The organism is Pedobacter sp. JY14-1, from assembly GCF_029269825.1.
Classification (GTDB): domain Bacteria; phylum Bacteroidota; class Bacteroidia; order Sphingobacteriales; family Sphingobacteriaceae; genus Pedobacter.
In genome coordinates, this window is the sequence record NZ_JARJHU010000001.1 from 883,327 (window position 1) to 998,669 (window position 115,343).

General features: G+C 46.0%; 97 protein-coding genes and 1 tRNA gene (1 of these 98 running past the window's edge). 45 read left to right on the forward strand and 53 right to left on the reverse strand.

The window, feature by feature from the left end; translation table 11 throughout:
- On the reverse strand, nucleotides 1-522 hold a 522-nt coding region (locus tag P2W84_RS03910; RefSeq protein WP_276088798.1), incomplete at its 3' end, for a porin family protein.
- A gap of 98 nt (nucleotides 523-620) precedes the next feature.
- Between P2W84_RS03910 and P2W84_RS03915 the strand changes: the two genes are divergently transcribed.
- Nucleotides 621-2,396: a histidine kinase N-terminal 7TM domain-containing protein gene (locus P2W84_RS03915; RefSeq protein ID WP_276088799.1), complete on the forward strand. Its 1,776-nt coding sequence runs from the start codon at nucleotides 621-623 to the stop codon at nucleotides 2,394-2,396.
- Between the two features lie 127 nt (nucleotides 2,397-2,523).
- A complete protein-coding gene (locus P2W84_RS03920; RefSeq protein WP_276088800.1) occupies nucleotides 2,524-3,669 on the forward strand; it encodes a tetratricopeptide repeat protein in 1,146 nt (381 codons plus the stop codon).
- On the opposite strand, the gene P2W84_RS03925 is transcribed toward P2W84_RS03920, so the two are convergent.
- Entirely contained in the window at nucleotides 3,659-4,255 is a 597-nt protein-coding gene (locus P2W84_RS03925) for a riboflavin synthase (RefSeq protein WP_276088801.1), read from the reverse strand. The genes P2W84_RS03920 and P2W84_RS03925 overlap by 11 nt on opposite strands.
- A 275-nt stretch (nucleotides 4,256-4,530) precedes the next feature.
- Here P2W84_RS03925 and P2W84_RS03930 point away from each other — a divergent pair, with 275 nt between their 5' ends.
- The gene (locus P2W84_RS03930) at nucleotides 4,531-5,391 is read left to right on the forward strand and encodes an N-acetylglucosamine kinase (protein WP_276088802.1); all 861 of its coding nucleotides are present in this window, start codon (nucleotides 4,531-4,533) and stop codon (nucleotides 5,389-5,391) included.
- A gap of 98 nt (nucleotides 5,392-5,489) precedes the next feature.
- Here the strand turns inward: P2W84_RS03930 and P2W84_RS03935 are convergent, their stop codons facing one another.
- Entirely contained in the window at nucleotides 5,490-6,179 is a 690-nt protein-coding gene (locus P2W84_RS03935) for an NUDIX domain-containing protein (protein WP_276088803.1), read from the reverse strand.
- Between the two features lie 117 nt (nucleotides 6,180-6,296).
- On the opposite strand from P2W84_RS03935, the gene pfkA reads away from it, so the two are divergent.
- Genes pfkA through gap (P2W84_RS03950) form a run of 3 tightly spaced genes read left to right on the forward strand, consistent with a single transcriptional unit; the run spans nucleotide 6,297 to nucleotide 9,140 of the window.
- A complete protein-coding gene (gene pfkA / locus P2W84_RS03940; protein WP_276089032.1) occupies nucleotides 6,297-7,283 on the forward strand; it encodes a 6-phosphofructokinase in 987 nt (328 codons plus the stop codon).
- 5 nt (nucleotides 7,284-7,288) lie between these two features.
- Complete coding sequence (locus tag P2W84_RS03945) at nucleotides 7,289-8,131, forward strand: hypothetical protein (protein WP_276088804.1); 843 nt, start codon at nucleotides 7,289-7,291, stop codon at nucleotides 8,129-8,131.
- A 10-nt stretch (nucleotides 8,132-8,141) separates the two neighbouring features.
- Nucleotides 8,142-9,140, forward strand: a complete 999-nt coding sequence (gene gap / locus P2W84_RS03950) for a type I glyceraldehyde-3-phosphate dehydrogenase (RefSeq protein WP_276088805.1) — start codon at nucleotides 8,142-8,144, stop codon at nucleotides 9,138-9,140.
- A 65-nt stretch (nucleotides 9,141-9,205) separates the two neighbouring features.
- Here the strand turns inward: gap (P2W84_RS03950) and P2W84_RS03955 are convergent, their stop codons facing one another.
- The 10 genes from P2W84_RS03955 to P2W84_RS04000 form a co-directional block, all read right to left on the reverse strand.
- Nucleotides 9,206-11,233, reverse strand: a complete 2,028-nt coding sequence (locus P2W84_RS03955; RefSeq protein WP_276088806.1) for a heavy metal translocating P-type ATPase — start codon at nucleotides 11,231-11,233, stop codon at nucleotides 9,206-9,208.
- Nucleotides 11,234-11,281: 48 nt separating this feature from the next.
- Nucleotides 11,282-12,526, reverse strand: a complete 1,245-nt coding sequence (locus tag P2W84_RS03960) for an efflux RND transporter periplasmic adaptor subunit (protein WP_276088807.1) — start codon at nucleotides 12,524-12,526, stop codon at nucleotides 11,282-11,284.
- 5 nt (nucleotides 12,527-12,531) lie between these two features.
- Nucleotides 12,532-16,890 (reverse strand): CusA/CzcA family heavy metal efflux RND transporter, encoded by a 4,359-nt coding sequence (locus tag P2W84_RS03965; protein ID WP_276088808.1) that lies wholly within the window; start codon nucleotides 16,888-16,890, stop codon nucleotides 12,532-12,534.
- Between the two features lie 89 nt (nucleotides 16,891-16,979).
- Nucleotides 16,980-17,306 (reverse strand): DUF6660 family protein, encoded by a 327-nt coding sequence (locus P2W84_RS03970; protein WP_276088809.1) that lies wholly within the window; start codon nucleotides 17,304-17,306, stop codon nucleotides 16,980-16,982.
- A complete protein-coding gene (locus P2W84_RS03975; RefSeq protein ID WP_276088810.1) occupies nucleotides 17,303-17,851 on the reverse strand; it encodes a VOC family protein in 549 nt (182 codons plus the stop codon). Before P2W84_RS03975 ends, P2W84_RS03970 begins: the two co-directional genes overlap by 4 nt.
- A 27-nt stretch (nucleotides 17,852-17,878) precedes the next feature.
- Complete coding sequence (locus P2W84_RS03980; protein WP_276088811.1) at nucleotides 17,879-18,505, reverse strand: class I SAM-dependent methyltransferase; 627 nt, start codon at nucleotides 18,503-18,505, stop codon at nucleotides 17,879-17,881.
- Nucleotides 18,506-18,612: 107 nt separating this feature from the next.
- Nucleotides 18,613-19,620, reverse strand: coding sequence for an LLM class flavin-dependent oxidoreductase (locus tag P2W84_RS03985; protein ID WP_276088812.1), 1,008 nt, complete (start codon nucleotides 19,618-19,620; stop codon nucleotides 18,613-18,615).
- Nucleotides 19,621-19,757: 137 nt separating this feature from the next.
- Nucleotides 19,758-21,668 carry a 1,4-alpha-glucan branching protein GlgB gene (glgB, locus tag P2W84_RS03990; protein WP_276088813.1) on the reverse strand — a complete coding sequence of 637 codons (1,911 nt, stop codon included), beginning with the start codon at nucleotides 21,666-21,668 and terminating at the stop codon, nucleotides 19,758-19,760.
- On the reverse strand, nucleotides 21,668-24,145 hold the full coding sequence (locus P2W84_RS03995; RefSeq protein ID WP_276088814.1) for a glycoside hydrolase family 31 protein: 2,478 nt from the start codon (nucleotides 24,143-24,145) through the stop codon (nucleotides 21,668-21,670). Before P2W84_RS03995 ends, glgB begins: the two co-directional genes overlap by 1 nt.
- Before the next feature lie 259 nt (nucleotides 24,146-24,404).
- Complete coding sequence (locus tag P2W84_RS04000) at nucleotides 24,405-27,290, reverse strand: TonB-dependent receptor (protein WP_276088815.1); 2,886 nt, start codon at nucleotides 27,288-27,290, stop codon at nucleotides 24,405-24,407.
- A gap of 195 nt (nucleotides 27,291-27,485) precedes the next feature.
- Here P2W84_RS04000 and P2W84_RS04005 point away from each other — a divergent pair, with 195 nt between their 5' ends.
- The 3 genes from P2W84_RS04005 to P2W84_RS04015 are packed head-to-tail and all read left to right on the forward strand — an operon-like array spanning nucleotide 27,486 to nucleotide 31,254.
- Nucleotides 27,486-29,921 carry a penicillin acylase family protein gene (locus P2W84_RS04005; protein ID WP_276088816.1) on the forward strand — a complete coding sequence of 812 codons (2,436 nt, stop codon included), beginning with the start codon at nucleotides 27,486-27,488 and terminating at the stop codon, nucleotides 29,919-29,921.
- 2 nt (nucleotides 29,922-29,923) lie between these two features.
- Complete coding sequence (locus P2W84_RS04010) at nucleotides 29,924-30,283, forward strand: hypothetical protein (protein ID WP_276088817.1); 360 nt, start codon at nucleotides 29,924-29,926, stop codon at nucleotides 30,281-30,283.
- 44 nt (nucleotides 30,284-30,327) lie between these two features.
- Entirely contained in the window at nucleotides 30,328-31,254 is a 927-nt protein-coding gene (locus tag P2W84_RS04015) for an acyl transferase (RefSeq protein WP_276089033.1), read from the forward strand.
- 31 nt (nucleotides 31,255-31,285) lie between these two features.
- Here the strand turns inward: P2W84_RS04015 and tyrS are convergent, their stop codons facing one another.
- Complete coding sequence (gene tyrS, locus P2W84_RS04020) at nucleotides 31,286-32,569, reverse strand: tyrosine--tRNA ligase (protein ID WP_276089034.1); 1,284 nt, start codon at nucleotides 32,567-32,569, stop codon at nucleotides 31,286-31,288.
- 51 nt (nucleotides 32,570-32,620) lie between these two features.
- On the opposite strand from tyrS, the gene P2W84_RS04025 reads away from it, so the two are divergent.
- From P2W84_RS04025 to dapA, 3 genes are read left to right on the forward strand one after another with little or no spacing between them, the layout of a single operon-like run.
- Entirely contained in the window at nucleotides 32,621-33,307 is a 687-nt protein-coding gene (locus P2W84_RS04025; RefSeq protein ID WP_276088818.1) for a hypothetical protein, read from the forward strand.
- Between the two features lie 31 nt (nucleotides 33,308-33,338).
- Nucleotides 33,339-35,351, forward strand: a complete 2,013-nt coding sequence (ligA, locus tag P2W84_RS04030; protein ID WP_276088819.1) for an NAD-dependent DNA ligase LigA — start codon at nucleotides 33,339-33,341, stop codon at nucleotides 35,349-35,351.
- Between the two features lie 10 nt (nucleotides 35,352-35,361).
- Nucleotides 35,362-36,246, forward strand: a complete 885-nt coding sequence (dapA, locus tag P2W84_RS04035) for a 4-hydroxy-tetrahydrodipicolinate synthase (protein WP_276088820.1) — start codon at nucleotides 35,362-35,364, stop codon at nucleotides 36,244-36,246.
- A gap of 84 nt (nucleotides 36,247-36,330) precedes the next feature.
- Here the strand turns inward: dapA and P2W84_RS04040 are convergent, their stop codons facing one another.
- From P2W84_RS04040 to P2W84_RS04125, 18 genes are all read right to left on the reverse strand, one after another.
- Nucleotides 36,331-36,507, reverse strand: a complete 177-nt coding sequence (locus tag P2W84_RS04040; RefSeq protein ID WP_276088821.1) for a histone H1 — start codon at nucleotides 36,505-36,507, stop codon at nucleotides 36,331-36,333.
- 124 nt (nucleotides 36,508-36,631) lie between these two features.
- Nucleotides 36,632-37,873 (reverse strand): aminotransferase class I/II-fold pyridoxal phosphate-dependent enzyme, encoded by a 1,242-nt coding sequence (locus tag P2W84_RS04045; protein ID WP_276088822.1) that lies wholly within the window; start codon nucleotides 37,871-37,873, stop codon nucleotides 36,632-36,634.
- A 104-nt stretch (nucleotides 37,874-37,977) separates the two neighbouring features.
- Nucleotides 37,978-39,609: a cell division protein FtsZ gene (gene ftsZ / locus P2W84_RS04050; protein ID WP_276088823.1), complete on the reverse strand. Its 1,632-nt coding sequence runs from the start codon at nucleotides 39,607-39,609 to the stop codon at nucleotides 37,978-37,980.
- 129 nt (nucleotides 39,610-39,738) lie between these two features.
- Nucleotides 39,739-41,097, reverse strand: coding sequence for a cell division protein FtsA (ftsA, locus tag P2W84_RS04055; protein WP_276088824.1), 1,359 nt, complete (start codon nucleotides 41,095-41,097; stop codon nucleotides 39,739-39,741).
- A gap of 2 nt (nucleotides 41,098-41,099) precedes the next feature.
- Nucleotides 41,100-42,002: a cell division protein FtsQ gene (locus P2W84_RS04060; protein ID WP_276088825.1), complete on the reverse strand. Its 903-nt coding sequence runs from the start codon at nucleotides 42,000-42,002 to the stop codon at nucleotides 41,100-41,102.
- Nucleotides 41,995-43,347 (reverse strand): UDP-N-acetylmuramate--L-alanine ligase, encoded by a 1,353-nt coding sequence (murC, locus tag P2W84_RS04065; protein WP_276088826.1) that lies wholly within the window; start codon nucleotides 43,345-43,347, stop codon nucleotides 41,995-41,997. The genes P2W84_RS04060 and murC overlap by 8 nt, the downstream gene beginning before the upstream one ends.
- Nucleotides 43,348-44,463, reverse strand: a complete 1,116-nt coding sequence (gene murG / locus P2W84_RS04070) for an undecaprenyldiphospho-muramoylpentapeptide beta-N-acetylglucosaminyltransferase (protein WP_276088827.1) — start codon at nucleotides 44,461-44,463, stop codon at nucleotides 43,348-43,350. It abuts the gene before it with no gap.
- A 13-nt stretch (nucleotides 44,464-44,476) separates the two neighbouring features.
- Nucleotides 44,477-45,646, reverse strand: coding sequence for an FtsW/RodA/SpoVE family cell cycle protein (locus P2W84_RS04075; protein ID WP_276088828.1), 1,170 nt, complete (start codon nucleotides 45,644-45,646; stop codon nucleotides 44,477-44,479).
- A 10-nt stretch (nucleotides 45,647-45,656) separates the two neighbouring features.
- Nucleotides 45,657-47,003: a UDP-N-acetylmuramoyl-L-alanine--D-glutamate ligase gene (gene murD, locus P2W84_RS04080; RefSeq protein WP_276088829.1), complete on the reverse strand. Its 1,347-nt coding sequence runs from the start codon at nucleotides 47,001-47,003 to the stop codon at nucleotides 45,657-45,659.
- Nucleotides 47,000-48,247 carry a phospho-N-acetylmuramoyl-pentapeptide-transferase gene (gene mraY, locus P2W84_RS04085; RefSeq protein WP_276088830.1) on the reverse strand — a complete coding sequence of 416 codons (1,248 nt, stop codon included), beginning with the start codon at nucleotides 48,245-48,247 and terminating at the stop codon, nucleotides 47,000-47,002. Before mraY ends, murD begins: the two co-directional genes overlap by 4 nt.
- Nucleotides 48,247-49,704, reverse strand: a complete 1,458-nt coding sequence (locus P2W84_RS04090) for a UDP-N-acetylmuramoyl-L-alanyl-D-glutamate--2,6-diaminopimelate ligase (protein ID WP_276088831.1) — start codon at nucleotides 49,702-49,704, stop codon at nucleotides 48,247-48,249. The genes mraY and P2W84_RS04090 overlap by 1 nt, the downstream gene beginning before the upstream one ends.
- Nucleotides 49,705-51,807: a penicillin-binding protein gene (locus tag P2W84_RS04095; RefSeq protein WP_276088832.1), complete on the reverse strand. Its 2,103-nt coding sequence runs from the start codon at nucleotides 51,805-51,807 to the stop codon at nucleotides 49,705-49,707.
- Nucleotides 51,797-52,207 (reverse strand): FtsL-like putative cell division protein, encoded by a 411-nt coding sequence (locus P2W84_RS04100; protein ID WP_276088833.1) that lies wholly within the window; start codon nucleotides 52,205-52,207, stop codon nucleotides 51,797-51,799. Before P2W84_RS04100 ends, P2W84_RS04095 begins: the two co-directional genes overlap by 11 nt.
- Nucleotides 52,204-53,109 carry a 16S rRNA (cytosine(1402)-N(4))-methyltransferase RsmH gene (gene rsmH, locus P2W84_RS04105; RefSeq protein ID WP_276088834.1) on the reverse strand — a complete coding sequence of 302 codons (906 nt, stop codon included), beginning with the start codon at nucleotides 53,107-53,109 and terminating at the stop codon, nucleotides 52,204-52,206. Before rsmH ends, P2W84_RS04100 begins: the two co-directional genes overlap by 4 nt.
- Entirely contained in the window at nucleotides 53,099-53,572 is a 474-nt protein-coding gene (mraZ, locus tag P2W84_RS04110) for a division/cell wall cluster transcriptional repressor MraZ (RefSeq protein ID WP_276088835.1), read from the reverse strand. Before mraZ ends, rsmH begins: the two co-directional genes overlap by 11 nt.
- 210 nt (nucleotides 53,573-53,782) lie before the next feature.
- The gene (locus tag P2W84_RS04115; RefSeq protein ID WP_276088836.1) at nucleotides 53,783-54,976 is read right to left on the reverse strand and encodes a phosphoglycerate kinase; all 1,194 of its coding nucleotides are present in this window, start codon (nucleotides 54,974-54,976) and stop codon (nucleotides 53,783-53,785) included.
- A 124-nt stretch (nucleotides 54,977-55,100) separates the two neighbouring features.
- Nucleotides 55,101-56,105, reverse strand: coding sequence for a type I glyceraldehyde-3-phosphate dehydrogenase (gap, locus tag P2W84_RS04120; protein ID WP_276088837.1), 1,005 nt, complete (start codon nucleotides 56,103-56,105; stop codon nucleotides 55,101-55,103).
- A 47-nt stretch (nucleotides 56,106-56,152) separates the two neighbouring features.
- Nucleotides 56,153-56,896 carry a glycosyltransferase family 2 protein gene (locus P2W84_RS04125; RefSeq protein WP_276088838.1) on the reverse strand — a complete coding sequence of 248 codons (744 nt, stop codon included), beginning with the start codon at nucleotides 56,894-56,896 and terminating at the stop codon, nucleotides 56,153-56,155.
- A gap of 81 nt (nucleotides 56,897-56,977) precedes the next feature.
- Here P2W84_RS04125 and P2W84_RS04130 point away from each other — a divergent pair, with 81 nt between their 5' ends.
- Genes P2W84_RS04130 through P2W84_RS04150 form a run of 5 tightly spaced genes read left to right on the forward strand, consistent with a single transcriptional unit; the run spans nucleotide 56,978 to nucleotide 63,057 of the window.
- Nucleotides 56,978-59,308: a polysaccharide biosynthesis tyrosine autokinase gene (locus tag P2W84_RS04130; RefSeq protein WP_276088839.1), complete on the forward strand. Its 2,331-nt coding sequence runs from the start codon at nucleotides 56,978-56,980 to the stop codon at nucleotides 59,306-59,308.
- Entirely contained in the window at nucleotides 59,308-60,423 is a 1,116-nt protein-coding gene (locus tag P2W84_RS04135; RefSeq protein WP_276088840.1) for a glycosyltransferase family 4 protein, read from the forward strand. The genes P2W84_RS04130 and P2W84_RS04135 overlap by 1 nt, the downstream gene beginning before the upstream one ends.
- A 4-nt stretch (nucleotides 60,424-60,427) precedes the next feature.
- Entirely contained in the window at nucleotides 60,428-61,267 is an 840-nt protein-coding gene (locus tag P2W84_RS04140; RefSeq protein ID WP_276088841.1) for an ABC transporter permease, read from the forward strand.
- A gap of 17 nt (nucleotides 61,268-61,284) precedes the next feature.
- Nucleotides 61,285-61,911 (forward strand): ABC transporter ATP-binding protein, encoded by a 627-nt coding sequence (locus P2W84_RS04145; RefSeq protein WP_276088842.1) that lies wholly within the window; start codon nucleotides 61,285-61,287, stop codon nucleotides 61,909-61,911.
- Nucleotides 61,912-61,923: 12 nt separating this feature from the next.
- A complete protein-coding gene (locus P2W84_RS04150; protein WP_276088843.1) occupies nucleotides 61,924-63,057 on the forward strand; it encodes a glycosyltransferase family 4 protein in 1,134 nt (377 codons plus the stop codon).
- Between the two features lie 121 nt (nucleotides 63,058-63,178).
- On the opposite strand, the gene P2W84_RS04155 is transcribed toward P2W84_RS04150, so the two are convergent.
- Nucleotides 63,179-63,397: a hypothetical protein gene (locus P2W84_RS04155; RefSeq protein WP_276088844.1), complete on the reverse strand. Its 219-nt coding sequence runs from the start codon at nucleotides 63,395-63,397 to the stop codon at nucleotides 63,179-63,181.
- A 165-nt stretch (nucleotides 63,398-63,562) separates the two neighbouring features.
- Here P2W84_RS04155 and P2W84_RS04160 point away from each other — a divergent pair, with 165 nt between their 5' ends.
- From P2W84_RS04160 to P2W84_RS04180, 5 genes are read left to right on the forward strand one after another with little or no spacing between them, the layout of a single operon-like run.
- Nucleotides 63,563-64,438 carry a hypothetical protein gene (locus P2W84_RS04160; RefSeq protein ID WP_276088845.1) on the forward strand — a complete coding sequence of 292 codons (876 nt, stop codon included), beginning with the start codon at nucleotides 63,563-63,565 and terminating at the stop codon, nucleotides 64,436-64,438.
- A gap of 20 nt (nucleotides 64,439-64,458) precedes the next feature.
- Nucleotides 64,459-65,610, forward strand: a complete 1,152-nt coding sequence (locus P2W84_RS04165; protein WP_276088846.1) for a glycosyltransferase — start codon at nucleotides 64,459-64,461, stop codon at nucleotides 65,608-65,610.
- Between the two features lie 4 nt (nucleotides 65,611-65,614).
- Nucleotides 65,615-67,009 carry a glycosyltransferase gene (locus P2W84_RS04170; RefSeq protein WP_276088847.1) on the forward strand — a complete coding sequence of 465 codons (1,395 nt, stop codon included), beginning with the start codon at nucleotides 65,615-65,617 and terminating at the stop codon, nucleotides 67,007-67,009.
- A gap of 13 nt (nucleotides 67,010-67,022) precedes the next feature.
- A complete protein-coding gene (locus P2W84_RS04175; RefSeq protein ID WP_276088848.1) occupies nucleotides 67,023-67,589 on the forward strand; it encodes a WcaF family extracellular polysaccharide biosynthesis acetyltransferase in 567 nt (188 codons plus the stop codon).
- Nucleotides 67,590-67,634: 45 nt separating this feature from the next.
- Entirely contained in the window at nucleotides 67,635-68,864 is a 1,230-nt protein-coding gene (locus tag P2W84_RS04180; RefSeq protein ID WP_276088849.1) for a TCR/Tet family MFS transporter, read from the forward strand.
- A 20-nt stretch (nucleotides 68,865-68,884) separates the two neighbouring features.
- Here P2W84_RS04180 and obgE read toward each other — a convergent pair whose 3' ends face one another.
- The 4 genes from obgE to P2W84_RS04200 all read right to left on the reverse strand — a co-directional run bounded on the left by obgE (nucleotide 68,885) and on the right by P2W84_RS04200 (nucleotide 72,755).
- Nucleotides 68,885-69,895 carry a GTPase ObgE gene (gene obgE / locus P2W84_RS04185; protein WP_276088850.1) on the reverse strand — a complete coding sequence of 337 codons (1,011 nt, stop codon included), beginning with the start codon at nucleotides 69,893-69,895 and terminating at the stop codon, nucleotides 68,885-68,887.
- A 5-nt stretch (nucleotides 69,896-69,900) separates the two neighbouring features.
- Nucleotides 69,901-70,470, reverse strand: coding sequence for an adenylate kinase (locus P2W84_RS04190; RefSeq protein ID WP_276088851.1), 570 nt, complete (start codon nucleotides 70,468-70,470; stop codon nucleotides 69,901-69,903).
- 75 nt (nucleotides 70,471-70,545) lie between these two features.
- Nucleotides 70,546-71,235, reverse strand: coding sequence for a peptidylprolyl isomerase (locus P2W84_RS04195; RefSeq protein WP_276088852.1), 690 nt, complete (start codon nucleotides 71,233-71,235; stop codon nucleotides 70,546-70,548).
- 2 nt (nucleotides 71,236-71,237) lie between these two features.
- A complete protein-coding gene (locus tag P2W84_RS04200; protein ID WP_276088853.1) occupies nucleotides 71,238-72,755 on the reverse strand; it encodes a glycerol-3-phosphate dehydrogenase/oxidase in 1,518 nt (505 codons plus the stop codon).
- Nucleotides 72,756-73,046: 291 nt separating this feature from the next.
- Here P2W84_RS04200 and P2W84_RS04205 point away from each other — a divergent pair, with 291 nt between their 5' ends.
- From P2W84_RS04205 to P2W84_RS04220, 4 genes are all read left to right on the forward strand, one after another.
- Nucleotides 73,047-75,626 (forward strand): TonB-dependent receptor, encoded by a 2,580-nt coding sequence (locus P2W84_RS04205; protein ID WP_276088854.1) that lies wholly within the window; start codon nucleotides 73,047-73,049, stop codon nucleotides 75,624-75,626.
- A gap of 442 nt (nucleotides 75,627-76,068) precedes the next feature.
- A complete protein-coding gene (locus tag P2W84_RS04210) occupies nucleotides 76,069-76,308 on the forward strand; it encodes a hypothetical protein (protein WP_276088855.1) in 240 nt (79 codons plus the stop codon).
- A 55-nt stretch (nucleotides 76,309-76,363) separates the two neighbouring features.
- Nucleotides 76,364-77,233: a hypothetical protein gene (locus tag P2W84_RS04215; RefSeq protein ID WP_276088856.1), complete on the forward strand. Its 870-nt coding sequence runs from the start codon at nucleotides 76,364-76,366 to the stop codon at nucleotides 77,231-77,233.
- A 175-nt stretch (nucleotides 77,234-77,408) separates the two neighbouring features.
- Nucleotides 77,409-77,482 (forward strand) — tRNA-Arg (locus P2W84_RS04220).
- A gap of 55 nt (nucleotides 77,483-77,537) precedes the next feature.
- Here P2W84_RS04220 and P2W84_RS04225 read toward each other — a convergent pair.
- Entirely contained in the window at nucleotides 77,538-78,449 is a 912-nt protein-coding gene (locus tag P2W84_RS04225) for an SDR family oxidoreductase (protein WP_276088857.1), read from the reverse strand.
- Between the two features lie 164 nt (nucleotides 78,450-78,613).
- Here P2W84_RS04225 and atpD point away from each other — a divergent pair, with 164 nt between their 5' ends.
- From atpD to P2W84_RS04305, 16 genes are all read left to right on the forward strand, one after another.
- On the forward strand, nucleotides 78,614-80,116 hold the full coding sequence (atpD, locus tag P2W84_RS04230; RefSeq protein WP_276088858.1) for a F0F1 ATP synthase subunit beta: 1,503 nt from the start codon (nucleotides 78,614-78,616) through the stop codon (nucleotides 80,114-80,116).
- Nucleotides 80,117-80,131: 15 nt separating this feature from the next.
- A complete protein-coding gene (gene atpC / locus P2W84_RS04235) occupies nucleotides 80,132-80,374 on the forward strand; it encodes an ATP synthase F1 subunit epsilon (protein WP_276088859.1) in 243 nt (80 codons plus the stop codon).
- Between the two features lie 474 nt (nucleotides 80,375-80,848).
- Complete coding sequence (locus tag P2W84_RS04240; RefSeq protein WP_276088860.1) at nucleotides 80,849-81,784, forward strand: aminotransferase class IV; 936 nt, start codon at nucleotides 80,849-80,851, stop codon at nucleotides 81,782-81,784.
- A gap of 56 nt (nucleotides 81,785-81,840) precedes the next feature.
- A complete protein-coding gene (gene ilvD / locus P2W84_RS04245) occupies nucleotides 81,841-83,538 on the forward strand; it encodes a dihydroxy-acid dehydratase (RefSeq protein WP_276088861.1) in 1,698 nt (565 codons plus the stop codon).
- Nucleotides 83,539-83,573: 35 nt separating this feature from the next.
- Complete coding sequence (ilvB, locus tag P2W84_RS04250) at nucleotides 83,574-85,313, forward strand: biosynthetic-type acetolactate synthase large subunit (RefSeq protein ID WP_276088862.1); 1,740 nt, start codon at nucleotides 83,574-83,576, stop codon at nucleotides 85,311-85,313.
- A 10-nt stretch (nucleotides 85,314-85,323) separates the two neighbouring features.
- A complete protein-coding gene (gene ilvN / locus P2W84_RS04255; protein WP_276088863.1) occupies nucleotides 85,324-85,938 on the forward strand; it encodes an acetolactate synthase small subunit in 615 nt (204 codons plus the stop codon).
- A 14-nt stretch (nucleotides 85,939-85,952) separates the two neighbouring features.
- Nucleotides 85,953-86,423, forward strand: a complete 471-nt coding sequence (locus P2W84_RS04260) for a DinB family protein (protein WP_276088864.1) — start codon at nucleotides 85,953-85,955, stop codon at nucleotides 86,421-86,423.
- A 36-nt stretch (nucleotides 86,424-86,459) separates the two neighbouring features.
- Nucleotides 86,460-87,941 carry a ketol-acid reductoisomerase gene (ilvC, locus tag P2W84_RS04265; RefSeq protein ID WP_276088865.1) on the forward strand — a complete coding sequence of 494 codons (1,482 nt, stop codon included), beginning with the start codon at nucleotides 86,460-86,462 and terminating at the stop codon, nucleotides 87,939-87,941.
- Between the two features lie 3 nt (nucleotides 87,942-87,944).
- Nucleotides 87,945-89,435: an ATP-binding cassette domain-containing protein gene (locus P2W84_RS04270; RefSeq protein WP_276088866.1), complete on the forward strand. Its 1,491-nt coding sequence runs from the start codon at nucleotides 87,945-87,947 to the stop codon at nucleotides 89,433-89,435.
- A complete protein-coding gene (locus P2W84_RS04275; protein WP_276088867.1) occupies nucleotides 89,416-90,579 on the forward strand; it encodes a 2-isopropylmalate synthase in 1,164 nt (387 codons plus the stop codon). Before P2W84_RS04270 ends, P2W84_RS04275 begins: the two co-directional genes overlap by 20 nt.
- 32 nt (nucleotides 90,580-90,611) lie before the next feature.
- Complete coding sequence (gene leuC / locus P2W84_RS04280) at nucleotides 90,612-92,018, forward strand: 3-isopropylmalate dehydratase large subunit (protein WP_276088868.1); 1,407 nt, start codon at nucleotides 90,612-90,614, stop codon at nucleotides 92,016-92,018.
- A 14-nt stretch (nucleotides 92,019-92,032) separates the two neighbouring features.
- Entirely contained in the window at nucleotides 92,033-92,629 is a 597-nt protein-coding gene (gene leuD, locus P2W84_RS04285) for a 3-isopropylmalate dehydratase small subunit (protein WP_276088869.1), read from the forward strand.
- Nucleotides 92,629-94,146: an alpha-isopropylmalate synthase regulatory domain-containing protein gene (locus tag P2W84_RS04290; RefSeq protein WP_276088870.1), complete on the forward strand. Its 1,518-nt coding sequence runs from the start codon at nucleotides 92,629-92,631 to the stop codon at nucleotides 94,144-94,146. Before leuD ends, P2W84_RS04290 begins: the two co-directional genes overlap by 1 nt.
- A 57-nt stretch (nucleotides 94,147-94,203) precedes the next feature.
- On the forward strand, nucleotides 94,204-95,262 hold the full coding sequence (leuB, locus tag P2W84_RS04295; protein WP_276088871.1) for a 3-isopropylmalate dehydrogenase: 1,059 nt from the start codon (nucleotides 94,204-94,206) through the stop codon (nucleotides 95,260-95,262).
- Nucleotides 95,259-96,500, forward strand: a complete 1,242-nt coding sequence (gene ilvA, locus P2W84_RS04300; RefSeq protein ID WP_276088872.1) for a threonine ammonia-lyase IlvA — start codon at nucleotides 95,259-95,261, stop codon at nucleotides 96,498-96,500. The genes leuB and ilvA overlap by 4 nt, the downstream gene beginning before the upstream one ends.
- 101 nt (nucleotides 96,501-96,601) lie before the next feature.
- On the forward strand, nucleotides 96,602-97,018 hold the full coding sequence (locus P2W84_RS04305) for a hypothetical protein (RefSeq protein ID WP_276088873.1): 417 nt from the start codon (nucleotides 96,602-96,604) through the stop codon (nucleotides 97,016-97,018).
- Between the two features lie 64 nt (nucleotides 97,019-97,082).
- On the opposite strand, the gene P2W84_RS04310 is transcribed toward P2W84_RS04305, so the two are convergent.
- The 14 genes from P2W84_RS04310 to P2W84_RS04375 form a co-directional block, all read right to left on the reverse strand.
- Nucleotides 97,083-98,081, reverse strand: coding sequence for an ATP-binding cassette domain-containing protein (locus P2W84_RS04310; RefSeq protein ID WP_276088874.1), 999 nt, complete (start codon nucleotides 98,079-98,081; stop codon nucleotides 97,083-97,085).
- 84 nt (nucleotides 98,082-98,165) lie between these two features.
- A complete protein-coding gene (locus P2W84_RS04315; RefSeq protein ID WP_276088875.1) occupies nucleotides 98,166-99,050 on the reverse strand; it encodes an outer membrane beta-barrel protein in 885 nt (294 codons plus the stop codon).
- 18 nt (nucleotides 99,051-99,068) lie between these two features.
- Nucleotides 99,069-99,791, reverse strand: a complete 723-nt coding sequence (locus tag P2W84_RS04320) for a hypothetical protein (protein WP_276088876.1) — start codon at nucleotides 99,789-99,791, stop codon at nucleotides 99,069-99,071.
- A complete protein-coding gene (locus tag P2W84_RS04325) occupies nucleotides 99,772-100,338 on the reverse strand; it encodes a sigma-70 family RNA polymerase sigma factor (protein WP_276088877.1) in 567 nt (188 codons plus the stop codon). The genes P2W84_RS04320 and P2W84_RS04325 overlap by 20 nt, the downstream gene beginning before the upstream one ends.
- Nucleotides 100,339-100,430: 92 nt before the next feature.
- Entirely contained in the window at nucleotides 100,431-100,982 is a 552-nt protein-coding gene (hemJ, locus tag P2W84_RS04330; protein WP_276088878.1) for a protoporphyrinogen oxidase HemJ, read from the reverse strand.
- Nucleotides 100,983-100,991: 9 nt separating this feature from the next.
- Nucleotides 100,992-102,014, reverse strand: coding sequence for a uroporphyrinogen decarboxylase (hemE, locus tag P2W84_RS04335; RefSeq protein WP_276088879.1), 1,023 nt, complete (start codon nucleotides 102,012-102,014; stop codon nucleotides 100,992-100,994).
- Between the two features lie 16 nt (nucleotides 102,015-102,030).
- Complete coding sequence (locus P2W84_RS04340) at nucleotides 102,031-102,546, reverse strand: hypothetical protein (protein WP_276088880.1); 516 nt, start codon at nucleotides 102,544-102,546, stop codon at nucleotides 102,031-102,033.
- Nucleotides 102,546-103,250 carry a response regulator transcription factor gene (locus P2W84_RS04345; RefSeq protein ID WP_276088881.1) on the reverse strand — a complete coding sequence of 235 codons (705 nt, stop codon included), beginning with the start codon at nucleotides 103,248-103,250 and terminating at the stop codon, nucleotides 102,546-102,548. The genes P2W84_RS04340 and P2W84_RS04345 overlap by 1 nt, the downstream gene beginning before the upstream one ends.
- Before the next feature lies 1 nt (nucleotide 103,251).
- Nucleotides 103,252-104,118 carry a HAMP domain-containing sensor histidine kinase gene (locus tag P2W84_RS04350; RefSeq protein WP_276088882.1) on the reverse strand — a complete coding sequence of 289 codons (867 nt, stop codon included), beginning with the start codon at nucleotides 104,116-104,118 and terminating at the stop codon, nucleotides 103,252-103,254.
- Between the two features lie 38 nt (nucleotides 104,119-104,156).
- The gene (gene hemL, locus P2W84_RS04355) at nucleotides 104,157-105,530 is read right to left on the reverse strand and encodes a glutamate-1-semialdehyde 2,1-aminomutase (RefSeq protein WP_276088883.1); all 1,374 of its coding nucleotides are present in this window, start codon (nucleotides 105,528-105,530) and stop codon (nucleotides 104,157-104,159) included.
- A gap of 2 nt (nucleotides 105,531-105,532) precedes the next feature.
- Nucleotides 105,533-106,501, reverse strand: a complete 969-nt coding sequence (gene hemB / locus P2W84_RS04360) for a porphobilinogen synthase (RefSeq protein WP_276088884.1) — start codon at nucleotides 106,499-106,501, stop codon at nucleotides 105,533-105,535.
- Nucleotides 106,502-106,520: 19 nt separating this feature from the next.
- The gene (hemC, locus tag P2W84_RS04365; protein WP_276088885.1) at nucleotides 106,521-108,101 is read right to left on the reverse strand and encodes a hydroxymethylbilane synthase; all 1,581 of its coding nucleotides are present in this window, start codon (nucleotides 108,099-108,101) and stop codon (nucleotides 106,521-106,523) included.
- 22 nt (nucleotides 108,102-108,123) lie between these two features.
- Nucleotides 108,124-109,353 (reverse strand): glutamyl-tRNA reductase, encoded by a 1,230-nt coding sequence (gene hemA / locus P2W84_RS04370; protein ID WP_276088886.1) that lies wholly within the window; start codon nucleotides 109,351-109,353, stop codon nucleotides 108,124-108,126.
- Between the two features lie 177 nt (nucleotides 109,354-109,530).
- A complete protein-coding gene (locus P2W84_RS04375) occupies nucleotides 109,531-110,061 on the reverse strand; it encodes a DUF2911 domain-containing protein (protein ID WP_276088887.1) in 531 nt (176 codons plus the stop codon).
- A 377-nt stretch (nucleotides 110,062-110,438) separates the two neighbouring features.
- Here P2W84_RS04375 and P2W84_RS04380 point away from each other — a divergent pair, with 377 nt between their 5' ends.
- The 3 genes from P2W84_RS04380 to P2W84_RS04390 all read left to right on the forward strand — a co-directional run bounded on the left by P2W84_RS04380 (nucleotide 110,439) and on the right by P2W84_RS04390 (nucleotide 112,218).
- Nucleotides 110,439-111,260, forward strand: coding sequence for a response regulator transcription factor (locus tag P2W84_RS04380; protein ID WP_276088888.1), 822 nt, complete (start codon nucleotides 110,439-110,441; stop codon nucleotides 111,258-111,260).
- A 96-nt stretch (nucleotides 111,261-111,356) separates the two neighbouring features.
- A complete protein-coding gene (locus P2W84_RS04385) occupies nucleotides 111,357-111,800 on the forward strand; it encodes a MauE/DoxX family redox-associated membrane protein (RefSeq protein ID WP_276088889.1) in 444 nt (147 codons plus the stop codon).
- A 112-nt stretch (nucleotides 111,801-111,912) separates the two neighbouring features.
- The gene (locus P2W84_RS04390) at nucleotides 111,913-112,218 is read left to right on the forward strand and encodes a hypothetical protein (RefSeq protein WP_276088890.1); all 306 of its coding nucleotides are present in this window, start codon (nucleotides 111,913-111,915) and stop codon (nucleotides 112,216-112,218) included.
- 46 nt (nucleotides 112,219-112,264) lie between these two features.
- On the opposite strand, the gene P2W84_RS04395 is transcribed toward P2W84_RS04390, so the two are convergent.
- Nucleotides 112,265-115,343, reverse strand: the 3' portion of a protein-coding gene (locus tag P2W84_RS04395) for a SusC/RagA family TonB-linked outer membrane protein (protein ID WP_276088891.1). The gene runs 188 nt beyond the window's last position; 3,079 of the gene's 3,267 nt are visible here — the last part of the coding sequence; the start codon falls outside the window, past its right edge; its stop codon occupies nucleotides 112,265-112,267.

A 115,343-nucleotide genomic window follows, 5' to 3' on the forward strand; every position in this document is an offset into this window, starting at 1 on the left:
TCCGATCTTGGAAAGACCTGCCTCATAACGCAGATCTACGCCCAGGTTGCGTATGTCCAGACCTGCGCCGAACTGCCAGGCAATATTTTGTCCTTTAAAATTTCCCTTAAAGGCATTGCTGGCAGCATCACTGAATGATTGTTCATCGTCGAGAATAAAGGAAACCACGGGACCTGTATTCAGCCGCACACCAATTCCGGCTGCTCCGATCTTGGTACCTACGAGCACCGGAATATCCATGCTGGTAAATTTCACCTTGTTTTCCTGACCATTAGCATCCTTGAGGGTTGTATTTTTGCCGCTCAGATAAAGTTCAGGCTGCAGATGAATGCCAGCAGCACCGATACGTGCCCAAAGACCTGCATAATAGCCAGCCCTGTTATCGCTGCTGAAAGTATTCTCCGTACTGAGTTTGGACAAGTTTGCCCCTGCCTTCACTCCCAACTGGAAACTTGGGAGCACCTGGCTGAAACCGGCAAGGCTAATGCCGGCAAATAACATCGTTAGGATTATTTTCTTCATGTCGAAAGGTATAAAGTTTTTTTGTTTTAAAACAAAACTAATATATAAAGGTTTTTCCGTTTATTTGAGATAAAATTACGTAGTTTATCCCAGGGATAATGGATTTTAACTTCAATTTCCTTTCTGTTATTCTTATTTTCTGCGGCTCTGCTACGCTCTTTCTTTCTTACTATGTATATAAAAAGGGCGGCGAGGCTGTCAGGTTCTTTGGACTGATGATGCTGGCGAACGCCATATGGTCGCTTGGATATGGTTTTGAACTGGCCAGCTCTACACTCGACCAGGTCAAAACCTTTATCAACATCGAATACCTCGGCATTACCGCGCTGCCGCTTACCTGGTTCCTTTTCTGTCTGAAACTTTCGGGAAAAGAGAACTGGTATAAGCACAGGGTAAGGCTCCCCTTGTTGATAGCGGTACCGGTCATTACAGTATTACTGGTTTGGACCAACACGTACCACCACCTCCACTATAAAAACTATTATCTTGACTATAGCGAGGACATACCTACGGTAGTGATCGAAAGAGGTCTGTCCTACTGGCTTTTTACGGTTTATTTTTACGCATTGCTGGCGGTTGGCAGCTATATGCTTATTGTTAAATTCCGAAAGGCAGATCCTATTTACAAGCGGCAAAATTACAGCATTATTGTTTCGGCGATGATCCCCTGGCTGACCAACATTTGCTATCTGGCGGGTCTGAGGCCAATGAAAAACCTGGATCTGACCCCCTTTGCCTTTATTGCCACGATTTTCCTGATCTCACTGGCTATTTACAGGTTCCGGCTCTTTGACATCCTACCGGTTGCCAGGGAAAAAGTACTGGACCTGATGCAGGATGGTTTTCTGGTACTTGACAACCATCTTCGGGTTATTGATCACAACAAGGCATTCAAAAAATATATTCCCTCACACCTGGGCAATAAAGTGATCGGAATGCCTGTAGACAAACTGTTTCCCGGACAAGAGGACCTATTTGATTTTCTGGACGGGCACCGTCAGGGAAAAATCGAGCTCAAAGTAAGTGTTCCCGGCGAACAATTTGATCTGGAGGCAGACATCGGCTACCTGAATGAAAATAAGATTAACAATGATGCGGTGATCATCAAATTGCAGGACCTTACCGTACTCAGGGCAGATTCGCTGAAGTCTAAAGCGCAGGCTGAAGAATTGCGCCAGCTTAACCAGCAGAAGGACAGGATCTTTTCTATCATCTCGCACGACCTCAGGGCTCCGCTGGTCAATCTATCCGAAGTGCTGAAGATGATATCCAACGACCAGATCAGCATAGAGGAATTCAAGGAGCTTTCGCCTAATCTCAGCAAGGACATACTCTATACAACAGATTTACTGGAAAATATCCTGCACTGGTCAAGGAGCCAGATGAAAGGCTATGGAATCAACAAGGAATTCTTTGATTTGAAAGGCCTGATCGTCAACGAAGTGAATTATCATATGCCTTCTGCAAAGGCCAAAAAGATAGAGATCATCCAGGATGTCTTTCCCGGAGAAATGGTATACGCCGATATCCTGATGATACAGATCGTCGTACGGAACCTGTTAAACAATGGGATAAAGTTCTGTCATGAAGGCTGTACCATCCATATCACCGCAGTATATTCTGGAAATCAAATGATCCGTCTTTGTATTGCAGACAATGGCATTGGCATGGACAAGGATAAAATAAAAACGCTGTTTACGACAGAAAGTCAATCTACCAGGGGTACGATGAACGAAAAGGGTACAGGCATAGGACTAATTGTATGTAAAGAATTTGTCGAGCGCAATGACGGAAAGATCACAGTGGAAAGTGAACCCCGAAAGGGCTCAAAATTCTTTATCTACCTTCCTGTTGACGTACCTCAGGAAGCCTGATAACGAATAAGCCTTCTTTTTTCTGCCTTAAACCGTTGTCTGGGCAATTATGTTTTCATAAAAAAACAGATGGGTGAGGGCTTTGGCCATGTAATTGCTTATTTTGCAGGACACACACATTGAAATGATGAAACGGACATTAACGGTACTGATCTTTTTGCTTTCCCTTTCTTCACTGCAAGCTCAGGATAGCGTCAAGGTTGACGATGGCAGGTTGCTCGATTATTATAGTGCGCAGCAGTATACGGAAGCAGTAAATTATCTGGAGGGGTTTTACAAACCAGAAACAGAAAGTAAAAAGGGACTCACACTGCTTGCCTATGCTTATTTAATGGCCGGCAGGCTTTCCGAAGCGGAAAAACAATACCTGAAGCTAAATACAATTGACAGCGGAAATATCCAGGTATTATCCGGCCTGGCTGCCGTCAGCAGCCAAAAGGGAGATGTGCAGCAGGCTAAAGAGCGGTATGAGGCAATCCTCGCAATCGATAGTACGAATTTCAATGCCATCAAACAACTGGCCTTGCTCAGCAAGAATGCGCTGGACATTAACAGGGTCAAATACCTGCGCAAAGCCAATGATCTGAATAATGCGGATGGTGAAATTGCGCTTGAACTCTCGCAGGCCTATCTGCGGATGGAGTTTTATGACCGTGCCAGTGCCGTGCTGGATGCGGCGCTGGCCGCCGACAGTACTAATCTGAAACTGCTTGAAGTGAAGTTGCCGGTTAATATTGCAGTTAAAAAATATGACCTGGCCATAGAAACCGGGAAATTTCTACTGGCACATCGCGATAGTTCTGTATTTGTACTGGAAAATCTCGGAAAAGCATATTATCTGAGCCTTGACTACCAGAATGCATTGCGTTGTTTCCTCCTCACCGAAACACGTAGCAAAGACAAGGAAGCGACCTATTTTAATATCGCACGCAGTTACCGTGGAATAAAGGACTATATCAATGCGGTAACCTATCTCCAGAAGGCAATTAAAACCGGCGTATCGCCGATGGCGGCCAGCTACTATGGCCTGCTGGGTGATTCGTATGAGAACCTCAATAAAAATGACGAAGCGGATAAAGCTTATAAAAAAGGCCTCGATTTTGAAAATGACGGCAGTTTGCTGTATAATATTGCGCTGTTATATGAAAACAAGCGCAACGACAAAAAGAGTGCGATCAGCTACTATGAACAGTACCTGAAGACATTGGATAAGCAGAAACAGGCTAAGCTGATCAGGTTCATTAACAACAAGATTGAGGAACTCAAACGCTAGCTGAACGCGCGGTCAGGCGGGCAACATACTTGCCGATGATATCGAACTCGATGTTGACGGTATCACCTTCATTGACTTCCTGTAAATTGGTATGTTCAAAAGTATAGGGGATAATGAATACAGAGAATTCCCCTTCTTCCGACCCTACGACCGTCAGACTGATACCATTGATACATACAGAGCCTTTCTCTACAGTAATATTACCCGTAGCGCTGTTGTATCGGAACCGGTATTCCCAACTGCCTTCCAGCTCGCTGCGCCTGACACACATTGCCGTCTGGTCGACATGGCCCTGGACAATGTGACCATCCAGGCGTCCGTTCATGAGCATACAGCGTTCCAGGTTAACTTTACTTCCGGGCCGTAGCAATCCCAGGTTCGTTTTCTGCAATGTTTCCGCTATGGCCGTGACAGTATGCATACCTTCTGATAAGGCGACTACAGTGAGACAGACGCCGTTATGGGCAACGCTTTGATCGATCTTCAATTCGCGACTGATATCTGAACGAATGGTAAAATGGAGGTTAGTCCCCTCTTCCCTGATGCCGGCGACTTCGCCAAGTGTTTCTATTATTCCTGTAAACATAGTTTTGACGTCGCTAAAATTCGTCCTTTTTCCCGATTTAAACTAAAAAAAAACAGTATTTGGATTTTAAAATACTAAGTGTATTTTAGGCTTAGTGTTTTTTTAACAATATGGTAACTTCGGAGATTCGGGGAAATCCTGAAGAAAACCCCTTAAAACATAGCTGAAACCCGATTTTTTTATTTTAAAACCAAACCTATAAATTAAATTTATGAAAAAAAACCATACCAAAGTGTCAGGATTATTTACTTTTACCCCACTAAAAACAAATTGAGATGATAGTTATTGCAGATGGTGGCTCTACCAAAACCAATTGGTGCTTGATTAATGAGGCCGGAAGAAAGATCCTTTTTAATACCGAAGGGTACAACCCTTATTTTTCCAGCACGGAATATATTGTTGAGTCACTCAGGGCTTCACTCCCGGAACACCTGGAAACAGAAAAACTCACCGAAGTTAACTATTACGGTGCGGGTTGCTCTACCGACGCCAAACGCAAGATTGTTGCGGATGCCATGAAGCAGGTCTTTGTCAATGCCCAGATCAACATAGGTCATGATCTCCTGGCTTCATGCAGGGCGCTATTGGGTGATGAGTCTGGTTTTGCAGCCATACTTGGCACAGGTACCAACTCCTGTCTGTATGACGGTAAGGACATTACACTGAATATTGATTCCCTGGGTTATTTTCTGGGTGACGAAGGTAGTGGCTGCTATATTGGAAAGCGGATCCTTTCTGACTATATGAAAGGCTATATGCCCAAAGGGTTAAGAGAGAGTTTCTACGATAACTTCGCGCTCACCAATGAGGATATTTTTGACCACATCTATAATAAGCCTCTGCCTAACCGTTTCTGCGCAAGCTTTAGTAAATTCCTTTATGATTTTAAGGATAACTACGAAGATTATACTTATTCGACGGTTGACTATGCCTTTACAGCATTCTTCGACGCTTTGGTAACACATTATCCGAATTACAAAGAATATACATTGAACTGCGTAGGTTCAGTTGGTTACAGCTTCCGCGACATCCTGAGCGTGGTAGCAGACCGTTATGAAATGGGGGTCGGCAAGATCATCCGTTCACCGATAGATGACCTGGTCGACTACCACCTGCACATTGCCGGCAAGAAATAAGACTACTGGTTTTTAATTTACAAAAGCCCCGTGGAAACACAGGGCTTTTGTAATTTCAGCAACATCTTTAGGAAGCCAACACGCACGGTTTCCCACGGCTAAAAGGAAATCTCCTTTCCAAAAAGCTTTGCATATTTGCGCTTGTCAAACTTATACAGCGTAGCTGCCCGGAAAGACACGCCTTGCTGCTTTTCTTCCAGATCCTTCAGTACACCGAAGCTCAGCATCTTCTTTCGGAAATTGCGTTTGTCAAGTTTCTTATTCAGGATCACTTCATATACATTCTGGAGCTGGGTAAGTGTAAACTTCTCCGGAAGAAGCTCAAAAGCGATGGGCTGATGCTTAATCCTTCTCTTGATCTTTTCCAGGCCCTTTTCGAAAATTTGCTGATGATCAAAGGCCAGTTTCGGAAGGTCTTTTACATTTCTCCAGTAAGCCTGTTTGGCATAATTACTCATTGGTTTGAGCGATTTCTCGCCACCTAAACGGAGTAACGCATAATAAGCTATACTGACCACTCTTCCCTGAGGGTGACGATTGACGTCACCAAAGGTATAAAACTGTTCCATATAGATATTGGTGAGCCCCGTAAGTTCCCTGAGTATTCTTGAGGCGGACTGATCGAGGCTTTCACGCTCTCCTACAATGTTGCCGGGTAAGGCCCACCAGTCTTTAAAGGGCTCTTCATTCCGCTCGATCAAAAGAATTTTCAATTCTCCTTCATCGAACCCGAATACCACACAATCAATTGAAAAAGTAGAATCAAACTTTGGTAGACTTTCTTTCAAAATATTAATTTTATAAATATTGAAGCAAATAAATATACTTGTTTTCGTTTTACATAGAAAAATACAAAATAAATTACTTAGTGTAAAACATACACGCTATATTCGTATAAATAAATGATGAAACCAAATATTAAGAATATTGCAGTATTAACCTCAGGTGGAGATGCCCCGGGAATGAACGCTTGTATACGGGCGGTAGTGAGAACCGGCATCTATAATGGCGCAAACGTTTTTGGTGTTTTGCAGGGCTACCAGGGGCTGATCAATAACAACATTTTCCCGATGGATGCACGCTCGGTAAGTAACATCATCCATCAGGGCGGGACTATGCTGAAAACAGCGCGGTGCCTTGAATTTAAAACAGACGAGGGCCTTGATATCGCATTTGAAAACCTGAAGTCCAGGGATATAGATGGGCTAGTTGTTATCGGTGGCGACGGCACCTTTACCGGTGCTCAGCGCTTTGCAAAGAAACATGGTGTAAGGGTAATGGGTGTTCCGGGGACGATAGATAATGACCTTTATGGTTCAGATTTTACGCTGGGTTATGATACGGCCATCAACACGGTGATTGATGCCATTGATAAGATAAGGGATACAGCAGACTCGCATGACCGTCTTTTCTTTATAGAAGTAATGGGCAGGGATTCTGGCTGCATCGCTTTAAGGAGCGCGATTGCAAGTGGGGCTGAAGCTGTATTGCTGCCTGAAAAACATACCAGCATTGACGAGCTGATCACTCAGCTTGAAATCGGTGCCTCGACTAAAAAATCCTCCAGTATCGTGATTGTCTCCGAAGGCCATAAAGCGGGGGGTGCATATGACATTGCTAAGGCGGTGAAAGAACGTTTTAACCACTACGATACCAAAGTAACGATACTGGGCCACCTGCAAAGGGGCGGCAGTCCTAGCAGTTTCGACCGCATTCTGGGCAGCAGGCTTGGTTTTGCTGCCGTAAATGAACTGCTGAAGGGTACGACCATGCATATGGTGGGTCTACGCGGTAACGAGATTGCGACCACCAGTTTGGAGGAAGCGTTGAATAAACATAGCTTTAAGCTGGAAAGCGACTTGCTGGAGATGACAAAAGTACTGTCCATATAATATTGATGATAGCGGTAGTGTACAGCGGATCAAAGACTGCCTTCTGGAAAATCGCCAGGGACGGTAAGACCATTGCCGAATGTACCATGCCGGGAATCAACCCCTGTTTCAATGATCAGAAATCCATCCTGCAGTTCCTCAATAAAAAGGTAACGCTGGTCAACCATGCAGAAAGCATCCGCAGGATTTATGCTTTTGCAGCAGGAGCTTCATCACCCGAGCGCAGGCAGGAACTGGCCGATACACTTGGCCTGTTCTTTAAAAACAGTAAAATTACAGTCAGAGACGATCTTTACGGTGCCGCAATTTCTGCCTGTTATCACCACAATGGTATTGTGGGTATCCTGGGAAGCGGATCCAATTGCGCGTACTTTGACGGCCGGAACCTGGAAAAAAACAATTTTGGTCTTGGGTATATACTGGGCGATGAGGGTTCCTCCAACTATCTTGGCAAGATACTGCTGAGGGGATTTATACAGAAAAAAATGCCGCTGGACATTTATCAGAAGTTTGAGACCCGGTACAGTCTGGACAGGCCCCAGATACTGGAGAGAATATACAAGAAACCTCTGGCCCAGCAATTCCTCAGTTCCTTTTTCGATTTCTTCCTGGAAAATCGTGATCATACCTATATTCAGGGGATTGTCAATAACGCATTTGAGAAATACTTCAGTACCTATCTGCTCCCCGTAATAAGGCAACATCCGGACAAACAGATACACTTTGTAGGTATAGTCGCAGGAAACTTTCAGGAAGAACTGCGTACTACTGCAGCAAATTACAACCTGGAAATTACATCAATAACTAAAGAACCGATTTATAATTTACTAAACTACTATTCAAATTAATACAATTAAGATGAGCAAAATTGGAATAAACGGCTTTGGCCGTATCGGCAGACTGGTGTTCAGGGCCGCATTAGAAAGAGGACTCGACATCGTAGCGATCAATGACCTTGTTGAGCCGGACTACATGGCTTACATGTTAAGATATGATTCTACCCACGGTCAGTTTAAAGGAACGATCGAAGTAGCTGACGGAAATCTGGTCGTTAACGGCAAGACCATCCGCATTACTGCTGAGCGTGATCCTGCAAACCTGAAATGGGGAGATGTAGGTGTAGAGACTGTAATTGAATCGACAGGTTTGTTCCTGACTAAGGCTGATGCAGAAAAACACCTGGCAGCCGGTGCAAAAAGGGTAGTGTTCTCCGCTCCTGCAAAAGACGACACCCCCACTTACGTCATGGGTGTAAACCACCACAAATTGACCGCTGACCAGACCATCGTATCTAATGCTTCATGTACTACGAACTGTCTGGCGCCGATCGCTAAAGTACTGAATGACAAATGGGGCATTGCTGAAGGCCTGATGAGCACCATCCACGCCGTTACCGCAACCCAGAAAACTGTAGATGGTCCTTCAGCAAAAGACTGGAGAGGCGGCCGCGGTGGTTTCTCCAACATTATCCCTTCATCAACCGGTGCAGCTAAGGCTGTAGGCCTGGTACTTCCTGAACTGAAAGGCAAACTGACCGGTATGTCTTTCCGTGTTCCTGTGGCAGACGTGTCTGTAGTAGACCTGACCGTACGCCTGGAAAAACCAGCTACTTATGAAGAGATTAAACAAGCCATGAAAGAGGCTTCCGAAGGTGAGCTGAAAGGTGTTCTGGGTTATACCGAAGATGAAGTGGTTTCTTCAGACTTTATCGGCGACAGCCATGCTTCTATCTTTGATGCAAAGGCTGGTATCTCTCTGAGCGATAACTTTGTAAAAGTGGTATCGTGGTACGATAACGAATGGGGCTATTCATCTGCGCTGGCCAAGTTCGTTGAATACTATTCGAACTTAAAATAGGACCTGAATACAGGTTTATCTCAAAAAGGGATGCCACAGCTGCGGCATCCCTTTTTTGTTTGACATTAAGATAACAACTCTTGTTCCCTGATGCTGATGTGCTGTATCCTCACTGCATTCAATATCGCCAGCAGCGCTACACCTACATCGGCAATTACGGCTTCCCAAAGTGTAGCTACTCCCCCGGCACCCAATCCCAGCACAATTAGTTTTACACTCATCGCCAGGACGATATTTTGCCATACGACACGACGTGTAAGCCTGCCCACTTTGATTGCGGTTACGATTCTGGAAGGCTGGTCATTCTGGATCACGATGTCTGCGGTTTCGACAGTAGCGTCACTCCCCAGGCCGCCCATGGCAATCCCTGCATCAGCCAATGCCACTACTGGTGCATCATTTACACCATCCCCTGCAAAGGCCATCTTGCTCCCTCCATCTTTCAGCGCCTGTACCCTACCTACCTTGTCTTCCGGCAACAGGCCGCCATACACTTCGTCTATCTGCAGTTCTGAGGCAACACGATCTGCAACTTCCTGCTTGTCTCCACTCAGCATAACCACACGGATGCTCAAGGCATGCAGGCCGCTTACTGCCTCCGCAGCATCTGGCTTCAGTTCATCTGCAATAATAATATGTCCCACATATCTACCGTCAACAGCGATCATCACCATGGTATCCACCCCCTCATTAAGGCTGTGCGCATAACTTACACCAAACTTCGTTAGCAAGCGGGTATTGCCTGCCAACACTTCATGCCCTTCTACGCGGCCTTTAAGACCATGGCCTGCAATTTCCTCCAGGGCAGAAACCTCCAGTCTGGGTAGTGGCACATTAATGTTTTGCTGCGCATAGCTCACAATTGCCAGGGCAACCGGATGTGAAGACTTGCTTTCCAGAGCACCGGCAAACTGTAGCAGTTCCTCAACGGAAATATCCGCAGCAACAACCTGCTGTACCCTGAATACGCCACGGGTCATCGTACCCGTCTTATCTACGACGACTGTATCTACCTTTGTCATCACATCCAGGTAATTCGCCCCCTTAAACAAGATACCATGACGGGAAGCCAGACCAATGCCACCGAAATATCCAAGTGGTATGGATACCACAAGGGCACAGGGGCAACTGATCACCAGGAATACCAGGCCCCGGTATAACCAGTCACGAAAGGTATAATCGGCAACAAAAGCCATAGGCAGTAATACGACCAGCAGGGCAAGAAAGAATACGATAGGGGTATATATCTTCGCAAAGCGGGAAATGAACAATTGCGTCTGCGACTTCCTTGTCGTGGCATCCTGCACCATTTCCAGTATCCTGCTCAGTTTACTGTCTTTAAATAACGCGGTCACGCTTACCTCGGCCAGTTGGTTCAGGTTGATCATACCTGCATATACCGCACCGCCTTTCTCTTTTGTATCTGGTTTACTTTCACCCGTCAATGCAGCACTATCGAAAGCAGCGTGTTCTGAAAGCAGTATACCATCTACAGCAACTTTCTCGCCTGGTTTCAGCTGCACCCGGTCACCTATCTGTACCACTGCAGGGTCCAACGTTTTCCATATGCCATCTCTCCATACGGTCGCCTGGTCTGGTCTGATATCCAGCAAAGCTTTAATACTCCGCTTCGCGTTGTTCACAGCAGTATCCTGGAACCATTCCCCTATTGAGTAAAAGACCATAACCGCTACACCCTCGCTATAGGAGCCGATCGCAAAGGCACCTAAAGTGGCGATGCTCATCAGGAAAAACTCATTGAAGAAATCCAGTCGGAGCGCCTTTCGGAAAGCGAGCAGCAACACCTCATAACCGGAAAGCAGGTAGGCAGTTATATAAATTACCAGCCCCAACCAGCGTTCAGGGATGACATCAAAGCCGTATTCCAATACCAGCATGACCATCAGGATGAACAGCGCCGCAAGCAACGGCCAGTGTACGGTCCAACTACCATGATTATCTGCGCCGTGCTCATGGTCATCCTTGTGCTTATGGCCCCGATGCCCATCCGGTTGCGGGGAGTCAGCCTGTGATTCTGCCCCGCAACAGTCTCCGCAGGCAGAATGATATTGTTTGTATCTGATGTAATCCATGGTACTAAATGAGTATAAATATAAACCTTTATTCTGTACATCAGCAGTTTAGTGCTCGTGCCCTTCTGGCCCGCCCAGCTTCGCATTGACGAAAAATGCGCCTTTGGTCACTATCCTGGCCGCGCCCGCAATGTCCTTCAGCGGGGTAACGGCAGTGTATCCCATATTCGACACTCCTTTTATTACCTCTATCCTTTCAAAGTGCATCTTTTCCTCCTTATGCTGTGGTTCAACAGGTATGCCGGCAGCTTTCTCTTCTGTTAATACGAAGATGTAGTACCTGCCGTCATCTTCGGCAATTGCTCCGTCGGCAACCGCTGGTCCTACTACATTATTCAGGCTCACTATCCCGGTAATGTTCATTCCCCCGATCAGCCCCTGCTTGTTACCCACGACCTTGCAGTGTACAGCGATGGTCTTACTTTCGTTCTCAAAAGAAGATCCGATACTGAACACCTTTGCGTCATATTCCGAAGTTGGGTTATTAGTCAGCGTAAAATGTACCACCTGCCCGACCTTCATCAGCGGAAGATCTTTTTCAAAAACCTGGAGATCAAGATGCAGTGAGCTGTTGTCTACGATCTCTGCAATGGGATTAGCTACGTCAATATAACTACCGATCTTTGCAAAGATGTCGCTGACAGTCCCGCCAATCGGCGCGGTAACCACCAATGAAGATTGAATATGCCCGGTGCCGGTACGGTCTGGATTAAGGCCCATCAGTTGCAGTTGTTCACTCAGTGAAACCTTACGGCTAAGGAGGCTTGACAGTTCGGCCGTGGCAGACTGCAGGTTCTTTTTAATACCGGCATTACCTTCATTCAATTGAGTTTGCCGCTGCATTTCCTGTTCAGCCAGCGTAATCCTGCTCCCCAGTGAAGCATATTCCTCCTGTAAGGTAATAAACTGGGGATTGGACACAACAGCGACAACCTGTCCCTTCTTAACTACATCGCCGATCTGGACCTCTATAGACTTAATGACACCACCATAAAGTACCGTCGCATTTGCCTTGCTGTTATTGGGTACACGCAGCATTCCATTGGCTGTAATGGTTGCGGTAAGTTCCTTGCGCTCAATACGGCCTAAAGTAATACCTACCGCTTTAATCTGTTCTGCGCTGAGCGTGGCAGTGGCAGTCCGGGGTACATCTTGCCGGTGTTCTTGCGTTTCTGTTCCCGCCTCTTCCTGCTTCTTATCGGTATGGACGGTTCCGCCCGCGCATCCTTGCACTACCGTCAGAAAAAAAAAGACTGCGAATGGGTAAACTATTGTTTTAAAGATGATTTTCATTGCTGTTATTGATTGGTAATGACATAAAAATTAATGACTGACTGGTTCAATCGCCGGATACTTTTCAGATAGTTCAGTTCAATATCTGTCGCTGTTTGCAACGCGTAAAGGTATTCTACATATCCCACATCGCCCGTACGGTAACCGAGTTCAGCGGCGGCTACAATCTGCCTCGCATTAGGTAACGCCTTTTGTTCATAATAATGGAATTGTTCCAGATCCTGACGGTACTGGGCCATTGCATTGTAAGCCTGTGCATGAATTACGGCCTTTTGTTGCCTGGCGCTGGCCTCCGCAGACTGCCGCTGATATTCAAAAGACCTTGCCCGTGCCTTGCCTGCTCCGTAACTGAGGGGAAGGCTGAGGCCGATGCTGAATGAACCAAATCTGTTTGCCGGCCCGAAATACTTTTCCTCACCACCTATATTCTGAAAGCCGGTCAGCGATTGATTAACATACCCCAGACTGATATCGGGCAGCAATTGTGCCCGTTCCACCCTTTTATTCTGCGCAGCAACCTCAGCATCCTGCAGCAGCGCCCTTACAGAAGGGTTTGCGGAAAAAGTAACACTGTCTGCAGCAAACTCGGGCTCAAGGGGTATGAATTTCTCTTCAAAGGGTATTTCAAGATTTCCCTGTACGCTTAACAAACTGCTAAGCTGACGGGATGCCGCTTCCAGGTCCACTTCATTTTGCCTGACGAGCAGGCTGATCTCACCATATCTGACCTCAGCGGCACTGACATCTGTTTGTCTGGTATCGCCGGCGGCATGACGCAACCTTGCTACACGGATAAACTCATGATACAGACTGTCAAGCCTCCGGAACTGTACACGGCAGGCCTGAAGGTATCTGATCTCATAAAAAGCAGCCCGCACTTCGCGCTTCAGTTCATTGATCGAAAGTTCCCTCGCAATTTCCCTCGCTTTCAGCTCTGCCTGTAGTAAACCCTTCCTGGCTCCGAACAAGGTTGGGAATGGGATGCGTTGCGAAACCTGGTAGGACTGGTCGAAGGCATTACTGTTATACCGGCCCAGTTGTGCATTCACTTCAGTCTTAGGTAACTCACCTGAAGTTCTAAGCAATGCCTTACCGGCCGCTACGTCAAGGCCTCTGGCCCTGACAGCCCCGTTATTTTCCAGGGCAAGGGCAAGGGCCTCATTCACTGTTTTCACTCGCCTGGCCTGTGCAGAGGTTAGGTTTGGTACGAGCATGAACAGGATAATTATCATACCTGCAACGGGCCCCACCCGTACTTTCTTAAGCTTTGAACTGAAAACGATATATAACAAGGGTAGCACAAACAAAGTGAGTAAAGTTGCCGTCACCAGGCCGCCGATCACAACCGTGGCCAGTGGTTTCTGCACCTCTGCTCCTGCGCTGTTACTGATGGCCATAGGCAAAAATCCAAGCGACGCAACCGTAGCCGTCATGAGCACCGGACGCAACCGTATCCTGGTACCTTCACTCACCCTTTTGAGCACGTCAGCCATTCCCTCTTTTTCCAGCTGATTGAAAGTACCGATCAGCACGATGCCATTAAGCACTGCAACGCCAGAAAGGGCAATAAACCCGATCCCTGCGCTTATGCTGAAAGGCATATCCCTGATCAGCAAAGCGAATACCCCCCCGATCGCGCTCATCGGAATGGCCATAAAAATGAGCAGGGCCTGCCTGGCTGAATTGAAGGTAAAATACAACAGCATAAAGATCAGCAGCAATGATACCGGTACCGCTATGACAAGCCGCTCAGAAGCCGCCCTCAGGTTTTCAAACTGCCCTCCATAGGTAAAATAATATCCTGGTGGCAGTTTAACTTGCTGGTCAAGTTTCTGCCGGATGTCCCCAACTACACTTTCCACATCCCTGCCCTCCACATTAAACCCAACCACGATACGACGTTTGCCCGATTCCCTGCTGATCTGTGACGGACCTAATTTATACTCAATTTTTGCCACCTGGGACAAAGGCACCTGCACCCCGGTGCTGGTAGGCACTACCAGGTTATTTACATCCGCGATATCCTTCCGAAACGTACTGTCCAGCCTTACTACGAGATCAAACCTACGTTCATTCTCAAACACCTGACCGGCAGATTTTCCTGCAAACGCTGTACTTAAAATATCATTTACATTTTCGACAGTAAGCCCGTAATTGGCCAGACGGGTACGGTCATATTCTACATTGATCTGAGGAAGGCCGCCCACACGTTCCACCTGCGGCTGAGTAGCTCCTTCCACCTGTTGCACAGTCCTTGCAACCTTTTCAGCCAGCATAGCGAGCGTATCCATATTTTCTCCAAAGACCTTCACCGCAACATCTTGCCTGATGCCCGTCATGAGCTCGTTAAAACGCATCTGGATCGGCTGGTTCTTTTCGAAGAAGACACCCGGAATAACCTCCAGACGCTCAAGAAGCTCATTGGCCAACTGATGATAACTTTTAGCAGATATCCATTGTTCCCGGGGTTTCAGCACGATAATCAGGTCAGTAGCTTCAGGTGGCATAGGATCAGTTGGAACCTCTGCCGATCCGGTCTTGCCGACCACCATCTTCACTTCCTCAAATTGCCTGATGATTCGTGAGGCCTGCATAGAAGTCTCCATACTCTGACTAAGGGAACTACCCTGTGGAAGGATGCAGTGAAAGGCAAAGTCGCCCTCCTGCAACTGCGGAATAAACTCCCCACCCATTCTGCTGAAAACCCAAAGGCTCAGAAAAAATACAGCCACTGATGTTGTAATAACGGCAACCCTGAAACGAATGGCTTTTTGCAGCAAAGGCTGATAAATCGCCTGCAACCGGTCCATCATCTTGTCGGAAAATGTCCTTTTGTGTACATTCTTCTTTGACAGGAATAATGCGCACATCATCGGAATATACGTAAGCGAGAGCATCAGTGCGCCGAGGATTGCAAACCCCACCGTCTTGGCCATAGGCACAAACATTTTCCCCTCTACTCCTGCCAGAGTAAGGATAGGGATATAAACAATCAGGATGATGATCTCACCAAATGCGGCACTGCTTCTGATCTTCGAAGCAGACGCAAACACTTCTTTGTCTATTTCTGCCTGGGTAAGCCTGCTTATCGATTTGCGCAAGCCCAGGTGGTGCAGTGTTGCCTCAACAATGATCACCGCACCATCCACAATCAATCCGAAATCTATCGCCCCCAGGCTCATCAGGTTGGCGCTAACCCCAAACACCTTCATCATTCCGAGGGCAAACAGTAAAGATAAAGGGATGGCGGAAGCAACAATCAGTCCTGCGCGGAGGTTACCCAGGAAGACAAGCAGCACGAAGATCACGATCAATGCTCCTTCAATCAGGTTCTTTTCTACCGTACGCATTGCCCTGTTTACCAGGTCGGTCCTGTCTAAGTAAGGTTCAATCACAACATCTTCCGGCAGTGATTTCTGGATAACGGGGATTTTCGCCTTAATACTTCTTACCACCTCATTGCTGTTCGCACCTTTCAGCATCATGACCACCCCTCCCACTGCGTCCACCTCTCCGTTATAAGTCAGCGCTCCATATCTTACGGCATGGCCAAATCGCACCTCAGCAACATCCCTGATGAAAACCGGAATGGTTCCCTTCTGCTGCCTTACTGCGATCTTGCGCACATCTTCAAGTGAAGTCACTAAGCCCACACCCCGGATAAAATAGGCATTCGGCTTTTTATCGATATATGCTCCGCCCGTGTTCTGGTTATTTTGTTCCAGCGCATTGAATATATCGGTAACCGTAACGCCAAGTGCACGGAGGCGCGAGGGATTAACGGCAACCTCGTACTCTTTCAATTCTCCACCGAAACTGTTTACTTCTGCAATGCCAGGCGTTCCGTTAAGCTGTCTGCGTACAATCCAATCCTGCATGGTCCGCAAGTCTTTTGCATTGTACTTTTTCTCACTTCCCTTTTTAGGATGAAGGATATACTGGTAAACTTCACCGAGCCCGGTACTTACCGGTGCTAGTTCGGGACTACCTATGCCTTCAGGTATTTGTTCCCGCGCCTGCTTCAGCTGTTCGTTCACCAGTTGCCTGGCAAAATAAATATTTACGTCTTCCCTGAAGACCACCGTGATTACTGAAAGACCAAACCTGGAAATACTCCTTGTCCCTTCCAGGCCCGCAATATTGGCGATACTTTGTTCAACCGGAAAGGTAACCAGTTGCTCCACTTCCTGACCTGCCAGGGTCGGGCAAACAGTAATGATTTGGACCTGGTTATCGGTAATATCGGGTACTGCATCTACAGGCAGTTGTGAGGCGCTCCAAAGGCCCCATATGATCAGCAACAGTGTCATTAACCCAATAATGAACTTATTGCCTATGCTAAATCTGATTATATTGTCTAACACCTTGCATCGAATTAATACTTAAAACGGCCTGCATGTCTGACGGACACGCAACGCCAATGAAATTCCGCGGGCGTTAAAGCCCCAAAATGTTAAGTAGTAATCTTAGGCGGCTGCCAGATGTTGCCGAGATAAAAGGAAATCAGTAAGGTGTCTTTTACCGCATAGATTTTTCTGGCAAAAGTGAGCGGCTTCGGTATGCTCAGCAATACAGGATGTACCTTGCCGGCAAAACTGATGTTGCAGCAGTTGCAACTGCAAAACGGTGTACAAATATCGGCAGCGTGTGTATCATGCCTTTCCCCCGGGCCAATTTCCGATCCGGGCTGTTGCTGAACGTCCTGTCCATATATATCACTGCAAGGCATTAAAAATAATGCCTGCAAATAGATACAGAACAAGACGACCAGGTATTTCACGGCTTTGGATAATCGTCATTAACCTCCAGCCAATGACCATCGGGATCTTTAAAATAAATCTGCTTAATGCCGTCCACCCTGCTTGTAACTGCCTGCTGGTCACCGGCCCAGTTTTCATAAGCAATATTACGGGCATTCAGCTTACTGATGAACTCGGTAACAGAAGGTACACTGAAGCACAGGTGCTCGTTCTTGTCATGTACCACACCAGGTCTGGCTCCGGAAATGATGTGCAGGTGACCCGCGGCTCCAAGTGAAAACCAGGTATGCCTGCCATCGTGAAAAGGCTCAGGAATAACCTCCAGGTCAAATACATTTTTATAAAAATCTGTGGATTTCTGTATATCCTCTACATAAACGGCGATGTGGTTGATCACTGCTTTCGTCTTCATATCACGTTTACCTGTATCTTTCTCAACAGCCTTTTTTTTCTGCACTACAGCACTATACCCGTTCTTGCCCTGCTTTAAGGCACCCGTCTGCGCATATACATCTGCCGACATAAAAATCAGGGCAGACAAACCCAGCCAGATCGCTTTTTCCATATCGTGTGCTTTATTACTGGAAGACAATTAATTTTTCTTTAGCAAGATGGTTAAAATTCTTGGGATTTCGCTACGGTCATTGTCGTCAAAATACTCTTCAAGGTCAACCAGGGAAAGACCATGCTTTTTGCCCGCCTGGATAAAATCCGAAACATTGTGGTTAAAACAGTCCACGACCTGTCTGCCTTCTTCAGTATCAAATCTGGCTTTTGTACCACTGTATTGTTTAAATGGATGCAACTCTCCTATGTAAACATATCCTCCGGGATTAAGTGACTTGCTGACTTCATTAAAAATATAGTCCAGGTTTTCGATATGTTCCAGCACCAGGCTGAAAGTCACCAGATCATAAAGTCCGTCACGGAAATTCCAGCGGGAAGTAATGTCGGCCTGTTTAAACTGTACCCTGTTGGAAACGACTTTGTCCTTTGCCCTGGCCAGCATCTGGTCCGAAAGATCTACCGCAGTAATCAGGGCTGCGCGGTTGATGAGCCATTCGGTATTTTTACCCGTGCCACAACCAATCTCAAGTACTTTATGAAAAGGAGCACTCGCAAGCGTAAGCTTTAGTGCAAGTCCTTCCAGATCCCTGGTTTTATTGTCATTTGTATCGTATTGTGCAGCCCAGATATTATAAGCCTGTTTAGTATTCATTCCCCGCTGGTCTAAGAATTATATAGTTTTTGCACAGCAAAAGTAATAAAAAGCCCTTAAATTCCCGTTACAGCAGCTGCTGAACAAAACGCAGGAACAGAACTTGTTCAGACGCCCCGGAAAACCTCTGATAACAACGCATACGAACGCAGACGGGCCTGGTGATCATAAATATGTGAAGTAGCCATCAGCTCATCGATACCGCTTTGATTTACAAATTTTTGCAAGGCCTGTGATATCGTATCTTTATTGCCCGCAAAAGTACAGGACAACATCTGACTGGCCTGTGCTTCTTCATAAATATCCCATATCTTCTCCATATTCTGTACAGGTGGCTGCAACAGCCTGCGCTTTCCGGTAACGATGCCTTTGAACAACTGGTACAGAGAAGTAATCAGGTAATCTGCCTCCTTATCGGTATCTGCAGCAACAACATTAACACAGGCCAGTACATAAGGCCGGGCCAGCTGGGCGGAAGGTCTGAATTCTTTCCGATAGATGTCAATGGCTGTCAGGAATTGTGCAGGTGCGAAATGGCTGGCAAAAGCATAAGGTAATCCAAGAGCGGCAGCAAGGTGCGCACTATCTGTGCTGGAACCAAGTATCCAGATGGGGATATCGAGGCCTTCTCCGGGAATGGCCCTTACAGCGCTTATGGAGTTGTCTGCTGAAAAATATTTCTGTAGCCGGAGCACATCTTTGGGAAAATCATTGGGGCCGCTGAACCGCTCTCCGCGTATGGCCATCGCCGTAACCTGGTCAGTACCAGGTGCCCTGCCCAGGCCAAGGTCTATGCGGCCGGGGAACAGCGATTCAAGCGTACCGAACTGCTCGGCGATGATCAGCGGAGAATGATTGGGCAACATGATACCACCGGAACCAACCCTGATCGAGGAAGTGTGCGCTGCAATATGACCGATGACTACCGAAGTAGCAGAACTGGCCACACTGATCATGTTATGATGCTCAGCCAGCCAGTAACGGGTATAACCCCACTTTTCTGCATGTTGCGCCAGGTCTACACTTTTCCTGAAGGTGTCGGCGGGCGAATGCCCTTCAATAACGGTAGCCAGATCAAGAACGGAATAGGGAATTTCAAACAGTGTTTTGCTCATGTTTAAGAAGTATGAGCTGCAAAATTAAGGCCCGCAGGCATCAGTACCTGCAGGCCTTGAATGTTATGACGCTATTTCAACTTTCTGATTTACTCTTTCAGTGTATCGGTGAATTCCTTTACCGCTGCGTAGCAGATTCACCTGGCTTGTTTCAAAACGATTGCGGACAAAGGCGGCAGATCCAGTACCATAGAGTATTCTCTGCCATGACAGTGTTCCTGCTCAGGGAGTAATATACCCAGGTTTGATTTTCCGCTGCCAAAGAACTCGCTCGCATCTGTGTTGAAGATTTCTCTCCATTTGGCTTTGAAAGGCAATCCTACACGATACCTTTCCCGAAACACCGGAGTCATGTTCAGGATGACAATAAGCGTCTCGCTGGCTTTGGAACCTTTACGGATATAACTGTACACGGAATGCTCGGCATCATCGGCATTGATCCACTCGAAACCTTCGTGAGAGAAACTGTGCACATACAGGGCGGGCTCTGAGGTATAAAGCTGGTTGATGGCCCGAACAGTCTTTTGCATGCCGGCATGTGGCGGATACTGCAGCAGGTGCCAGTCGAGAGAGTTCTTAAAGTCCCATTCGTGGGTCTGTGCAAACTCATTGCCCATAAACAGCAGTTTAGTCCCCGGATGGGTAAACATATAAGCATATAAAGTACGCAGGTTTGCAAATTTCTGCCACTCGTCACCTGGCATCTTGTAGATCATGGAAGATTTGCCATGTACTACCTCATCATGTGAAAAAGGCAACATAAAGTTTTCGCTGAACGCATAGGAACTACTGAAAGTGAGCTGATGGTGGTGGAACTGCCGGTGGATGGGATCGTTCTTAAAATACTTCAGGGTATCGTTCATCCAGCCCATCATCCATTTCATGCCAAAGCCAAGCCCCCCTGCATAGACCGGATGGGTAACGCCAGGATAGGTACTGCTTTCCTCGGCAATGGTATGCACGCCTTCAAAATTTCCATAGACTGCTTCATTGAGATCTTTCAGGAACAGCACCGCGCCTAGGTTCTCCCTGCCGCCATACTCATTAACCGCTGCTTCATCAGCCTTCCTGGAGAAATCGAAATAAAGCATAGAGGCTACCGCGTCTACCCTGAGACCGTCGGCATGGAACCTGTCCAGCCAGTAAAGTGCATTACTGATCAGGAAAGACCTCACCTCATTGCGGTCATAATTGAAGATATAGGACTTCCAGTCGGGATGAAAGCCTTTGCGCATATCCGAATGCTCATACAGATGGGTACCATCGAAACGGTAAAGTCCATGTGCATCACCGGGGAAATGCGAAGGCACCCAATCCAGGATCACACCGATATCATGCTGATGCAGCACATCGATCAGGTACATCAGCTCCTGCACGGTACCGTGCCTTGAACTGGCGGCATAATAGCCCGTGATCTGGTAACCCCAGGAAGGGTAGAACGGATATTCCATCACAGGCAGGAACTCAACATGTGTAAAGCCCATATCCAATATGTACGGCACAAGTGCTTCTGCGATTTCCTGGTAGGTCAGGATGCGCCTTGGGTCGGCAGGGTCACGTCTCCAGGAACCCAGATGCAATTCATAAACAGACATGGGTTTGTTCAGGGCATTGAGCTTAGGTCGTTTGCCCATCCAGCGCTTGTCTTTCCAGGTATATTCCGTGTCCCAAACTATCGAGGCTGTTCTTGGGGGCCGCTCCCAGCGAACCGCATAGGGATCACCCTTTTCAAGTTCACCCCCGTCAAAGCCGATTATGGCGTATTTATAAATGTCACCTTTTTTCACTCCGGAAATAAAACCTTCCCAGATGCCGGATTTGTCCCAGCGCGGATGTAGCACATGACTGTTACGGCTCCATTCGTTGAAATCGCCCATGACGGCCACAGACTGTGCTCCGGGCGCCCAGACGGCAAAATAAGTCCCCTTCTGCCCCTGCAGCTCAAGTGGATGCGCACCAAACTTTTCGTATAGGCGAAAATGCTTGCCTGAAACAAACAGGGAAATATCGAAATCGCTGAATAAGCTGTGGGCAAGCACCTTTTCCATTAGCTGTATATTTTAATCGTGTTGAAATTCTTATTGGAGACAAAGTGCAGACGACCAAGTTCATCCATACTGAAATCCGTAACATCTTTATCATCTACAGTGATCCTGCCAGCTTTAAATGGCAGACCAACCACATTGTATTTATACCACTCATAATTTGGGGTATACAAGCCTGTCCGGCTTTGTTCGATCAGCAGTGAAGTTGCCGTGCCTTTAACGATGAATTTCTTTTCAGAATAGATGTCCTGCTCGTAAGCAAAAGTATCTCCGTGATCTTCGTAAAGGAACGAATTCACCTCGTAGTCGGCATAGTACACGTTAAGTAATACCTCTTCTACTTCTTTTTCACCTACGTACTGCATTACCGGGTATTCCGGTATTACTGAGCCAGCCCTCACGAAAAGCGGCATATGGTCGAGAGGGGTAGCAATCGTATGTTCACTTTCACCATTCAGCACCTCCAGTGTCCAGAAGTTGTACCACGTGCCTTTGGGCAGGTAAACGATCCTCGATGTAGCCCCCTGTTCCAATACCGGGCAAACCAGTATCTTATCGCCAAAGCTAAACTCGTCCTGGCGAAAGCTGGTACTTGGGTTTTCCTGCTCCAGCATGACCAACGGACGTAGGATCGGGAAACCATATTTATGATGTTCCCAGAAGACCGAATAAAGATAAGGCATCAGGCGGTACCGGAGTTCAATATAAGTACGGTTGATGCTGGTATAGGGTTCACCGAAACTCCAGGGTTCTCTTTCGGCGGTATCACCGGCGGAATGCGCCCGCATAAAAGGTGAAAACGTCCCCAGCTGTATCCAGCGAGTGAACAATTCCGCATCAGGTTCTCCGCTGAAACCGCCAATGTCTGTACCACAGAACGGCACACCGGAAACAGACATGCGCTGACACTGGATGTTACCGATCTTCAGGTGCTCCCAGGTGGCGACATTATCGCCCGTCCATACGCAGGCATAACGCTGCATGCCTGAATAACCTGCACGGGTAATGGTAAAGGGTCTTTTGTTACGCATCAGCTTCTTCAATCCGTCATAGGTAGAGCGGACCATCTGCATGCCGTAAATATTATGCGCCTTACGGTGCGAACCGCGGTAGCCATCATAATTGTGCCGCACATCGTTAGGGAAAGTGCCCGATCCGAAGACCGCCGGTTCATTCATATCGTTCCAGACACCGGCCACACCGATCTCGATCAGTTCCTTGTACAGGCCACCCCACCAATCCCGCACAACCGGATTGGTAAAATCAGGAAACTGGCAGCGACCTGGCCATACATGCCCTTCCATAAAATAATCGTCACTGCGGCGGCAGAAGTAGTTATTCGCCTTACCCTCCTTGAACACCCAGTAGTTGTCGTCTACTTTGATGCCCGGATCAATCATGACCACCGTTTTGAAGCCATCATTAGCCAGTTCCTTGATCATACGCTTTGGATCAGGGAAATAGTTTTTATTCCATGTAAAACAGCGGTAACCATCCATATAGTCAATGTCCAGATATATCGCATCGCAGGGAATATTCCGCGAACGGAAGCCATGCGCAATGTCCTTTACCTTTTGCTCGGGATAATAGCTCCAGCGACACTGGTGATAGCCGAGTGCCCATTTTGGTGGCATCGGGTGAGTACCGGTAAGGCTCTGGTAACGTTTCACCACATCCATAAAGTGTGGACCATGGATATAATAATACTTCAGTTCGCCGCCATCAGCCCAGAAACTGGTCTTGGTATTGTCTTCCTGCCCGAAATCGAAATAAGAACGGAAGGTGTTGTCAAAGAAAATGCCATAGGCCGCCTGCCCATGTACACCAATATAAAACGGAATGGTACGGTACAAAGGGTCCTGGTCCCAACCAAAGGAGTAGGCATCGGTGTTCCAGTTCTGGAACTTGCGTCCCCTGAGGTTCATGTTACCGGACTTATCGCCCAGCCCGAAGAAGTTCTCTTCCTGCTGGCACTTCCTGGTGGCATACACATAGTAGCCGCCAAACTCCTTATTCTCTTCCCAGTGCATGGCAATGGCGTCTTCACTCATAACCGTCTGACTATGGTTCTCCACGAAAGAGATGAAAAAATTGTCTTTCTGAACACGGCAGGTGACTGTATTGGTAGCAATGGTGTAATATTCCGGCTGTTCGTCAAACTTGAAGGTAGTGACTTTCTGGTCTACGCTGGGTACCGCATAAGAAAAATCGTCCAGGAAAACACCATGCGGGGCCAGGCGCACACGGATGATCTCATCACTGACCACCCGTACTTCTACCCTGGCACTGCCGTCACCGAAATAAAATCGGTTGCCATCCGCGACTACACGCTGAACTCCTGTCAGATATTTCTTTACAATAGGTTTTAAATCCAGTACCGGGTTATTGAGGTGCTGGATTACTTCTTCAGTATCCTGGGCATTGATATGATCGTTAGTATGATTGACAAGCTCCTTACCTGTTTCGTTAATCTCTTCCATGTGCTGTGTGAGTGGTGTGTATAGTATACACCTAAGGTGTTAAAAATTATATTAAATGACAAGGATTATTCTTACAACTTATTTGGCAGATAAGGGGATGATCGGACGAGAATAAATGCAGGCACCTTGTTCTGATATAGAATAATGAAGGGTTGACGGGTAACACTTTGAGGAAAGCAAAAAGCCTCTGGCAAAGATTTGCCGGAGGCCCTTGAGTTTAATTTAATGATAAGAGTATCTAAAAGGATGTTGTCGGGTATCAGGGGTTGTAGGTAAGACCTACATAATACAGAGCCCCGATAGAAGGGTTACCGTATGAGGTGAAATAGTATTTGTTCAGGATATTTGAACCACCAACTTTCAACATGGTCTTCACAGAAGGCACCTTTAAGTTGATCTGGGCATCAAGCGTACCAAACGCCGGTACTGTACCCGAAGCGAAGGACGAAGTCCAGTAGAAGGAATCCTGCCATCTGTAGTTGACATTAAAACCCAGGTTCTTCATGATCTCCCTATTGCCCAGCCCGAGGTTGTAACGCACATTCGGCGTATTGAAATCATTGATATAACCGGCCGGCAGGTCCCCTATCTTGTTATAGGATACATTACCACTCAGGTTGTAGTTACCCACTAGGTAATCCAGACCAAGTGCCGCTCCATAGGTGTTTACTTCTCCCTCTGCATTGACAGGAACGCCGAACTTGGCAAAATCAGCGCCGTTCTGCTGATAAACTTCCACTGCAGTGATGAAATCCTTATAGGTGTTGTAGTAAGCGTAAGCATCTATAAGAAAACGGGTGCCCAGAAGCCCTTTATAGCCCACTTCGTAAGCTTTTACACTCTCAGGACGTACACCGCGCGGATCGAACACATACTGTTTCAGCAGCGTCGGGTCGGGGGTGCCGGAAGCTACAGAACTCAGGAAAGCCCGGTAGCTGACATCGGTATATGGCCTGTTGGCCTGCAGATTGTATTTATCGAGGAAGAACGGCAAACCACCAATTAGTCTTTGTCTGCCGCCTGCCACAGAAAGATCTATGTATTGGTTCTGGGTTGTCGGGTTACGATAGCCTGTCTGATAAGAAACACGGATGTTGTTATTAGGTGCGACGGTAAATACGCCGGATACCCTAGGCGTAAACCTACCTTCGAAATTGGTGCTCTTATCGTATCTTCCAGATACCGAAAGTTTTAGCCTATCATTGAAAACTTTTTTACCGATCTGCGCAAAGGCTCCGTATTCATTTATATCAATACCTTTATTGAGGTCATCAAAGATAGTACCGCCCGAACGTAGCTGATAAATACGATAAGAACCACCTACCTGCACTTCAAGCACGTTATTGAGTGCATTGGTAAGGTTATACATGCCTTCATAATGGTAAAGATTGGATTTATCATCGAATTTCGCTCCCTTGCCTGAGGAGATGGTATTGTTAACGATATTGTATTTTGCAGCTTCGAACTGTTGGGTTCCTGGCTGCAGACGTCCCTGGTCAGCTACCCCTCTTGCCGCATTGTGCGCAGCCGTCTCATCTGCGCCCTGTGCGCTGGCAGCAGCATAAGCCATCGCATATTGCGCAAACCAACCCGAAGCAGGATTGGTAGCGGGGCCTGCACTCGGGCGATAGGCCTCATTCAAAAATGCACCAAGGATAGAAGAGATGTAAGAATCTCCGGAACGCTCCTGGGTGGTGTATCCTCTTAAAAAGAAGTCCTGGCCTTTAAGTTCAAGTTTGTACTGTCCGATGCTGAAATTCCTCAAAGAATAACGGTCTGTTCCGGTATATACGGAAGTACCGGTACCCCAGTTAACCTGTGCAATACCTTCTATAGTTGGGGTAAACCGGTAGTGAAGTGATCCGGACGTCTTTATGGAACGGGTGTTGTAATCGACGAGATCTGCCTCATTATAACCGGTCCGGGAAACGTCCTGACTTGGGATAGCGCCTTTATTCAGGCTATACAGCACTCCGAGATAAGGCAGCGCTGGACGCAGTCCAGCATAGGCCGGATTGCCATTGATTGTGGCCACAATCTGCGGATAAGTAGCGCCGCTACCAATAAAATTGTTAAAAGCCCCTGCTCCTGCGGGAGACGCCGCAGCAAATCCCTGCTGCAGGCTTCGGGCCACACTGAGCAGATTGGTATTGGTTTCATCTCCATAGACGTTAATGCCGTCATAATTAGGATCTGTTGTTCTGTTGCCTGCCTTTACCATCCTTGAGGCCCGATCGAAGTTATTGTAATTGTCGGCCTGCCAGTCCCTGGCCTGCAGAAAGGAAAAAGCTGCTTTGAAGGCAAATTTATTATTCCAGGCCTTCGCAAGACGCATATCGAGCTGTTTGTATTCCTGGTTACCCATATTGTCATCACTGATATGGTTGATACCTGTCTTTAGCTGGAAGCTGGCACCCTGATAATCGAATGGACTTTTAGAGGTCATCAGCATTGTACCGCTGATACCACCTGCTCCGTAAAGCGCCGAAGAAGCGCCCGGCAGGAGTTCTACGTTATCGAGATCAAGGTCGTTGATCCCTATAATATTGCCCACTGAGAAGTTGAGGCCCGGGGCCTGATTGTCCATTCCGTCTACAAACTGGTTAAAACGAGTGTTGCCGTTTGAATTGAAGCCTCTGGTATTAATGGACCGGAAAGTAAGACTTTGAGCACTGGTCTCAACTCCTTTCAGATTGCTCAGCGCATCGTAGAAAGATGGTGCAGATATTTCTTTGATAGCAGCAGCTCCCATTCGTTCCACAGATACGGGAGATTCTAGGATACGTTCCGGTGTCCTGGAAGCAGAAACAACTACTTCCTGCCCCAGCACTACTCCTGGCTCCAGTTCGAAATCAAGGTTGTTCATGCCTCCGCTGACTTCCTTTTCAATGGTACTGTAGCCTACATAAGTAACGGTTACGGTAAAAGGTACTTTTACACTGGTACTTAATACATATTTACCGTTCTGATTTGTAGCTGTAGCGGAATTAGTACCTTTTACTGTAATACCTACACCAGGCATGGGTTCATGGGTAGATTTATCGGTAATGGTTCCGCTGATTGTAATGTTCTGGGCCTTTACGGAAAAGTGTAACAAACAGACCATAAAGAGCATCAGCAATGAGTTTGTAAAGGTTTTGCTCATACGAAAAAATTTATATCAGGTTAACGCCTATCTAAATCTAATACAAATTTTTATTTATCCAAACTGAATTTAGTTAATAATTCAAGGGTTAATTAACTCGTATTTTTACGTTTGTTTTAATCATGCCGGATTTATATTAAATTGCACTTGAAATAAGCATTTAAGGTGTCGTCTTGTGCAAAGAAACAAAATCCGATGAGTAAAATTAAAGCCCTGATCTGTATTATTGTCCCTGTCTTTCTCGCCTATCTGCTGAACACGAAATTTGGTGATGTACCTCCTTTGTTAAAATTCCTGGATCCATTCAGGGGCTTTTGGCAAAACGCAGAAAACCTTCATGCAAATCGTGCAAGAAAAGTTATTTTAAAAGGAGTAAAACAACCTGTTGAGGTCGTCTTTGACGACCGTATGATCCCTCACATCTTTGCCCGGAATGACTATGATGTATATTTCGCCCAGGGGTATGTCACAGCGATGCACCGGCTGCTGCAGATGGATTTTCAGACCCGGTATGCGGCCGGAAGGCTAAGCGAGGTGGTAGGACGCAAAGCAATAGAACTGGACAAGTACCAGCGCAGGATGGGCATGGTATATGGTGCAAAAAAGTCACTGGAAGGCATGATGGCTGATCCGAAGTCCAGGGAAATGATCCTCGCTTATACTGCCGGCATTAATACATATATTCATGCTTTGCCGAAAGAAAAACTACCACTGGAATATAAATTACTGGACTTTACACCTGAAGAATGGACACCCGTAAAGTGTGCCTTACTCCTGAAACAGATGTCTGCCATACTGGCGATGGGTTCTGATGAATTCTATATGACCAATATCCGGCAGCACTACGGCTCGGACATCGTAAATGACCTGTTTCCAGACTACCCATTCCGGGAAGACCCGATTATCCCGGTTGGTACGAAATGGAATTTTGAGCCTCTTAAGGTCCCGCATCCTCCTGCTTCGGCCGAAGAGATCGTTACCGGCGATTTACGGACAAAAGAAAAGGAAGAAGGGATTGGCAGCAACAACTGGGCATTGAGCGGCAGCAAGACGGCTTCAGGCTACCCCATACTGGCTAACGATCCTCATCTGGATCTTTCACTGCCATCAATCTGGTACCAGGTACAACTGCACGCGCCAGGGCTGAATGCTTATGGAGTTTCTTTACCCGGTGCACCAGGCATCATTATCGGCTTTAACCAGCGGATTGCATGGGGGGTGACGAACGTAGCTGCAGATGTCCTGGACTTTTACCAGGTGAAATTTAGGGATGGCACACACTCGGCCTATTGGTATAACAATAGCTGGAAGCCAACAATCCGGGTAATCGATTCGATCAGGATCAGGGATGGTGCGACAGTTTACGACACGGTATTTTATACACACCATGGACCTGTGGTGTATCTTCAGAAGCCGGAAAAGTTCTCCAAGGCTGACAATATCCCTGCGGGGAACGCGCTGCGCTGGATTGCACATGAACGCTCGAACGAACTAAAGACTTTCTATCTGCTCAACAGGGCAAGAAATTACAATGACTACCGGCAGGCACTGACTTATTTTACTGCTCCTGCACAGAATTTCATCTTTGCCTCGGCAGACAACGATATTGCGATCACCGCGAACGGGAAGTTTCCGCTTAAATGGAAAGACCAGGGCAAATTTATTATGGACGGGTCTGACCCTAGGAATGACTGGCAGGGCTGGATACCTGCGGCGCAGAACCCTACAGTAAAGAACCCTCCAAGGGGCTTCGTGAGTTCAGCCAACCAAAGCGCTACTGATACAACGTATCCATATTATATTAACTGGGAATTTAGTCCTTATGAGCGGGCTAAACGGATCAATGATCGTCTGAACGTAATGGAGCATGCAACTGCAGACAGCATCAGGTTGATGCAAACAGACAATTATAGTATTCATGCACAGAACATATTGCCAATGTTACTGAAACTGGTCGAAAGTGAAAAATTAAATGCTACGCAAAAAGAAGGCCTTGCGCTGGTGGGACGCTGGAACAAATGTTATGAAGCGGGGGCAGTAGCTGCAAGCATCTTTGACTTCTGGACAAAAAGGCTTCAGTATAACATTTGGGATGACGATTTCAACATTAAGGGCATCCCAATGAAATACCCTTCAAGAGACAGAACGGTGCAACTGATCCTGAACGAGCCTCACTCTAAATGGATTGACAATATACATACACCAGTACAGGAGACGCTGGCCGATCTGGTGAACGAGTCTTTCAGGTTTGCCTGTGATAGCCTGGAACGCAAATACGGGCCAATTGGTAATGACTGGGCATGGGCGAATGTGAAACATACCAATGTGCCTCATATGGCAAAGATACCCGGATTTGGCTCTAAAGTGTTGCTGACCGGTGGAGGTAAGATGACCATTAACGCACTTAGCGAGACCAATGGCCCTTCCTGGAGAATGGTGGTAGAACTGGGCAAAAACCCGAAAGGGCACGGTGTATTTCCGGGAGGACAATCGGGGAACCCGGGAAGCAAGTTTTATAATAATATGATTGATACCTGGGCCAAAGGAGAATTATACGATCTGTATTTTATGCAGGCACCGGATGACCCGTCAGCTAAAGTCATTTCCAGGTTGAAGATTTCAAAAAAATAAATATGGTATTTTTTGTAGTTCTTATAGCAGCTTATGTATTACAAATGGCCGGCCCATGGTGGATGGTGATCGTCATTTCCTTTGCAGCCTGTGGTTTGATCGGGAAGACCGGGAAAATCTCCTTCTGGTCACCCTTCTTTGCAATTTTCCTGCTTTGGACAGGTATGGTGCTTTTCAAGAGCCTGCCCAATGGCAACCTGCTTGCAGGACGTGTGGCGGAAATGCTGGGTGTAAGGGTATGGTGGGTAGTATTGCTGCTGACCTCAATACTTGGCGGGCTTACCTCGGCCATTAGTGGCTATTGTGGCTATCATTTCAGAAAAGCGGTGCTTTCGGGGAAAATGGAAGGGGGAAGACATTGAGCGATACGGTTTTTGGCATTTCCGGTGCAGAGGATTTTGAGCAAATGGCAATGAAAGTATTCCGGCACCAGGCAGCTCATTGCGCTGTATACGGGAAATACATAGGTCATCTTGGTATTATGGCGGAAAAAGTGGAACGGCTGGAACAGATTCCTTATCTGCCGATCTCGTTTTTTAAGACGCATGAAGTATTGAGCAACACAAAAAAGACCCAAATCATATTCAGCAGCTCCGGGACGACAGGCATGGTACAGAGCCGCCATCTGGTAACCGATTTAGGCATTTACGAAAAGAGTTTCGAACTGGCTTTTGAACGCTTTTACGGGTATGCAGAAGAGACATGTATACTGGCGCTGCTTCCTTCATACCTTGAGCGGGACGGGTCTTCTCTGATCTATATGGTAGATGCCTTAATCAGTAAAAGCAAACATCCGGACAGCGGTTATTTTCTGTACAACCATGATGAACTACATGAGGTTCTCCTGAGGTTGAGGCACTCGGGCCAGAAAACCCTGCTGATTGGAGTAACCTATGCACTACTCGACTTTACAGAAAACTTTGCTATCGATTTTCCTGAACTCATCGTGATGGAGACCGGAGGTATGAAGGGAAAGCGAAGAGAAATGGTGCGTGAGGAACTGCATGATATACTAAAAGCAGGATTTGGTGTTCCTGCGATCCATAGTGAATATGGCATGACGGAATTGCTGTCACAGGCCTATTCCAAAGGCGAAGGTTTGTTTGAATGTCCCCCCTGGATGCGTATTGTACTGAGGGACACAAATGATCCGCTGACTCTTTTGCCCTCACATCAGACCGGGGGAATCAATGTGATTGACCTTGCCAATATTAACTCCTGTGCATTTATCGCCACACAGGACCTGGGACGGACAATGCCAGACGGCTCTTTCGAGGTCCTGGGTAGATTTGACAACGCCGATATCCGGGGATGCAACCTGCTCGTAGGTTGATCGCCTTTAAAACAGGCATGATTAGTATAGCTTATTCTGAAATCAACAAAAAGTAATTTTTTTTACCCTTCTGTACGACCATGAATTTATCATTGAGCAAATCTGCTGCAGTGATCTGTTTAGCAAAATCAGCCAGTTTTTCCCGGTTGATGGAGACTCCGCCCCCCTGAACCAGCTTTTTAGCCTCCCCTTTTGAATTAAATATAGCTGTCTTTTCGGCCAGCAGGCTAACAGCGTCGATTCCTTGCTCCAGCTCCAAACGGGAAATACGGAACTGCGGAATGCCTTCAAACACATCTATAACGGCTGCTGGGTCAAGTGTCCGAATAAAATCCAGGGAACCATTACCAAAAAGGAACTCAGATGTTTTAACAGCTGTCTCCAGAGCTGCTTCTGAATGGGTACGGATCGTGATGTCTGCGGCAAGCGCTTTCTGCAAGGCCCTCTGGTTCGGGGCAGCGTCGTGCTCCTGTTCAAGGGCTTCGATCTCTTCTCTAGATTTAAGAGTAAATATACGGATCCATTTCTTTACATCTTCATCTGATGAATTGAGCCAGAACTGATAGAACTTATAAGGCGAGGTTTTTTCCGGGTCAAGCCATACAGCCCCGCTTTCTGTTTTGCCGAATTTGGCACCATCAGCTTTCTTTATGAGCTGAGTAGTTAGCGCAAAGGCAGTACCAGCATCTTTCCTGCGAATGAGTTCCGTACCGGTGACAATATTGCCCCATTGATCAGACCCACCCATCTGGATCAGGCAATTGCGATGTTTCCACAAATAATAAAAATCATACCCCTGAATGAGCTGATAACAGAATTCGGTAAAAGAAAGTCCTGCATCTCCTTCAAGGCGGCGCTTTACGCTGTCTTTTGCCATCATGTAATTAACGGTGATGTGCTTGCCCACATCGCGTATAAAGTCGAAGAGTCCCATGTCTTTGAACCATTCTGCGTTGTTCACCATCACTGCACCATTGCCTTCGTCTTCAAACTTGAGGAACTTTGAGAGTTGCTTTTTCAATTGGATAAGGTTGTGCTGGACTATGGCTTCTGTTTGCAGGTTGCGCTCGGCCGACTTACCGGAAGGATCGCCAACCATGCCTGTAGCACCGCCAACAAGCGCAAATGGCTTATGGCCTGCCCGCTGAAAGTGGATAAGTGTCATGATCTGTGTCAGGTGGCCTACGTGCAGGGAATCTGCTGTCGGATCGAAGCCGATATAACCCGAAGTCATGCCTTCATTAAGTTTTTCCTCGGTTCCGGGCATCATGTCATGCAACATTCCTCTCCAGCGTAGTTCTTCGACAAAATTGATCATACTCATGGTTTTTTGGCGCAAATATAGGAAAAGGTGGTATTTTAGACTATGAATTTTTTATCGCATTTTTATTTTGACAGGCAGAATGATAACACGGAAACGGTGCTGGGGATCGTCCTGCCTGACCTGATCAAAAATGCCTGGAAAGATGTGAACCTTTACCCGCTAAAGGAAAGACATCTGTTTATAGGAGATGTAAAACTGCTCTCAATCCTGGAGGGTTGGGAAAGACATCTGGGCGTAGATGCGGTATTCCATTCTTCCAGTTTTTTTCGCGAACAGACGGCAGGGCTGAAACAACTACTTCTTCCTTTCCTGGGCGACAGTCCGGTGAAACCCTTTTTCCTGGCCCACATCGGGCTGGAATTACTGCTGGATCACTTACTTATCGAGGACAAGCTAGTTAGTACAGGAAGGTTTTATGAACTGCTCACTACCGCTGATCGGGAAACGGCGGCTACTTTCCTCAGGAAATGCGGAGTAACGGATACAGCCGGGTTCTTCGCTTTCTTGAACGGCTTCATTTCGAGCCGGTATCTGCTCAGTTACCAGAAACTGGAAAATATTACTTATGCCCTGAACCGGATTTGTATGCGGCTTTGGATGACTCCTTTCAATGCAGACCAACTGGAGAAGTTGACTACAGCACTAGGTACTTTTAAAGAACAGATCAAGCCAGTTTACCGGAATATTTTTACGGAGATTTCTACTTATCTGGAGAAAGGCACGGCATAACGTTTACATTCAATTATCGTATCTTCGTTTCATGTCAAACACGGATGTAAAAGAGCAAATGGATGCGCTGGTCAGGGAACTTAACCAGCATACCTACAATTATTATGTGCTTGCAATGCCAACGATTGGAGATTATGAGTTTGACCAGAAACTGGCGGAACTTGGCCGGCTCGAAAAGGAATATCCTGAATTCATGGACCCCGATTCCCCTACTCAGAAGGTAGGCGGGGACATTACCAAGACCTTTCAGACTGTCCAGCATCGCTGGCCAATGCTTTCCCTGGGAAATACATACAGTGAACAGGACCTGAGAGATTTTGATGAGCGTATCAAAAAGGCAATAGGTGTTGGTTTTGAATATGTCTGTGAGCTGAAGTTTGACGGATTGTCGATCAGCCTGACGTACGAAAACGGCAAATTGCTCAGGGCCGTGACCAGGGGAGACGGCACCAAAGGAGATGACGTAACCACAAATGTAAAGACGATTAATAATATTCCCCATCGCCTGAAAAGTACAGAGATACCGGAGAATTTCGAGATCCGTGGTGAGATTTTTATGCATAGAGCGGCCTTTGACCGCCTGAACAGGGAACGGGAGGAGCTCGGTGAAATACCTTATGCTAATCCACGGAACTTTGCTGCAGGAACGGTGAAGATGCAGGACTCGAAGGAAGTGGCAAAACGTCCGTTAGACTGTTTTCTTTACGGATTGAATACGGAACGAAGCCCGTTTAAAACGCATTGGGAAAGCCTGCAGCAGTTGAAGACCTGGGGGTTCAATATATGCAACCATAACCGGCTGGCATCAGGTATTGACGATGTGCTCGATTTTATCCATCACTGGGAAAATGAACGGTTTAAGCTTAGTTATGATATTGACGGCATTGTCATTAAGGTGAATAACTACAGCCAGCAACAGGAGCTTGGTTTTACAGCTAAGTTCCCCAGATGGGCCATTTCTTATAAATACAAGGCCCAGGAAGTGGAAACAATACTTGAAAGGGTAACTTACCAGGTAGGGCGTACGGGAGCAGTTACTCCTGTAGCGAACCTGAAACCGGTATTATTGGCTGGAACTACTGTAAAGAGGGCTACGCTACACAATGCCAATGAGATCGAGCGCCTGGATCTGCACATTGGTGACAGTGTATTTGTAGAAAAAGGCGGGGAAATCATCCCGAAGATCATTAATGTAAATCTTGACAAACGCAATGCCGGGGCTGCAAAAGTTGTTTATCCGGACCATTGCCCGGAATGTGGCACCGCACTGACCAGGAAGGAAGGTGAAGCCGTCCATTATTGTCCTAACGATGAAGGTTGCCCACCTCAGATCGTAGGTAAAATCCAGCATTTTATCAGTCGCAGGGCAATGAACATTGATGGACTGGGCAACGAGACGATAGAGACTTTTTATCAGAAAGGCTTAATCAGGCATATTCCCGATCTGTATACCCTACATGAAAAGGCCAGTGAACTAATCTCACTGGACCGCTTCGGCGAGCGCTCCATCGACAACATGCTGCAAGGCATTGAACGCTCTAAACAGATGCCATTTGAAAAGGTCCTGTTTGGTCTGGGGATCAGATATGTAGGCGAGACAGTAGCCAAAAAGCTTGCTTATGGAATTAAAAATATAGATAGGCTCATCAAAGCTGATTTCGAAACCCTAAATAGTATCGAAGAGATTGGGCAGCGTATTGCCGAAAGTATCATCGAATATTTTCGAAAACCGGAACACCTCACACAGGTGGCAAAACTGAAAGCTTACGGGCTTCAGTTTGACGTATCTGAAAATGAAATAGCTTTACAAAGTGACCGGTTAACTGGAAAAACATTTGTAATTTCGGGCGTCTTCGAAGATCATAGCAGGGAAGAACTTAAAGATATCATTGAAAGCAATGGCGGAAAGATATTGAGCGGCATTTCCGCAAAACTCGACTATCTGCTGGCCGGTGATAATATGGGGCCCTCCAAGCTGGAAAAAGCCAATAAACTGAACATACCGCTGATTTCCGCTGATGATTTATTTAAGATGCTGAAATAAACAATTGATGATGAAAAAATTTCATGGAACGGGCGTAGCGCTGGTTACGCCATTTAATGCAGACGGATCGGTAGATTATGATGGATTGAGAAAGCTAATTAACTATCTTATTGATGGGAAAGTGGAATACCTGGTATCTCTGGGCACTACAGGTGAGGCCTCGACGCTGAATAAAGACGAAAAAAAGAAAATATGGGAATTTACCGCAGAAGTAAATAGTGGAAGACTTCCCCTGGTAGCAGGTATAGGCGGAAACGACACTGCTGCTATCGCAGAAGATGTAAAGAATTTTAAGGTGGCAGGTTATGAGGCGATCTTATCGGCAAGCCCATACTATAACAAACCAGCTCAGGAGGGTATTTACCAGCATTATAAAGCAATCAGTGAACAATCGGAGTTGCCATTACTGTTATATAATGTACCTGGCCGCACGGCTAGCAACATTTCAGCAGAAACAACCTGCCGTCTAGCCGAAGACTTTAAAAATATTATCGGGATTAAAGAGGCATCTGGGAATTTTGACCAGTTTAACCAGATCATGCGGGACAAACCCGGTGACTTTCTACTCATTTCCGGTGATGATCCGGTTGCATTACCAATGATATCTCTGGGAGCCGTAGGCGTGATTTCAGTAATTGGCAATGCCCTGCCGACACAATTATCAGCAATGATAAGGTTGTGTCTTGAAGGCCGGTTTGCAGAAGCAGTTCCCCTGCATCTGGAACTGGTCGGGTTCACGAGACTGATGTTCAATGAAGGTAATCCTGCAGGCGTGAAAGCGGCGCTCGAGTATTTAGGTATATGTGGCGACAGCCTGAGGTTACCACTGGTGAAAGTATCTCCCGGACTTAAACGTGAGATCATAACTGCCACAAATAAAATCACAGCGGACTAGTATTTACAATACTAGGACTTAGATTGACCATAAAAAAGGGCGAATGTTCTGACATTCGCCCTTTTTTTATTTGAAATAAAGACATTAACCTTTATTTTTTGTCTCCTGGATTTCCAGACGGATTTCCTGGGCAAGGTTTTTAAGATCCTGCATACCCTTACGTACACGTGTTCCTGCAGCACTGTTGCCCTTGTTGTAGAATTTGTCTGCATCAGCTTCCAGTGATGCAACAAGTGCTTTTACATCATTAAACTTTTTCATCGTTAGTTTGCTCCTTTAGGTTTAAGGTTTTGATTAGTAATCTCTTTACCCTAATGTAAAAACGATTATCTAAATAATAAAGCAGTTGTTTTCCACATATTATAGCTTATAAACAAGGAATTAGCTAATCTATGGCAAACTGGTTTTCCTTATAATGGCCTGCTTTCAGTTTATCTGAAACCTCACTGAAAGCATCCAATGTACGCTGTACGTCATCCAGAGTATGCGCAGCAGTTGGAATTAGCCTCAATTCAATCAATCCTTTAGGGATAACCGGGTACACTACAATTGAACAAAAGATACCGTAGTTTTCACGAAGGTCCATGGTCAGTGCGGTAGCTTCTAAAAGCTCGCCTTTTAAAAAGACAGGTGTGACCATCGTATTGGTTACGCCCAGGTCAAAGCCACGTTCCCTCAAACCCTTTTGTAGAGTAGTTGCTATCGTCCATAGCTTTTCCCTTAATTCGGGGCTACCTTTCAGCAGTTCGAGCCTTTTCAGCAATCCGATTACCATAGGCATAGGCAGTGCTTTGGCAAAGGTCTGCGAACGCATGTTATAACGCAGATAATTGGTGATTTCCTCAGTAGATGCGACAAACGCACCTATACCCGCCATAGATTTCGCAAACGTACCAAAATAAACATCAACTCCATCAATGCAGTCCTGATGTTCATGCGTACCCGCACCGGTGGGGCCCATTGTGCCAAACCCGTGCGCATCATCAATCAGCAGCCTGAAATTAAATTCCTTCTTTAGCTCAACCAGTTCTTTAAGCTTACCCTGCGCCCCAGACATTCCAAACACACCTTCGGTAATCACCAGGATACCACCTCCTGTCTGTTCAACCAGCCTGGCAGCACGCTCCAGTTGCTTCCTTGCACTCTCAATGTCGTTATGTTTGTAAACAAAGCGCTTACCCATATGCAGGCGCAGACCATCGATGATGCAGGCGTGCGATTCTCCGTCATATACAATGACATCGTTACGGTCTACTAGACTATCGATAATCGATACCATGCCCTGATAACCATAGTTCAGTAAAAAAGCATCCGGTTTCCCTACAAAAGCAGCAAGTTCCTGCTCAAGCTGTTCGTGGAACTTAGAATTTCCAGACATCATTCTGGCGCCCATTGGGTAAGCCATTCCGAAATTTGCTGCACCTTCCTCATCCGCTTTACGAACTTCTGGATGATTCGCAAGTCCAAGATAATTGTTAAGACTCCATACCAGGTGTTCCTTCCCCCGGAAGTTCATATGAGGAGCAATTTCCCCTTCTAGTTTAGGAAAAGAAAAATATCCGTGTGACCATTTTTGGTGTTGCCCGATCGGGCCCATATGCTTTGCTATCTTTTCAAAAATATCCAATGTTATATTTATTTAAGTTCGTCCGCAAATTTAAGTTTTATAGTGTTGATTATAAAACAAAAGCCCTAGTGTAATACTAAGGCTTTTGTTGACGTTGATCATACTTAATCTACATTATCGTGCAGAAATGAATTATTTGGCCTGATCTCTGTTGAACCATCCTCATCACTGCTCAAGGTAAACCTGGAAACCTGCGATTCAGACGAATGTTGTACCTGTTGCAATTGCATCTGCTTGCGCTTGTAGGCAGGTTCATTTTCAAGTTCCTGCAAACCATTGCTGGTACGCAGCTTCATACTCAGATCTTTAAGGCGCAGGATACGTTCCTTCGATTTACGAAGCTGGTCCTCTATTGAATCGTCAGTTTTATCATCATCCGCTCCAACGGCTATGACTTCTTCCTCCTGTGAAGACTCCACATCGTTGTTATAAACAGTTGCCGGTGTTTCAAATACAAAATCTGTCTCAGCAAGTTTTACTTCAAATTCAAAACCTGGCTCCGGAGACTCACCTGCCGATGTTTCCTCTTCTACAAGCGTATGCCGGATCACGGTATTCTCCGGTTCCGCAGCGGGCCGTTGCTTTGTTGTATTAAACAAATCCCCGAACAGGTCGGACTGCTTGGTCTCGCCTTTGGCTCTTACCACAGGCTCCTGAACAATAGCTGCCTTAGGTTGTATAAAAGAGTTCACGACCTCAACAGGCTTAACCAGTGGGGCCTCTTCAGGAGTGAGTAGGGAAATCTTCTTAACATTCTTTCGGTCTTCCTCACGCTGTTCGCGGGTCTGGAAACCGGTAGCAATAATAGTTACGGAAAGCTGATCACCAAGGTTTTCATCAATACAATTACCCCAGATCAGATCTGCAGAGAGACCGGCCTTATCCTGTATATAGTCAGTGATCACAGTAACTTCGTCCATAGTCACTTCTCTCAGTCCAGAACTTATGTTCAGCAGGATATACCGCGCACCTTCAATTTCATTATCCTTAAGCAATGGAGACGCCAGTGCACCCTCAACTGCCCCCAGGGCCCTATTATCACCATCGCATGCGTAACTCCCCATAATGCAGACCCCACTTTCCTTCATAACAGTCCTGACATCCTTAAAATCTACGTTGATATATCCCGGAACCGTAATAATCTCTGCAATTCCTTTGGCAGCAGTGGTCAGGATATCATCTGCCTGTGCAAAAGCTGATCCAAGTGTAAGGTTACCGAAAATCTCCCTAAGCCTGTCATTGGAAATAACCAGGTAAGAATCAACGTACTTCTTCAACTCTTCCAGGCCATCATTTGCCTGCATCTTCCGCCGCTTGCCTTCAAAAGCAAATGGTGTAGTAATGATAGCTACAGTAAGTATATCCAGTTCTTTAGCTGCCTTGGCAATGATCGGGCTTGCACCGGTACCAGTACCGCCACCCATGCCTGCAGTGATAAAAAGCATTTTGGTATTACTACCAAGCATTTGCTTGATATCTTCGATATTCTCAATAGCAGAGTTTTTTCCAACTTCGGGTATAGAACCTGCACCCATACCTTCCGTAAGGCTGGCGCCAAGCTGAACTTTATTGGGGATAGGGCTCGATTCCAGTGCCTGCGCATCCGTATTACAAATAATAAAGTCTACGCCGGTAATCCCCTGACGGTACATATGGTTTACAGCATTGCCACCACCGCCGCCAACACCAATCACCTTGATGATTGACGACTTTTCTTTTAACATTTCGAACTGCATATCTTTATGAATCAGTTATTTAAAAAACCTTTTTTCCTGTTCATCTCTCCATGTAATATTAAGATTTTTTTAACAGGGGTTTTCCACATATGTTAACAATGTGGAAAAATCACTAATTGTTGAAAATTACTAAGGCCTGATGTAATCTTCATCGCTTACATTCATGTCATCCCTTATAAAATCCTTAGTTTTAGCCAGGAGCTTATCAAATAGCCCTCCGCCCGTGCGCTTGGTTTTTTCCTTTTCTCTTGACTTATCTACGAATACACCAGGCTGTTTCATTTCCTCCAGCATCTCCTCGGTCTTTTGGATACCTTTAATCAACAAACCAACACTTGTCGCATACATCGGACTCTTCAGGTCATCATAAACTGTTTTTGGCATCTCGTCATATTTTGACAAATGTTCGTTTGGATAACCGACACGGCAATCCAGACCTGTAACATATTCAACCAGTTGCGAAAGGTGCTTCAGCAAAGCACCACCACCTGTAATGACCACACCTCCGATCAGCTTCTTCTCATAGCCTGATGACTTAATCTCGTAATAAACGTGTTCAATAATCTCCTCCATTCGCGCCTGTATTACATAGGCCAGGTTCTTTACCGAAATCTCTTTAGGTTCTCTGCCTCTCAGACCAGGCACACAAATGATCTCATTTTCTTTGTTCTCTTCGGCCAGGGCTGAACCGAAACGTGTTTTTAGCAATTCTGCCTGATTTCTCATGACAGAGCAGCCCTCACGTATATCCTCAGTAACGCTGTTGCCGCCGAAAGGGATAACTGCTGTATGACGGATAATACCTTCGTGAAAAATGGCGATATCGGTAGTACCACCGCCAATATCCACCAAAGCAACACCAGCCTCCTTTTCTTCCTCGCTCAACACCGATTCAGAAGAAGCAAGCGGTTCCAGAATAAGCTCCTGTGTCTGCAGGCCGGCATTGGTAACACACCGCATGATATTTTTGACCGCAGTAACCTGGCCCGAAATAATGTGAAAGTTAGCTTCAAGCCTTACTCCCGCCATACCGATCGGGTCTTTGATCCCTGGTTCATTATCAATAGTAAATTCCTGGGGCAGAACGTGGATAATCTCTTCTCCTGGCGGCATTACCAGTTTGAACATATCATCAACAAGTTTGTCGATATCCTTTTTGCTGATCTCATTGTTCAGCTCTCTTCTGGTCAGAATACCCCTGTGTTGAAGACTCTTGATGTGCTGTCCCGCAATTCCTACGTTTACGACGCGGATTTCTACATTAGACTGAGCACTCGCCAGTTCTACAGCCTGGGCAATACCCTGAACCGTTTTCTGAATATTAGATACCACACCCCTTGTCACGCCGGCGGACTCCGCCTTACCGATACCTAATACCTCAATCTTTCCGTGCTGGGTCCTGCGGCCCACGATCACACAAATTTTAGTTGTACCAATGTCCAATCCGACTACAATTGGAGACTGAGTGGTTAATTTCTCTTTGCCCATAATTATATTGATTTGTTGAGTTTGTTGTTATTTGTTTTTCCAGGTATATTCTTATTAATGTCCACGATAGTATCCGGCGGCAAAAAGGTCTCCGTCAGAGACTTTCCCGGTTTCACAACAGCAGAATCAACTTTTGTCTTTTCACACACTATCTGGTTTGTGTATTTTATATTTATTGTCTTATACGTTTCCCAGCCCATCTTAGGCATCGCCTGCTTGTAAAATGCCAACAGATTACGCATTTTTACTTCCAGTGAATCTGCAGATCCAAGGATAATTCTCTGGTTGCCCACCCTCGGTATCAGCTCGATATCATTTTTATCATTCACATACATCTGCTCAATCTGTGCCTCCCATAAAGTATCCTTTCTTAAAAAGGCTGCTGTCTTGAAAAGATCCTTCGCGACCCCGGTAATCAATGTATCAACTTTTCCACTGAAATATTCCTGGATTTTTCCATTTGCAACGATTACGTTAGCTGTAAAGTTTGACGATACCGGCATTTTGAGTCCATCGGCATCGACATAAAAATCCTGGTCCCTTAAATTGATGACCCTCAGTATTGGCTTACGTTGTTTTACCTCTACATGAACAATACCATCCATATCCGCAAAAACTTTAGCAAAAGCGATATAGGGATTGCTCCTGATATTCTGTTCGATCTTCTCCAGATTTATTTCCGATAGTTTCCGCCCAGTCAATACGCCCTGGCTTTGCAGTAAAATGGCATCAACCTCGTCTCTCTCAATAAAATTTTCAGCTCCTGGCATAAGCACGCTCACCCCTTTACAAACAAGGTCCTGCTTCTTATAAGCGATGAAACTCATCAGAACCACGATGCCTCCCATGCAAAGCATCCATACCGAAAAACGGAATATCATTCGCCAGTTCATACGCTTAATCATTGGTCAGCACGTGTTTAATCGGTTCTATCAATCGGTCAATATCTCCCGCACCCACAGTCAGCAATAACTCTGGCCGGCGGTCCTTTACTATTTCCAGCACCTCATTCATACCACACAGCCGTTTTTCTTTAAGTTGTACTTTTTCCAGCAGGAATTTCGAATCAATGCCAGAAATAGGAAGTTCCCTTGCAGGATAAATCTCCAGCAGCAACAATTCATCTGGACGGCTAAGTACCTCGGCAAACCCATCGGCAAAATCTCGCGTACGACTAAACAGATGAGGCTGAAAAATAACCGTTAGTCTTTTATCAGGATACAGTAGCCTTGCTGCATCAAAGCAAGCTGCAAGTTCGGTGGGATGATGCGCATAATCGTCAATATACACCTGGCCGTGAGTTTTTACAATATACTCAAAACGCCTTTTTACTCCCCTGAAATTCGAAACCGCAGCCTTAATAAGCGCTTCGCTGATACCGAGTTTAAGTGCAACGGATATTGCTGCTACTGCATTTTCAACATTGTGCTTTCCTGGTAGCATCAGCCTGATGTCTTTAATTTCAGTTTGAGGATTAAAATAGTCAAACAGAAAACTGGCATCTTCAACCCTTATATGTTTTGCGCCTGTCGGTGATTGTTCCGAAGCGCTGTAATTAATTCCCGGAATGTCCAGGCCATTTTTAACAAATAGACTTCCGCCGGGCTTCAGCTGCTTCGCAAACAGGCTGAATGATTCGTGCAGGCTATCTACATTACCATAAATATCCAGGTGGTCTGCATCCATTGAGGTGATCACTTCCAAATCAGGACTAAGTGTAAGAAACGACCGGTCATACTCATCCGCTTCAACGACCACCACATTATTATTTCCAATCAGGAAGTTACTTTCATAGTTGGTAGCTATTCCTCCTAAAAAAGCGGTACAGCCAAAACCGGAATCAGTCAGGATATGAGCTACCATACAGGAAGTTGTCGTCTTACCATGAGTACCGGCTACTGCGATACAGTATTGTCCCTTACTAATGATTCCCAACACTTCAGAGCGCTTGTACAATCTCCAGCCCTTCTCTTCAAACGTTCTAAGTATGTTCGAGTCCCTTGGAATTGCAGGTGTATAAACCACAAGGGTTTCCTGCTCATTCAGCAGAAATTCAACAGGGATTTCCTTTCCGGCATCCGTATACGTGACTACCGCGCCTTCACCTTCAAGAGCAATGGTTAATGGCGTCCGTGTCTTATCATATCCCGCGACCATACAACCGCGCCCAAGGAAATACCTGGCAAGTGCACTCATTCCTATCCCCCCAATACCAACAAAATAAACGCTGTTAATGTGCTGAAGTTCCATCTAATACCCTCCCTTGTTTAAAGCCAGTTTCAATACTTGTTCAGCAATCATGCTGTCTGCGTGGGATATCCCCAGCTTCCCGATATTTTCAGAAAGGCTATCCATCCTGGTTTTGTCATTTAACAATGCCAGTGCCTGAGGTACCAGCGTGTCTTCAGCTAGGGCATCAGTAATTATCAAAGCCGCATCATGTTTCACCAGCGCCATCGCATTCTTCGTCTGATGATCTTCCGCAACATTTGGTGAGGGCACCAGGATAACCGGTTTACTGACCAGGCAGAGTTCAGCAATTGTTCCGGCCCCCGCCCTGGAGATGATCACATCTGCAGCTGCATACGCCAGGTCCATCCTGTTCAAGAATTCCAATACCTTTACACCGTCTGGGACCTTTGCGCCCAATCGCCCGATAATCGCCTTGTAATAGAATTTCCCTGTCTGCCATATCAATTGCACATTTGCAGACACCAAAGCAGCAATGTGCTTTTCGATGCTCTTATTCAATGTCCCTGCACCAAGACTTCCACCGGTAACCAGTATCGTTTTCCTGCCGGGCTCTAGCTGCATTACCGAAAGGGCCTCTTCCTTTTTGCCTGCAATTTCCACAGCATCTGTTCTCACGGGATTACCTGTCTTCAGCACTTTCTCTGCAGGGAAAAACTGCTCCATGCCATCAAAAGCGACACAGATCTTTGCAGCTTTCCGGCCAAGCCACTTATTAGTGATACCTGCATAAGAATTCTGTTCCTGAATCAGGTAAGGAACACCCTTTAACGACGCTGCCAGCAGAATTGGGCCTGAAGCGTATCCTCCAACTCCCACAACAACATCAGGTTTAAACGTACTGATCAATTGCAGCGCCTTACTTATACTACCTATGAGTTTGAAAGGCAGTCCAAGGTTGCCCATAACCGATCCCCTTTGCAGGCCACTGATGTTCAATCCTATGATCTCATAACCCGCAGCAGGTATCTTTTCCATCTCCATCCTGCCATTGGCCCCCACAAACAATATTTCGCATGCAGGCTCAATGCGCCTCAATGCATTAGCAATGGATATTGCCGGAAAGATATGTCCCCCCGTCCCGCCGCCTGAAATGATTATCCGTGTTGCCTTCATCTGTCCTTGTTAATTATGCCATCGCCGGTATTTCACCTATAATGACCTTTTTATTGTTTTCATTTTCTTCTATATCCTTGCTTACACTCAAAATGATACCGAAAGCAATACTGGTAAACAGAAGTGAGGTTCCCCCCATACTTACCAGTGGCAGTGGCACACCTGTTACCGGGCCCAGACCAACAGCCACTGCCATATTCGCAAATGCCTGAATGGTAAGACTAAAACCAAGCCCGGCTGCAAGCAATGCGCCAAAGGCCTTGGGAGCCCGCGTTACAATCTTAATACATCTGTACAGCAAAACCAGGTAAAGCACCATCACAATTACACCTCCTGCAGTGCCATACTCCTCGATAATCATGGCAAAAACAAAATCCGAATAAGGATGTGGCAGAAAATTCTTTTCAATACTGTTTCCCGGTCCCTTACCAAAAAAACCTCCGGAAGCCAGGGCGATCTTGGAATGGTCCGATTGAAAAGTCTTATCAGAATTCTGTCTCTCCGGATGAAGAAAGGTATTGATCCTGGAGATATAGACTTCTTTTCTGGGACCGAGAAAAGCCACAAAAAGTAACAACACAAATCCTCCGGCACAAACCAGCATGATCTGTTTAATACTTATCCTTCCGATAATCAGCAGTAAGATACTCACTCCAAATAACATCAGCGCGGTTGACATATTAGCCCAGGCAATGAGGACGAATACTGCACAAACAGAACCCATTATAGGAATAAAGGCCTCCCTTACATCTTTTATATTTTCCTGCTTCCTGGTCAGCATCCGGGCCAGGAATGTAATCAAAGACAGCTTAGCCAGGTCGGAAGTCTGGAAGGTCAGACCGATTACAGGAATTTTGACCCAGCGCGATGCATCATTAACATTAGCTCCGAAAATGAGTGTATAAATCAGCAAAGGGATCGTAATAATCATCAATACCTTGGATATACCCGCGTAATACCGGTAGTCAAGCAAATGTGAAACATAGATCATCGCAATACCGATCAGTACAAAGACTACATGTTTGGTCAGCAGCAACTTCTCGACACCGACACCGCGTTTAAAAGCAAGTGTACTTGTCGAACTATAGACCACCATGATCGAGATCAGTGACAGCAGAATAATGATCAGCCATATCCAGCGGTCACCTTTTGTTTTATCGAGAAGTTTACCAATTGCTATCATGACCCGTAACTTATAGTTCCTTTACCGCCTTTTTAAATTGTGTCCCCCTGTCCTCATAATTCTTGAAAAGATCGAAACTGGCGCAGGCCGGTGATAACAGAACAGTATCGCCCTTCTTAGCCAGATGATAAGCCACCTGTACCGCTTCATGTGCTGAAAAGGTATTTACAATAATTTCCACATCTTCTTCGAATGCTTCATGTATACGCTTATTATCCTTTCCCAGGCAAACGATCGCACGTACTTTTTGCTTTACCATGTCTTTCAGCATCGAGTAATCATTTCCTTTATCTACACCTCCCATGATTAGGATCACGTCTGAATTGACACTTTCCAGTGCATACCATGTAGAATTGACATTGGTTGCCTTAGAGTCGTTGATGTAATCAACTCCGGAAATCTTTGCCACATGTTCCAGGCGATGTTCAATGTTCTTAAAATCTCCCATGCTTTCACGAATTGTCGTGTTGCGGATATCCAGTACTTTGGCAATGATGCCAGAAGCCATAGAATTGTAAATGTTGTGTTTTCCTTGCAGGGCTAACTCGTTGATCGACATGGTAAACTGATCGTTTAGGTTTATATTGATGTGTATATTGTTGCTTTCCAGATACGCGCCGTCTTCGACTCTTCTGCGTATTGAAAAAGGGTATACTCTTGATTGTATTCCTGCATTCTTCATTGCCTTCAGGCTCTCTTCATCATCTGCGCAGAAAACAAATACATCCTCTGGTCTTTGATTCCTGGCAATACGCATTTTCGACGCCGCGTATTTGCTCAACTTATAATCATACCTATCCAGATGATCAGGTGTAATATTAAGCAGAACGGCAATATCAGCCCGGAACTCATACATATCGTCCAGCATAAAGCTTGAGATTTCAAGGACATACCAGTCAAAATCTGCAGTAGCCACCTGGGCGGCGAAACTTTTACCTATATTTCCGGCAAGACCGACGTTCAGCCCGGCCCTACTCAGAATGTGATACGTCAGCATTGTTGTGGTTGACTTGCCGTTCGAACCTGTAATGCAGATCGTCTTTGCATTCGTGTACCGTTTTGCAAACTCAATTTCCGATATCACAGGAATACCTGCTGCCCGGATTAACTTTACAATCGGGGTATTACCGGGAATACCCGGGCTTTTGATCACCTCAGCAGCTTCGAGTATCCGTTCATTACTATGCTGGTTTTCCTCAAAGGGGATACCCAGCCCCCTCAGCGTATTTTTATGTTGGCCCGCAACAGGACCAAAATCCGACACAAAAACATCAAAGCCCTGCTTATCTGCGAGCATAGCTGCCCCAACGCCACTTTCGCCGGCCCCGAGAATCACTATTTTGGTTTTCTGTGTCATCTTAGCTTTAATGTAATAATGGTAATAATGGCAAGTAATATTCCGATGATCCAGAAACGTGTTACAATTTTTGCCTCATGGTAACCCTTCTTCTGGTAATGGTGATGCAGTGGCGCCATCAGAAAAATCCGCTTTCCCTCACCCAGGCGGTTCTTAGTATACTTAAAATAACTTACCTGAATAATTACAGAAAGACTTTCAATGAGAAATATCCCACACAATACAGGTATCAGCAATTCTTTCCGGATCATGATTGCAAAGGCGGCAATGATACCTCCGATAGCCAGGCTGCCCGTATCCCCCATAAACACTTGGGCCGGATATGAATTATACCATAAAAACCCAACACAAGCCCCCACAAAGGCTCCTGCAAAGATCATCAGTTCACCAGAGTTAGGGATATACATAATATTCAGATAGTCTGCAATGACCGTATTTCCCGAAACGTAGGCCAGAAGGCCAAGCGTAATCCCAATCACCGCCGATGTACCCGTCGCCAATCCATCTATCCCATCAGTAAGATTTGCTCCGTTGGAAACCGCTGTAATGATGGTGATCACAAAAGTCAGGAATACAAAAAAAGCATACTTTTCATAACCAGGCCCCAGAAACTTGAGTATCTTGGCATAGTCAAATTCGTTGTTTTTATAAAAAGGGACATTCGTCAAAGTTGATTTCACATCCTGAGTGTAATAAAAACTCTCTCCTTTCGTCCGCAATACCATGGGTGCCTTCGCATTTGAAACACTGGCATCATCTACTGTTTTTCTCACCACAATATTTGGGTGAAAATACATTGTCCAACCAATGATGATCGCAAGCCCTACCTGGCCAACGATCTTAAATCTACCTGCTAGTCCTTCTTTATTTTTCCGGAATACTTTGATATAATCATCCAGAAAACCTATAGCTCCCATCCATACTGTTGTGGTGATCATCAGGATCACGTAAATATTCGACAGGTTTGCCAACAGTAAAGTAGGCACCAATATCCCCAGTAAGATCATGATCCCACCCATGGTCGGTGTACCCTGTTTCTGCATCTGACCCTCAAGTCCAAGGTTCCTGACTGTTTCCCCCACCTGCTTTTTATGCAAATAGTTGATGATCCTCCTGCCATATACCGTAGTAATGATCAGCGATATGATCACTGCCAGAGAAGTACGGAAAGTGATGTACTGGAACAATCTTAGTCCCGGAAAATCATAATGTTGGTTTAAATACTCAAACAGATAGTATAGCATTATCTCATCAGGTTAAATTGCTCAGTTAATACTTCTTTGTCATCAAAATGGTGCCGTACACCATTAATCTCCTGGTATTTCTCATGACCCTTTCCCGCCAGCAGCACAATATCGCCCGTTCTGGCCAGATGACAGGCAGTCTTTATGGCCTCACGGCGGTCCAGTATAGTCATGATTTTTCGCCTGTTTGAAGGGGAAACACCAGCCTCCATATCCGCAATAATGGCCTGAGGATCCTCAGTTCTCGGATTATCTGAAGTCAGTATCACCTTGTCACTCCAGTCACACGCAACCTGGGCCATTACAGGCCTTTTGCTTTTATCACGGTCTCCGCCACAGCCGATTACAGTGATGACCTGCTCAGTGCCTTTGCGTATATCCTGTATTGTACCTAAAACATTCTGAACTGCATCCGGTGTATGTGCATAATCTACGATGCCTATGACTCCACCCGGAGATATGGTATAATCAAACCGCCCCTCTGCCCCGGTCAAGTCGCTTAATCCTGTCAGCACATGCAGACGCTCCTGTTCAAGTAGTAACGCTGTCCCATACACCGCAAGTAAGTTATAGGCATTAAAAGAACCTACCAGCCTGAAAAAAACATCTTCTCCATCAATATCTAAATGGAGCCCCCTAAAACTATTTTCTATCAGGTGTGCCCTGAAATCTGCCAATTGCTTTAGCGCATAGGTTTTTTTAGACGCTTTGGTATTCTGGAGCATGACCACACCATTCTTGTCATCCAGATTCGTCAATGCAAAAGCATTCCTTGGCAACCCATCAAAAAAGGCTTTTTTTGCCTTGATATAATTATCAAATGTCAGGTGAAAATCCAGGTGATCATGCGTGATATTTGAAAAGACACCTCCCGCAAAGGTAAGCCCTGCGATGCGGTGCTGTACAACAGCATGAGAACTTACCTCCATAAAACAATAAGCACAACCAGCTTCTACCATATCACTTATCAGGCTGTTCAAAGCAATGGGATCAGGGGTAGTATGTGTAGAGACAATAATTCTTTCCTCTATACGGTTGCTTACCGTAGAGATCAAACCACTCTTATATCCGAGTCTTCGGAAGAGTTGATATAAAAGTGTAGCGATCGTAGTTTTGCCGTTAGTACCGGTAACACCCACCAGTTGCAGCTTTGCAGAAGGGTTTCCGAAGTAATTGGCTGCTGCAATGCCCAGTGCAACTGAAGCATCTTCAACAACAACATACGTAACCTGCTCCCGGCGTTCGCCGGGCAATTCTTCACTTATAATAATGTGTGCGCCTTTTTCAATTGCAACCGGAATAAATTGATGGCCATCCGACAGCGTGCCTTTTATTGCAAAGAAAACATCCCCCTCCTGAACCTTTCGAGAATCGAAAGCTATAGTATTGAAATTCCTGCTGGTCGTACCTGCAAGATCAGTAATCGATATACCGTATAATAAGTCCTGCAATTGCATCTACTTCAACTCTATTTGTACCAATGACCCTTTTCCAATATTACTGCCCGCGAGGATTGACTGGCCTATCACCCTGCCGCTACCTTTTACCCTTATTTTCAATCCTGTATTCCCGAGCACGTAAAGTGCATCCCGCAAGCCCATTCCCTTTACATTAGGCATCACTCCCTTAGACGCATTAAAATCTTCATAAGCGACCCCGTTATTAGTATCCACAACATTGAAATAATCCGAATTGGAAGCATAAAGTGTCTTTATACCAAGGGCATTGTATACCTTTTTTACGTTTTTACTCTGCCCGGGCTTAGCCTCTGGATTAACGGTATTCCCTACCAGACGGGTACCGACATTATTATACATATCCGTATCACTGGCATAAATGCGGTCTGCAATTTCCTTAAAAACCGGCCCAGCCACTGTAGCTCCGTAATAACCATTCTTCGGACCATTTATAGCCACCATAATTGAGTACTTTGGCCTGTCAGCAGGAAAATATCCGCAGAAAGATGCCTGATAGCTACGTTTTGCCTTATAACCATTCCTGCCATCCGCAACCTGAGCTGTACCGGTCTTTCCCGCCACACGATATAAAGGGGAGCCCATTAATTTTCCGGTTCCTTCGGTAACCACTCCTTCCAGCATTGCCTGAAGTTTCTTCACCGTTTCCGGAGAGCAAACCTGGTCGCTGATCACGCGGGCCTGGAATTGTTCAATCGGATTTCCCAGCCTGCGGATTTCCCTAACGAAAATCGGAGCAATATATTTACCATTATTAGCAATTGCATTATAAAAGGCAAGCATTTGTAATGGAGTAATCTGCATTTCGTAACCATAGGCCATTTGCGGCAGCGTCATATTTTTATTCCAGCTTTTGAATTTCGGATTTTTGATCACCGGAGTGGTTTCGCCAGGAATCTGCAATCCAAGCCGTTCATTCATATGGATACGGTACAGATGATCTGTAAACTGAGACGGATTGTTCTGATAATGCATATTGACCAGCTTGGCAACTGCGGTATTTGCAGATTCCTCAAATGCCTTTTTAACCGTTACGGTGCCAATACCACCATGAGAATCCTTAATGGTATGACCGGGTATTCTATAAAAACCATCCCCTGTAGCCACCATGGTGTTAGTATCTACCTTTTTGTCCTCCAGCAAAGCCATATAAGATGCCAGCTTAAAGGTAGAGCCAGGATCCTGGCTTCCCCCTATTGCATAGTTAAACTTTTCTTCATACACGCCTTCGCTAACGCGGGTATAGTTGGCTACCGCCCGAACCTCTCCTGTCTTCACCTCCATCAGGATCACCGTCCCATGATCCGCGTCGCTCAGCTTAAGCTGTCGTTCAAGCGCATTTTGAGCGAGGTCCTGCATATTAATATCAATAGTTGAAATAATATCCGCACCTTCTTTAGGTGCAAGTTCTGCCTCATCATTTACCGGCATCCATACACCTCCGGATATCCGCTGTACCAACCGCTTTCCCGCCTCTCCATTTATATATTCCTTATATGCACCCTCCAGTCCAACACCATTATCCACATTTTCATTCTTGTAGCCTATGGTTCTTGCAGCAAGATATCTGAAGGGCTTTATCCTTTTGTTCTGCTGGACTGCAATAAGGCCGCCGGTATATTTGCCTACATTAAACAACGGAAATTTCCGTACTGCCTTCAACTCCTGATACCCTACTTTCCTCTTGATCAGCAGATATCTTACGCTGTCCCTTCTTGCCATCCTCAAATAACGTGAATACTCCCTGTCAGACCTGTCCCCAAAAAAACGGGAAAGACACAGAGCCAGAGAATCTACCTTGCTATAGAACAATTTATCGTCAGCAATTCCTCCTGCGAGCATATCCATCCTAAGTTCATATTCCGGAATCGATGTAGCAAGCAGGCTGCCGTCGGCGGAATAAATATTACCTCTAGCCGCGTCAACGGTGATATACTTTGTAGAGAGGCTATCGGCCATGGCACGCCATTTATGCCCCTCCACAAACTGTACATCGCATAATCTGATCAGTACTGCCACGGCAAACAGCACAATCAGTCCGAATGACAAATAAACACGCAGTAATATATTAGCCCTAATGCTCATCGGTACTGATAATTATCTTATTTGGTGGTTCCGTTAATTCCTTTATTCCCAGGGTATCTACCTTTTTAGCTACTTCAGTAAGTTTACTTTTAAACATCAGATCAGCCTTAAGCGACTTGTATTCCCAACTCAGTTCCTTTACTTCCCTACCCAGCTGGTCAATATTCCTGATATTCCTGATCGCCATATGGCTATTGGCGATATAGAGCATTCCCAGTACCGAAAGAAAAATTAAAAAAGGCAGAGCCTTAGTAGCGGCCTCCTTAGTAATTATACCTTCACTAAAAAGCTTTTTAAAGAGCTGATTTTCGTTTTCCGGATCTCTTTTTACCTTCAACCTTGGTTCCATATCCTCTTCTTCCACCCTCGCTGCGGACTGTTGTCTGAAACGGTTACTCATAACTTTTCCCCCACTCTTAATTTTGCACTCCTAGACCTGTTATTATAAGCAAGCTCCTCTTCGCCGGCCACAATTGCCCGCCGGGTAATCACATGAAAAGGCTTCAGCTCATTACCAAAAAAATCCTTTTCCACCTCACCTCTTATCTTACCTTTAGACAGGAAATTCTTGACCGGCCTATCCTCCAGCGAGTGATACGAGATCACCACCAGCCTACCACCTTTTTTTATAACACCAGCAGTCTGGTCTAGAAAATCTTCAAGCACAGCCATTTCACCATTCACCTCAATACGAAGCGCCTGAAACACCTGTGCCATATACTTATTTTCCCGCCCTCTCGGTATGTGCATACGGATCAGTCCCTTTAAATCAGAAAGGGATTTTATTTCTTTGTCTACACGTCCTCTGACAATGCTTGCCGCCAGAGATTTCGCATTCTTCACCTCGCCATAAACACCAAAAATCCAATGCAACCGTTCCTCTGAGTAACTATTCAGTACAGCTGCTGCCGTTAACGGACGTTGCTGATCCATCCTCATATCCAGACCGGATTCAAAACGGGTAGAAAAACCTCTGGATGGTTCGTCAAACTGATGAGAAGAAACACCTAGGTCAGCGAGAATACCATCCACGGAACGATATCCAAGTAAGCGGAGGTTATTTTTCAGGAAAGCAAAATTCTGATCCACAAAATGGAAACGAGGATCATCAATCCTATTCCTTTGTGCGTCAGGATCCTGATCAAAAGCAATCAGCACCCCTTTTTCGCCCAAACGACTGAGTATCTCCCTCGAATGTCCGCCCCCCCCGAAAGTCACGTCCACATAAATACCGTCCGGCCTGATCGCCAGGGCATCAACAGATTCTTTTAACAGTACAGGAACATGATAGTTATTTTCCATCCTCCCTCCTGCTTTTATCACCCATTACTTCGGCAGCCAATGAAGCGAAATCTGCCGGGTCCTGATTAAACAACGCTTCGTAGGCCTTCTTCGACCACAGCTCAATTTTATCGATCTGACACGCCAACACAAGCTCCGCATTTAATTCAATACCCACAGACTCCATTAAACTCTTAGGCAGGTTTACCCTCCCCGTAGTATCAGGCATCAATTCTGTCGCCCCTCTGGTAAACAGACGGATGAATTCCCGGTTTTTAGGCTCATACGGATTTAGTTTACCGAGATCTTCAACTATAGATTCCCAGACTTTCCGTGGGTAGATCACCAGGTGCTTTTCAAAACCCCGATTAATTACAAGCCCTTGCTGCTCAACATCAGGCAATTGCCTTTTGAGACTCGAAGGCAGCATCAAGCGGCCTTTCGCGTCCAATTTGCAATCGAATTCTCCTAATAATTGAGTCATTTTAATATGCGCACTTTTTATGTAGTGTAAAAATAGGTACTTCCCCCACTTTCTACCACATTACACCACAAAAAGTTTTCCACATATTAAATCCTTACCACTTCAAGCCAATTATACGTCAAAACACCAAAATTGACCGTGGTAGAAAGTGGTAATAAAAAACAGGCGTCCCGAAAACGGGACGCCTGTTCCTATAACCGGCCGGTAGTATTAGTCGTTGATCGCCTTAACGCCGGGCAATACCTTACCTTCCATATATTCCAGCAAGGCACCACCTCCGGTAGATACATAGCTTACCTGGTCCTCCAGATTAAACTTAGCAATAGCAGCAGCAGAATCACCTCCGCCTATCAGAGAAAAGGCACCATTATCTCTTGTAGCGGCAACAACCGCATTAGCAATACCTCTTGTGCCTAATTCGAAGCTAGCCATTTCAAATACCCCCATTGGCCCATTCCAAAGCAGTGTCTTTGACGATCCGATCACCTTAGAAAAGAGTTCAACTGTCTTAGGACCAATATCCAGTCCCATCCAGTCTTCAGGAATGTGACCTGCTTCTACACTTTCCTTCTTCGCCTCATTATCAAACTTATCCGCAATAACTGTATCAACAGGCAGCAGCAGATTAACTCCCTTAGCTTGTGCTTTCTCCAAAAGCTCCAGGCAAAGCTGCATCCTGTCTTCCTCAAGCAATGACGTACCAATTTCACCACCCTGCGCTTTAGCGAAAGTATAAGCCATTCCACCGCCGATGATCAGATTATCTACCTTGTCAAGCAGGCTTTCTATCAGCAATATCTTATCAGAAACTTTTGCTCCGCCCATGATCGCAGTAAACGGCTTTTCAGCGCCATGATCAACTTTCTGTGCATTTTTCAGCTCTTCTGCCATCAGATAGCCAAAATACTTAGCACCGGGGAAAAACTCAGCAATGATCGCAGTTGAAGCATGTGCACGGTGAGCGGTACCAAAAGCATCGTTTACATAGATATCACCAAGCTCAGACAGTTTCTCAGCGAAATCTCTGTCTCCTTTTTCCTCCTCCTTGTAAAAACGAAGGTTTTCAAGCAGCAGCACCTGACCAGGAACCAGGTTCTTCGATTTTTCGATAGCCTCTGCACCAATACAGTCATTTGCAAATTTCACTTCAAGATCCAGCATCCGCGACAAATCGCCGAGGATATGCTTCAGGGAATATTTGTCCTCAGGGCCACTTTTTGGACGGCCCAGGTGAGACATCAAGATCACACTTCCACCATCATTGAGTATTTTATTGATGGTAGGAAGGGCTGCACGCATCCGCTTGTCGTCAGTAATATTAAAATCACTGTCAAGGGGAACGTTGAAATCTACCCTTACGAGGGCTTTCTTATTTGCAAAATTGCATTGATCTATTGTTCTCATCTTTTATTTTATTTTTCTGGTTTGGTTACTTTCCGGTTTTACAGGTTGCTGGCAACTATATTAGATCCGTTACTCGACGGGGAAAGATCACAGCAATCCGGCAACGCGCCAAATATAAGAAGCATTAACGGATGTAAGTACCCGAAATCCCGATTTTTTCTACAAGATCAGCCAGCCTTGCTGAATATCCGGATTCATTATCGTACCAACCTACAACTTTCACAAGGTCACCGACAATGGAAGTAAGTTGAGCATCGAATATACAGGAATGTGGGTTATCCAATATATCAACAGATACCAACGGGTCTTCAGTGTACTGAAGAATACCCTGCATTTCCGCGCACGCCGCCTTCCTGAACGCGTCGTTGATTTCCGCGATCGTCGTTTCCTTTTTTAAGATACAGGTAAAGTCTGTAAGCGAACCATTGAGTACAGGCACCCTGATACCAGCCCCACCAAGCTTGCCCTCCAGGTGGGGGAAAATCACCGTAATGGCTTTCGCCGCACCGGTAGTAGTGGGTATGATTGATGCCGAAGCAGCACGCGCACGCCTCAGATCTTTATGCGGTGCGTCATGTAGGTTCTGATCACCCGTCATCGAATGGACAGTAGTAATATACCCGTCCAGAATACCCCAGTTGTCATCAAGTACCTTAACTATCGGAGCCACATTATTTGTCGTACAAGAAGCGTTGGAAATTACCGTCGAGGTCAGGTCAACAATATCTTCGTTTACCCCCAGCACAACCATCTCAACACCCCGGTCGGAACAAGGCGCAGATATCAATACCTGTCTTGCCCCCGCCGACAGATGAAGTTCGGCTCCTTTACGGCTCGCAAATTTACCCGTTGATTCCAGAACCAGGTCAATATCTAATTCAGCCCAGGGCAAATGGTCCGGATCGGACTCTGAAAAAACTTTGATCTTTTTATCATTAACCACCAGAAAATCATCTTCTGCTTCTACTGTACCCTTAAAACCACGATGTACCGTGTCGTACTTGAAAAGATGGGCCAGAGTCCCCAAGTCTCCAAGATCGTTTATCGCAGTTACATTGATCCCCCGGGTTATCGCTTCCCTGAGGAAAATACGGCCTATCCTGCCAAAGCCATTGATCGCTACATTCATTAATTTAATACTAGACACCAAAAATACCATATTCTATGAACAAGGTATCAGCACAATTGCCTGAGTTTTCTAAGTTTTTTTATTCCGGCAACTAAAAGCGGTAGCGGAACACCGTTAGCTTCCAAAATACGATAATCCGCTAAAAAAGTACGAAACAGCTTTATTGAAGAGCCATTGCTCTGACCCCCGCTGCGCATTTTCACCATCAGCTTATTCAGGTAACGAATGTTTGCCGCCGTATCACCGAAAGCCCTCAGGATCAAATCATAATCAGCGCTGGCTTCGTAATGCTGGGCATATGGCAGGTATTTCCGCAGCAACTCATGTCCGATATATAAAGTTGGGTGCGGAGGCATCCAGCCAAACCTCAGCTTAACGGGATTATACCTGCCAGGTCGCCACCTGCGGACTACTTTTTCACGGCCATTTCTTGTAATTATATCCAGATCGCCATAGACTATGTTACAATGTTCGCGTTTTACCAATGCCACGACTGCAGACACCACGGAAGGGTCTGCAAGCAGGTCATCGGCATTCAACAATCCGATCAAGTCTCCGGTAGCCAAAGCTATTCCCTTGTTCAAGGCATCATAACTGCCATTGTCTTTTGTATTTATCACCCTTGAAATATTCTCCCTGTACTTTTCTATCACAGACAATGTACCATCAACAGATCCGCCATCGACAATAATATATTCCAGATCGGGATAATCCTGGCCCAAAACAGATTCAATACACCCGGACATATAATTTATACAATTTAAGACAGGAGTAACAATTGTAACTTTCATAAATAGAAAACATCTTTGTCAAAGATAGCTGAATTATACATTAAAAAAATTAATTAAAATTTTAAATTAATTAAAAATATTTTGGAAGAAAAATCAAATCAATTGTTACCTGCACAAAAAACTGAACACAGTAGTGCGTTCAGTTACAGGAATGCGTGCAGGATAATTTTCAGCCGGTGGCAATGGCTGGTCATCTCGTTGCTGATTGCGGTTACAGGTGGATCCTTTTACATCTGGTTAGCGGAGCCCGTATATATTACTTCAGCATCTATTAAGATCGAAGACCGGCGTTCCGCATTGAGCGAGCTTGTCAGTATCAGAAATCTGTATGATAAAAACAGCAGAGCAGAGACGGAGAGTTTTATTATCCAGTCCGGACATGTGCTCAGGGCGGCGTTAAATTCACTACGGTATCCTGTTTCCTTTTTTAGAAAAGACGGGTTCTTCCATAAAAATGCTTATCCCGAAAAGTTGCTTGATATCCGCCCGATCGCCTTCCACGTTAACATCCCTCCACAGGTGATCTTCACCTATACCCCTGTTGATAACCAAAAATATCAGCTGGAATATATCGACCAGCACATTAGTATATCTAGGAACTGTCAATTCGGCGATACTGTAAACACGAGCTTTGTATCCTTTATTATCAACAAAGCTCCTGGGTGCATGCAAGCCTGCGGATTCAGCTTCAACGATCCGGAGGCCTGCATTCCAAAACTTTCAGGCAGATTAAAGGTTAATGGCTCTCAGGCCAGTAATATTATTAGCCTCCGCTTCTCTGACCATAATCCCCGCTTTGCAGCAGATTTCCTGAATGCGGTATTGCAGCAATACCTTGTTTTCGACAAAGCGCAGCGTAGCTCATCTATGGATCAGACGGCACAATTTATCGCAGCTCTGCTACCCCCCATGTCGGTCAGGATCAGTACTTCCGGAAAAAATATACAGGAACTTAAGAACAAATACAGTATTACCGATCTGACCGGCATGTCCGGGACCATAGCCAATGAGTTGTCCCGTTGTCAGATTAGCCTGCAGCAGTTAAAATTCCGTGAAATAAGTCTTAAAGCGTTCAGACAGCAACTTGAGCTAGGTACCCAAACCAATCAATTGTACTTTGGTCCGGCAGAGCCGGAAGACCCGATCCTGCAACAACTAGTCAACAAACGGAACGAAATCATGATCAGGCAAAAACAGCAGCTTTCAGTATATACTGCTGAAGCGCCAGAAGTTATAAGAACCGAACAGGACCTTCAGCTTCATAACAGTGCTATCATTAAAAGCATTACCTCAGCACTTCAGCGTAACAAAAACATGCAGCATGTAATTGTGATGAAAACAGACAGTATCCAGGTGTTACTCTCGCGGTTTCCGGCAATAGAAAGAGAGCTAGCCGAATTTCAGTCCAGCTTCAATGTCAACCAGAAAGTGCATGACTTCCTTTCCGAAAAAAAACTCGAGGCACAAATCTCTGGAAAAACAGTTATTCCCGGGGCTGTCATCATCGACGGTGCCAGTCTGCCGCAATTACCAGTATCGCCCAACGCAATCAGCATTTATGCATTCTCCACGTTGATTGCCCTTTCTTCAGGCATCCTGGTCATCTTCTCCGTACACAGGCTCAACCCGTATCTGTACAACAAAGAAAGCCTTTCGGAAAACAGCGCACTTCCCATACTTGGTCCGGTTAGAAAATATCATGCTGGACACCTCACACAACTTCCTGTCCTCGATGATCCGAGATCTTTATTTACAGAATCTATCAGGTCAGTACGCAGCGGCCTGTCATTCTTTGCATCCGAAGAAAGTACAAAGTTAATCTGTATCACCTCACATATCTCGGGAGAAGGAAAAACCTTTATATCAGCCAATCTGGCAATTTCGCTCAGTATGATCGGAAAAAGAGTAGTTCTTATCGCAGCTGATATGCGAAGGTCTTATCTGCATAATTGTTTTGGGCTTCAAGGCTGTCCAGGCCTTAGTGAGTTCCTGTCCGGACAAACCGGGTTAACCGATATCATACAGTGTACCAAAGTTTCAGGGCTTGATTTTATTGCTTCTGGACAGCCTCCTCCAAACCCTTCAGAACTCATGCATGTACCGAATCTGAAAACCCTTGTCGCATCTCTTAAGGAACAGTATGATATTGTCCTCACAGATTGCGCACCTGCTGGCCTGGTGACTGACAGTCTTCCCCTTCTGAAAACATCTGACATTTGCCTTTTCCTGTTGCGCAGCGGTGTTTCCAAACGGACGTTTATATCTGCAGCAAATACCCTGCAAAGCGACCTTGGGCTAACCAACTTTGCTTTGTTGCTCAACGACTATAAAGAAGATGGCTTCCATAGCAGTCTCTATCATACGTCAGATATTTCATATGCAAATCACCAGCAACAATATTTTCTTTCCTGATGACAAAGAAAACATTATTCCTTACGCTGAGCACATTCAGTTCTGTCGGAGGCGTGCAAAGTGTGTGCAGATCTGTCTGTAAGGCATTGTCCGAAGGCAATCCGGGCTTTAAAATGATCAGCCTTTGTGACAATACGTCCGACACCAGATATCTGCAACCCTGCCAGTTCCGAGGTTTTGGCGACAATAAACGTTTGTGCAAACTTCGTTTCATCTATGCGGCGGTCGGCTCAGGCCAGAAGTCACAGTTTGTGATCATCAGCCATATTCATCTCATTCCAGTAGCATTGCTCATCAAACTCCTCAATCCTGATTGCCGTTTGGTCTTACTGGCCCACGGGACAGAAGTCTGGCGTGATTTGACCTTTTATCAGAAGTGGTTCATCAGCAAATATACCCGCATCGTTTCTGTAAGTCGCTTTACCTCAAAAATACTCAGAAAAAAACATCGGATAGATTGTCCCGTCGTTACGATCAATAATTGCCTTGATCCGCACTTCCAGCTTCCACAGGCCTTTAATAAACCACAATACCTGATGGAAAGGTATTCCGTCGGCTCTATACAACCGGTACTGCTGACAGTCTGCCGAATGGAACGTTATGAAAAAGCCAAAGGTTACGATACGGTAATTGAATTGGTGTCCGCACTTGCTCAATCCAGGTCACCATTACGTTATCTCTTGTGTGGTCCTTCCAGCCACAAAGAACGTGAAAGGCTACAGCAAAAGATCAGTCATAACGGTCTGCAGGAACAGGTCATACTCACCGGTCACATTCCGGAAACCGAACTCCGTGATCATTTTCTGCTGGCCGACATCTTTATAATGCCCAGCAGCAAGGAAGGTTTTGGACTTGTTTTTATAGAAGCCGCCGCTTGCGGCTGCCAGGTAATCGCGCTTAATTCGTGTGGCAGTGCAGATGCATTACTGGATGGAGCAATCGGTACACTAATGGAAATGACGGATATGCATCAGCTGATGAAGGCTTTAAACCATGCGCTGAAAAATCCGTATAGCGAACTGCGAAAAAGGGAGATTCAGCAAAACGTGTCTGCACATTTCGCTTTCCAGTTATACAGCACAAAGCTCAAAGAATTCCTTTACGCCAATACTTAACATTATGAACCACAAAAGCAACTGGACAATTCAAGCCCGTCAGCCCTTTGTCCATTTTGGCATCAGGCTGTTGTTCCGGAACAGACACCTCATTGCAGCCCTGGTCGTACGTGATATTAAAGCGCTATACAGGCAAACCGTGCTCGGTCCCATTTGGCACCTTGTTCATCCTTTACTTAGTACTGCAGTGTTTAGTGTAATTTTCGGAAAGATCATTCATGTCCCTGCAGGTAATGTGCCTTACCCGGTTTTCTTCCTCACGGGCTTCATCATCTGGAACTACTTCGCCGAGTGCCTGAACCGTACTTCAACCTTATTTAAAGATCATCTGCCGCTTTTATCCGGGCTCTACCTGCCTAGGTGTATCATTCCCGTAAATATCTGTCTGTCATTACTTTTCCGGTTTGCCATACAGTTCCTTGTGCTCATTATTATTATCTGTATTTACTGTCCTCCGGCGAGCCAGCCAAAGTTGTGGCAAATCCTGTTTAGCCTGCTCCTGCTGATACCCTTAATTTTCCAGGCGCTCGGAGGAGGTCTCATACTGGCTGCGATCACCTGCAGATACAAAGACCTCAGTTTCCTGCTTTCCTTCACCTTACAGTTGCTCATGTATATTACACCGGTCATTTATCCGCTCTCTGCCGCTCCTGACAATATAAGATGGGTGATTAGCCTTAACCCTGTGGCTACAGCTATTGAAACATTCCGGAATCTGCTTTTTCAAAGTGGAACATGCAGCTGGACCGCGCTCCTTCAATGTGTCTGGTTCAGCACCGTTTTATTACTCACAGGCCTTATTCTGTTCAACAGAGCGGAAAAAGACTTTATTGATTACATATAAATTGATCTCAATAAACAATGAATCCCCCGATTATTAAAACAGAACAACTTTGCAAAACCTATCGGCAATATAACAAGCTCCGGCATGTACTTTTCAATATCAGCTTTGAAATCTATTCTGGTGAGATCATACATCTCACGGGAAACAACGGATCGGGAAAAAGTACGCTGCTTCGGATCTTGAGCCGCATGACTACACCTACTTCCGGAAAAATCACTGGGTATGGAAAGCTCACTGCACTTCTGGAGACACGGACCGGGTTTCATCCTGAGCTTACTGGTCTGGAAAACATCAGTCTTTTCGGCGCTATACTCGGAATGCGCAAGAAAGAGATCATATCTTATATTGATGCAATTATTTCCTTTTCCGGATTGGAGAATGACATTTTCAGTCCTGTAAAAAGGTATTCATCGGGGATGCAAGCCAGGCTTGCACTTTCTGCCGCCTGTCATTATCCTTTCGACATCCTGATACTTGACGAACTACTGGCTACTGCAGATCAGGACTTTGAGCTCCAATGCCTGGAAAAGTTCAAATCCTTAAGTAAGGAGCAAAACAAGACCATTATCCTGACGGGTCATGATTCATCGGAACTACCGATCTGTAACCGAAGACTTCTACTCTGTAATGGTAAGCTTGAATAATTAATAAACAGTATGAATAATCCGCCCAGGCTTGCAGTCATCTGCACCCATCCCATACCTTATTATATCCCTGTATTCCAGTTGCTGTCAAAACATACCTTGCTAAAGGTTTTTTATACAACTTCCCGGCCAGGCGCCCATGATAAAGGTTTTCACATGCAGCTCGAGTGGGATATCCCACTGCTTAAAGGTTACTGCCATGAATTTCTGAAGAACGACAGTTTCCGCCCAGGCACCCACCATTTTTTTGGTACGATCAATATGGGGGCTACCGCTGCCATATCGAGGTTCCGGCCAGACTATCTGCTGATATACGGATGGGCAAATCATAGCCATTTCAGCATTCTCAGGAACTATCAAGGTACAATTCCGGTTCTTTTCAGAGGAGACTCCAATATGCTCAGAAAAAGTAGCCAATGTTTTCTTGCACTCAGAAAAATCACACTGAAATACATTTACAAGCACATCGATATTGCACTGTATACGGGTGCGGAAAACCGGAATTACTTCAAATACTATGGCCTCAAAGAACATCAGCTGATCTTCGCACCCCATGCTATTGACAACGATCGTTTTTCCCGCACCAGTCATGGACCTTCGCTTAGAAAAGCGATTGGGATTGATGAAAAAGAGATCTTGATTCTATTTACTGGGAAAATGACACGCCACAAGAACCCCCAGCTTGTGCTCGAAACCTTTATAGACGCAAACATCCCCCAGGCCAGCCTGCTACTGGTTGGCAGTGGCCCGTTGGCCAAAAAACTAAGTACAAAGTATAAACATCCGCGAATTCACTTCCTGCCTTTCCAGAACCAAAGCGAAATGCCACGGGTATACCAGTCCTGTGATCTCTTCTGCATGCCTTCCACACATGAAACCTGGGGACTCGCCCTTAACGAGGCCATGGCGGCAGCAAAAGCCGTACTTGTTTCAGATCGCGTCGGAGCGGCAACAGATTTAGTCAGACCGGACTGGGGAATGTGCTTCAAGAGCAACGATAAAAACGACCTGCAGAATAAACTCCGGTTACTGACCACCGATCGCAATACACTTGTCTCTATGGGGCTACAGGCTCAGAAATTCGTCAGGGAATGGAGTTTTAGCGCACAGGTAAAATCAATACTCCATGCCTTATCAATCCAATAAACCCCTCATTATCCTGATCTTTATCCCATACGCATTGGCCTGGATGGTCAGATCATTTCCAGTATTTTCATACCTGATGGCCTGGTCAGGCTCGTTCCTGATCTTTTACCTTACCCTGGTTTCACCCCTTCGCATTCTGCCATCTGATCTCAGTCTCCGACAGCAGGTTATGCGGCCCATTGTACTCATTCAACTCATTTTCGCAGGCTTCATGTGTTGCACTTCCATATTCTACTTTATAAACCATATTCAAAATAATGGCCTCCCCGATCATACATTGCCTTTTGACGACAGGACCGATCTCATTGCCCGTTGTCAGCGTCTGTGCCTGCTGGGTCACGCATCCCTTTGCGGTGGTATAATTCTGGGGATGATTAACCAGCCCCGATCTTCATTTCATATCGTCGCTCCTGTACATCGCTTGCTTTACAAATTATGTAGTGTTCCTCTCGTTGTTGCCATAATCCTGAATCATATCCCTCAAATCGTCCAATTTCGTCAACCCATGTTAATGCTATCCCTTTGCGGTGCCGTCAGCCTCCTCCTCAATGGGTTACTGCACAGAAAACCCTTACGCATCATTATCGGCGGAGGTATTTATTTATTCAGTGCCTTCCAGGCACTCTTCAGTGGTTATAAAGAAGGCATACTCATTCATATCCTCCTACTGGCCTTAATCGCCTATCCCTATTACAAACGTATTGTTATTTCGCTGGCACTGCCCGGAATCCTTGTATTTTGTCTCGCACTACCCACATTCACTACGGCCATAAGGAAATACAGCTGGACAAAACAAAAGAACAGTTTTGAGGCGGGGCAGTCTGGTCTAGATCAGCTTACAGATAAGCAACAGGCCACCAGAGTTGAAGAAGACCACCAGGGGTTTCTGATCAACCGCGTCAGTGAGATCGGTATGTTCACTCAGTATATCAGTGCTGTCCCCGAACATTCTCCCTATTATGGAACCAGTATTTTAGAAAACGCAGTACAGGCCATCATTCCCAGGGCAATATGGCGGGAGAAACCAGAAAGTGAAGCTCTGGCGATGGAACGGGTTTACCAAACCGGCATCGTTAACCGTGCTTCAACTGCGTCTGCCAAAACGAGACCTATAGTAGATGCCTACCTCAGTGGAGGGACTAAAATCATCGTGTTGTTTTTCTTTGTCTATGGTTTTCTTGTACAGAAGCTTTGCAATTTCTGTGAGTACCGTTTCGGTGGTTACACAATAGGTTGTTCCATTATCTTCAATGGCATCTTTCAATGTTTATGGCGGGGAAACACACTCGAATTCTTGCTCAACAACATCGTCTACGGCTGCTTACTGATGCAGATCATATTCTGGCTGTTCAAACACTTTAAACTAATTCGGCATAAATGATATCAAGGATGCTTTCGCCTGTGAACAGAATCATACACATTACACCATCTTACAAACCAGCCTTTATTTATGGTGGCACTACACTTTCAGTGTCACTACTTTGCGAGGCACAACGAAAAAACGGAGAACAGAGCGTCGTGTTCACGACAACGGCAAACGGCAGCCAGGAATTACCCCCGTCCGGCAGGCGACCACTCAAAGTAACCAGAGTACCCGTGTGGTATTTCCAACGTCTTACGGGTGACCACTCCCATTTCTCACCTGGCTTGCTTCTTAAGCTTTATCAGTCTATAGGCAAGAAAAAAACAGGAACAATTGTACATATCCATGCCTGGTGGAACCTTACTTCTATTCTGTCCTGTGTCATCGTCCTGATCTGCAATACCCCTTGCCTGCTTTCACCAAGAGGTATGCTCACCGGTTATACTTTTTCTAACAGGCATAATTTATCAAAACAGATAATCCATCAATTGCTGGGGAAATACCTGCTGCTCCGGTGTCACCTCCATGCAACAACAGATAAAGAGAAGAATGACATTCTTTCTATTCTTCCCCGAGCCCGTATCACCGTAATCCCCAACCTCGTGGGCAACAGCAAAGGAATGTGCAAACCCGTTCAGACCGGGAACTTCCATATGCTCTTCCTTTCCAGGATAGAAGAAAAAAAGGGCTTAGAGATCCTGTTCAGGGCGCTTCCTGTACTCAACTTTCGCTGGACATTGACCATAGCAGGCACAGGCAACATCAGCTACCTTAAAAAACTTCAAGTACTTGCAGACCGATCTGGTCTTGGTACCCACATCAATTGGGCCGGACAGGTATCCGGTCCGGCCAAACAAAAATTACTCAGTGAAAGCCATCTGCTCGTATTGTTCTCTCTCAATGAGAATTTTGCCAACATCATTACAGAAAGTCTTAGCTATGGCCTGCCCGTCGCTATATCAGACCAGGTAGGTCTTGCGGAGTACGTAAAGAAGGAAAATCTTGGTTGGGTCTGTACACCCGAGCAAAAGGCAATTGCAAATACACTAACACAAGCGTTCAACAGCAATTGGCAACGGATGCGCATCAGCAAAGAAGCACCTCATAAAATACAGCATGACTTTTCATCCGCGCTGTTGCTTCCCAGATATGCCCGGTTATATCAATCCTTATACAAACCTCATCCTTAATTAAATGAGCGTAGCATACACCTTTATCATCCTTACGTTAAATGAAGAGCTGCATTTACCAAGGTTGCTCAACATCATCAGCCGACTCAAAGCCCGGGTCTGTATACTGGACTCAGGCAGTACAGACCAGACCAGGGACATCGCACAAATGTATCATGCCGATTTCCGGCAGCATACTTTTGAAAACCATCCCAAACAATGGGAAGCTGCACTCCAGGCCTTCAGCATACAAACGCCGTGGGTCATCTGTCTAGATGCTGACCAATACCCGTCCAACGCCCTGATCCGCAAGCTCCAGCAATTCCAGGACACAGACTATCCTGATATAGACGGTATTTATTTCAACCGCAAACATTATTTCAGAGGTAAATGGATAAGGTACGGGGGATGCTATCCGCAATATCAGCTTAAGATGTTCAGATATAGCGTCGGCTGGTCAGACCTCAACGAAGTACTTGATCATCGTTTCCAGGTGGAGGGGAAAACGGTCCGGTGGAAACATGCCCCTTTGCTGGAAAGAAATGAAAAAGAAAACAACATAGACTTCTGGATCATTAAGCACAACCACTATGCCGACCTGCTTGCAGAGGCGGCACTTTCAGATCCCGGATGTGATCTGAGATCAAAAAGCCATATCGTGGTCCGGGCCATTAGGGGACATGCTAATCAGCGCAATGCATTCCGGCAACAGCTATGGAACAGCCTTCCGTTGTACTTCCGCCCTTTTCTTTATTTCTGCTACAGGTTTTTTATCCGCATGGGCTTCCTGGATGGTAAACAAGGAATGATCTTCCACTTTCTGCACGCATTTTGGTTCAGACTACTCGCCGATATTAAAATCGATGAAAAGCAAAAGCAAGTCAGAAGGTACGATCCGGGAAAACCAAATTCCACAATTACATTTCCGTTACGGTTCCTGTTTTGGTTTAGTCTTTTATACACATCCAACATTGTCCTCATTTCATTAAGCACTCCAGGCGGAAGTTATTCAGATTTTGTTGGCACACATCTTAACTACATTACCAAATGGCGCAATTTTACGGTCTGTGGTACATCGATCCTGCTTAAATACCTTGGCTATAGTGTACATACCCGGACAAACGGCCTTACTGTAACCGGACATTCGGGCTTCAACATCGTCTACTCCTGCCTGGGCTACGGGGTTATGAGCAACTTTGCTGCCTTCGTTATCTCTTATCCGAAACCTCGCAAATTACCATTTCTCCTGTTCGGACTTTGCTTCATCCAGTGCTGCAACATGCTGAGACTTGTACTGATCTCCCTGCACAACCCGGTTGGCCGACGATATTTTGTTTTCCACCTCGACCACCATGATATTTACAACAGCATAATTTATCTGCTACTGGCGGCCCTGATATGCATATGGACAAGATTTTGAACACCGGGAGGTAATGGCAGGCACAAAACTTCGCAAAAAGTTTGATAAGAATGGCTTTAACACCGGAGCCTCGCCCTTGCGTTTTGCATGCTGGTATTTCGTCAGCCTGTTCATTTTCCGTAGCGGGCTTGTACCATTCAGCAACGTTCTGGTTTTCATACTCCGTCTGTTCGGTGCCAGAATAGGTAAAGAAGTAAGGATAAAACCACATATTTACATCAGGTATCCCTGGAAACTCCGCATTGGCGACCGCTCCTGGCTGGCAGACTGCTATATAGATAATCTCGACCACGTCATCATTGGCAGTGATGTTTGTATCTCACAGCATGCCATGCTTATTACCGGGAACCACAATTACAGCGTCCCTGATTTCAGTCTCCTCACCAGTCCGATCCTTATTGAGGATGGCGTCTGGATCTGTGCGGGAGCAATCGTTGCCCCCGGCGTTACTATATCTTCACACGCTGTATTATCCATCGGTTCCGTTGCAACCCGCAATCTCCAGGCATATACCATCTGTCGTGGCGATCCGGCCGTTCCGGTAAAGAAAAGACGGATACTCAGTAGAAAGACCCATTGATTTGACAACAGAAATATCCTACCTTGCAAGCCCAAATTGAAAAACATGGCCCGTTCCAGCAAAGCCGCTATCAGCTTTATTTTTGTTACCCTGCTCATTGACATCATGGGCTGGGGGCTCATCATCCCGGTAATGGCAGACCTGATTGCCCAGTTAAAGGGCATTCCAGTCAATGAAGCAAGTACCTATGGTGCCTTGCTCCTTTCGGTTTTTGCGATTACACAATTCATATTTTCTCCGGTCATCGGAAACCTGAGCGACAGGTATGGACGCCGGCCGGTGCTGTTGTTGTCGTTGCTGGGTTTTGGGATCGACTACATCATACTGGCATTAGCACCCGCATACGGGTGGCTGTTTGCCGGAAGGGTCATTGCTGGAATTACCGGTGCCAGTTTCACCACTGCTACTGCGTATATAGCAGATGTCAGTCCCGACGAGACCTCAAGAGCCAAAAATTTCGGCATCATCGGAGCTGCCTTTGGTTTAGGATTTGTACTTGGCCCCGCGTTGGGTGCGTTCCTCGCTACCTGGGGCATCCGGGCTCCCTTTTATGCAGCGGCGGCACTTTGTCTCCTCAATTGCCTTTATGGCTATTTTTTCCTTCCGGAATCTTTAAGTAAAGAGAACCGCAGGCCATTTGACTGGAAACGCGCCAACCCATTCGGTTCCCTCAGATTCCTTACCCATCACCCTGAAATCGGCGGGCTTGCGGTTAGTTTCTTTCTGATCTACCTTGGTGCGCAGTCTGTACAGGGCAACTGGAACTTCTTTACCATTTATCGTTTCCACTGGAGCGAGAGGATGGTTGGCATTTCACTTGCGGTGGTTGGTGTACTGGTTGGTGCCGTACAAGGCGGCCTCACCCGGGTAATCAATCCAAAAATCGGAAACGAGAAGAGTATTTACCTGGGCTTGTCCCTGTATGCACTTGGTCTGATACTTTTTGCTTTCGCCACAGAGGGATGGATGATGTTCGCCTTCCTGATCCCTTATTGTCTCGGTGGTATCTGTGGTCCCGCTCTTCAGTCCTCCATATCCGGCCATGTCCCCTCTAATCAGCAAGGCGAGCTTCAGGGTGCACTTACCAGCCTCATGAGCCTTACTACGATCATCGGACCACTGATCATGAATGGTACATTCGCTTATTTTACCTCAGACAAGGCCCCGTTTAATTTTCCGGGTGTACACTTTCTGATCGGGGCAGTTTGTATGATACTGAGCCTTTTATTGATCTACAGAGTATTGAGTGTCGAAAGAAAAAGTGCCAGGTCCTAAAAAATAAAAACTAAGAAGTTTTATTCCGCAGGAGGTGTATTGATCGCCTGCCAAAGCAAATCCTTTAGTTCTGAAAGGCCCTGCTGGGCAACTGAGGAAATGAACACTGTGGGTAAGCCTTGCGGCAATTGCCGAGACATCTCGGTCTTAAGCTCATCATCCAGCATATCAGATTTAGTCACAGCAAGGATATGCGGCTTCTGCATCAGTTCAGGGTTATATTCCTGGAGTTCCGCCTTCAATATCCTGTATTCCTCATCAATTGAGCGGTCCGTATCTGCCGGCACCATAAACAGCAATACCGAATTGCGTTCAATATGTCTCAAAAACCTGTAGCCTAAACCCTTACCCTGAGAAGCTCCTTCAATGATACCGGGAATATCTGCCATTACAAAAGATTTTCCGTCACGATAGGCAACAATGCCCAGGTTAGGTACCAAAGTAGTAAAGGGATAATCAGCGATCTCAGGCTTAGCTGCCGATACAACAGAAAGTAAAGTAGATTTGCCTGCATTGGGAAAGCCCACTAAACCGACATCAGCAAGTACCTTTAACTCCAGTACATTCCATTGTTCAAGTCCCGGCTCACCTGGCTGTGCGAACCTGGGGGTCTGCCTTGTAGCACTCTTAAAGTGTACATTACCCAGACCACCTCTTCCCCCTCGGGTCAGTATTTCTGTCTGTCCGTCACGGGTTATCTCAAACAGTACCTCACCAGTTTCAGCATCCCTGGCAATCGTACCCAGCGGCACATCTAGTACTTCGTCTCTACCTGACTTTCCGGTAGAACAACCACCGGATCCGGGTGCACCGTCCTCGGCAATGATATGCTTTCTGTATTTTAAATGCAGCAAGGTCCAAAACTGCGTATTACCACGAAGCACGATGTGACCACCACGTCCACCGTCACCACCATCAGGTCCACCGGTAGCTGTCCTGACATCCCGGTGCAAGTGTGCGGAACCTGCACCACCCTTTCCGGAGCGGCAGCAGATCTTCACATAATCTACGAAATTTGAACCCTGTGACATTAAATTTAGTACCGGTCTATCACGGCACAAAGATCAGCAAAGATATTTTCTATGCTACCGATACCGTTTACCTTGCTCAGTTTGCCCTGTCCTTCATAAAAAGGCAGGACGTGAATGGTCTTGTTAAAATATTCTTCAATTCGTTTCTGTAGCTTATCAGCCTGGTCGTCCACACGTCCGGTTTCCAGCTGACGCTGTGCAATACGCCTGGTCAGTTCATCCTGGTCCACATCCAAAGCGATCACGCCGGCAATACGCGTACCCTTACTCTCGAGAAAAGTATCCAGGGCCTCTGCCTGCGCGACAGTCCTTGGAAATCCGTCAAAGATAAAACCCTTTGCACCAGGATTCTTACTTACTTCCTCTTCCAGCATGTCAATTGTGATCTGGTCAGGTACCAGTTGTCCTTCAGCGATCAGCGCATTTACCCTTTGTCCAAGTTCAGTCTGGTTCTTAATGTGAGCCCGGAACAAATCTCCGGTAGAGATATGTACCAGGCCATATTTGTTGATCAATTTTTCTGATTGAGTGCCTTTACCTGCACCCGGAGGGCCAAAGAGAACAATATTCAGCATTCGGTTTGTTTTTTAAGTTAAAATCCGGGTATAGGACCAGGATCCAAATACATTTAGAGCTGCAAAGATATGATTTTAATTGATTTCCGGTGTACCAGAAATCTCGCCTCTTACCCTTAACACCTTAAACTTCACGCTTTGTAGCGGAACATCGTCTTTATCTACGGGTACACGATTGATCGCTTCAGCAACTTCCATACCTGATACAATTTCTCCGAATACGGTGTAATCGCCATCAAGCCCGGGCGTACCGCCAAGTGCCTTATAAATCTCGCGCTGCGACACTGAAAACCTGATTCCCTTACGCTGCTCGACAGCATTCAGTTGTGCATCTGTCTGGACCCTGCCTTCGACAAAATAGATCTGCCGAAAGTAAGAGGCTTTTTCCTTATTGTCATCCCTGCCGGCCCCAAGCGCACCCTTTTTGTGGATCAGACCCGTCCTGATCTCTGCTGGGAGTCGTTTGGCCAGGGCAACAGGCATCAATCCCCTGGCCTCAGCCATCCGTTTCTCACGGTTCAATATCGTATCATCTAAATCCCCGCCCTGACTTACAAAGGAGGCAATCACGCGGTTGAATTCTGCATTTTTGTACCAGCCCTTTCTGATTGCCTTCAGGAACATATCCCTGTGCTGCGGCGTTTCCCCATAAAGCTTGACCAATATATTACCTTTGGTCGTTTCGAAACGCACCAGTATATCCTGGGCACAGAGCGCATGTGGTAATCCCATGGCCAGCAACAGCAGCATCTTTACTCTTATCATTTTTATTTCTTCAAATATCCTAAAGCCAATTCAGAAAAGTTCTTTACCTGAGTCCTTTCCCATAGTTTGTCATAGTTAAGCTCCTTTGCCATCAGCGCCGCCACATCCGCAGCAAGTCCGATCGCCTTTTCCGCATCCAGGAACAGGATACGAAGTCGTCTGGCCAGTATGTCTTCTACCGTTCTGGCCATCTCATCATGAACAGCCTTAGATACCACTATTTCCAGTTCCTTTTTGCTTATTCTTTCCGCGGCATGCAGAAGATGGCTCTTTCTATCTGTGTGTTCCAGTAAAATGTGCGCTGTCTGACACGGGACGGACGGCAAACCTGCAACAGAAGACGCCATATCAACCGTGTCCGCTGCCATTTTCCGGTAGGTAGTCCATTTCCCGCCGGTAATTGTAACGAGTCCGGACGATGAAGTCATAAGTTTATGACTCCTTGACATCTCCCTGGTAGCCCCGGCTCTCCCCTTAATCACAGCCAGCGGCCGAAGGCCCGCAAAAACGCTTAAGATATCTTTTCTTTGCGGAATGTTCTCCAGGTATTGCCCCGCGGCTCCAAGGATAAAATCTATTTCTTTTTCCAGTGCAACTGGCTCCAGATCCGTATGATCCATTGGTGTGTCTGTAGTCCCGGCAAGCAAATATCCATGCCACGGCACGATGAAAAGTACTCTGCCGTCAACGGTAGTGGGTATCAGCAAAGCATTGTTCCCTTTCATAAAGGAAGACTTAAGTACAATATGTACGCCCTGGCTGGGCTTTACTAAGGGAGTGACGGCAGCTTCGTCCAGACGCAATACCTGATCTACATAAACCCCTGTAGCATTGATCACAACCTTTGCCTTTACCTCATAAGACAAACCTGTCTCGATATCCCGGAGTGATGCACCGTTTATCTTGCCCAGGTCCTTGCAAAAAGCAGTCAGTCTCATGTAATTGATCAGTGTAGCACCCTTTGCGGACGCCGTCCGGGCAATAGCCAGCGCCAGCCGGGCATCGTCAAACTTTCCGTCATAATAGCGCACTCCACCTTTAAGTCCCTTTCCCCGTATCCCGGGAAGTTCCTCAAGCACCCTGCTGGGTGACAAAAAACCAGAACGCCCGAAACTGTAACTTCCGGACATCCAGTCATACAGAATCAACCCCACCAGATACTTCAATACTTCCCACCAGCTGTAACAAGGAATGATAAAAGCTTGCTTCTCAACCAGCCCCGGTGCATTTTTCAATAAAAGACCACGCTCGTGCAAAGCCTCTCGCACCAGACCAAAATTACCCTGAGCAAGATAACGTACCCCTCCATGGACCAGCTTGGTGCTTCTGCTGGAAGTTCCTTTTGCAAAATCGTGCTGCTCGGTAAGCAAAACCTTATAACCCCTCGCAGCAGCGTCAAGGGCAATTCCCAATCCAGTTGCTCCACCACCTGTTATTAGGATATCCCATTCCGGAACATTTTGCAGTTCCTGAAGGGACCGTTCCCTGTCAAGCGAGTGTCTGTCTTTAGCTTGTTCCATTATCACCAAAGTTAGCAAATTGAAATTAAGTAAATACCCGTCCTGATAGAGCTTAGCGGCCGCTTCAGCCATTTTTTTTTAAAAAACTACCATTTCTATAGATTTTGTTTTTTTTATAGATAATTGCTTTTATATTTGCACGAGATCAGCTGAAATAAAGAGATCGAAACAATGAGAACTGACCTATATATAAGTACTTTTTACAACATATGTTGTTGTTGCCACAGTTCTATAGCAGGAATGTCTTAAAGATCAACACACGATAATCCATCTAATTTTCAATTTCAAACCATGAAAAAAGTTTTACTTTTTATCCTGCCATTATTGGTATGGTCAGGCAGTACATTTGCCCAGAGTATTTTGACGGGTGTCATTAAAAGTCCCAAAGGCACACCTGTACCACATGCAAGCATCCAGGTGAGGGGCGCGAGCGGCAGCACAGTTGCAGACGAAAACGGGGCCTTTAGCCTAAGCGTAAAGCAGGATTTGCCATTCTATATCCGCGTTAGTTCCGTCGGTTATAAACCGCAGGACTTCCAAGTACAAAAGCTCCAGAACACTCCGCTTGAGTTAACCCTGGTAGAAAACGAAGACCTGGCAGAAATCGTCGTTACCTCAAGAAGGCGTTCGGAAGTGCTCCAGGATGTGCCGATTCCGATCACCGTTATCGGCGGCCAGGCGGCTGAAAATGCCGGAGCTTTCAACGTAAACCGCCTCAAAGAACTGGTGCCTTCCGTACAGCTGTATGCATCTAACGCAAGGAACACTACGCTTAACATCAGGGGCCTGGGTTCAACATTTGGTCTGACCAACGACGGTATCGACCCAGGCGTAGGCTTCTATGTGGATGGAGTTTACCAGGCCCGTCCGGCTGCTACGTCTACGGACTTCCTGGACATCGAGCAGATAGAAATCCTGCGCGGTCCCCAGGGAACCTTATTCGGCAAAAATACCACCTCAGGTGCGTTCAACATCACTACTACCAAGCCGGCACAAACACCAACTGCAAAAGCAGAATTCAGCGTAGGCAGCTACAACTTCATCCAGGCAAAGGCAAGTGTTTCGGGTGGCATCGCCAAAAATCTGGCCGCTAAGATCGCAATTTCAGGTACACAACGTGACGGCACCATCTTCAACACCAGGGAAGAGCGCAAATACAGCGGTCAGAACAACCTGGGGTTGAAAGGTCAGCTGTATTACACTCCATCCGATCGGTTGCAGGTATTGCTGAGCAGCGATGTTAGCTTCCAGCACCCCGCAGGTTACCCATTGGTTATTGCAGGAGTAACCACTACCGAAAGGAGTGCTTACCGCCAGTACGCTCAAATCCTTACCGATCTGGGTTACCAGCAACCTAAAATCGATCCGTTCTCCAGGGAGATCAACACCAATACTCCGTGGAAACAAAACCAGTCCATCGGTGGTGTCTCGGCAAACATAGATTATAAAATCGGCAACGGAACCCTGACTTCCACTACCGCATGGAGGTTCTGGAATTGGGATCCGACCAATGACAGAGATTTTTCTGAAGTATCCGCACTTACCAAATCCCAGGGCAATTCACGCCATGACCAATATTCACAGGAGTTCAGGTATGCCGGTAATATCAATGAGAAAATCAGTGGTGTAGTAGGTTTATTTTTTCTTGGTCAGAACCTGAAAGGACTGGACCAGACTGAAGAAGTAGGCAAAGACCAGTGGAGGTTCGTTCAGACCGCCAACACCGGTGACCAAGCCTTATACTCAACACCCGGCTTGCTTGACAACTTCGGCATCAGAACCAACTCTACTATCAAATCGCTGAGCGCCGCAGTATTTGCGCAGATCGACTGGGAGTTCCTGCCTAAACTACATGTGCTGCCAGGCCTGAGGTTTACCTACGACAAAAAAGACGTAGATTATGACAGGGTAACCTATGGCGGCCTGCAAACTACAGATGCCAAACTGCTCGCCCTTAAAGCAGCAGTTTACAGCAATCAGCAATTCAGCACCAGTACAGATAACAACAACCTTTCTGGTAACCTTACCCTTTCTTACCGTCCAAGTACTAGGTTGAATGTTTACGGAACCTTCTCTACCGGTTACAAGCCAGTTGGTGTAAACGTAGGCGGTTTGCCAACCACGTCCGATGGAAAAGCAGACCTTTCCCTGGCCGTTGTAAAGCCTGAATATGTACAACAGTATGAGATCGGTGCCAAAACCAAACCAGTAAAGGGCTCAATACTGAACATCACTGCCTTCAAGACCGACATCAAGGATTACCAGACCAACGTACAGTCACCGCAGCTTGGCGTGAACAGGGGGTACCTGGCCAACGCAGAAAAGGTAAACGTAAAAGGTCTTGAAATTGACGGTAGCTATCAGCTGGATAGATACCTGACCATTAATGCTGCCGTAGCTTATCTTGACGGCAAGTATAAGAAATTCACCAATGCTCCACTTCCTCTTGAAGAAACAGGACATACGGAAATCATAGACGGAAAATCTACACAGGTTGCATTCAAAGATGCTTCAGGCGGCAGATTGCCAGGTATTTCCAAATGGAATACATCCGGAGGCATAGAATTGAGTACTGCCGGCAAGTTATCTGTAGCTGAGGGCAGATGGTTTATTGCCACAGACGTAACTTATCGTTCCGATTATTCCTCTAACCCCACACCTTCAAAAGTGTTGAATGTGGATGGATATTCTCTGGTAAATGCGCGCATAGGATTCAAGTCCACAAAGTTCTCCATCTTCGGCTGGGGCAGAAACCTTGGGCAGACCCATTACTTCGAGCAATTGCAGGCTGCCGCCGGCAACTCAGGTCTGTATGCCGGCGTACTTGGCGATCCAAGGACTTACGGAGCAACCCTGCGTTACAGCTTTTAATATTTCAGCAAGGTCCTTATAACAGAACGGGGAAGACAGCCATGTCTCCCCGTTTTTTTATGAATATGAACAGTTACGGACCTCGAATTATTCTGCAATAAACAAACCTACCCAAAAGAACAAGCCCGGTCATACTAACACTTATTATCCGAAATGTTAATCTACATAGAACATTAATGCATACTGATAGACGCCTACCTTGGCTTTACCGGACAACAGCAGTTTGAGATGAGTAACAGCGTCTGGGCAAGGAACTACAGTATTGATGTTTCCAGTAAATGAGCGTTGCTGCTCTATTATCCGACCCTCTTTGCCAGCACTATTACAGGATGAAATGCCTTGGACATCCGCTGGGAGATATGTTAACTGTACGTTGATCATTGACTTAATGTTAACAAAATGATAATTTAATATTATATTGAGGTTAAACTAGCTTTGTAGCATGGAAATAGCCACCTATGTAGTTTATGAATTGTTGATCCGTTTACAAGCGCTTACCCCCAATGTAGGCGTATACCTTTCAAGCAGCCAGAACCCTTCGGGAGTACTTTTGAAAACCACCACAGGTACTATCCATTTACCTATAGAGTTGCTTAAAAAACAATTTGAAGAGCCTTCACTGATTACCGAAACCGATATCATAAATCTTCTGAGCAACTTCCGGGTTACCGCATCAGCCTGATTTACCTTTCTTACCGCCTGTTTTTTGTTTGTATATTTCGCAAAAAGCGAATATAATGTCACAGGAACAAAAAGATTTTACCAGTGTTAGCCCTTCTGCCAGATCACTGTTACTGATGAAGGGCTATACAGACATACCTTTTGCAAGGGAAACAGCTGCCCTGATGCAGGGTCCGGAAGTCTTCGGGCTGAATTTTGATAATAAGGACTTTTGGTTCTGGATCAGGGTAATGCATTTTGAGGCCCGCTACTGGAGTATCGACCAGTTGCTGAAACAGGCCAGCATCAAGAACATCCTTGAATTGTCTTCAGGGTATTCCCTCCGCTGCCTGGACCTTTGTCTGAAAGATCCGGCTGTTCACTGCATCGATACAGATCTTAGCGGAGTGGTTGCTGCCAAGCGAACCTTAATCGCTCAACTGGAAGCAGACAAAAATGTAAAAGGCAAATTTGAGCTACTGCCGCTCAATGCGCTGAATGAGCAGGAATTTGAGGGCATTGTTGACCACTTTGGTAAAGGCGAACTGTCTATTGTAAATGAGGGATTGCTGATGTATCTAGATATTGAGGAGAAAAAGCGGCTTTGCAGGATAATACATGCTGTATTGAAGCAACGGGGCGGATACTGGATCACTGCCGACGTGTATATAAGGCGTTCTGCAGAAATGCAGGCTAGTATACCCCAAAGCAAAGGTGAGACAACCTTTTTTGAGCAGCACAATATTGAAGGCAATAAGTTCGAAAGTTATCTGGCTGCCGGTGGATTCTTTGAAGATCAGGGATTTGAAGTAGTGCATGAAGCGGTAATCAACTACCAGGCATTAAGTGCTATGCCGCACTTGTTAAAGGTCTTGCCGGAACATGTAAAGAATAACCAGGAACCACCCCCAAAGGTGCAGGCTACATGGATGCTGAGAGCGGTATAGGTTGTTTGCTTATCCAGAGATTGGTATAACAGGGTATAAATCGCGTTAAAAGCTGATACAGATTGAAAAGAATCCGGTGGGTAACAGATAATTATACCTTAATCACAGAGAAATTACGGAAAAAATTGTGAAATTAAAAACCAAACATTACCTTTGCAATCCATTAACAAAGAATGCACTTGTAGCTCAACTGGATAGAGCATCTCACTACGGATGAGAAGGTTTGGGGTTCGAATCCCTACCAGTGCACGAATAGCCTTAGAAATATCTAAGGCTTTTTTGTTTGGGCAGTATAATGGTCAATTTAGCTGGAACCAAGTTTTATCTGCTTATCTAGTACGGCAAGTCCTTCTTCAAAACTATGTGGGGCATATCCAAGATCCCGGATGGTTTTATCCAGGATAAACCCTGTTCTCAGTGGCCGCTTTGCAACCTGGTTTAGCGAGGCTGAACTGATTTCATTGATCAGGCTTTTGTCCAGCTTCCAGAAATCAGCCACCCGTGTTACCAGCTCAGAAATACTCATCATATCTTTACCGGAAGCATTGTATACACCCTGAGCATCCTTCTCTACTGCCAGCAGACAGCAATCTGCAAGGTCTTCTGCAAGTGTGGGCATGCGCCACTGATCGTTGACCACATTGATGGGTGCACCTTTTTCAAGTGCACCTTTAGCCCATAGCACGATATTACTTCTGCTCATATCGCTCACGATGCCATAAACGATGATGGTCCGGAGAATGGTCCATTTACAGCGGGAGTTCTTGATGACCTCTTCCGCTTCCAGCTTGGTCTCCCCGTAATAGCTGAGGGGATTGGGAGCTGCCAGCTCGTCATAGGGACCATCTGCTCCATCAAAAATAAAGTCCGTAGACAGATGGACGAGCTGGATATTATGCGCCTCGGCCAACTTGATCAGCGTCTGCACCGATCCGACATTGAGCTGGTGTGCAAGTTCGCGCTGATCTTCGCAGGTATCGACATTGGTCATGGCCGCAGTGTGGATAATTGCATCGGGCTGGTACTGTTCAACGACCTGCCGCACCTGCTCCGGATCCAGGATGTCCATTTCCGCGTACGTATAACCTTCCTTTACCGGGTAGCGGTTAATGCCTTTAGCGGTAGCGACGAGCCTGAATTGTCTGGTCTCCAGTATTCTTTCGGTAATTTTCTGTCCGAGCAATCCGTTGCTGCCGGTGACGAGTATCGTTTTCATTTGAGTTGCTTTTAAAGACGAAAATACCATTTCGCGCACTGTGGAAAAACTTTTTATTTATATACGCAATTCTTATTTAAAAACTTTAACTTTGCGAACCAAATTGTAGGCCTTTAAAAAGGCATTTAACGAATTGATATTTATAAATTTACCCAAAACAATATATGCCTAACATTGGAAAAATAGCGCAGATTATAGGCCCGGTGGTTGACGTAAGTTTTACTGACGATGCTCACCTGCCCCAGATCTTCTCTGCATTAGAGATCAAAAAAGAAAACGGACAGAAGATCGTTTTAGAAGTTCAGCAGCACCTTGGTGAGGACCGTGTACGTGCGATCGCCATGGATTCTACTGACGGACTTGTCCGCGGTATGGAAGCACTGGACACTGGAGCCCCTATTAAGATGCCGGTCGGCGATCAGATCAAAGGCCGTTTGTTCAATGTGGTCGGTGAAGCGATCGACGGCATCAACGCCGTTGACAATTCAACGGGCCGCCCGATCCACGCTACTCCTCCGAAGTTTGATGAGCTGTCTACAGAGACAGAGGTACTGTTTACAGGTATCAAGGTAATCGATCTGCTGGAGCCTTATGCCAAGGGCGGTAAGATCGGTCTGTTCGGTGGTGCCGGTGTGGGTAAGACGGTATTGATCATGGAGCTGGTAAATAACATCGCCAAAGCATACGCAGGTCTTTCTGTATTTGCCGGTGTAGGTGAGCGTACCCGCGAGGGCAATGACCTTCTGCGCGAATTCATCGAGTCGGGCGTAATCAACTACGGCGAGGAATTCCTGCACTCTATGGAAAAAGGCGGATGGGACCTCAAGTCGGTTGACGCTGAGAAACTGAAGGAGTCCAAGGCTACCCTGGTGTTCGGACAGATGAATGAGCCTCCTGGTGCACGTGCACGTGTTGCCCTTTCAGGACTAACCGTAGCGGAATATTTCCGTGACGGTGACGGAGAAGGTGCAGGAAAAGACATTCTTTTCTTCGTTGACAACATTTTCCGCTTCACCCAGGCAGGTTCCGAGGTGTCTGCACTTCTTGGTCGTATGCCTTCTGCGGTAGGTTATCAGCCGACGCTGGCTACCGAGATGGGTCTGATGCAGGAGCGTATCACTTCTACCAAGCGTGGTTCGATCACTTCCGTACAGGCGGTATATGTACCTGCGGATGACTTGACCGACCCTGCTCCGGCTACAACATTCGCCCACCTGGATGCAACTACGGTACTGTCACGTAAGATCGCGGAGCTGGGTATTTATCCCGCGGTTGACCCACTGGACTCAACATCAAGGATTCTGAACCCGGCAGTTCTTGGTGATGACCACTATAACTGCGCTCAACGTGTAAAAGAGATCCTGCAGCGTTACAAAGAACTTCAGGACATCATCGCGATTCTGGGCATGGACGAACTTTCCGAGGAAGACAAACTGGTGGTTTCACGCGCACGCCGTGTGCAGCGTTTCCTTTCTCAGCCGTTTCACGTTGCGGAGCAGTTCACTGGCCTCAAAGGTGTACTTGTTGACATCAAAGATACCATCAAAGGCTTCAACATGATTATGGACGGCGAAGTGGATGAGTATCCTGAAGCAGCTTTCAACCTGGTAGGCAGCATCGAGGAAGCGATTGAAAAAGGTAAAAAGCTATTAGCTGAAGCAAACTAATATAAAGCAGTTGGCATGACATTAGAAATATTAACCCCGGACAAAAAAGTTTTTGAAGGCGAGGTAAGCGCGGTTACCGTACCAGGTATTTTAGGTTCTTTTCAGATCCTGAAAGATCACGCTCCTATTATTTCTACACTGGAAGACGGAGCGGTCATTGTGAAAAGTAAAACCGGAGAAGACACCTTTATTATTAAAGGCGGTGTAGTTGAAGTCATTAAAAACAAAATTGTTGTTTTGGCCGAGGGGGTCGCATAATATTTGATTACAAAATAAAAAGCCTCTTGAGATTCAAGGGGCTTTTTTGTTGCCGCAATATTTAAGATTTTATTCAACTTTTTGATACCAAAAAGGAATTTTAGGCAGAATTCAGCAAAAAATATAATGCGTGCATAATAGCAATACCAAATACCAATTTCATATATGGTATACCATGATCAGCGTTATGATATGAAATTAACAATGTATACAATATATAATTACTAATTTTTTCAATAAATCAATATAATATTTTTTTTTAAATATTTTTTACTGACTATTGATTGTTAAAACAGCATGAGGTAAATTGGAATTATAAACACATACACAATTAACACAATGAACAACCTCGTAAACAACGTCATCTTAAACATCATTCTGGTCCTGATTACCGGAAGGAAGGCGGCGCTGTAACGAGGTATTTGACAATACAAAAAGCGCCACCCAAAAAAGTGGCGCTTTTTTAATAAAAACTTGAACCAAAAAAGACTTGAACCAAAAATAAACGATAACCAGGGCATGCAGTATTTCAATTCAAATACCATAATCTTCCTTAATGGCAGGTTTGAAAAGGCCAGCGGGCCTGCAGCCAGCCTGTACGGGCAGTCATTGCATTATGGCTATTCTGTATTTGACGGAATGCGTGCTTACAACACCCATAACGGCACCAGAATTTTTAAGGCCAGACAGCATTTTGAACGGCTGGAACAAGCGGCCCGGTTGCTGAACATCCCATTTAAATGGAATATTGATGAACTATTGAGGAAAGCCTACAAATTACTGGAAATGAATGGACTAAAGGATGCTTACATACGCCCTTTAGTCTTTTGCGGCCCGAATATGTCTCTTACTGCGCCAGTTTCTTCTTCCATTATGATCTGTGCCTGGAAATGGGACGCTTATCTAGGCCATGAACCACTAAACGTCTGCATTTCCGGATATGAGCGGCCCAGTCCCCGCTCCTTTCCTGTACAGGCGAAGGTGGGTGGCAATTATGTCAATGCGATTCTGGCTACCCAGGAAGCAAAAAGCAAGGGGTTTGATGAAGCCTTATTACTTGATGAGTACGGAAACGTGGCACAGGCGCCAGGGGCAAACATCTTTATGGAAAAAAATGGCCGTTTATACACCCCGCCTGAAGGACATATCGTTCCCGGTATCACCAGGGCGACGGTAAGGGAGCTTTGCCGAGTGCTTGATATTGAGCTGACTGAAAAACATCTTGATCTGCAAGAACTTTATCACGCAGACAGTGCGTTTTTCTGTGGAACGGCGACCGAAATTGCTGGCATCGGGCGCATTGAAGGCTATCGGATGCCGATGAAATGGGAGGATAGTATTGGCGCTGTAATCCAGAGGACTTATCAATCTCTGGTCCTGGAAAAGCAAAACTACGAAGTCATTATATAAGTAGATCATCTAAAAGAACAACTATAAATTTAAGCATAACACAACAGACCTAACATATGTCACAGACACCAGAATTAAACAGATACAGCAAAACGTTTACCCAGGACCCCACACAGCCGGCTGCGCAAGCTATGCTTTACGGGATAGGATTGACTAAAGAAGATATGGACAAGGCCCAGGTGGGCATTGCCAGCATGGGTTATGACGGAAATACCTGCAACATGCACCTGAACGGTCTTGCACAGATTGTGAAGGATAGTGTCTGGAAAAATGACATGGTGGGTCTGACCTTTAGCACGATCGGTGTGAGCGACGGCATGTCTAACGGAACGGAAGGCATGCGCTATTCACTGGTATCGCGTGACGTGATCGCAGACTCCATTGAAACCATTTGCGGCGGGCAATACTATGACGGCCTGATCACGGTGCCTGGCTGCGACAAGAATATGCCCGGATCGCTGATGGCAATGGGAAGGCTGAACCGGCCGTCAATTATGGTTTATGGAGGCAGTACACACTCGGGTAATTACCAGGGTAAGGCTTTAAACATTGTATCTGCATTCGAGGCCCTCGGACAAAAGCTGGCTGGCAATCTTTCAGAAGAAGATTTTCAAGGTATCATTAAGCATACCTGTCCGGGAGCAGGTTCCTGTGGTGGCATGTATACGGCCAATACCATGGCTTCCGCTATAGAGGCGTTGGGCATGAGCTTACCTTATAGTTCCTCTCATCCTGCTGTTAGCCAAGAAAAAAAGGATGAATGTATTGCCGCGGGTAAAGCGATCCGTCTGCTGCTGGAAAAAAACATCCGCCCTTCTGATATCATGACAGAAAAAGCATTCCATAATGCGCTGGTAATCGTAATGGTACTGGGCGGTTCGACCAATGCAGTATTACACCTGATTGCTATCGCAAAGGCGGTAGGTGTGAAATTAACACTGGAAGATTTCCAGAAAGTAAGTGACAGCACACCAGTATTAGGTGACCTGAAGCCGAGCGGAGCTTACCTGATGGAAGATCTGCATGAGATCGGAGGTGTTCCCGCGGTAATGAAATACCTGTTGAAGGTTGGGCTGTTGCACGGTGACTGCCTGACGGTGACCGGAAAAACCCTGGCAGAGAATGTAGCTGACGCAGTTGACCTGGACTTTGAGACACAGAAAATTATCTTTCCCGTTGAATCCCCAATAAAGGAAACCGGTCACTTGCAAATGTTGTATGGTAACCTGGCCACTAAGGGTGCAGTAGCTAAGATCAGCGGAAAGGAAGGTGAAAAATTCACCGGCCCGGCGCGGGTATTCGACGGTGAACAGAACTTGATCGCCGGTATCCAGAGCGGCAAGGTGAAGCCGGGCGATGTGGTGGTGATCAGGCAAGTGGGGCCTAAAGGCGCACCAGGAATGCCTGAAATGCTCAAACCAACATCAGTGATCATTGGTGCGGGGTTGGGTAAGACGGTCGCACTGATCACGGACGGTCGCTTCTCCGGTGGTACTCACGGATTTGTGGTCGGCCACATTACACCTGAAGCTTTCGAGGGCGGCAATATTGCACTGGTTCACGATAATGATATCATCACGATTGATGCGGTTAACAATACGATTGACGTCCATCTGTCTGAGGAGGTACTGGCGCAGCGCAGGGCCGTCTGGAAGCAGATGCCGCCTCCGGTCACTAAAGGCGTGCTTTACAAGTACATCAAGCAGGTGAGCAATGCCAGTGAAGGCTGTGTAACGGATGCTTACAATGAATAATGAATGAAGCTGAAACCCCTATAAATAACTAAACAATGGAAACAATACAAGCAGAATCAAATACTTTGACAGCGCCTGAAAAAACGGTAACCGTTTCAGGGTCTGTTGCTTTATTGGAAGGATTGATTGCTGAAGGCGTAGATACCATCTTCGGCTATCCGGGTGGTGCCATCATGCCAATCTATGATGCACTCTATGACTATACAGATAAGCTGAAACACATACTGGTCCGTCATGAACAAGGTGCTACGCATGCGGCTCAGGGCTATGCCCGTACCTCCGGGCATGTAGGTGTGGCTTTTGCCACCAGTGGCCCCGGAGCGACCAACCTGGTCACGGGTCTGGCCGATGCCCAGATTGACAGTACACCGATGGTCTGTATCACCGGACAAGTATTTGCCCATCTGCTGGGTACAGATGCATTTCAGGAAACGGATGTGATCAACATCACCACACCCGTGACCAAATGGAACTACCAGATTACGGATGCTACGGAAATACCCAGCGTACTGGCCAAAGCATTTTATATTGCCCGCAGTGGCAGGCCAGGACCGGTATTGATTGACATTACCAAGAATGCACAGCTCCAGCTTTTTGAGTATGAAGGATATACTGCCTGTGAACACATCCGCAGTTACAGGCCGAAACCAAACATACGTAAAGAATACATCGAACAGGCGGCTGAACTGATCAATTCGGCGAAGAAACCATTTGTTTTATTTGGTCAGGGCGTATTGCTGGGCAATGCTGAAGCTGAGTTCCAAGCCTTTATAGAAAAGACCGGCATTCCTGCCGCATGGACTATTTTGGGTGCCGGAGCGATTCCGACTGATCATCCTTTGAACGTGGGTATGCTCGGTATGCACGGTAATTACGGCCCGAATGTACAAACCAATTCTTGTGACGTTTTAATTGCGATCGGAATGCGTTTTGACGACAGGGTTACAGGAAGACTGGACAAATATGCGAAACAGGCAAAAGTGATCCACCTTGATATTGATCCGGCAGAGATCGACAAGAATGTAAAGGCCGATGTGCCGGTATGGGGAGACTGTAAAGAGACCCTGCCTCTGCTGACCGCGCTGGCAGAACAGAAAGAACATACAGAATGGCTGGCTGAGTTCCGCGCTTATGACAAGGCAGAACGCGAAGCTGTGATTGAAAAAGAATTGAACCCCGGTGAGGGTGAGATGACCATGGGCGAAGTGCTCAATAAATTAAATGAGCTCACAGGCGGAAATGCTGTAATCGTTACGGATGTGGGTCAGCACCAGATGGTGGCCTGCCGGTATGCCAGGTTTAACGAAACGAGAAGCAACATTACGAGCGGTGGACTGGGCACAATGGGCTTTGGCCTTCCTGCGGCGATCGGCGCGAAGTTTGGAGCCCCTGACCGTACGGTTGTGGCGATCATCGGTGATGGCGGGTTCCAGATGACCTGCCAGGAACTTGGCACCATTATGCAAAGCGGAGTCAATGTAAAGATCCTGATCCTGAACAACAGGTTCCTGGGCATGGTGCGTCAGTGGCAGCAGCTATTCCATGACAAACGCTATTCGTTTGTGGACATTACCAGCCCGGATTTCGTCAAGCTGGCCGACGCCTATTACATTGCCGGGAAGAAAGTGACGGAGCGCGACGACCTTGGAAATGCGCTGAAGGAAATGCTCGACCATGACGGCTCTTATCTCCTGGAGGTAATGGTAGCCAAGGAAAATAACGTTTTCCCGATGGTTCCGCAGGGAAGCAGTGTAAGTGAGATCAGACTTAAATAACCGAAGCATCATGAGTAATTCAAACGAAACAGATAACGGAAAACAAGAGTTTACCATTACCGCATATACAGAGAACCGCATCGGCATCCTGAACCGCATAGCAATCATTTTCTCCCGCAGGAAGATCAACATTGAGAGTCTTAACACCTCTCCTTCTGAAATTGAGCACATTCACAGATTCAATATCGTGATTCATGAAACCGAGGAAGTGGTCAGCAAGCTGGCCAGGCAGATCGAAAAGCAGGTAGAAGTACTGAAAGTATATTATAACCGGAACGAAGACATCATCTGGCAGGAAATGGCCCTGTATAAGGTACCTACTGATGTAATTGCAGAAAAGGTGCTGGTAGAACGCCTGCTGCGTGAGAACGGTGCACGTGTAGTGGTGATCCGCAAGGATTATACGGTGTTTGAGACCACGGGCCACCGGGAGGAAACGGACAAACTGATCGAAGTATTGCAACCCTATGGTCTGATTGAATTCGTACGCAGTGCAAGGGTGGCCATCATCAAGGACAGTGAAGGCTTCAACCGTAAGCTCAGGGAATTCGAGCGCCGGGAGCCTGGTGAAGAAGTCATTGAAAATGAGTATCTTGATCAGCCAAAAAATGTATTCAGCATGTAATGCCGAAAATAACAATGAAACACCATTTATTAACCATAATCAGGCAGACAAGAGAAAACTTTATCCGGTTGGTGGAGTCATGCTCACCTGAAGAGCTGAATGCGGTGCCGCGAGGTTTCAACAATAATGTGATCTGGAACTTTGGTCATATTGCCGCCAGTCAGCAGCTGCTTTGCTATCTAGCGGCGGGCGCGGTCCCGATAGTGGATGAAAAGATCATCAGCAGTTACAGAAAAGGCACGCGGCCTGAGGGTTTTGTCGGTCTGGCTGAAATTGAAGAACTAACAGTCCTGATGCGAAGTACAATAGACAGCTTGTCTGCAGACCTGGACACGGGGATCTTTGACAATTATAAAGCATTCACTACTAGCTACGGGGTTGAATTGAAAAATGTGGCTGACGCGGTACAGTTCTTTGCTGTTCACGATGCCTATCATTATGGAATAGCCTCTGCCATTAAGAAAGTAATCAACACAAATCAATAAAACATAAAAGTATCTTAATCAAAAAAATAAAAAACGATGTCAAATTATTTTAACACACTACCACTCAGAGAACAATTGAACCAATTGGGCGTTTGCGAATTCATGGACAATGCCGAATTCCTGGATGGCGTAAATGTACTGAAAGGAAAAAAGCTGGTGATCGTTGGATGCGGTGCGCAGGGCCTCAACCAGGGCCTGAACCTGAGGGATAGTGGATTAAATGTAAGCTATGCGCTGCGTAAGGAAGCCATTGAAGGCAAAAGGGATTCCTGGAAAAATGCCACTGAAAACAGTTTTACGGTAGGCACCTATGAGGAACTGATCCCGGATGCTGATGTGGTCATCAACCTAACACCTGACAAACAACATACCTCAGTTGTGAATGCAGTGATGCCATTGATGAAGCAAGGGTCTACCCTGCTGTACTCACATGGATTTAACATTGTTGAGGAAGGCATGCAGATCCGTAAGGACATTACCGTAATTATGGTTGCTCCTAAATGTCCGGGCAGTGAGGTAAGGGCAGAATACGTAAGGGGATTTGGCGTACCTACCCTCATCGCGGTACACCCCGAGAACGATCCGGAAGGAAAGGGACTTGCCCAGGCTAAAGCATACTGCGTAGGAACCGGCGGCCACAGGGCTGGTGTACTGAGGTCTTCATTCGTAGCAGAAGTGAAATCTGACCTGATGGGCGAGCAGACCATTCTTTGCGGATTGCTGCAAACTGGCTCTATCCTGTCATTTGACAAAATGGTAGAAAAAGGCATTGATCCGGCTTATGCCTCCAAACTGGTACAATATGGCGTAGAGGTCGTTACAGAAGCTTTGAAACACGGTGGTGTATCGGGCATGATGGACCGCCTGAGCAATCCAGCCAAAATCAAAGCCTATGAAGTTTCTGAAGAACTGAAGAACATCATGCGTCCTTTGTTCCAGAAGCACCAGGACGATATCATGAGCGGCGAGTTTAGCCGGGTAATGATGGAGGACTGGGCCAACGGTGACAAAAACCTGCTGACCTGGCGTGCAGCTACAGGAGAAACTGCCTTTGAAAAGACCCCTGCAGGAAATATGAAGATCGCAGAGCAGGAATACTTTGACAATGCTTTGTTGCTGGTTGCCTTTGTAAGGGCCGGTGTAGAGCTGGCATTTGAAACCATGGTTGAAGCAGGCATCAAACCTGAATCCGCTTATTATGAGTCATTGCACGAAACACCGCTGATCGCAAACACCATCGCACGTAAAAAACTGTTTGAAATGAACCGCGTGATCTCTGATACCGCAGAATACGGTTGCTACCTGTTTGACCATGCCTGCAAACCATTGCTGGCAGACTTCATGACCAGGGTGGAAACAGATCTGATCGGAAAGAACTTCAATGAAGGTAAGGACAACGGTGTTGACAACGTGACTTTAATCACCGTGAATGAGGCTTTGCGTTCGCATCAGGTTGAGATTGTCGGTGCGCGTTTGAGAAAAGCGATGACTGCGATGAAATCCATCAAAACTGCATAAGAAATGTCGGAACCTTTCGTCCATATCAGCAACCTTGAAGTGAGGTACCGCCATCAGACGGTACTGAAGGGCCTGGAATGGAAGATCAATTATGGAGACAACTGGCTGATCTGTGGCGACAGCGGGAGCGGTAAGACTTCGCTTGGAAAGGCGATTGCCGGGCTAGCGCCCTTCAGCGGGAAAATCGAAATCGGTTTCAACCCGCTCAGTCCGTTGCCTCCATTGGTATATTATATAGCAAACTGGTACCAGTTTAAAGACCTTGAAGGTCAGTCTAACTTTTATTACCAGCAGCGTTATAATACCTGGTCAGTAGAAGTGACTGCTACGATACAGGCCGAACTGGAGCGTTTTGGTGCTGAGCATGGTCTCAGCTTTTCTGACGTAGAAGATATACTCAAAAAGCTGGGCTATTCAGAACTGAAGGACTCCACGCTCATTCAGCTGTCTAGCGGTGAGCATAAGAAACTCCAGCTGATCAAAGCCATCTGGCTGGCTCCGCAGTTACTGGTGCTGGACCAGCCTTACAACGGATTAGATAAAAATTCGAGGCAAAACCTGAACATATTGCTGGACCAACTGGCTGCTGAAGGTACCCAACTGGTCCTGATCGGCAACGACGCCGAACTGCCTGCATGTATTACCCGCTATGCCGAGATTGTAGGGGGCAGACTAAGGGAAGTTTCAGAATACGAAAGGTTACAGGATTATACTACTGTCATTGCAGAAGAACTGCCCGAGTTCCTGAATGCCCATCCTGTGCATGATCATCCGGGAGATATCATCAGTATGCGGAACGTCAACATCAGTTATGGGGAAAAACAAGTCCTGAAAGACATCAACTGGCAGGTGAAGGCCGGGGAAAAGTGGTTACTCCAGGGGCATAACGGCTCGGGGAAATCGACTTTGCTGAGCCTGATCTGCGGGGACCATCCGCAAGCCTATGCCAATGATTATTCCCTTTTCGGGCAAAAGCGGGGAACGGGTGAAAGCATCTGGGAGATCAAAGCGAAGATCGGACTGATCTCACCTGAGCTGCACTGGTACTTTGACCGCTCTGCAACGGTGTGGCAAACTGTAGCTTCGGGTTTCTATGACAGTTCCGGTCTGTTCTGCGATCCGGGATCATTAAAACACCAGAAGACAGGTGAGCTGCTGGCTTATCTGGGGCTGACTGCTTATGGCAACACACTGATGAATGAGCTGCCGCTCGGCAAGCAGCGACTGGCTCTATTGGGCCGTACTATTATTAAGAATCCTGAACTGCTGATACTTGATGAACCCTGTCAGGGTCTGGACATCCAGCAGACCAGGCATTTTAATGAACTGGTAGACCGGCTTTGCGGGAACAATGGCACTACACTGATCTATGTAGGGCATTTCGAATCCCAGCTACCTGATTGTATCGAGAAAAAAATTATATTGGAAAACGGAAAAGTAAAAGCCGTAGAAGAAATTAAAAAAACAGAGCATTATGTTACACGATCCGAATAGAGTTTATGTATTTGACACCACCTTAAGGGACGGTGAGCAGGTACCGGGATGCCAGTTGACAACCCCTGAAAAGATTGAGATTGCCAAAGAACTGGAAACACTTGGCGTGGACATCATTGAGGCAGGTTTCCCGATTTCCAGCCCCGGCGATTTCCAGAGCGTAGTAGAAATATCAAAAGCAGTTTCTGAACCGATCATTTGTGCGCTGACACGTGCCAACAAAGGAGATATTGATTCGGCGGTTGCTGCGCTGAAATACGCAAAACGTCCAAGGATACATACCGGCATCGGCTCTTCTGACATGCACATTAAGCATAAGTTCAACAGTACCCGGGAAGAGATCCTGGCGCGTGGCGTGGAGGCGGTAAAATATGCGAAACAATTTGTAGAAGACATTGAATTCTATGCAGAAGACGCCGGACGCGCGGATATCCATTTCCTGGCGCAGATGGTAGAGGCTGTGATCGCAGCCGGCGCTACCGTAGTGAATATTCCGGATACCAATGGTTATTGCCTGCCGGACCAGTATGGCAGTAAGATCCGCTTTCTGAAGGAAAACGTAAAGAACATTGACCAGGCCATTATTTCTGTGCATTGTCACAATGACCTGGGTCTGGCGACAGCCAATTCGGTTGCAGGCCTGCAAAACGGAGCCAGGCAGATCGAAGGTACGATCAATGGCATTGGTGAGCGCGCGGGGAATACTTCCATCGAAGAGGTAGTGATGATTCTGAAAACCCACCAGTCGCTTGGACTGCATACCAATATCAACTCCAAGAATTTCTATGAGCTAAGCCGTATGGTGAGCTCGCAGATGCGCATGCCTGTGCAACCTAACAAGGCGATCGTTGGTGCAAATGCCTTTGCACACAGCTCTGGTATCCATCAGGACGGGTTCCTGAAAAACAGGGAGAATTATGAAATCATTAAACCGGAAGACGTCGGTTTTCCAAGTGCCAGCATTGTGCTGACTGCACGAAGCGGAAGGCATGCCCTTAAGTTCCACCTGGAGCGCCTGGGCTTTAACCTGAGCAAGGAAGAACTGGCCGATGCCTATCACCGCTTCCTGACACTGGCAGACAGTAAACTGGACATCAATGATGAGGACCTGACACTGATGATGAATAGTCAGCAGGTAGTATAACGAGAAAAGAACAACAACAAAATAGAGTTAAAATGAGTAAAACATTATTTGATAAGGTTTGGGACCGCCACGTAGTACGCAAGATTGAAGGCGGACCCGACGTCGTCTTCATTGACCGCCACCTTATCCATGAAGTAACCAGCCCTGTTGCATTCCTGGGTTTGAAGACCAGAGGGATCAAGGTACTTTATCCTGAGCGCACTTTTGCTACGGCTGATCATAATACACCGACCATTAACCAGCATCTTCCGGTTGCTGATCCGCTTTCAGCGAACCAGCTGAAGGCACTGGAATCAAATTCTAATGAGTACGGTATCAGCCACTGGGGCCTAGGACATCAGAAAAATGGTATCGTACACGTAGTCGGTCCTGAAAACGGAATCACCCAACCAGGTACTACGATTGTTTGCGGCGATTCACATACGTCCACTCACGGTGCCTTTGGTGCCATTGCATTCGGTATCGGGACATCCGAAGTAGAGATGGTACTGTCAACACAGTGTATTATGCAGCCGAAACCCAAAAAAATGCGCATTACCGTTAATGGTAAACTGGGCTTGGGTGTAACGCCCAAGGATGTTGCCCTGTTCATCATTTCACAACTTACTACTTCCGGCGCTACGGGTTATTTCGTGGAATATGCGGGTGATGTGTTCGAGAACATGAGCATGGAGGGCCGGATGACCGTATGTAACCTGAGCATTGAGATGGGTGCCCGTGGTGGAATGATCGCTCCCGACGAAACGACGATCAATTACGTAAAGGGACGTGAGTTCAGTCCTAAAGGCGAGGCCTGGGAAAAGGCGGAAGCTTATTACCGCACACTGTATACTGATGCTGATGCGGTATTTGACAAAGAATATACGTATGATGGCAGTACGATAGAGCCCATGATCACCTATGGTACAAATCCTGGTATGGGCATCGGCATTTCACAGCATATTCCTGATGCAGAACATGTAGAAGGCGGCGTGGCTACCTATGAGAAATCACTGGGTTACATGGGTTTTTCTGAAGGCGATCAGATGATCGGAAAAAAAGTAGACTATGTATTTGTAGGTAGCTGTACCAATGGCCGTATAGAGGATTTCAGGGCTTTTGCTTCTATTGTTAAAGGCCGTCATAAGGCAGATAATGTAACTGCATGGTTGGTTCCCGGATCACATGTGGTCGAAGCACAGATCAGGGAAGAAGGTATCCTGGACATCCTGACCGAAGCAGGATTTACCTTGCGCCAGCCCGGATGTTCGGCTTGTCTGGCGATGAACGACGATAAAGTACCTGCAGGCAAATATGCGGTAAGTACTTCTAACAGGAACTTTGAAGGAAGACAGGGCCCTGGCGCCAGGACTTTACTGGCGAGCCCGCTGGTTGCCGCCGCCGCCGCTGTGACCGGAGTGGTTACCGATCCGAGAACATTAATAGAAGAACTTGTCTAACACACGAAAATAGAATGGCCTACGATAAATTTACGGTATTGAGGAGCACTGCGGTCCCTCTTCCGATTGAAAATATAGACACCGACCAGATCATCCCCGCTCGTTTCCTGAAAGCTACAGAGCGTGTCGGCTTTGGCGACAATCTGTTCCGCGACTGGAGATACAACGCAGATAACACACCCAAGCAGGACTTTATCCTGAACAACGCGACCTATAGCGGGAAGATCCTGATCGGAGGCAAGAACTTCGGGTCAGGCTCCTCAAGGGAACACGCAGCCTGGGCGATCTACGATTATGGTTTCAGGTGTGTGGTGTCAAGCTTCTTTGCAGACATTTTTAAGAACAACTGCCTGAACATTGGTGTATTGCCTGTACAGGTAAGTCCGGAATTTGCCGAAGCGCTTTTTACTGCTGTTCATGGTAACCCGGCTGCTGAAATAGAGATCAACCTGCCGGAGCAGACCATAACACTGCTGTCTACCGGAGCGCAGGAGAAGTTTGACATCAGCCCCTACAAGAAGGAGAACATGATGAACGGCTTTGATGATATCGACTATCTGCAAAGTATCAAGCCGGAGATCCAGGAATTTGCTTCGCATCTGCCGATTTAATGGAAAGAAAAAAAATTGAAATCATGGATACGACACTCCGCGATGGCGAACAGACATCGGGAGTGTCGTTTTCTACATCAGAAAAACTCACCATAACCCAGCTATTATTGGATGAACTGCGCGTGGACAGGGCTGAGATCGCTTCGGCCCGTGTTTCCGACGGTGAGTTCCAGGCCGTGAAGACAATTATGACCTGGGCAGCGCAGCATGGTCATGCGGAAAAGATCGAGGTATTGTCTTTTGTAGACAACGGGATTTCTGTCGACTGGATGGTTAGCGCCGGGGTGAAGGTACAAAATCTGCTGACCAAGGGCTCACTGAACCATCTTACCCACCAGTTGAAGAAGACCCCGGAACAGCATTTTTCGGAGATCAGTCACGTAATCGGATTAGCGGCGGCAAAAGGGATATCGACCAACGTTTACCTGGAAGACTGGAGCAATGGCATGCGCAATTCCCCTGAATATGTTTTTCAGTTTCTTGATTTCCTCTCGCAACAACCAGTAAAGCGGATATTGCTGCCGGATACGCTTGGTATCCTCACACCTGCTGAGACCTATCAGTATATTTCTGAATTAAAGCAAAGGTATCCGGTCCAGCGCTTTGACTTTCACGCCCATAACGATTATGACCTTGGCACTGCCAATGTGCTTGAAGCGGTAAAGGCTGGTATAGATGGCCTTCATCTCACCGTCAATGGTATGGGGGAAAGGGCAGGAAACGCACCAATGGCAAGTGCGGTAGCGGTGATCAATGACTTTGTCCCCGCTGTGGAAGTACAGATCAGGGAATCATCTATTTACCAGGTGAGCAAACTGGTGGAGACTTTCTCAGGCGTACGTATCCCGGCCAATAAGCCAATAGTGGGCGATAATGTGTTCACACAGACGGCAGGTATCCATGCCGATGGGGACAATAAGAACAACCTGTACTTCAACGACCTTCTGCCAGAACGTTTCGGCCGTAAACGCAAGTATGCACTTGGAAAAACTTCTGGAAAGGCCAATATCGAAAAGAACCTTCAGGAACTTGGCCTCAAACTCAATGAGGAAGATCTGCGTAAAGTCACCAAAAGGGTGATCGAGCTTGGGGACAAGAAAGAGACCGTTACTAAAGAGGACCTTCCTTACATCATTTCCGATGTACTGGACAGCAGTTTATACGAAGAGAAAGTGTCGGTTGAATCCTACGTGCTGACCAACGCAATGGGACTTCGGCCTTCGGCTACAATAGCCGTACGCATTGAAGGTGAGAAATTTGAGGAAAATGCCCAGGGCGACGGACAATTTGATGCCTTTATGAATGCATTGACCAGGGTGTATGACAAGAAAAGCAGAAGTCTTCCCAAGCTGATCGACTATGCCGTGAGAATTGCTCCTGGAAGTAATTCTGATGCACTCTGTGAAACGGTAATCACCTGGGAAACCACGCAAAAAACATTTATTACCCGCGGACTGGACTCTGACCAGACGGTGAGCGCCATTAAGGCAACACAAAAAATGCTCAATATCATCTGAGATTGAGCGAGACAGGACAATAAATTTAACAAACAATTATAAACACAATACGAGTATATGAAATTGAATATTGCGCTTTTAGCGGGTGACGGAATCGGGCCTGAAGTCGTAGACCAGGCTGTAAAAGTATGTGATGCAGTTGCGAAAAAATTCGGCCACGAGATTGCCTGGACTGCGGCATTGACTGGTGCCAGCGCCATAGATGCGGTAGGCGAACCCTATCCCGATGAAACGCATGAAGTGTGTATGGCTGCCGACGCAGTGCTGTTTGGCGCCATCGGGCACCCACGTTACGACAATGATCCGAAGGCAAAGGTACGCCCTGAGCAGGGCCTGCTGAAAATGCGCCAGAAACTGGGCTTGTTTGCCAATGTGCGCCCGACTTTTACTTTTCCTTCGCTGATCGACAACTCTCCGCTGAAACGCGAGCGCATTGAAGGCACAGACCTGATCATCCTGCGTGAGCTGACAGGCGGTATTTATTTTGGTGAGCGCGGACGTAAAGATGGCGACAATACTGCCTTCGATACCTGCACCTATACCCGTGAGGAAGTGCAGCGCCTGGCCAAACTGGGCTTCGAACTGGCGATGACCCGCAGCAAAAAGCTTTGCTGTGTCGATAAGGCGAACGTACTGGAAACCTCCCGTCTTTGGAGGGAAACTGTTCAAGCTATGGAGAAGGATTATCCTGAAGTAACTGTAAGTTATGAATTTGTAGATGCCGTGGCAATGCGCCTGGTACAGTGGCCGAATTCTTATGATGTGCTGATCACGGAGAACCTGTTTGGCGACATCCTGACCGATGAAGCTTCTGTTATCTCCGGTTCTATGGGCCTGATGCCTTCTGCGTCCAAAGGTATTCATACTTCACTTTACGAACCCATCCACGGATCTTATCCTCAGGCTGCCGGTAAAGACATCGCCAATCCCCTGGCTACTGTACTCTCTGCCGCAATGATGTTTGAAGATGCCTTCGGACTGAAGGAAGAAGCAGAGGCGATCCGCAACGTAGTTAACAAGTCATTGTCGGAAGGTATCGTAACCGAGGATCTTGCCGGACAGAACAAAGCATACAAAACCAGTGAAGTCGGCAATTGGCTGGCCGCAAATGTATGAGTCTGAAAAAGCTGGATTCACTTGCCGCTTCTAAGCGGTTAAATGGTATTGTCAGACATACCCCGCTGATCTATAATGCGGGGTTGTCTGAAAAATACAACTGCAAAGTTTATCTTAAACGGGAAGACCTGCAGGTTGTCCGGTCTTATAAGCTCCGTGGGGCCTTTAACATGATCAGCCAGCTCAGTCCTGAGGCGCTCAGCCGCGGAATCGTCTGTGCAAGTGCAGGGAACCATGCGCAGGGAGTGGCCTTCTCATGTGATAAACTAGGCACAAGGGGCGTAATTTTTATGCCCGAGATTACGCCGAAACAGAAGGTGAAACAAACTGAAATGTTTGGCAATGGCCGGATAGAACTGGTACTCACGGGCGATACATTTGACGATTGCCTTAATGAGGCTTTGGCTTATACAGAAAAGCATCAGATGACTTTCATTCCTCCTTTTGATGACTACAGCATCATTGAAGGACAAGGTACGGTCGGTGTAGAGATTTTGGAAGATCTGCCTGGCGTAGATACAGTGATTGTGCCTATCGGCGGCGGCGGACTGGCTGCAGGTGTAGGCAGCTACCTCAAATCACAGAAGCCGGGTGTGGAACTGATTGGTGTGGAACCTGAGGGCGCACCCTCCATGCTGGAAGCCTTTAAACAAAACGGCCCAGTCACATTAGACCATATTGACCGCTTTGTAGACGGCGCTTCTGTAAAGCGGGCCGGTGCATTGACTTACCCGATATGCAGGGAATTGCTTGACGATGTATTACTGATCCCCGAAGGCAAGATTTGTACAACCATTTTAAAGCTGTATAACGAGGATGCCATTGTCGTTGAACCCGCAGGAGCACTTTCAGTAACTGCCTTGGATGCCTGCCGTGAACGCATCAGGGGAAAAAGAGTGGTTTGTATTGTTAGCGGAGGTAATAATGATATTGAAAGAATGCAGGAGATCAAGGAAAAATCCCTGCTTTACGAAGGCCTGAAACATTATTTCATCGTGCGGTTTCCCCAAAGGCCAGGTGCACTAAAATTGTTTGTCAATAATGTACTGGGCCCTCAGGATGATATTACCCGCTTCGAATTCATAAAAAAAACCAACCGGGAAAACGGACCTGCACTTGTTGGCATTGAGTTGACCAATAAGGATGACTATGCCGGACTGATTACCCGGATGAAGGAATTTAAGTTCGAGGTTATCGCATTGAATAACGACCAGACGCTTTTCGAATACCTGGTATAAGTAGCTAAACATTAACATTTTAATTACACAGACCACAGGTCTTCATTAATCCTGGTTTCGTGGCAGCAGTTTTGCTGTATCAACTTTAAAAACACGCAAACATGAAAAACCTAATCTTACTCCTACTTTGTACCACCACGCTGGGTCTGGTGTCGTGCAAGAAAGACACCATTGTCCAGGAAACTCCCAACAGGACAATTATTTTCAACATACAGCCCGCTCAATGGCTATCTTCAACCGACGGTACTACTTATACTGCTGAAATAAACATTCCTGAAATCGATCAATTAAATGTCGATATCGAAGGCGTATTGGTTTATCTTGATCATCCGGTAAACAAAAGCAGCTATATACAACTGCCTTATACCTATGAAGGAATCTCCTATAGCTATGAACATTTTAACGGAGGAATCGCGATTGACATTCAGCGTTCCGAATTCTCAACTAAGCTGCCGCAGAAACCCACTGTGCCTATTCGTCTGAAAGTAGTACTGATCCCTTCAAGAGACGTAACCTGAATGCGCCCACATTATCCTAAAATATTGGAAAGCCGGGACCTGACCAGTCCCGGCTTTTTGTATATTAAGATTTTAAAGTTAGGAAACGGGATATACTGGCCTGTACATGTTCGCTTTTTTTATGCTCGCCCCTGTTGAGCTGTAAGGCTCTTATAGTTACTCCGTGCCTCTCCAGTAACAGCTCCTCATAAAACCCCTTGTAATAAACATCCTTAACTTCAAACCTCCGGCTGTTCCAGGACGTCTTCAGTTCCACCCATTCCGGATAAAACACAGCCTTTCCCTGGTTGATCTCAAGCCCCAGTCTTCTTGCATCTTCCGCCTCCAGTGTTACTGCATTTCCAAGCATCTGAGCAGTATACACATGATCGGGGTGGTTATAGATATGTTCGGGATTCCCCTTTTGCAAAAGCTGTCCGTCTTTGACCACCAGAAGTTCATCTGCCATGAAAAGACCATCCGCAGGATCATGAGAGACCATAATGATCGTAACCCCAGTTTCAGCTGCAATCCGCTTGAGATCTGCCCTCAGCTGGTTTTTTAGAAGGGCGTCTACCTGACTAAAGGGTTCGTCCAGAAGTAAGACTTCCGTATCCGTTACCAATGCCCTCGCTATAGCCACCCGCTGCTGCTCGCCTCCGCTAAGCTGAGTGATCTTCTTTTCCCGCAAATGTGCGATGTGCAGTTGTTCCATAACGGCATGGGTCTTTTGCTGCTTAAGATGTACATCCGTATTGCTGAGCATAGCGGCAATATTGTCGTAAACCTTAGCATAGATATTCAGGGAAAAATCCTGGGTCACCATTTTCATTGCCTTGTGACCGGGTATAAGTTGTTCATCAGGGCCGGGCACGCGCTTTCCCATAAAAAGTACCTCACCCTCGTCAGCTTTAAGGAGTCCATATATCGATTTCAACAAGGTAGACTTTCCACTTCCGCTTTCTCCGATAATCGCAGTAATCGTACCCCTTCCTACTGAAAAACTAATTTGATTGATCCCCTGCGCGGTTCCGGGTTGGTAGCGCTTCGAGAGCTTGTTTACACTGATGATCTGATCTTCCACAGATCAAATATAAAATAAAAAAGCCCTGTTGTAACTTACAACAGGGCCGGTGTTTATTTGTGTATTAAAAAGGGGTCGTATTGATCAGTTCAGTCCGAGTGTCACACCAAAGGACATATTTCTTAAGCCTTTCTGAGGGGCGCTTGCAAACATATCGTTCATATAATATTTGGCAAATATACCAAAACTTCCGTACCCCAGCCGCACCGTACCACCATAACGGAAGGGCTGAAAATTATAGTTGTCTTTAAATTTCTCTTTACCCCGCTCATCGCTGATCTGTTTCACCTTGCCGTTAAGTAAAAAGCCTATTTCGGGGCCAAATACAAAGTAAAACCGCTTTCCGTTCTCATTTTCATTGGTACGTAGTTCAAAGTTTAATGGAACGTGTACATAACTATTAGAGAAACGGTTTTTTGAGAACCTTACCGTATCGGTCACGTAAGTTAGTTGCGACTGATTCGGTTGTATGGTGATGTCCTTCTGCAGACGGATCATTGTCCAGTCAAAGCCACCGGCAACATACACCTTAAAATTCGAATTGAAACGGTATCCCATCTGCAGTACATCAAAGGAAACTGTACTTGTCTTGCCCCCACGGTAATCAAGGAATTCGTTTTCCGGCGACAGATTAAAACTGCCATTATCGATTAGCCTGGAAAAACCTAAGTCAAACCGCGTCAGTGTAATCCCACCTATAAAACGTCCCTTATTCGCTTTTGCAGTCCTGATACTGTCTTCCCTGGCCTTGGCGCGTTCTTCAGGGACCAATACACCGTTGACATCTTTAAATCCCGGCCATTTCTTTGTTGTATCTCTGTCTTCCTTTCCAAAGTTTACCGATAAAGAAAATTTGGAAGGAAATTTTCTTTTGGCAGCTGCAGTTGTGTCCCGCTGCGCGGATGCATTTGAAACTACCGTAGCAGCCATTCCAGCAGTCATCATTAAAGTAAATACAAAACGTCTCATTATTCTATGTGTTAGTGCTTATTTGGTTTTTCTGTTAAATCTGACGATTCCGAGGTTTAATGAGACCAGCGATGAATTGTCATCATCTGTATCAAACTCAACAATCTTGTTTTCTCTCTTATCTACCTTACCGACCACAAAATTGACCAGATCGCCAACATTCCTGATGCCTTTCCGTTCCTGCTGTCCGTACATATCTCCGGTGGTATCTGCGCTGTTGATCTGAGCACTGGCAATTACAGGCTGTTCCTCATGTGCCTGGAACTGTACTGCCGGTATCGCCGACTGGGCGGTCAAGACAGCAGGTTCCATAGCCATTTTATGCTTATCGGGAACATCCGCCGTATCGGCCGGAAGTTTCCCTGCAAATCCCTTCTTCTCTTCATCACTCAATCCAGGGGCAATCACTAAAGGCACACTGCGTACCGGCAGTTCAGCCGCCTGCGGTTGTCTGACATCGATTTGTTCAACAATAGCACCAGCAGCATTCTCGGTGTTCACCGAGGCGACGGCACTCTGTAAACGTATTTTTTCGTCTCCAGGCAGTATCAACCCACAAACCAATAGAATAACAGCAGCCGCAGCAACTGACACCCACAAATAAATACCTTTTTTCCGGTCTGCCGGCTTATCCAGTTTACCGGCAATTTCTGTCCATAAACCTTCCGAAGGTTCGATTGCTGCGCCATCAAACAAGTTTTTGAACATTTCATCAAATTCCTTATCCTGCATGTGTAGCATAGTTCATGCCCTCCATTTTTAAAATTTCCTCTTTTAATATTGCTCTCGCCCGGGATAACTGAGATTTGCTTGCTCCCTCAGAAATTCCGAGAGCCTCTCCTATCTCCCTGTGTGAATACCCTTCAATCACATACATGTTAAATACCAGCCTGTAACCATCGGCCAGTTTCTGTATCATTTTTATCAGCAACTGCATATCCATTCTGCTAAAATCACTGGCTGCAGCAGGCTGTTCATAAGCTTCATCAATTGGGACAATATTAAGAGAACGGATATTTCTTCTGTAATTTTCAATGGCCGTATTGACCATGATCCTTCTTATCCATCCCTCAAAAGAGCCCTCCCCCCTATATTCCTTTATCTTCTGGAACACTTTAATATACCCCACCTGTAACGAATCCTCTGCTTCCATCCTATCCTTTGCATAACGCATACATACAGCCATCATCTTTGCTGAAGTATGCCTGTAAAGCGCTTCCTGCATTTTGCGGTCACCCGCCTTACAGCCCTCCAGCAAATCATCTATACTATATTGCGCCAACTTCATTGTGTGTTTGATATAGGGAAGATGAGACAACCTCATAAAAGGTTGCATGCAAAACAAAAAAAACTATTTTATAATTCTGAGGCCATGCCAGATTAGAGTCCCTGCCTCTTTCTGTAATATTTGTACCATTTCACTGCAAGCATAATCACCACAGCAAATATTACCAATCCCGCCAGGCCATAAATCCAGTTTACAGCGCTTTTAAGTATTACGGTAAATACAATTGCCACCAGCAAGATTGTGGCAACCTCATTCCATAGACGCAACCGAAAAGAGCTTATTCTGCACCTGTCCTCCCTTAATTGCTTCATCATGTTCTGGCAAATAAAATGATAAATCAGCAGCAGCGATACAAAGCCTAGCTTGACATGAAACCATGATTGATGCAGCAGATAATCCGGACGGATACAAATCATCCCGACCCCGGCCAATACTGTAAGTACCATTGCGGGGGTAGTAATGATATTCCATAACCTGGACTCCATACGTTCATACTCCTTCTTTAGAATAGTCTTCGCAGGCTCAGAACGGTCATCAGCTTCTTTATGATAAATAAAAAGCCGTACACTATAGAACAATCCCGCCATCCAGCTTACTACAAATACAATATGGACTGATAAAATGTACAGATAGTATTGTTCCATAGTTTCAGGTTAATAACGAAAATCCCTGACCACTTCTATTGCATATTTAACATGATCAAAAGGAATGTCCGGCATGATACCATGACCAAGATTGAAGATAAAGCCATTCTGGCCCCGCATACGTTCGAATAATCTCAATATCTCCCGCTTGATTACCGATTTTTCAGCGTAAAGTATATGCGGATCAAGGTTACCCTGCACAGCAATTCCCTCAGGCAAACTGTTTTTAATGTTCAACAGATCTGCATTCCAATCTACAGAAATTACGTCAGGCTTTGCCTCTGCCATTACCGGAGCAAAGACCGAACTACCCTTGCAAAAAGAAATAACTGGAATGTCTTTACGGTTTAACCCACTAATGATCTCCGCAATATAACGATGCGAGAACTCCTGATAATCGTTCCATGACAGGGCCAGTGCCCAGCTATCGAAGATCTGCACAGCATTGACTCCGGCAGCAATCTGAAGATTCAGGTAATCAACCGTAACTTTTGCAATCTTAGATAACAACGAATGTGCAAGCTGGGGTTGATTATGGATGAACAGCTTTGTTTTTTTAAAGTCCTTTGAAGACCCTCCCTCTACCAGGTAGCTCATTACAGTAAAAGGTGCACCGGCAAAACCGATCAACGGAACATTGCCATCAAGCCGCTGCTGAATCACCTTGATCGCATCGGCAACATATTGCAGTCTGTCCGTTACCTCTACCTGAAGCGCATCAACATCGGCCAGCGTCTGTACCGGGTTTGAGAACCTGGGGCCAACGCCCTGTGTAAAACTGAGGTCGCCGCCCATTGCCTCCGCGGTAACCAAAATATCAGAAAACAATATCGCCGCATCAACCCCTAAAAGGTCAATAGGAAGCATGGTCACGTCAGCTGCAATTTCCGGAGTCTTGCACATTTCCAGGAAACTATATTTATTTTTGATTTCCCAATATTGAGGCATAAAACGTCCTGCTTGTCTCATCATCCATACCGGAGGACGTTCTGTCTGTTTTGAAAACGCTGCGTCTAAAAATAAGCTGTTCATCTAAATCTATTTGGTTCTATATGCGGTTTAATTCCTTTTCCAGTTTACTGATCACTTCCGTAGCACGGGCTGTGGTCGCCATTTCCTTTGCCTTAGCCAGATAGGCTTTGCCCCGGTCTCCGTCCCTTCTCCTAAGGGCAAGGTTGGTAAGATGTATCATTACAAAAGCCTTGTCATTTTTACCACCCAGCGGAAACCTGCTTGCTATCTGAAAATGCCGCTCTGCTCCCTCATAATCTTCCTGCTTCAGCGCGATGTTGCCCATCATAAATTCATAATAGCCCCTCCTGTTACGTGCCAATCTGTCAGGATCCGAAACATCACCAAGCAAAGCCAGTGTACGCTCATAATCCCCTTTCTGAAAATATCTCGAAGCAAGTGCTACCGAACTGTGCTTAAAATGACTCCACAATACAAATGCAAAAAATAACCCGGCTAATGCGGCCAGCTGTATATGATCATAGAAAAGAAGCGCAGCGGCAGCCGTGGCAAAAATAGCCATCAGCAAATACCTGCCTTTATTATTGTACATTAATGAATGTCCGTAAATTTATACCCAACTCCTCTTATAGAATGGAAATAAACCGGGTTTTTCTGATCTGGTTCAAAGTATTTACGGAAAGTGAGAATAAAGTTATCTATTGTGCGCGTAGACGGATAAACATCATAGTTCCAGACGGTTTCCAGTATCTGTTCCCTGGAGACGGCCTCATTTTTACGCTCAATCAATAGCTTCAGCAACATGGTCTCTTTTTTGGTCAGCGGCACAATAGTTCCGTCATCCTGCTTCAGTTCAAAAGAGTTGAAGTAAATCGTCTTATCGCCGATCTTGTAGGAATTCAGCTCTTTCAGATCATCCGCCTTCATGCTGCGTTTCACCAATATACCCACCCTTAAGATCAGTTCTTCCAGGTTAAAAGGCTTTACAAGGTAATCATCAGCACCCTTTTTCAAGCCAAGCACCCGGTCCTCACTGGTATTCTTGGCTGTAAGAAATAAAATAGGCACCTCGGTATTCTCGAGCCTGATTGTTTCACAGACCTGGAACCCATCCATTTCCGGAAGCATCACGTCCAGGATAATCAGGTTAAAGCGCTCTTCCTTAAAGACCTTAAGCGCGGTCTTTCCGTCTTTTACGGCATGTACCTTATACCCTTCCAGTTCAAGGTTCAGTTTTATTGCGTCCAGGAGATGGTCCTCATCTTCAACCAATAATATTCTTAGTTTCTGTGACATATCAGTTAAATGTTATTTCAAAAATTGCCCCATGCGGCACATTATCCCTTACGCTAATGTCAGCCTCATGGCTTTGTAGAACTTCCTTAACAATAAACAGGCCTAAACCCGTTCCTTTTGATTTTCTGACATTCTCATCACCAACCCTGTAAAATTTGTCAAAAATCAACATCTTTTCCGTGTCAGGTATACCTGGCCCTTTGTCAGACACCCGGAGAAAAGGATGGCCATCTTTACTGGTCAGCTCTACTCCTACCTCAGCACAAGGCCCTGAATATTTAACTGCATTCTCGATCAGATTTGTTACCACTGAAGAAAGCGCAAACTGGTCACCCAATATCTTTATTCCTGGCTTAATAGAAGGATTGATCACTTGCTCACAACCACAGGAATGGATCTGCAGGCGGTCAGAGATCTTAGTGACCAGTTCAGAAAAATCAAATTCCTCCTTGGGAAATGAATAAGATCTGTTCTCGATTTTGGTGGCCAGCAGCATGTTCTCTACCAGGTCATCCAGCCGTTCAATATCTTTCAGGGAATTATTCAGTAAAGAAACCTGCCTCGCTCTGTCCAGATCACGCTTTACGATCGTTTGCAGAGAAAGCTTAATCGCTGCAAGAGGCGATTTCAGCTCATGCGTTACCGAGAGCAGAAAGTTTTGCTGTTGTTCTCTTAGTTTATCCTCCTTTTTGATCGCCCTGTGGAGAAAATAAGCACCCACACACAGCAGAAAAAGGAATACAGAACCTTCTCCCATCACCATGGCCATTCTCTGACGCTCCAATCTCACCACCAGTGTACCCCAGGAGATCAGTTGTACAAGCGAGTACAGCAACAGAAAATAAAAAATGACGATCGATTTCTTCAAAATACTATATCGTTAATACGGATAAAGATATCCAATAATTACTTATTTCTAAACACTACATCCAGACTTTCAAATATTGCCCTTTTTGTCTTTTCAAGCTCTATTTTAGTATGCGCGGCAGAAACAAACCCGACCTCATAGCCAGAAGGACCAAAATAAATTCCCCTGTTCAAAAGTTCGCGGTGCATCATTTTAAACTTCTCCATACTTGCATGGTCAATATCTGCAGCGGTCTGAATCTTTTCCTTATCGGTAAATGCCATCCAGAAAATAGAGCCCACATAGAACACCTTCAATTTATAGTTCCTGGCTGTCGCAAAACGCTGAATGCTCTCCGCAAATTCAGCAGCCTTGGCATTCAGTTCTTTATAGAATCCCGGGCGCAGCAGCTCCGTTAGCTGTGCAATCCCCGCCGCCATGGCGACCGGGTTACCTGATAAGGTGCCCGCCTGGTAAACGCCTCCGTCAGGCGAAATATGACCCATTATTTCGGCAGATGCACCATACATGCCTACCGGCAGGCCACCGCCAATAATCTTACCATAAGTAACAATATCCGGTTTAATGCCGTAATGTGCCGCAGCACCTTCGAAACCTAACCTGAAACCAGTGATCACCTCGTCAAAGATCAGCAGCGTGCCGTTTTCCCTGCAAGTCATTTCCAGCAACCTGAGGTACGCTTCATCCTGCATTAACAAGCCGTTATTTGCCGGTATCCCTTCAATAATAACGGCGGCAACTTGTCCGTTAAACTGCTCAAATGCCTGATATACAGCCTGAATATCATTCAACGGCACCACAATTGTTTCCTCAGCAAAAGACTTAGGTACACCAGCTGATGAGGTCTCGCCAAAAGTGACCAGTCCCGAGCCAGCCTTTACCAGCAAGGAGTCACTGTGGCCATGATAGCACCCCTCAAATTTGATGACCTTGTCACGGCCGGTATATCCCCTTGCAAGTCTGATCGCAGACATTACAGCCTCAGTTCCCGAACTCGTAAACCTGATTTTTTCAACGAACCTGTTGTTTTTGATGATCAGTTCCGCCAGTTCATTTTCCAAAGCAGTAGGTGCACCAAAGCTCATTCCGCTATGCATCACCTCAATCACTTTCTCACGAACCTTTTGATGATTGTGTCCGAGGATCAGCGGGCCCCAGCTGCCACAAAAGTCAATAAACTGATTACCATCCGCATCCCACACATAACATCCATCCCCTTTTTGAATAAATAATGGGGTGCCATATACCGATTTGAAAGCCCTCACAGGCGAATTCACGCCACCGGGAAAATATTTCTTCGCCCTTTCATAAAGTTCAGCAGACTTCTCCCTGGAAATATCAGGTTTATTACCCGTATTTACCGGTATATCCCCTTCATTTCCCGCAAACATTTTCTTCAAAGATTCCAACATAATTATAACCAGTTTCTTTCCGCAATATCCCGGATATGGTAAGTAGTAATAATACTTGCGCCAGCTCTGGCAAAAGCATGCATGGTTTCCATCACAACCTTTTGTTCATCGATCCATCCACGTTCAGCCGCTGCCTTGATCATTGAATATTCGCCCGATACATTATAACAGGCGATCGGCACATCTGTATTTTGTTTCAGGTTATGGATCACATCCAGATAGGCAAGGGCTGGCTTTACCATCAGTACGTCAGCACCTTCCGCCTCGTCAAGAAGCGCCTCACGAACAGCTTCACGACCATTCCTGAAGTCCATCTGATAAGCTTTTCGATCTCCCTTACCGGGTGCACAGTCTGCCGCTTCCCGGAAAGGCCCGTAATATGCTGAAGCAAATTTTGTTGCATGCGACATGATCGCTGTATTCACAAAGCCGGCGGCATCTAGTCCGTTCCTGATCGCACTTACCCTACCGTCCATCATATCCGAAGGAGCCAGCATATCGGCTCCTGCCTGCGCATGGGTCAAACCCATCTTTGCAATTAACTCCACAGTTTCATCGTTCTGCACGTAGTCATCCTTAATGATCCCGCAATGTCCATGAGTCGTATAGGAACAGACACAAACATCCGTTACCACGTACAAGTCATCACCAAAATTCTGCTTCAGCAAGCGGACAGCAGAGGGTACCAGGGAATGATCGTGCCATGCCGACCGGGCGTCTTCACTCTTTTCATCGCCGACGCCGAACAACATGATTTTACTGATGCCCAGCCCCAGCCCTTTTTCTACATCCCTGATTAGGGCATCTTCGGAAAAATGGCTGATTCCCGGCATCGCGTCCAGGGCATGCACCACGTTCTTTCCAGGCACTACAAAATAAGGATAAACAAACATATCCTTCGATAGCCTGGTTTCAGCAACCATCTCCCTTACCAAAGGGTTCTTTCTCAATCTTCTTGGACGATGCAACATATAATCTAACTCTCAATATCTATTTCATATCAATACCAAAAACAGCAGCAGCCAGGCCAATCTCATCCGGAGAATAAGGAAGCGTATATTTAACGCCCATCTCATCAAATTTCCTGCCTGTACTATTTCCAATAGCGATCACCTGCTGATCAGGGTCCAGCAGATTATCTGCAAAATAGGCCTCCACATTACTCGGGCTGGTAAAGATCAGTACATCGGCAAAAGTCTGGTCAATATTCTCTTCCACCACCGTCTCATAAATAGGCAGATCTATCACCCTTGTATCTTCCTTAAGTTGCTTCTGGATGCTCTGCAGCGAATCCTGTGCTCTCGGAAACAAGACTGTCAACCCACCCACCAACGCTGCAAATCCCTCGGCTACTTCAGTAATATCACCACTTTCACCAACATAATCAGCTACATGACCATACCTGCGCAAAGCAGACTCGGAACCCCGGCCAACCACGCCAAATTTTACCTTCTTCGAAAGCACTGGTTCCAGTTTAAAGAAATACTCCACCGCATTCCGGCTGCTGAAGAAAATCCAGTCTATATTTTTCAGGTAAAAAGGATCCAGCACATTCACGATCGGGAATGTACGGATCAATGACCTTCCTTCTATTTCAATACCGTGCTTTTCGAGCGCCTTCCTGAAATAATTATGCTCCCCGATCTCACGGGAAATAAAAACCTTAGCGGGCTTCTTTCTCTCAGCAGAAAACTTGGATACAATCTGCTCTGCTACCCCTTCAAGACTGCTTACGTTCAAAAACAACCTGTCCGGAAAATCTTCATCAGTATCCGCCTTAGCTACCCATACCTCATATTGCCGGTCTTCCTTCCTGCAAAAGCAGCCAAGCGGCATATGACAGCCGCCTTCGAATAAATTCAAAACTTTTCGTTCCAGGCCAATTTCATCGGCCGTCTCCTGATGATGTATTTTGGCCAGTACCCCCGCAAGTTCCCGGTCACTTTCTCTGATCTGTATGGCCAATGCCCCCTGCGCAGGCGCAGGTACAATTTCCGTGGTATCTACTACCACCACATGAAATTCCGAGAGATCAATACCCAGGCGGTTGACCCCAGCCCTGGCAATCATGATCGCATCAAAATCTTCGTCCCGAAGCTTACCTATCCTGGTAGGCACATTTCCACGTAGGTCTTCCACATTAAGATCAGGCCTTAAAGCAAGTAGCTGTGCTTTTCGCCTGTTAGAAGAAGTACCTACCATCGCTCCCGTTTTCAGTGAAAGCTTCTGGGTCACATCCACGCAGTCCTTCAGGATCAGCAGTAGCTCAGCCGGATCCTCACGCTCGGTTACCGCAGCAATGGTCAGCCCCTCAGGATGCACCGTCGGTAAATCCTTATGCGAATGCACAGCCAGATCGATAGAACCGCCAAGCAGTTCCTCTTCAAGCTCTTTTGTAAAGAATCCCTTTCCCTCCAGCTTATCCAGTCTGAGATTAAGAATCTTATCCCCCTGGGTCTTGATGATCTTCAGTTCAGCTTCCACACCAATCTCCTCAAGTTTCTCCCTGATAAAGTTGGCCTGCCACAAAGCCAGGTCACTGCCTCTGGTACCTATAATCAATTTTTTCACGTTAATGCTGTTTTTCGCAAATCTAGCTATTCTTAACCAATATCTCCTTTGCCATCACCATCGGTACACTAATGTATTTCTTCTCCATGTAATTTACTACACGCTCCAGTACCATTCTCGATTTTTCATCGAGATCGTTGATTTCTTCGGCAAAGACACCGTTAATGGCCGTCTGCTTGATTTCCTTGATCTTCTGAGGCACAATGCTCATCGCGATCTCTATCTCGCGCTGACGCAATACCAGTTCAAAATCCTTAATATTCTCAGCAATGATCTGCTCCGCATGCACCAGTTCATTATATCTTTCCTGGATATTTTTGCGTGCGATCTCTTTTAAAGATTCTACTTCAATAAAATGAACGGGAAACTTAAGAGGCACCTCAGGGGCAGTATCATTAGGTACTGCAAGATCTACGATTACCTTTTTACCAGTATCGCCATTCAGCAGCTTTTGATAGATCTCCTCTGTGAGTATGGGCTCGGTTGAGCCGGTACAGGTAATGATCACATCAAATCCTTCACTATAGTTTTCCAGTGCCGAAAGCGGATAAGCCCTGCCATTCAGCTCTGCCGCCAGCGATTCCGCATTCTCCAGGCTCCTGTTAAAAACGGAAAAATTCGTATACTTATGCTTTTTCAGGTACTGGGCCAGATTTCTGTTCGTCTCACCTGCCCCTATAATCAATAACCGCGCATCACTCGAGCACATCTTAAGGTCCCTGAGTTTCCGGTAAGCCAGAGAGACAACGGAAACCGGGTTTTTCGATATATTGGTATTTGTATATACTTCCTTAGCGGTCTTTACCACCCTGTTCATGATCATCCTCATGTAGTCGCCCGTAAACCCGGAGACCCGGCAGGCTTCATAAGCACGGCGCACCTGTGCCAGAATTTCCTTCTCACCTACTACCAGACTTTCCAGCGAACAGGACGTGCGCAATAAATGGTTAAAAGCTTCCACCTTCTCATATACGGAGACCTTGCTGATAAAATCGTCCATATATCTTTCAGGCAGTCCCATGTCCAAAACCGTAAGAAAACGACGAATAAAATCCTTATCAATCAGACTGGCAGAAGTAAAAACAAATTCGACACGGTTACAGGTACCTACATAAAAGATCTCCTTTACACCAAGCACATCCTGAATATTCTTCAGTCTGTCGTCCAGCGTCTGATCACATATAACTAATTTCCCCAGCGACTGCAGGTCAATATGTTTATGCGTAAAAGCAATGATCTTTAAATATTCCAAAATGTAATACCCTGTTTATTTAAGCGAAACAAAAGTAATAAGCCCCTGCTGTTCCACTGTCATTATGCTGTAATTAAGGCTTATTTAGAAAGTTTTTAAATTATCCTGGTATCATAAAACAAAAGGGCACCATAAAATATGATGCCCTGTAGCGTTAAAAAATCAGTTGGACCCGACTTATTTTACGTTGAAAGGAACGGAGACTGTACCCCACATCAGCGTTACTTTACCAGACTTGTCGATCGCAAAAGTCATCTTTTCTGTTGAAGTCGCAGACTTTGCAGGTTTCACAGTAACGCGAAGGGCATCATCAGCCTGTTTGTACTCATAAGATCCCCATTGATTGGCCGTCTTATTGAAAATAATCACCCATTGGTTCTCTCCGGGGATCGAATGCAAAGAGTACTTTCCTGCCGCCAATGCCTTACCTTCTACTTTTACATCCTTATTCACTTCAAATGTAGTCGCTTCGTTCGCACCGGTACGCCAGACTTCTCCATTGTAAGGTGCTACTTCTTTACCTACTGTTCTGCCTTTCAATGAAGGCTGACTGTAGTCGATCGTGATCGTAACTCCGGATTTTGTTGTTTCCTTAACCAGTGCCGGCGGGCTTGGCCGCTTGCTCTTGTCTTCTTTTTTGTCCTGGGCAAATGCGCCCGCAGCAGTAAGTACTACCACAAGCAGGGATAATAGAAATGTCTTTTTCATAATTGGTTGTTTTACAATAAGCACTAATATAGGAAAATACGACGACCATTCCTCCGGTAAAATCCGGCAAAAAAATAACGGGATTGAATCTGGCGATCCAACCCCGTTAAAAATTAACGCTCTCAGGGGACAAATATAGTGCAAATTTCATTTCTGCAAATACCTTTTCAAAAAAATAATGAATGAAGCACTGTCAGTTACCTTCATCACGTTCATATCATTGACGCCGATTGGTTATTCAAACATGGCTTTTGTATGGAAATCACGTTTTTTTATCATTTCATTCAAGAATGCGTTACTGTATTTTACTTCGCCATTATTGAATGGTCTTTAATCATAAAGGACGCATCTGACGATAAAAAGCAAAAAATAACCAGATGAAATCAAATCTCAACCTTCAGCTAAACTCCGGAGCGCCGGACACATTAATTCCGTCCGTTTCGGTCAGTCATTTCCTTGCTCACATAGAAATGTTCGAATTCAGTACTGCAAGAGAAACCAACCTCAGCTTTTCCGTGCGCGAACCCTCCTATTTAATGCTGGGTACACTTTACAACAATACCTGCCAGCTTATCTATCTTCCCACAGGGAACCATCCGAGAAGAATACCCCGGGGAGACCATCATCTTGTCCTGATTACCTACCGGCCGGAATGGTTCATCCATAAATCCGGCGCAATGACAGAACTAAAGGATTTCATTGATCTCATTAGGGAAAAGCCAGGTAAAGTGCACCGTCTTCCCGGTTGCCGTATCGCTCAACATATCCTTCGCAGCCTGGAAAGGCTCCATACAGATACCGCCCAGATCACATTTATAGATCATAGCATCAACCGTTACCAGAAGCATCTGAAAACAAAAAAAGACACCTATATCTACTACCAGCGAAAGACAAAAGACCTTGCGCTGTTCATAAGCGAGAATTATGCATCAGAAATGGTCGAAAACATTCCGAAGCTCGCGGAAAGGTTCATGATCTCCGAACGGCAGCTTTCCCGTCTGGCAAAAATGGCTTTTGGCGTGCCGCTTCACACACAAGTTATCAAGATCAGGATGAACTTCGGGCTCAACCAGCTATTTACCACCGATAAACCTGTAGGCGAAATTGCCGGACAGGTAGGCTACAGAGAACCCTATTACTTCAATAAGGCATTCAAGAAATATTTTGGGGTATCGCCCAGATTTTTGGCAAAAACGTAAAAAACTGCCATCACGCCACAAAAACGTTTGGCGGTATACTGCATTTTTTTAGCAGTCAGGTCTCTGCAATTTTGTGTATCAACAAAAGGGAAAAACATGATACAATTAAAAGAAACACAAAAAACAGCAATAGCAGACCTGGCCGCTTATCTTCTGCTGGCCCTGTTAATCTATACTGCGGCCAGCAAATTTTTTACCATAGATAGCTTTGCCTCTACCTTGGCCAAATCACCACTCATTGGCAACCTGAACAAAATAGCCGCCTGGTCAATACCCATCTCTGAAGTCGTTATCAGCTCCTTGCTTATCGTCACTGCAACCAGGAAACTGGGTCTGTATGCAGCACTGGTTCTACTGGTCATCTTTACGATTTACCTATCCTTCATGGTGCTCTCAGGAAGCAAGCTTCCCTGCCATTGTGGTGGGGTGGTCAGTGCACTTAGCTGGAAGCAGCATATCTGGTTCAATATTGCCTTCATCTCCGTGGCTTTTATAGGTACACTAATGTATTCCAGGAATACATCCGCACCAAAGGCCTAATAAACCAACAATAAGACATCCTAAAATACTTATAAAAATCTTGCGCGCGACATCAGGTAAAAGCCATGGCCTGTAAAAAGAAATATGGCATAACCAAAAACAACTTTATAAAATGAACAACATCAAAAAAACAGGCCTGGGCCTGCTGGTAGCAGCCCTGGCATTCGGATTCAGTGCTTTCACTAATAAAAGAACTACAAGCACATACCGCTTTTACAAAAAAAACCTTGCTGCCTACCCTAATGCAAGTGACTACAGAGGTTATGTTTATTATTCCGGCGATTACTGCGAATCCGGAGGTAGCCTATGTTCCGCGTTATGGAGCATTGATGATTCCGTTAATTTGCTCGAAGGGACCCCACTTCCTTCCCTTAGTACTTTCCAAGACGGAGTCGCTACTGGCCATGCCGAATTTTAGGGTTTAGCATTAAAGCTGGATGCGAGAGTCTTCCAGCTTTAATTTTTTAAAAAAGCATTTTTGCGCCAAAAGAAATACTTAATGCTGTCGGACTAGACAATAAATCACCTCGCGATGGAATCAGATCCGGATCTAGTCCAAATTTATTTGCCTTCCACAATATCCCAACATTATTTGCGTATAAATAAACCTGCAATCTTTTAAAAGGTACAGATTTCCAGGAACTACAATTAAAATCATAGCTCAAACTGATATCCTGTAAACGAATATGGTCACCTTTTGCAACCGTCGCAGATGAATGGTTATATAACAGATCTCGAAGGGTTCCCGGGCCATAAGAAGGCATAGATGGAACATTTGTTATTTTCTCATCGCCGTGCTTCTGCCATCTGGCGGTAAAGTCCTTATTTATCTCACTATTCAAATTATAAGTGTAGAGAGCATTATAATCTACCGAGAGCTTTCTAAAATAGTAACCCAGCTTATACACCACATTGAAGGCTACACTAAAATCCCTATAGGAAAATGCGTTAAAAATACTACCAAAAACAGTTGGACGGGCCGGACCTTCATATTTTAAGTCTTTCACTGACATCGATTTAAAAATAGCTTCATAATCTGTGCTCACTTCCCCATTAACATATCCCATCGGGTCCCCCGTGTTCGCATCCAAACCTGCCCAAGGATAACTATAGACTCCAAATACCGGTCTTCCGATCAGTGGACTGGCATTATAAGCACCAACATAATTTCCATACGCTGCATCTACTACACCATAGTCTACCACCTTATCACTTACTCCCGAAACCAGTAAACTCGTACTCCAGCTGAAATTGCCACGCAGGTTTTTACTGTTAATAGTGAGGTCATAACCCCGGCCCGACATCTTCGCATAATTACCCCTTAAGGCTAAAATGCCTGTACTTGAAGGAAACTCCCTGTCACCCAAAATATCTCTGCCGTTCTTAATGTAATATTCCAGTTTGCCATTTATCACCCCTTCTTTAAATCCAAACTCCAACCCTAAATTTGCAATTCCGATACGTTCCCAACCCAGTTCAGGATTACCTACATTCACAATATCCGCAAAAGGCAAATTTGAAGAGGGTATTGATCCCAGATGTTTAAATGTTGTTACCCCGGTAATACTCCGGTCCAGGTTTCCGCTATACCCATAAGAAGCTCTAAATTTTAACACAGGCAACCAATCCGATTTTAAAATTTCTTCCCGGTCCAAATGCCACATTAAACCAGTAGACCAAAGCGGAACACGCTTATGATTTGCCTTCACTCCAAAATAATTAGATCCATCCATTCTTGCGCTCCCAGATAACACGTACCTGCTTTTAAGTGTATAAGCCAGATTTGCATAGCTGGAAACGATGCGCTCAAGTTTGTCATACATCTTTGAGCCAGTAGTTATTGTTCCCCTGCCTGATGGACTCAGATTAAACATTGTCACCGTATCAACAGGTAAAGGCATCGCCTTTTTATTTGCATACCCATAGGAAGTAGCCCTCAATGCATTTGCCTTCAATTCAGAAAGCTCATATCCGGCGATTGCCGAGATGGCATGCGCACCACTTTCAAATTGATAATTCAGCTGACCACGGAAGTTCTCTCCGTTAATCTTAGTATTAATTTCGCTAAGTACACCTCCTAAAGGCAAAGGATAGGAACTAACCTTCCCATTAGTTAAAGTAGCATACCGATTGATCAAATTTCTTGCCCTATAACTTCCGGGATCGTTATATCTACCCATATTCAGATCAATTACCTGGTTCTGATACTTTAGCGACGCATTTAAGCCCGGCAGCATCGTATACTTGATTCCTGCATTAAATCTAAGGTTATTACCTGTCTTCACATTTGGAGACCTACCGAATTCAGCCAGCGGCTTATATGTCCAATCCAAATACCCCATCTCTGCGGTTTTCGCCTTATAAGCTGAACTCACTTCACGCTCAAATTCTGCAGCATTGCCATTTTCGTCCTTAAACTGATAGTACGGATAAAGCCCCCGTTCTATATCCTCCACCAGCGAACTATCCACCATACTCTTGGACCGCACATAATATATACCCGCTTCGATTTCAAGGTTCTTTAACGGATTGAATGTATTATGACTATTAATTGTAATTCTGTTATCATCATTATACTTCAACTCATGCAGTTCCCGGTCAAATCCAGCTGAAAAATAATGCGCAGAATGTGCCGTTCCTCCGCTTAGCGAAAGCGCATATTGCTGGGAAACAGGGCTGCGATAAAAATAGCGCAATTCCTCATTCCTTATGTCCCTCCCCCGCCAAACATCTAGCTGCGCCTCTGTCTGAGCCGGAGTCAACAGACCAGCCTTTTGCTTCGCCAGCAGTTGCACCACAGGCGAAAGTACCGGGTAGCTCACTTTATCATTCAGCGCCTGATCATATCGCCCGTTTTCAAACAGAAATTGTTCCAGGTAAATGTAATCCGTAGAAGACAGATAATTGGGATTGTAAAAAAGATCGGGCTTTTTAGATACAGTCAGATTTGTATTCAGGGAAACCTTGAGTTCCTGCCCTGTCTTTCCGCGCTTGGTATCAATCACAATCACTCCGTTACCTGCACGAACACCCCATATTGCAGCGGAAGCCGCATCCTTCAACACCGTGATCCCGGCAATATCATTAGGATTCAGCGAACCAAAATCTCCGTAAAAAGGAAAATTATCCAGAATGATCAATGGCTGGTCATTGGCAAATATCGTACTCCTGCCCCTTATCGAAAGATCCAGACCGCCAAGGGTGGTGGCCAGTGTATTTTTGTTAAATAACAACCCTGAAGTAATTCCTTCAAGACGGCTGAAAGCATCACTGCTTACTCTTCGATTGTATTGTGCGCTATCTACCAGTGTAAAACTGCCCGTAGCCCGCATAACCGGAATACGTTGATAGCCCGTATTCACAATCTTTACCTCATTAAGTTCCAAAATTTTCTCTGACTGCGGCTCTGTAATACTTTTCGTACCGGTTTGTTGCTGCGATCTTTGAACCACAATCACACTCCCGACGATTGTGTAGGTATAAGGAGTACCAGAAAGCGCATACCGCATCACCTCATCCGGACTGGCATTATGAAAATTGGCG

Excerpts from the sequence above, each read along its gene's own strand:
- P2W84_RS03915 (WP_276088799.1), top strand. The coding sequence starts at position 621 with ATGGATTTTAACTTCAATTTCCTTTCTGTTATTCTTATTTTCTGCGGC.
- P2W84_RS03920 (WP_276088800.1), top strand. The coding sequence starts at position 2,524 with ATGAAACGGACATTAACGGTACTGATCTTTTTGCTTTCCCTTTCTTCA.
- P2W84_RS03925 (WP_276088801.1), bottom strand. The coding sequence starts at position 4,255 with ATGTTTACAGGAATAATAGAAACACTTGGCGAAGTCGCCGGCATCAGG.
- P2W84_RS03930 (WP_276088802.1), top strand. The coding sequence starts at position 4,531 with ATGATAGTTATTGCAGATGGTGGCTCTACCAAAACCAATTGGTGCTTG.
- pfkA (WP_276089032.1), top strand. The coding sequence starts at position 6,297 with ATGAAACCAAATATTAAGAATATTGCAGTATTAACCTCAGGTGGAGAT.
- P2W84_RS03945 (WP_276088804.1), top strand. The coding sequence starts at position 7,289 with ATGATAGCGGTAGTGTACAGCGGATCAAAGACTGCCTTCTGGAAAATC.
- gap (WP_276088805.1), top strand. The coding sequence starts at position 8,142 with ATGAGCAAAATTGGAATAAACGGCTTTGGCCGTATCGGCAGACTGGTG.
- P2W84_RS03955 (WP_276088806.1), bottom strand. The coding sequence starts at position 11,233 with ATGGATTACATCAGATACAAACAATATCATTCTGCCTGCGGAGACTGT.
- P2W84_RS03960 (WP_276088807.1), bottom strand. The coding sequence starts at position 12,526 with ATGAAAATCATCTTTAAAACAATAGTTTACCCATTCGCAGTCTTTTTT.
- P2W84_RS03975 (WP_276088810.1), bottom strand. The coding sequence starts at position 17,851 with ATGGAAAAAGCGATCTGGCTGGGTTTGTCTGCCCTGATTTTTATGTCG.
- P2W84_RS03980 (WP_276088811.1), bottom strand. The coding sequence starts at position 18,505 with ATGAATACTAAACAGGCTTATAATATCTGGGCTGCACAATACGATACA.
- P2W84_RS03985 (WP_276088812.1), bottom strand. The coding sequence starts at position 19,620 with ATGAGCAAAACACTGTTTGAAATTCCCTATTCCGTTCTTGATCTGGCT.
- glgB (WP_276088813.1), bottom strand. The coding sequence starts at position 21,668 with ATGGAAAAGGTGCTTGCCCACAGCTTATTCAGCGATTTCGATATTTCC.
- P2W84_RS03995 (WP_276088814.1), bottom strand. The coding sequence starts at position 24,145 with ATGGAAGAGATTAACGAAACAGGTAAGGAGCTTGTCAATCATACTAAC.
- P2W84_RS04000 (WP_276088815.1), bottom strand. The coding sequence starts at position 27,290 with ATGAGCAAAACCTTTACAAACTCATTGCTGATGCTCTTTATGGTCTGT.
- P2W84_RS04005 (WP_276088816.1), top strand. The coding sequence starts at position 27,486 with ATGAGTAAAATTAAAGCCCTGATCTGTATTATTGTCCCTGTCTTTCTC.
- P2W84_RS04010 (WP_276088817.1), top strand. The coding sequence starts at position 29,924 with ATGGTATTTTTTGTAGTTCTTATAGCAGCTTATGTATTACAAATGGCC.
- P2W84_RS04015 (WP_276089033.1), top strand. The coding sequence starts at position 30,328 with ATGGCAATGAAAGTATTCCGGCACCAGGCAGCTCATTGCGCTGTATAC.
- P2W84_RS04025 (WP_276088818.1), top strand. The coding sequence starts at position 32,621 with ATGAATTTTTTATCGCATTTTTATTTTGACAGGCAGAATGATAACACG.
- ligA (WP_276088819.1), top strand. The coding sequence starts at position 33,339 with ATGTCAAACACGGATGTAAAAGAGCAAATGGATGCGCTGGTCAGGGAA.
- dapA (WP_276088820.1), top strand. The coding sequence starts at position 35,362 with ATGAAAAAATTTCATGGAACGGGCGTAGCGCTGGTTACGCCATTTAAT.
- P2W84_RS04040 (WP_276088821.1), bottom strand. The coding sequence starts at position 36,507 with ATGAAAAAGTTTAATGATGTAAAAGCACTTGTTGCATCACTGGAAGCT.
- ftsZ (WP_276088823.1), bottom strand. The coding sequence starts at position 39,609 with ATGCAGTTCGAAATGTTAAAAGAAAAGTCGTCAATCATCAAGGTGATT.
- ftsA (WP_276088824.1), bottom strand. The coding sequence starts at position 41,097 with ATGGGCAAAGAGAAATTAACCACTCAGTCTCCAATTGTAGTCGGATTG.
- P2W84_RS04060 (WP_276088825.1), bottom strand. The coding sequence starts at position 42,002 with ATGATTAAGCGTATGAACTGGCGAATGATATTCCGTTTTTCGGTATGG.
- murC (WP_276088826.1), bottom strand. The coding sequence starts at position 43,347 with ATGGAACTTCAGCACATTAACAGCGTTTATTTTGTTGGTATTGGGGGG.
- murG (WP_276088827.1), bottom strand. The coding sequence starts at position 44,463 with ATGAAGGCAACACGGATAATCATTTCAGGCGGCGGGACGGGGGGACAT.
- P2W84_RS04075 (WP_276088828.1), bottom strand. The coding sequence starts at position 45,646 with ATGATAGCAATTGGTAAACTTCTCGATAAAACAAAAGGTGACCGCTGG.
- murD (WP_276088829.1), bottom strand. The coding sequence starts at position 47,003 with ATGACACAGAAAACCAAAATAGTGATTCTCGGGGCCGGCGAAAGTGGC.
- mraY (WP_276088830.1), bottom strand. The coding sequence starts at position 48,247 with ATGCTATACTATCTGTTTGAGTATTTAAACCAACATTATGATTTTCCG.
- P2W84_RS04090 (WP_276088831.1), bottom strand. The coding sequence starts at position 49,704 with ATGCAATTGCAGGACTTATTATACGGTATATCGATTACTGATCTTGCA.
- P2W84_RS04095 (WP_276088832.1), bottom strand. The coding sequence starts at position 51,807 with ATGAGCATTAGGGCTAATATATTACTGCGTGTTTATTTGTCATTCGGA.
- P2W84_RS04100 (WP_276088833.1), bottom strand. The coding sequence starts at position 52,207 with ATGAGTAACCGTTTCAGACAACAGTCCGCAGCGAGGGTGGAAGAAGAG.
- rsmH (WP_276088834.1), bottom strand. The coding sequence starts at position 53,109 with ATGGAAAATAACTATCATGTTCCTGTACTGTTAAAAGAATCTGTTGAT.
- mraZ (WP_276088835.1), bottom strand. The coding sequence starts at position 53,572 with ATGACTCAATTATTAGGAGAATTCGATTGCAAATTGGACGCGAAAGGC.
- P2W84_RS04115 (WP_276088836.1), bottom strand. The coding sequence starts at position 54,976 with ATGAGAACAATAGATCAATGCAATTTTGCAAATAAGAAAGCCCTCGTA.
- gap (WP_276088837.1), bottom strand. The coding sequence starts at position 56,105 with ATGAATGTAGCGATCAATGGCTTTGGCAGGATAGGCCGTATTTTCCTC.
- P2W84_RS04125 (WP_276088838.1), bottom strand. The coding sequence starts at position 56,896 with ATGAAAGTTACAATTGTTACTCCTGTCTTAAATTGTATAAATTATATG.
- P2W84_RS04135 (WP_276088840.1), top strand. The coding sequence starts at position 59,308 with ATGACAAAGAAAACATTATTCCTTACGCTGAGCACATTCAGTTCTGTC.
- P2W84_RS04140 (WP_276088841.1), top strand. The coding sequence starts at position 60,428 with ATGAACCACAAAAGCAACTGGACAATTCAAGCCCGTCAGCCCTTTGTC.
- P2W84_RS04145 (WP_276088842.1), top strand. The coding sequence starts at position 61,285 with ATGAATCCCCCGATTATTAAAACAGAACAACTTTGCAAAACCTATCGG.
- P2W84_RS04150 (WP_276088843.1), top strand. The coding sequence starts at position 61,924 with ATGAATAATCCGCCCAGGCTTGCAGTCATCTGCACCCATCCCATACCT.
- P2W84_RS04160 (WP_276088845.1), top strand. The coding sequence starts at position 63,563 with ATGTTAATGCTATCCCTTTGCGGTGCCGTCAGCCTCCTCCTCAATGGG.
- P2W84_RS04170 (WP_276088847.1), top strand. The coding sequence starts at position 65,615 with ATGAGCGTAGCATACACCTTTATCATCCTTACGTTAAATGAAGAGCTG.
- P2W84_RS04175 (WP_276088848.1), top strand. The coding sequence starts at position 67,023 with ATGGCAGGCACAAAACTTCGCAAAAAGTTTGATAAGAATGGCTTTAAC.
- P2W84_RS04180 (WP_276088849.1), top strand. The coding sequence starts at position 67,635 with ATGGCCCGTTCCAGCAAAGCCGCTATCAGCTTTATTTTTGTTACCCTG.
- obgE (WP_276088850.1), bottom strand. The coding sequence starts at position 69,895 with ATGTCACAGGGTTCAAATTTCGTAGATTATGTGAAGATCTGCTGCCGC.
- P2W84_RS04190 (WP_276088851.1), bottom strand. The coding sequence starts at position 70,470 with ATGCTGAATATTGTTCTCTTTGGCCCTCCGGGTGCAGGTAAAGGCACT.
- P2W84_RS04195 (WP_276088852.1), bottom strand. The coding sequence starts at position 71,235 with ATGATAAGAGTAAAGATGCTGCTGTTGCTGGCCATGGGATTACCACAT.
- P2W84_RS04200 (WP_276088853.1), bottom strand. The coding sequence starts at position 72,755 with ATGGAACAAGCTAAAGACAGACACTCGCTTGACAGGGAACGGTCCCTT.
- P2W84_RS04205 (WP_276088854.1), top strand. The coding sequence starts at position 73,047 with ATGAAAAAAGTTTTACTTTTTATCCTGCCATTATTGGTATGGTCAGGC.
- P2W84_RS04210 (WP_276088855.1), top strand. The coding sequence starts at position 76,069 with ATGGAAATAGCCACCTATGTAGTTTATGAATTGTTGATCCGTTTACAA.
- P2W84_RS04215 (WP_276088856.1), top strand. The coding sequence starts at position 76,364 with ATGTCACAGGAACAAAAAGATTTTACCAGTGTTAGCCCTTCTGCCAGA.
- P2W84_RS04225 (WP_276088857.1), bottom strand. The coding sequence starts at position 78,449 with ATGAAAACGATACTCGTCACCGGCAGCAACGGATTGCTCGGACAGAAA.
- atpD (WP_276088858.1), top strand. The coding sequence starts at position 78,614 with ATGCCTAACATTGGAAAAATAGCGCAGATTATAGGCCCGGTGGTTGAC.
- atpC (WP_276088859.1), top strand. The coding sequence starts at position 80,132 with ATGACATTAGAAATATTAACCCCGGACAAAAAAGTTTTTGAAGGCGAG.
- ilvD (WP_276088861.1), top strand. The coding sequence starts at position 81,841 with ATGTCACAGACACCAGAATTAAACAGATACAGCAAAACGTTTACCCAG.
- ilvB (WP_276088862.1), top strand. The coding sequence starts at position 83,574 with ATGGAAACAATACAAGCAGAATCAAATACTTTGACAGCGCCTGAAAAA.
- ilvN (WP_276088863.1), top strand. The coding sequence starts at position 85,324 with ATGAGTAATTCAAACGAAACAGATAACGGAAAACAAGAGTTTACCATT.
- P2W84_RS04260 (WP_276088864.1), top strand. The coding sequence starts at position 85,953 with ATGAAACACCATTTATTAACCATAATCAGGCAGACAAGAGAAAACTTT.
- ilvC (WP_276088865.1), top strand. The coding sequence starts at position 86,460 with ATGTCAAATTATTTTAACACACTACCACTCAGAGAACAATTGAACCAA.
- P2W84_RS04270 (WP_276088866.1), top strand. The coding sequence starts at position 87,945 with ATGTCGGAACCTTTCGTCCATATCAGCAACCTTGAAGTGAGGTACCGC.
- P2W84_RS04275 (WP_276088867.1), top strand. The coding sequence starts at position 89,416 with ATGTTACACGATCCGAATAGAGTTTATGTATTTGACACCACCTTAAGG.
- leuC (WP_276088868.1), top strand. The coding sequence starts at position 90,612 with ATGAGTAAAACATTATTTGATAAGGTTTGGGACCGCCACGTAGTACGC.
- leuD (WP_276088869.1), top strand. The coding sequence starts at position 92,033 with ATGGCCTACGATAAATTTACGGTATTGAGGAGCACTGCGGTCCCTCTT.
- P2W84_RS04290 (WP_276088870.1), top strand. The coding sequence starts at position 92,629 with ATGGAAAGAAAAAAAATTGAAATCATGGATACGACACTCCGCGATGGC.
- leuB (WP_276088871.1), top strand. The coding sequence starts at position 94,204 with ATGAAATTGAATATTGCGCTTTTAGCGGGTGACGGAATCGGGCCTGAA.
- ilvA (WP_276088872.1), top strand. The coding sequence starts at position 95,259 with ATGAGTCTGAAAAAGCTGGATTCACTTGCCGCTTCTAAGCGGTTAAAT.
- P2W84_RS04305 (WP_276088873.1), top strand. The coding sequence starts at position 96,602 with ATGAAAAACCTAATCTTACTCCTACTTTGTACCACCACGCTGGGTCTG.
- P2W84_RS04315 (WP_276088875.1), bottom strand. The coding sequence starts at position 99,050 with ATGAGACGTTTTGTATTTACTTTAATGATGACTGCTGGAATGGCTGCT.
- P2W84_RS04320 (WP_276088876.1), bottom strand. The coding sequence starts at position 99,791 with ATGCTACACATGCAGGATAAGGAATTTGATGAAATGTTCAAAAACTTG.
- P2W84_RS04325 (WP_276088877.1), bottom strand. The coding sequence starts at position 100,338 with ATGAAGTTGGCGCAATATAGTATAGATGATTTGCTGGAGGGCTGTAAG.
- hemJ (WP_276088878.1), bottom strand. The coding sequence starts at position 100,982 with ATGGAACAATACTATCTGTACATTTTATCAGTCCATATTGTATTTGTA.
- hemE (WP_276088879.1), bottom strand. The coding sequence starts at position 102,014 with ATGAACAGCTTATTTTTAGACGCAGCGTTTTCAAAACAGACAGAACGT.
- P2W84_RS04340 (WP_276088880.1), bottom strand. The coding sequence starts at position 102,546 with ATGTACAATAATAAAGGCAGGTATTTGCTGATGGCTATTTTTGCCACG.
- P2W84_RS04345 (WP_276088881.1), bottom strand. The coding sequence starts at position 103,250 with ATGTCACAGAAACTAAGAATATTATTGGTTGAAGATGAGGACCATCTC.
- hemL (WP_276088883.1), bottom strand. The coding sequence starts at position 105,530 with ATGTTGGAATCTTTGAAGAAAATGTTTGCGGGAAATGAAGGGGATATA.
- hemB (WP_276088884.1), bottom strand. The coding sequence starts at position 106,501 with ATGTTGCATCGTCCAAGAAGATTGAGAAAGAACCCTTTGGTAAGGGAG.
- P2W84_RS04375 (WP_276088887.1), bottom strand. The coding sequence starts at position 110,061 with ATGAAAAAGACATTTCTATTATCCCTGCTTGTGGTAGTACTTACTGCT.
- P2W84_RS04380 (WP_276088888.1), top strand. The coding sequence starts at position 110,439 with ATGAAATCAAATCTCAACCTTCAGCTAAACTCCGGAGCGCCGGACACA.
- P2W84_RS04385 (WP_276088889.1), top strand. The coding sequence starts at position 111,357 with ATGATACAATTAAAAGAAACACAAAAAACAGCAATAGCAGACCTGGCC.
- P2W84_RS04390 (WP_276088890.1), top strand. The coding sequence starts at position 111,913 with ATGAACAACATCAAAAAAACAGGCCTGGGCCTGCTGGTAGCAGCCCTG.